Source organism: Rhodococcus sp. NPDC003318 (genome assembly GCF_042879035.1).
Taxonomy (GTDB): domain Bacteria; phylum Actinomycetota; class Actinomycetes; order Mycobacteriales; family Mycobacteriaceae; genus Rhodococcus_G.
In genome coordinates, this window is sequence record NZ_JBIAOU010000001.1 from 458,606 (window position 1) to 573,948 (window position 115,343).

A 115,343-nucleotide genomic window follows, 5' to 3' on the forward strand; every position below is an offset into this window, starting at 1 on the left:
CGGCATGCGGCAGGCGTCGCTCTACCACCATTTCGCCACCAAGGACGACATTCTCGCCGCACTCCTCGAACGCACCGTCTCGGAGGCGCTCGCGCTCGCGGACACCCTCGCCGACGGGACCGAACCCTCGGCCGTCCGGCTGTATGCCCTGCTGCGGTTCGACGCGGACCAGCTGCTGTCGAGCCGGTGGAATCTCGGTGCCCTCTATCTGCTTCCGGAGCTGCGCACCGATCGGTTCGCCCCGTTCCGCGAGGAACGTCAGAAGCTGCGCAGTCGCTACCGGCAGATGGCCGAGCTGGTTCTCGACGAGCTCGGGGCCGACGAGGACATCCGCGCCGGTTTGCCCTTCCGCATCGTCGAGACCGTGATCAACGAGCGCAGCGACACCGAGAGCGGCGACGGACCGGGGAGCGCCCTCGCCTCCACCGCGATCGCCGACGCGGGGCTGCGGGTCCTCGGTTGGACCACGGTCGCCGAGCTCGCCGCGCCCGCGGAGGTCCTGCTCGCCGCATACCGGAGGTCGGTCGACGATGCCCGGTGACTGCGCCTTCTGCGAGGTGGTCGCCGGTCGCGCCCCCGCTCACCTCGTGTACGAGGACGACGACACCGTGGCGTTCCTCGATCAGCGGCCGGTGTTCCCGGGGCACGTCCTGCTCGTCCCCCGCGTCCACGTCCGCGTCCTGGAAGATCTACCCGCCGACCTCGTGTCCCCCGTTTTCGGTGTCGTGCAGCGAATCTCGACCGCCGTCACGGCAGCGCTCGGCGCACAGGGTTCGTTCGTCGCGATGAACAACGTCGTCTCCCAGTCCGTCCCGCACCTGCACGTCCACATCGTGCCCCGCACCAAGGGCGACGGACTGCGCGGATTCTTCTGGCCCCGGACGAAATACGCCGACGAAGCCGAGGCAGCGGAGGTCGCAGCCCGGATCGCTGCCGTCCTCGACACCCCGGACGCACCGTGACAGCGCTGCACCCGCCCACCGAACCGTACGATTCCGGCCCCTCGACACCACCGACGGGCACACCCCTCCACCGGGAGTCGGTCGGCGACCCGAGGGCACGCCCGACGCCCTCGTCACCGCCATCGACGAATTCGCGCGCCTCCTGCGCTAACGGAACCCCCGTGAACGCGATCAACCAGCCATGATCGGATTCCTGCCCGACCTCCCACTGATTCTCGACGGCGACACGTGGGGGTTCCTCAGTTGGAACCCCTTCGCCCGATGGTTCAACAAGTTCTGAGGCCGGTGCCCGAAGTCTCGCGCGGTCCGAAGCTCGCGTGGTCCGAAGTCTCGCGTGGTCCGGTGTCCACCGAGCCGGCGACGAAGCTCGATCTCTGGACAGCGGGGGCCAATTCACGGCACAATAGAACACATGTTCGAGTCGGGGGGTTCGGAATGCACGCCGGAGGCGGAGACTCCGGGCGTGCTCCGCGGTGTCCCCGAGTCGGAGTGGACGTCCGTTCTCCGGGAACAGCATGCGGCGATCGCGCTAGCCCAGTTCGTCGAGGTGGACGCGATCGCGACTGTCCACATCACCCGCTGCGCCGAGGACGCACACCTGGGCCGCAACCAGGCGTTCCACGGCGAATTCGCCAACGCCGAGGTCGGGGTGAGGCGGACCGCGACGTCCGCTTCCACGCCAACGAGGACGGCACCTGCACGATCGACGGCACCCTCCCCGGCCCCGGTGGCCGCGTTGTCGCAATGCGACTGCGCGCCATGTGCTTCGACGTGTGCGGCCGCGACCCCCGCACCTTCGCCCAACGCCGCGCGGACGCACTCGTCGCACTCGCTGCCGGCGCCACACGCCTCGACTGCCTGTGCGGGCGTTCCGACTGCGACAGGAAAGAACCTGCGCCCGAATCTCCCTCGTCGGCGGACACACAGGACACAACCCCGGTCACCGCCGACTCGGACACCGAGAGCAGCGCTGACACCGGGAACGACAACACCGGCACGGGCACCGGTAGCAGAGCCGGCACCGGGAACGACGACACCGGCACCGGGAACGACATCGACAGCACTGCGACCAGAATCGGCCCACCGGTCGGCACGGCATCCGAAGTCGGCGTCAGTCATCCGCTTCGCAACGCGAGCGTGGTGGCGGGTTTGCCGCCGCTACCGGCGGCCCAGATCCACGTCGGGTGAATCCGACGACTCTCCTCGGGCTCGACGACCTGCCCGCCTACTTCGCCGGCCGCGGCTACATCGATGCCGATCTGGCCCGGGACATCGCAGCGGACGGAATCTGACGACGAACCGCCGTTCCGACACTCACCACGCCGCGGGGTGGCTACCCGCGCACGCCGGCCTCGACGCGTTCGTGGGCGTCGTCGGCGGCGGATGCTCGAGGGGTTTCCGGGTTCTCGCTGCGTCCGCGGTAGGTTCGGTCGAGGAGGACCGTGAACACACCGGCCACGACGAGCACTCCACCGAAGAGGTAGTACAGCTTCTCGGGTGTCCACCCGCCGTCGAGCAGGTACCCGGTGAGGATGGGAGCGACGATCGACACGAGGCGTCCGACACCGATCATCAGGCCGACACCGGTGCCGCGGACGGCGGCGGGGTAGACGGACGGGCTGATCGCGTAGTAGCCGGCGACGCCGCCGTTGGCGGCCATGCCGACCAGGATGCACAGTGCCATGCCGAGCGCGATGATCTCGAATCCGGTTGCGTACGCGGCGAACACGATTGCGCCACCGAACATCAGCAGGGCGTTGACCATGCGGGGCCGCAGCACCATCGTCAGTCCCGCGAACACGAGGGCGCCGATGACGCCGCCGATGTTGATGAGGACGCCGGCGAGAGTGCCGGTGCTCGCGTTGTCGGTGACGTCGGTGAGGAGCTTGGGGGTCCAGGTGTTCGCAAAGTAGAACGCCGCCATCAGGCAGGAGTACCCGAGCCACAGGAAGGCGGTCCGGCGGCCCATGATTCCGGTGAACAGTCCGCCCCTGACGCTGCGCACCTGCGCGGTCGCCACCGGCTCGGGGAGCTGCTCCGCGGTGTCGTATCCGAGCTTCGTCGCGATCGCGTTGTACTTCGCGAGTGCGTTCTTCGGCCGCTTCTCGATCAGGAACTCGGTGGATTCGGGCAGCGAGCGGATCACCACGAGCAGCAGGATCGCGGTGACGACGGTGCCGAACACGAACGCCGACCGCCAACCCCACTGGGCGATGAGCACACCGGAGATCGCGCCACCGAGCGCCACGCCCGCCGGCAGGCCGGCGCCGTAGATGCCGAGTGCGAGTCCGCGCCGCTTGTCGCTGCTGTTCTCCGACACCAGGATGTTCAGGCCGGCGACGAGGCCACCGATGCCGAGTCCGGCGAACGCGCGGAACGCGATGAGCTGCTCGGGGCCGGACGCGACGGCGGACAGACCCATGCCGATGGTGACGAGCGTGAGGCACGCGATCGTCATGGTCCGTCGCCCGACGCGGTCACCGAGGGGGGACAGCAGGAACGCGCCGATCGCCATGCCGATGAGTCCGGCGCTGAGCAGGTAACCGACCTGGACGGAGTCGAGGCCCCAGTCCTTGCTCAGGTGCGGCGCGACGAATGCCATGATCAGGATCTCGAATCCGTCCACCATGCAGAGCAGGAAGCAGATCACGATCGTCTGGATCTGGAACCGGCGCATCGGCTGCGTCCGGATCGCTTCGCGAATGTCCATGTCGGGCCTTTCGGGCGGGAGGGGGTCCTCCCGCGGCACGTCGCCGGTCGGTGATCGCACGGCGATTCGAGGAGGGGTGATGTGCATCGACTGCACGGTCGCGGCCCGGGATCGACGGCGCGATCGGGCCAGGAGCACGAGGCGAGGAGGGGTGCGATCGAGTGACGGCGGGGCTGGCCGGAACACTCCGAGCACGAACAGGGTGACAGCGCTCACCGTGCGTTGTCAATCGGCGGTCCGCACTTACAGTGAGGTGTGGCCACTTCCGAGACGAACTCGAATCCCACGCCCGCCGCGGGCACCCAGACCCTCGCGCGTGGCTTGCACGCCCTCGAGCTGGTCGCGTATTCGGCTGGGGGACTTACCATTCAGGATGTGGCGGACCAACTCGGCGTGCATCGCAGCATCGCGACCCGCCTGCTCGCCACCATCGCCGACCGGCGGTTGATCAATCGAGGTCAGGACGGTCGGTACCGCGCCGCCGGTGGGCTCGCCGCGCTGGCGCGGGAGGTCTACGCGGGGCTGCGTGAACAGGCGACTCCCCTGATGAAGGACCTCGCCGACCGGCTCGGTGCCAGCGTCGCGCTCTTCGTCGCCGAGGCGGACGACGCGGTCGCGGTGACGGTCGCCGAGCCGGCGAACTCGGCCGTCCGGGTCTCGTTCCGGCAGGGTGGCCGGCATCCACTCGGCCGGGGCGCGGCGGGGTACGCCCTGCTGGCAGCGCTGCCGGCACGCGACGGCGAGGATCCGCGCGTGACGGACGCCCGGCGGACGGGTTACGTGCTCAGTTACGGCGAGGTGGAGCCCGGCTACTGGGGGCTCGGGGTGCCGCTGACTCGGCCGGAGAACGAACCGGCGGCGTGCCTCACCCTGATCAGTGCTTCGAAGGAGCTGATCGAGGCGTCGATCGAGGCGACCGTGCAGGCGGCCGCCCAGTTGGGCCGTTACGCCGCCTGACCTGCTCCTTTCCCCGAGACCCGCGCCGGAACCCGGCGCGGGTCTCGTCGTTCCCGGGGACGGGTTCTCCCCCGCTTCTTGACACGAAGGGTGAGTCTGCGTTCACATAGTGGTGACGGATGTGCACTTAACGATCATCAATGTGCAATTAACGAACACAGCAGCAAGAAGCCCAAGACGGTGGGCGGAGGTCAGGGGCGACCGACACCACCTACAAACCCGGAGGTAGGACGCGATGAACACCACGGAAGGCAGCGACCTCGGCGACAGCAGTGACGTCGTGGACGGCAGTGCCGTCGTCGACTGCGATGTCGTCATCGTCGGTGCAGGCCCGGTCGGGCTCATGCTCGCCAACATCCTCGGCATGTACGGCAGGTCGGTCACCGTGCTCGAGGCTCTCGACGACCTGATCGACTACCCCCGTGGCGTCGGCCTCGACGACGAGTCGTTCCGCACCATCCAGACCGTCGGCCTGGTCGACAGCGTCCGCCCCCACACCAGCCCGCAGCACATCATGCGGCTGGTCAACGGCGCCGGAAAGGTCATCCTCGTCAACAACCCGCAGACCGACGAGTTCGGCTGGGAGCGCAAGCACGCGTTCATCCAGCCCGAGGTCGACCGGGCGCTCTACAACGGGCTCTCCCGCTTCGACGGCGTCCAGGTGCTGTTCGACCACCGCGTGGAGCAGGTCGACGAGGACGCGAACTCCGTCACCGCGGTCGCCCGGACCGCCGCCGCCGACGGCACGGTGACCGAACGCCGGTTCCGCGCTCAGTTCCTCGTCGGATGCGAGGGCGGCAAGTCCCCGACCCGCAAGCGTCTCGGCGTCACCTTCGAGGGCGAATCCCCCTCCACCCGTTGGCTTGTCGTCGACGTGAACAACGACCCGCTCGGCACCCCCAACGTCTTCCTCGGCGCCGACCCGAAGCGCCCGTACGTCTCCATCGGCCTTCCGCATGCGGTGCGACGCTGGGAGTTCATGCTGCACGACGGCGAGACCGAGGAACAGGTTACCGACCCGGCCTTCGTCAACAACCTTCTCGCGGACCATGTTCCGGACCCGTCGTCGCTCGATTTCATCCGCCGCCGCGTCTTCACCCACCACGGGCGCGTCGCCTCCCACTTCCGCAGGGGCAGGCAGATCGTCGCCGGCGACGCCGCGCACCTGATGCCGGTGTGGATGGGCCAGGGCTGGAACTCGGGCATGCGAGACGCGACGAACCTGGGTTGGAAGCTCGCGTCGGTGCTGTCCGGCCAGGCGGACGCGGCCCTGCTCGACACGTTCACCGACGAGCGCAAGGACCACGCGAGGGCGATGGTCGACCTCTCGCTCACGTTCGGCAAGTTCATCAAGATCACCAACCCGATCGCCGCCGCCGCCCGTGACGCCGCGTCCACGGCGCTCAACCTGTTCCCACAGGTCAAGAGCTACTTCGCCGACATGCGCTTCAAGCCGATGCCGCGCTACACCCGCGGTGTCCTCGCCGACCCCACCACGCAGGCCTCGGGTCGCGCCGGGGCCACCCTCACCAGCCGCCTGATCCCGGTCCGCACCGCCAACAGCAAGGTCTCCCCCGTCGGCGTCCAGTTCCCCCAGCCGCGGGTGAACGCCCTCACCGGTGACAACCTCCTGCTCGACGACGCCATCGGCAACTGGTGGTCGGTGATCGTGTGGGGCAACGACCCGACCGACATGCTCCCCCAGGCCTCCCTCGACAAGCTCGCCGCGCTCGGCGCGCGCCTCGTCGCGGTGGTCCCCGAAACCCAGCGCGAGTGGGCGACCGACGGCATGGACCCGCGGGTTCTCGTGCTCGGCGACCACACCGGACGGCTCAAGAAGTGGTTCGACGACAGGCCGACGCCGATCGTGTTCCTGCGGCCGGACCGGTTCGTCGCCGGAGCCTGCCTCGCGCAGCACGCCCCCGCCACCCTCGACGCCATTCTCGCCGCGATGCACTTCACCGGACGTACCGTGGAAGCCGTTGCAGCGCAGGACGACCACGAACCCGCCGCCGTCTGACTCGCAGGAGACCTCCATGAACACCACCGTCGCGATTCCCGACTACACCACCGACGCGTTCTTCGGCCTCGAGGACAAGTGGTTGCAGACCGCCGACGGCGAGCTGACCCACTACCACGACCTCGGCGAGGGCACCCCGATCCTGTTCCTCCACGGTTCCGGCACCGGCGTCACCGCCGCCGCCAACTGGTGGTTGAACCTGCCCGCCCTCTCCCGGCAGGGCCGCTGCATCGCCATCGACTCCATCGGCTACGGCCAGAGCGTCGTCGCCGACGGCACCGCCTACGGCATCAAGGAATGGGTTCGCCATGCCGTCCGCGTCCTCGATGCCCTCGGCATCGAGAAGACCTGGATCGTCGGCAACTCCCTCGGCGGCTGGCTGGCCTTCCAGTTCGCGATCGACTTCCCCGAACGACTCCTCGGCATCGTGTCGATGGGCACCGGCGGTGCGAAGCTGACCGGCGCACTCGCCGGCCACTCGAACCCGACCCTGACCGAGGCCGGCATCCGCACGACCCTCGAGATGTTCGTCGTCGACAAGTCCCTCGTCACCGACGAGCTCGTGTCGCTGCGCTACCGGTCCGCGCTCAACGACACCGCCTCGGACCGACTCGCCGACGTCGTGGCGGCCCGTGACCGGGACCGCTACGAACTGCCCCTGGACTTCGAGGTGCTCGCCCGCCTCGACATCCCGGTCCTGCTGATCCACGGCACCCAGGACGTCGTGATCCCCGTCTCCCGCACCTGGGACCTGCTGAACGTGATCCCGCACGGCGACGCCCACATCTTCAGCCAGTGCGGACACTGGTCGCAGGTCGAGCGGGCCGAGGAGTTCAACGCGGTCATCGCCGACTACCTCGGTCGCCACGGCGTCACCTCCGGAAAGTAGGCACCGCGATGCCTCAGGCCCTGCTGTGCATGTCCCACAGTCCGCTGCTCGACCACGCCGACCCTGCACCCGAGGTCCGCGCCGCCGTCGACGAGTCGTTCGCACGCGCACGGGCGTTCGTTCACGGGTTCGACCCGGACCTGGTCGTCAACTTCGGCCCGGACCACTTCAACGGGTTCTTCTACGACCTGATGCCGCCGTTCTGCCTCGGCTACCGGGCGCACGGCACCGGAGACTACGACTCCTTCGCCGGTGACCTCGACGTCCCCGCCGCCGTCGCCGAGGACCTCGCACAGTTCGTGATCGACCGGGGCATCGACCTCGCCATCTCCCGCCGGATGGAGGTCGACCACGGCGCCGTCCAGCCGATGGAGATCCTCTACGACGGCAACGTCGCCGCCAGGCCGGTGCTGCCGGTGTTCGTCAATTCGGTTGCGCGCCCGTTCGTTCCGGTCTCGCGCGTGCGGGCTTTCGGGCAGGCTGTGGGCGAGTACTTCGCCGGTCTCGACACGCGGGTGCTGTTCATCGGCTCCGGCGGCCTTTCGCACGACCCGCCGGTGCCGCAGTTCGCCACGGCCACCGACGCGCAACGCGAATTCCTCACCGCCGGGCGCAATCCCACGCCGGAGGCCCGGGCGGCGCGCCAGGCCAACACGATCGACACGGCCCGCAGGTTCGCCGCCGGCGAAGCCGACATCATGGACCTGAACCCCGAGTGGGACCGCGACTTCCTCGACGTCTGCCGCTCCGGCCGCGTCGAGGACTTCGACGCCTACACCGCCGACGACATGGACGCCGCCGCCGGACACTCCTCCCACGAGGTCCGCACCTGGGTCGCCGCGTACTCCGCGCTGCGCGCCTGCGGCGAGTACGACGTCACCTACGAGTTCTACGAGCCCATCCGGGAATACATCGCCGGCTTCGCCGTCACCACCGCGGTGCTGCGCTAGTTTCTGCGAGCGCGCTGGCTCTTGCGGGCCGCCCACGCGGTGCGGGTGCCACGGACCGTGAGGTCGTCGCGTCGGACCAGGGAATCGGGGCCCTCCTCCGCCAACAGGCGGTCGAGGGCCTCGAGGTCGTCGGCAGCGAGCTTGTCCGCGAGGAAGTCACGGGTGCGGCCCAGCCAGTGCCGGGCGTATCGCCGGGTGGCGTCCGGCGCTGGATGGCCACCGGTCGGGAAGACACGCACCTCCGCCACGTCGAAACCCGCGCGGTCGAGGTGTTCCCTCCAGTCCGGGTGGGCGTTCCAGTTCTCCCGCTCCAGGATCGCGTGGCAGCGCGATTCCAGTCCGGGCCTGCCGAATCCGATGTCGTCGGGCAGGAAGCGCGGGAAGGAGTCCATCTCGACGACCGCGAGGACGCCACCCGGATTCAGCGCGGCGTGGACGTCGCGCAGCAGCCGGTCCGGGTCCGCGGCCTCGTGCAGGAACAGTGCCGCCCACACGACATCGAGAGCGCCGACCTCCGGCCAGGCCTCGTCGAGGTCGGCGTGCACCGTGCGCAGTCGGCCGCCCGCGCCGGCACCCGAGGCCGCGGCCCGGACGCGGGCGAGCATCGGCGCCGAGCGGTCGATCGCGACGATGTCCGCGGCACCGAACCGCCGGGCCAGGGCGAGGGTGCCCGTACCGGTGCCCGCGCCGACGTCGGCGACCGTCCGCGGCTCGGCGGGCACATGCGTGGCCACCCACGCCGTCACCTCGTCGAGGAACGGGCCGAGCGCCTCCGCGTCGAGGTCGAGCAGGGCGGCGTGGTCGCCCTCGCCTGCGGCGTGGTGGTGGTGGGAGTGGTGCTGATGCATGACGTCACCGTAACGCCGCCTTGCCTCGATGGCACTAGGTCTTGCTTGATTGGCAAGAACCGATCAGCCGCTGGTGAGCCGGACCACCTCGTCGTCGGTGAGTGTGGTGCGCGGCACCCGGTTGGCCTCGCGAGCGAGCGTGACGGCCCGGTACAGCGGCCGCTCGTCGAGACCCGCGCCGCGCGCCTCCGCACGCAACTGCCCGATCAGCGCCTCCGACATCGCAACCGCCGGCGCCAACTCCCCCGAGACCAGGCCGTCGGCGAGGGAACGCAGCGGCAACACGTCGAGCTCGCGTCCCCCGTCGGTCGTGTACAGCGCCAGGGGGACGGTGACCGAGCGGTCGCCGTCCGCGAGCTTGAGCGCCACCTGGGACACCCGGCCGCTGCGCACCAGCAGCTCCGCGCTCACGGCGCGCGCGGCATCCACCGTGACCGCCCGCACTCCGGAATGCGCGTGGATGACGGTGCCGTCCATCCAGATCCGCCTCCGCGCCGCGAGCAACGCCGACAGTGCCGTCGGCGCGGCGATCACCGCACCGACCACCAGTGCCACCGTCGCGGACGCGAACAGCGCGACGATCACACCGACCACCACGCCGAGCGCGATCGCACCGAACGCCAGTCGGCGCAGGCGGGGCGCGATCAGGTGCGCCGGAACCAGATCCAGGTCGACGGAGCCGGCGTCACCGCCCGGCAAGGACCGCACCCACCTCCGCGACAACGGATTCCAGCGGCACCTGACGCTGATCGCCGGTCGACAGGTCCTTGAGTCCGATCACGCCGTCCGTGATGTCCCGTTCGCCGAGCACCAGCGCGACCTGCGCACCGGACCGGTCCGCGGCCTTCATCGCGCCCTTGACACCGCGACCCCCGTACGCCAGGTCGACCCGCACCCCCGCGGCACGCAGCTGCGCGGCGATCACGACGAGCCTGCCCTTCGCCTCGTCACCGAGGGGCACCCCGAACACCTCGCACCGCGCCGGTGTCGACGCCGCCTTGCCCTCGGCTTCGAGGGCGAGGATGGTGCGGTCCACACCGAGGCCGAACCCGATGCCCGACAACGGTTGTCCGCCGAGCTGCGCCATCAGGCCGTCGTACCGGCCGCCACCGCCGATCCCGGACTGCGCACCGAGGCCGTCGTGGACGAACTCGAAGGTCGTCTTCGTGTAGTAGTCCAGGCCGCGCACCATCCGCGGATTGACCGTGTACGGGATGCCGAGGGCGTCCAGGTGCGCGAGCACCTCGTCGAAGTGCGCCTTCGCCTCCTGCGACAGGTGGTCGAGCATCAGCGGTGCACCCGCGGTCATCTCCTTGACGTGCGGACGCTTGTCGTCGAGCACGCGCAGCGGGTTGATCTCCGCGCGGCGCCTGGTGTCCTCGTCGAGGTCGAGACCGAACAGGAACTCCTGCAACAACTCCCGGTACTGCGGCCGGCAGGTGTCGTCGCCGAGCGAGGTGATCTCGAGGCGGAAACCCTCGAGCCCGAGCCCGCGGAAGCCGGCGTCGGCGATCGCGATCACCTCGGCGTCGAGCGCCGGGTCGTCGACGCCGATCGCCTCGACACCGACCTGCTGGAGCTGACGGTAGCGACCGGCCTGCGGACGCTCGTAGCGGAAGAACGGGCCCGAGTAGCTCAGCTTCACCGGCAACTGGCCGCGGTCGAGTCCGTGCTCGATCACCGCGCGCATCACACCGGCGGTGCCCTCCGGACGCAGCGTCACCGAACGGTCACCGCGGTCGGCGAAGGTGTACATCTCCTTGCTGACCACGTCGGTGGACTCGCCGACACCGCGCGCGAACAGGCCGGTGTCCTCGAAGATCGGCAACTCGATGTGGCCGTACCCGGCGAGGCGGGCGGCGCGGGTCAGACCGTCCCGCACGGCGACGAACTCCGCCGACGCCGGCGGCACATAGTCGGGGACGCCCTTCGGGGCGGTGAAAGAGGTGTTGCTGGGCTTGCTCACGTCTCTACTTTTCCTTACCGCGGTCCGGACAGTCCAACCAGAAACGGATTGGACACCCGCTCCTGCCCGATCGACGTCGCGCCGCCGTGCCCCGGGAGCACCGCCGTCGCGTCGTCGAGAACCAGCAACTTGGCCGCGATCGACGCGAGCAGCTGGTCGTGGTCGCCGCCCGGCAGGTCGCTGCGCCCGATCGACCCCGCGAACAGGGTGTCCCCGGTCAGAGCGATCGGCACCGCACCCTGATCGGTGTCCGCGGTGGTCCGCAGCACCACCGACCCCTGCGTGTGGCCGGGGGTGTGGTCGACGGTGACCGTGATCCCCGCGAGCGTGAGGACGTCGCCGTCGGCCAGCTCGATCACCTGCGCCGGCTCCCGGAACTCGGCGTCGCCGATCATCGCCGACAACGCCGGACCGGTCCCCCGCAAGGGATCCGACAGCATGTAGCGATCGTCGGGGTGGATGTAGGCAGGGATGCCGAACTTCTCGCAGACCGGTTCCACCGACCAGGTGTGGTCGAGGTGGCCGTGGGTCAGCAGCACCGCGGCGGGGGTCAGTGACTGCTTGTCGAGGAACTCGACGAGCGGCTCCACTGCGTTCTGACCGGGGTCGACGACGAGGCACTCGCTCGCGCCGTCCTGGGCGAGGATGTAGCAGTTCGTCTGGAAGGCGCCGGCCGGGAATCCGGTGACGAGCACGGCAATCGCTCCTGTGTCGGTGATGGTGGGTGGGTCCAGTGGACAGCCTATGCGCACCACCGTGAAGTAATTTCACAGGTACGGGTGGCAGACTCGACCACCGACATTCGCATGTGGGACCGGAGGTATGCAGCAGTGCCAAGCAATGAGCAGCGTCGCCAGGCCGCGAAACGCAAGCTGGAGCGACAGCTCGAACGCCGCGCCGAACGGGCACGCAAGCGCAAGCAGATGACGATCGGCGCCTCCGTGTTCGGCGTCGTCCTCGTCGTCGCGGCGGGTGCGGTCGTCTACTCCCTCACCGCCTCCGACGAGGGCTCCGACGCGTCCGCCCAGGCATCGGAGACCGAGGACACCGCGGCGGCGACCATGCCGACGGCCCGCGCGCAGACACTGCCCGCCACCGTCGACTGCAGCTACGTACCCGACGGCTCCACCCCGGCCAAGGCCGCCACCCTGCCGAACGCCACCGCCGTGTCCGCCGAGGGCACCGTCACCATTGACCTCGCCACCAGCGCGGGCCCCATCGGCCTCGCGCTGGACCGCGCCGAGTCGCCGTGCACGGTGAACAGCTTCGTCAGCCTGACGACCCAGGGCTACTTCAACGACACCCCGTGCCACCGGCTGAGCACCACCGGACTGATGATCCTGCAGTGCGGCGACCCGACCGGGCAGGGCACCGGCGGCCCCGGCTACGGCTTCGACAACGAGTTCCCCACCGACCAGTACGACGCGGCCGACCCGGCCGCGAGCGAAGCCGTCACCTACCCGCGCGGCACCGTCGCGATGGCCAACACCGGCCAGCCCGGCAGCAACGGCAGCCAGTTCTTCCTCGTCTACGACGACTCGCCGCTGCCCCCGCAGTACACCGTCTTCGGCACCATCTCCGAGGACGGCCTGGCCACGATCGAACAGATCGCGGCGGCCGGCGACGACGGCTCCATGGCCGCCGGCGGAGGCAAGCCCAACACCCCCGTCCAGATCCGGACCGCTACCGTGGCCGCATGATGCGCACCCCCGTGATCCGCACCCTCCTCGCGGCTGCAGGCGTCGGTCTGGCCCTGGTCGCCACCGCGTGTTCCTCGGACACCGACGACTCGTCGTCGAGCACCTGGACGACGCCGGGCGGCGCAGCGGAGACCGTCGATTCGTCGGCGTTCCCGGCACTGCCCGCACCGCTCCCCGCCACGGCGCCGACGACCACCTGCTCGTACCCGGCGAGCGGGACGGCCAGTCGCCCCGTGACGCCGCCGCCGGCCACCGACGTCGCCGCCACCGGCACCGCTGCCGTGACCATGACGACCTCGCAGGGGCCGATCGGCCTGACGCTCGATCGGGCGCAGTCACCCTGCACCGTGAACAGCTTCGTCAGCCTGGCGACGCAGGGCTACTACAACGACACACCGTGTCATCGCCTCAGTACCAGTGGCCTGTACATCCTGCAGTGCGGTGACCCCTCCGGCACCGGCACCGGCGGCCCCGGATACGGCTACGACACCGAGTACCCCCTGACGGCGTACGCATCCGGTGACCCCGCGTCCACGCAGCCCGTCGTGTACCCGCGTGGCACCATCGCGATGGCCAACACCGGCCGTCCGGGCAGCAACGGCAGCCAGTTCTTCCTCGTCTACGACGACTCGCCACTGCCGCCGCAGTACACCGTCTTCGGCACCGTCTCCGACGAGGGCCTGGCCACGATCGAGAAGGTCGCCGCCGCCGGCGACGACGGCTCGATGGCCGCCGGCGGCGGCAAGCCCAACACGCCGATTCGGATCGAAACCGTCACCGTGGGCTAGCGCCCTGTGGTGCACTTTCGGAGGGCGGAACCTCCGAAAGTGCACCACAGCGGCTACGCCGCAGAGGTCAGCCGGTAGACGTCGTAGACGCCCTCGACGTTGCGGACCACGTTCAGTACGTGACCCAGATGCTTGGGGTCGCCCATCTCGAAGGTGAAGCGGCTGATCGCGACCCGGTCGCCGGACGTGGTGACCGACGCGGACAGGATGTTCACCTTCTCGTCCGCGAGTGCTTTCGTCACGTCCGAGAGCAGCCGGTGCCGGTCGAGGGCCTCGATCTGGATGGCCACCAGGAACACCGAGGACGCGGACGGCGCCCACTCGACGTCGATGATCCGCTCGGACTGCCCCCGCAGGGACGTCGCGTTGGTGCAGTCCGTCCGGTGCACGCTGACGGCGCCGCCGCGGGTGACGAAGCCCATGATCTCGTCGCCGGGCACCGGGGTGCAGCACTTCGCGAGCTTCGCGACGGTGCCCTCGGCGCCGGGCACGAGCACACCGGAGTCGGTGCCGCGCCGCGGTCGCATCGGCATCGTCGACGGCGTGGACCGCTCGGCCAGCTCGTTCTCCACGTCACCGACACCACCGAGGTGCGCGACGAGCCGTTGCACGACGTGGTGGGCCGAGACGTTGTGTTCGCCGACCGCGGTGTAGAGAGCGGAGACGTCGGCGTAGCGCAGCTCGTGCGCGATCGCCGTCATCGACTCTGCGTTCATCAGGCGCTGCAGCGGCAGTCCGCCGCGGCGCACCTCCTTGGCGATCGCGTCCTTGCCCGCTTCGAGGGCCTCCTCGCGACGCTCCTTGGCGAACCACTGCCGGATCTTCGCCTTCGCGCGGGGTGAGACGACGAACGACTGCCAGTCGCGGCTCGGTCCGGCGTTCGCGGCCTTGGACGTGAACACCTCCACGACCTCGCCGTTCTCCAGCGTCCGTTCGAGCGCGACGAGGCGGCCGTTGACCCGTGCACCGATGCAGCGATGCCCGACCTCGGTGTGCACGGCGTACGCGAAGTCGACGGGCGTCGACCCGGCGGGCAGCGTGATCACGTCGCCCTTCGGGGTGAAGACGAAGATCTCCTTGACCGCGAGGTCGTAGCGCAGCGACTCGAGGAACTCACCGGGGTCGGCGGCCTCCCGCTGCCAGTCGAGCAGCTGCCGCATCCACGCCATGTCGTCGACCTCGGCGGTGTCCGACCCGTGCTTGCCCTTGGTCTCCTTGTACCGCCAGTGCGCGGCGATGCCGAACTCCGCGGTCCTGTGCATGTCCCGGGTCCGGATCTGCACCTCGAGGGGTTTGCCCTCGGGACCGATCACCGTGGTGTGCAGCGACTGGTACACCCCGTACCGCGGCTGGGCGATGTAGTCCTTGAACCGGCCGGCCATCGGCTGCCAGAGCGAGTGCACCACACCGACCGCTGCGTAACAGTCACGGATCTCGTCACAGAGGATCCGCACGCCGACCAGGTCGTGGATGTCGTCGAAGTCGCGGCCCTTGACGATCATCTTCTGGTAGATCGACCAGTAGTGCTTGGGCCTGCCCTCGACGGTCGCGCTGATCCGCGACGAGTACAGCGTCGCGGAGATCTCGGCCCGCACCTTCGCCAGGTAGGTGTCGCGCGACGGTGCCCGGTCCGCGACGAGTCGCACGATCTCCTCGTACTTCTTCGGGTGCAGGATCGCGAACGACAGGTCCTCGAGTTCCCACTTGACGGTCGCCATGCCCAGCCGATGGGCAAGTGGCGCAATAACTTCCAGGGTTTCGCGGGCCTTGCGCGCCTGCTTCTCCGGGGGCAGGAACCGCATGGTGCGCATGTTGTGCAACCGGTCCGCGACCTTGATCACCAGCACCCGGGGATCGCGGGCCATCGCGATGATCATCTTGCGGATGGTCTCCGCCTCGGCGGCGTGGCCGAGGACGACCTTGTCCAGCTTGGTGACGCCGTCGACGAGGTGCGCGACCTCCTCTCCGAAGTCGTCGGTCAGCTGCTCGAGCGAATACCCGGTGTCCTCGACGGTGTCGTGCAGCAGCGCCGCCACCAGCGTCGTGGTGTCCATCCCGAGTTCCGCGAGGATCGTCGCGACGGCGAGCGGATGCGTGATGTACGGGTCACCGGACTTGCGCTTCTGGTGCGCGTGCCGCTCCTCGGCGACGTCGTACGCGCGCTGCAGCGTCGCCAGGTTCGCCTTCGGGTACAGCTCGCGGTGGATCGCGACGAGCGGTTCGAGGACCGGCTTGATCTGTGCGTTCCGCGTCGCGGTGATGCGACGTGCGAGCCGGGCGCGGACCCGCCGCGACGCCGACGTGGGGACCGCGGGAGTGGACGCGTCGTTCGGCGCTGCTCCTCCGGAACCGGACCTGTCGAGGTTCTGCGTCATATCCGTCACCTCCCACCGAAGCGAACACTCACCCGTGACAACTTTAGTCCTCAGACCTTCAGCAGCGAGGTCAGCGGGTGGGCGGGCAGCCGCTCGCGACCGCGGAGGGCCTCGATCTCGAGTACCACCGCGATCCGGAGCACATGCGCACCCGCCGCCTCGAGGAGTTCGGCGGCCGCACCGAGTGTGCCGCCGGTGGCGAGCACGTCGTCGATGACCAGCACCCGACGGCCCTGCAGATCGATCCCGTCCGCGGGGATCTCGAGGGTCGCGGTGCCGTACTCGAGCGAGTACGAGCGTCCGAGCACCGGCGGGGGCAGCTTGCCCGCCTTGCGGACCGCCAGCACACCCGCGTTCATCGCGCGTGCGACCCCGGCACCGAGCAGGAAGCCGCGTGCGTCGATGCCCGCGATCAGGTCCGCGTCGCCACCGACCGACACCAGCGCGTCGACGACGTCGCGGAACGCGTCGGCGTTCGCGAAGACCGGGGTGAGGTCGGCGAAGCGCACCCCCGACGTCGGGAAGTCGTCGGCCCAGCGGATCAGGCGGGCGACGTCGGCGGACGCCAGGTCGAGCGGCGGTGTTCTGTCGGTGCTCACCGGAGAAGTATCCACCGGTCCATGTTCCATCCCGCACCCGCGGCCGTCGCGTTCGCCACCGCGGCGTGCATGCCGTCGCCGATCGAGGTCGTGCGGGGCGCGCTGAACAGCGGGATGGACGGCATCTCGGACCACAGGATGGTCTCCGCCTCCGTGGTCAGGTTCAGCCTGCTCCCGTCGGAGGTGTCGACAGCCAACTGCTCCGCGATCTCGGTGACCCGACCGTTGCGGTAGTCACCGATGTTCGTCCCGTCCCCGATGGCGAGCGAGTACGCGGGCGGCACAACGGAATCCGACCCGGCTGCGCCCTGCGCGGAGCCGCTGCCGCCGAGCACCGCGTCCACCTGACCGGCGCCGAGGGCACCGACCGTGAACGAGGGCGTACCCGCGTCCTGGACGGTGATGCCCGCCGGCGCACAGGCGTTCGCGATCGCCGCGACGATCTCGGCGCGACGCGGGTCCGGGGCGAGGTAAGCGACCCGCACCGTGATCGCGCCCTGGCCGGACGCGGCGAGAGCGCTGCGCGCCGTATCGACGTTCGGCTGCAGGTACCGGTTCCCGACCACCCCCGCGGCGGTCGGGTAGATCAGCATGTCCGGCTGCGCGATCCGCGAATTGAGCACGCCGGAACCGAGGCCCGACTCGGTGTCGAAGTCCGGGTGGCCGTAGTCGTCGAACAACTCCTGTCGCGGGATGCAGGACGCAAAGGCGCGGCGTGCGTCCGCGGTCGCGAACATCCCACCGGTGGCGAGCACCAGTTGTTCGCTGCTGCGGGACGGCTGGGTGACCGTGGAGAACCCGTCACCGGGTGCCAGCCCCTCCACGGCACCGGAACCCACGTCGATCACGTCCAGGTCCCCCGCGGCGAGGCGTGCGGGCAGGTCGGAGTTCTTCGGCCACACCACGATCCGGTCGGTGCCCGGCTTGTTGCCCCACCAGCGGTCGTTCGCGACGAGGACCAGCCCACCCTCGTCGGTGACCGAATCGAGCCGGTACGGCCCCGCCGACGGGAACAGCGCCGGATCCGCCTGTCCCGGACCGAGATTCCAGCCGGTGTTCCAGAACTCGGCGAGCCGGCCGACCGCCTCGGTGTCACCCGACCGGACGATGCCGACGACGTCGGGGACACCTGCGACCCGGCCGGCGACGTGCGACGGCATCAGCTCGGTGGCGCCGAACAGCCCGCGCCACTCCGCGAACGCGCGCCCAGGCGCGAACACCACCGTCGCGTCCTTGCCTCCCGGCTGGCAGTCGACCCGTTCGATGTCCGAGTAGCCGGCCCGGCTCGTGGCCCGGAACTCGGGGAACCGGCCACTGCCCGCCGCCCACGCCAGCACCACGTCGTCACACGTGACGGGGACCCCGTCGGACCAGACGGCGTCCGGGTTGAGGCGGTAGGCGACCGTCAGGGAGTCGCCGGGAACCGTGGTCGCCGTTCCGACATCCCCGTCGGACAACGCGGTGCCCTCGGGACCGATGTAGCTGAGTCCCGGCAGCACCCGGACGAAGGCCTGCCTCGCCCCGCTCGCGGCCCCGTCGACCGTGTTGGCGTTGTACGACGCGACGACGTTGTCGATCGCGTACCCGATCGACGGGACCTGGTCCTCCTCGTGGGTGGAACAGGCGGCAGCGGTGGCGATCAGTGCGAGTGCGGCAGCTGCGGCCCCGATCCGTCTGCTGATTGCCTCGCCTGTCCGCATCACTACTGCCTCTTCTTGTTTCGCTTTCCGGTCGGCCGGGCACCCGGCTTCGGCGCCTCGCCCGGGCGGCGCGGCGTGGTCGTCGCGGTCGCCGCCACCGAGCCTGCCAGTGCGCCGCTGGAAACCGAACCCGACCCGCCGGACCGCTCCGCCCGTCGCGCGAGCACCTTCGAGGTGTGCGCGGCGACCGGTCCCCACCGCTCCTTGATCGACACCAACAGCGGCGTGGCGAAGAAGATGGACGAGAACGCGCCGACCACGATGCCGACCAGCTGCACGACCGCGAGGTCCTTGAGCGTGCCGACACCGAGCAGTCCGACCGCGACGACGAGCAGGCCGACCACCGGCAGCACACTGATCACGGTGGTGTTGATCGACCTCATCAACGTCTGGTTGACGGCGAGGTTCGCCTGCTCCCCGTAGGTGCGGCGGGTGGTGTGCAGGACGCCGCGGGTGTTCTCCTCGACCTTGTCGAACACGACGACCGTGTCGTACAGCGAGAACCCCAGGATCGTCAGCAGGCCGATCACCGTCGCCGGGGTGACCTCGAGCCCGATCAGCGAGTACACACCCGCGGTGACGATCATGTCGAAGAACAGCGCGACGATCGCCGCGAACGCCATGTCCCGTTCGAACCGGATCGCGATGTAGACGCTCACGATCACCAGGAAGACGACGAGGGCGATCAGTGCCTTCTGGGTGATCTGACTGCCCCACGTCTCACTGACGTCGGCGACGCTGATCGCGTTCTTGCTCGGCACACCGTCCTGGTCCTCGGGCTGGAAGGCGTCGAACAGCGCGTCCTGGACGACGACGACCTCGCGTGCGTCGAGCGCCTCGGACCGGATCTGGATGGTCGCGCTGGCGCCGGAGCCCACGGTCTGCACCGAGACCGGCGCCTCGCCGAGCGCGTCGCTGTAGACCTGCTCGACCTGCTCGGTCGTCGCGCCGGTCGACGCGGGGAACTGGATGCGGGTGCCACCCTCGAAGTCGATGCCGAGGGAGAAGCCCCGGAACACCATGCTCGCGATCGAGATCAGCACGACGACGGCGACGACGGTGTAGTACGTGCGCCGCTTGCCGACGACGTCGAAGGCGCCGGTGCCGGTGTACAGCCGCGAGAGCAGGCTGTGCTTGGGGAGCGCACCCTGGTCGACAGCGTTGTCCGCCGGATCTGCGGTGCCGGTGTCGCGATCGGGTGCGTCGGATTCCGTTGGTTTCGTCATGCTCAGGACTCCTTCGCCTTCGCCGCGGCTGCCGCCGTCTTGCGTTCCCTGGCCACCTGGGCGACGGCGCCGAGGCCGTTCACGCTCGGCTTCGACCAGAACGCCGATTTCGATGCGAGGTGCACCAGCGGATGGGTCACCAGGAACACGACGACCACGTCGAGGATGGTCGTCAGGCCGAGGGTGAACGCGAAGCCGCGCACCTGGCCGACCGCGAGCACGTACAGCACGGCCGCGGCGATGAAACTCACCGCGTTACCGGACAGGATGGTCCGGCGGGCCCTGGCCCAACCGCGCGGGACGGCGGAGCGGAAGCTACGGCCCTCGCGCATCTCGTCCTTGATGCGTTCGAAGTAGACGACGAACGAGTCGGCGGTCATGCCGATACCGATGATCAGACCGGCAATACCCGCCAGGTCGAGGGTGAACCCGATGTACCGGCCGAGCAGCACCATGATCGCGTAGACCAGGACACCGGACAGCACCAACGACAACGCCGTCAGGATGCCGAGCATCCGGTAGTAGATCAGGCAGTACAGCAGCACCAGCGCCAGACCGATCGCACCCGCGATCAGACCCGCCTGCAGGGACGCCAAACCGAGCGTCGCGGAGACCGTTTCCGCCTCCGACGCCTCGAACGAGAGCGGCAGCGAACCGTACTTGAGGGTGTTCGCGAGCTCCTTGGCCGTCACCGCCGTGAAGTTGCCCGTGATCGACGTGGCGCTGCCCGCCGGGGTCGCGCCCTGGATCACCGGGGCGCTCACGACCTTCGAGTCCAGGGTGAACGCCGCCTGCTGACCGATGTTGGCGGAGGTGAACTGCGCCCAGGTGTTGCTGGCGTCCGACTTGAACGTCAGGCTCACCTCGTGGCGGGCCTGCTGCGAGTTGAACATCGACGTCGCGTCCGCGATCTCCTGCCCGTCGATGATGCTCGGGCCGAGCAGGTACACGGTGGTGCCGTCGGTCGAGCAGGCGACCAACGGCAGGGTGGGATCGTCGTTGCCCTGCAGCGGATCGGAGGCATTGCAGTCCAGAGTGGCCATCGCCTGCTGCTGCACCGCCGGGTCGGTGCTCTGCCGGGTAGCCCTCGCGGCCGCGATCTCGGCGGCCGCCTCGTCGCCGGTGGTGGCGTCGGCGGCCGGCTGACCGTCGTCGGGAGCTTCGGTCGCCGGTGCATCGGTGGTCGGCGCGTCGGTGGTCGGTGCCTGGGCCGGGAACGGACGGTTCTGCGCTGCCGGGGCTTCCGTGGTCGGCGCCGGGGTGGGTGTGGTGGCCGCCGGCGTCTGCCCCGTCTGGGCCTGCGCGTTCGCGGCCTGCGACCCGGTGACGGGCCGGATGTACAGCCGGGCCGTCTGGCCGAGTGTACGGGCCTGCGCGCTGTCGTCACCGGGGACGGTGATCACCAGGTTGTCGCCGTCGATGACGACCTCGGAGCCGGACACTCCGAGGCCGTTGACGCGGGTCTCGATGATCTCCTGCGCACGACGGAGGCTGTCCTGGCTCGGCCGGCTGCCGTCCGGGGTCCGCGCGGTCAGCGTGACCCGGGTCCCACCCTGCAGGTCGATACCGAGCTTCGGAGTCGGGGACTTGTCCCCCGTGAAGAAGACGAGCGCATACAGTGCGGCGACGATCAGCCCGAAGATCACGAGCGAACGCGCAGGCCTGACGGCTCCGCTGGGTGATGCCACGATCCGTAGTTCTCCTAGTACCTGTGTCGTGCAGCCGCGGTACGAGCACCACACTGCAGCCCCGCACACCACCGCTGCCGAGCGACGACGCTCGGCAGCAGGCGCGGGATCAGTTCAATCCTTGTCCCGGCTCATTCCTTGTCGAGGCGGCGCTGCGTCTGTTCGGGGGTCTCCTCGGCCGGTCCGGCCGCGGTGTCGGTGCCGTCGAGATCGGTGTCGGTCTCGACGAGGTCGGTGTCGTCCTCGTCGAGATCGGTGTCGTCGGCGACCCGTTCGCGGATCACCAGACGCGACCACGTGGTCACGACGCCGGGTGCGATCTCGAGATCCACGGTCGACTCGCCGAGGCCGGCCACGGTGGCATGCAGACCCGCCGTGGTCATGACCCGGTCACCGACCTGGAGCGAATCCTGCACCTCGGTGGTCTTCGCCATTTCCTTCTTCTGGCGGCGGATGCCGAGGAACATCGGCACCAGCAGGGCGAGAATCAGGAGCGGGAACAGCAATTCCATCGTTGAAGTCAGTCCTCGGGGTTCGTCCGTGTCACCGGTCCCGTGCGGACCGCTGCAGTACACCAGTGTGCCATCACTCCCACAGCGCCTGCTGCGGTTCGTTGACGCGTACATCTATTCCGCCCGTCGCCGCGTCCGGCGGCGGCGTCAGACCGAGCTGTTCCCAGGCGGCCGCGGTCGCGACCCGGCCGCGGGGCGTGCGGGCGATCATCCCCGCCCGCACGAGGAACGGCTCACACACCTCCTCCACGGTGCCCGGCTCCTCCCCCACCGCGACGGCGAGGGTCGACACCCCGACCGGTCCGCCGCCGAAGCTGCGGACCAGCGCGCTGAGGACCGCCCGGTCGAGCCGGTCGAGTCCGAGCTGGTCGACGTCGTACACCGCCAGTGCGGCCCGCGCGACGTCCCGGGTGATGACGCCGTCCGCACGCACGTCCGCGAAGTCCCGGACCCGACGAAGCAGCCGGTTCGCGATACGGGGGGTCCCTCGGGACCGCCCGGCGATCTCCGCGCTCGCCTCGTCGCCCAGCGTGACGCCGAGAATCCCCGCCGACCGCAACAGGATTCGCTGCAGTTCCGGCGGATCGTAGAAGTCCATGTGCGCAGTGAACCCGAAGCGGTCACGCAGCGGACCGGTCAGCGACCCGGACCGGGTGGTGGCACCGACAAGGGTGAACGGCGCGACCTCGAGCGGGATGGACGTGGCGCCGGGACCCTTGCCGACGACGACGTCGACGCGGAAGTCCTCCATCGCCAGGTACAGCATCTCCTCGGCCGGGCGGGCGATCCGGTGGATCTCGTCGATGAACAGCACGTCGCCCTCGACGAGGTTGCTCAGCATCGCCGCCAGGTCACCGGCCCGCTCCAGGGCAGGTCCCGACGTCAGCCGCAGCGACGTGCCGAGCTCGGTGGCGATGATCATCGCCATCGACGTCTTGCCCAGCCCGGGAGGGCCGGAGAGCAGGATGTGGTCGGGAGTGCCGCCGCGCTTCTTCGCGCCGGCCAGGACCAGCTGCAGTTGTTCCCGGACCCGCGGCTGGCCGATGAAGTCGTCCAGCGAGGTCGGCCGCAGGCTGGCCTCGACGTCACCGTCGCCGGTGAGCATCTGCGCCGAGACCTGCGACTCCGCGGGATCGACGGCGTCGCCGTGCTCGGTCACCGGCTCTTACCCAGGAGGGCGAGCGCCGACCGCAGTGCGCGGGAGGTGTCCGCGTCCGGATCCGCGGCGAGGACCGAGTCGGTCGCCGGCTCTGCCTGCTTGAGGGGGAACCCGAGACCGACCAGCGCCTCGACGATCTGGTCGCGGATCGGTCCCGCGGCGGCCGCGGCGGCCGGGGATCCCGGTGCGGCGGGGACCGCCTCGACCTTGTCGCGCAACTCCACGACCATCCGCTCGGCACCTCGTTTGCCGATACCTGGGACCCGGGTCAGGGCGGACACGTTCCCCTCGGCGAGCGCCTTGCGCAGCGCCTCCGGCTCCAGGACCGCGAGGATCGCCATCGCGAGACGCGGCCCGACACCGGAGACGGTCTGCAGCAGGCCGAACAGGTCACGCGATTCGCTGTCGTGGAAGCCGTAGAGCGTCATCGATTCCTCGCGGACGATCATCGCGGTGACGAGTCGCACGTCGGCTCCACGCTGCAGTGTCGCGAGGGTGGCCGGCGTCGCGTTCAGCTTGTAGCCGACGCCCGCGGCCTCGAGCACCACGTGGTCGAGCGCGATCTCGAGCACCTCGCCACGGACCGACGCGATCATTGCGAACCTGCCTTCTTCAACCTGGATCTGTTCAGTTCCGCGAGACGCGCCTCGTACCGCCGCTTCTGGTCCGCGGCTGCGGCCTCGGCACGTGCCATCCGCTCGATCATCGGCGCCCGCCAACAGTGGCAGATGGCCAGTGCGAGCGCATCGGCGGCGTCCGCAGGCCGCGGCGCCTGCTGCAGGCCGAGGATGCGGGTCACCATCGCGGTGACCTGTGCCTTGTCGGCGCGACCGTTTCCGGTGACGGCGGCCTTGACCTCCGACGGGGTGTGGAATCGGACGGGCACGCCCCGCTGCCCCGCGGCCAGCGCGACGACACCACCCGCCTGGGCGGTCCCCATCGCGGTCGAGACCTGATGCTGGGCGAAGACGCGCTCGATCGCCACCACTTCCGGGCTGTGCACGTCGATCCAGTGGCAGGCCGCGTCGTAGACGGAGTTCAGGCGCATCGCCAACTCCATGTCCGCAGGCGTGCGCACCACGTCGACGTCGAGCGCGGTCACCTGCCGCCCGCGCCCGGACTCGACCAGCGCGATACCGCACCGCGTCAGTCCGGGGTCGACACCCATCACACGCACGCGCCCACCTCTCCGAGCAGCCGATGCCGCTTGTACGAACAGCTGTTCGAGAGTATAGGCGCGTGCGGTGACATCGTCGGAGACCAACACGCGGTCGCCCGAGCGTGAACGATCAGGCGTCGAGTTCCGCCAGGACGTCGTCGGAGACGTCGACGTTGGTGTACACGTTCTGCACGTCGTCCGAATCCTCGAGCGCGTCGACCAGCTTGAACACCTTGCGGGCTCCGTCGACGTCGACGGGGACCTCGACGGAGGCGCGGAAGTCCGGGTCGGCGGAGTCGTAGTCGATGCCCGCGTCGACGAGCGCGGTACGGACCGCGATCAGGTCACCCGCCTCGGAGACGATCTCGAACTGCTCGCCCAGGTCGTTGATCTCCTCGGCGCCGGCCTCGAGCACGACCTCGAGGATCTCGTCCTCGCTGCGGCCGGCCTTGTCCAGCACGACGACACCCTTGCGGCTGAACAGGTACGACACCGAACCTGGATCGGCCATGTTGCCGCCGTTGCGGGTCATCGCGGTGCGCACCTCGCCCGCGGCGCGGTTGCGGTTGTCGGTGAGGCACTCGATCAGCACGGCGACGCCGTTGGGGCCGTACCCCTCGTACATGATCGTCTGCCAGTCTGCGCCGCCCGCCTCCTCACCGGCACCGCGCTTGCGCGCCCGCTCGATGTTGTCGTTGGGAACGGAGGTCTTCTTCGCCTTCTGGATGGCGTCGTACAGCGTCGGGTTTCCGGCCGGGTCACCACCGCCGGTTCGCGCGGCCACCTCGATGTTCTTGATCAGCTTCGCGAAGGCCTTGCCGCGCTTGGCGTCGATCGCGGCCTTCTTGTGCTTGGTGGTGGCCCATTTGGAATGGCCGCTCATGCGTGGTTCCCTCTTCCGTGTCTGCCTGTCCCGGATGTGGATGCACCCGCGACAGCGCCGGACGCTGCAGCAGGGATCACAGTGGAGCCAGTTTACCCGCGCGCCGCGATCGCCTCGCGCACCATGTCGACGAACAACTCGTGCACCCGCCGGTCCCCGGTCACCTCGGGATGGAACGAGGTAGCCACGACGTTCCCCTGCCGGACCGCGACGACGCGCCCCGCCGCCGGGCCCTCCGGGACGGTGGCGAGCACTTCGACCCCCTCGCCGACCCGCTCGACCCACGGCGCGCGAATGAACACCGCACGCATCGGACCGCCCGGCACGTCCGCGAAGTCGAGGTCCTCCTCGAACGAGTCGACCTGACGACCGAAAGCGTTGCGCCGCACCGTGATGTCGATACCCGACAGGCAGTGGGCGTCGGGCCGGGTGTCGAGGATCTCGGACGCGAGCAGGATCATGCCCGCACACGACCCGTAGGCGGGCATGCCAGCGCGCAGCCGTTCCCGCAGCGGCTCGAGCAGGTCGAACACGACGAGCAACCGGCTCATCGTCGTCGACTCGCCGCCCGGGATCACCAGTCCGTCGACCGCTTCGAGCTCGGCGGAGCGGCGCACCGTGATCGCGCGGGCGCCCGCCGCCTCGATCGCCGCGACGTGTTCGCGGACGTCGCCCTGCAGGGCGAGGACCCCGACCACGGGTCGAGTGGCGGGCTGATCGGCGGGCGGGGTCACGGGTACGCACACGGTGTTGATGACAGGTCCAATCATGTTGCAGAAAAGTACTTCTCGAACGGTCAGTCGCGCAGCAGCCGAGTCAGGCCCTCCTGCACCACAGCGGCGACGAGCACTCCGGACCGGTCGAAGATGCGACCCTGGGTGAGGGCGCGCCCGAAGCCGGCGGACGGTGACGACTGATCGTAGAGCAGCCACTCGTCGGCCCGAAACGGACGCAGGAACCACAGCGCGTGGTCGAGCGACGCCTGCTGCAGTGCCGTACCCGCGTGCGGCACCTGGGCCGACCCGAGCAGCGTCATGTCGGACATGTAGGCCAGCGTGCAGATGTGGAAGACGGGGTCCTCGGGCAGGGTGCGGCGGTACCGGAACCAGACCTGCTGCTGCGCGGGAACACCGGGACGGCGGGCGATCCGTTCCTGCGGTACGAAGCGCAGGTCCCAGTCGGACCACTCGCGGAACTCCCACGGGATGTCCTCGCCGACGACCTGCGCGATGTCGGGCAGGTCCTCGGGGTCGGGCACCGGCGGCATCCGGTCTCCGTGTTCGATGCCCTCGTCGCCGACGTGGAACGACGCCGACATGGTGAAGATCGCCTGACCGTCCTGCACTCCGGTGACGCGACGCGTGCAGAACGAGCGCCCGTCCCGAATCCGGTCGACGAGGAACACCGTGGGAATGGTGGGGTTGCCCGGACGCAGGAAGTACCCGTGCAGCGAGTGCACCCGGTACCGGTCGTCGACCGTGCGCACCGCCGACACCAGCGCCTGCCCGGCGACCTGGCCGCCGAACGTGCGGGTCATCGTCGTGTCGGCCACGATGCCCCGGAAGATGTCCTTCTCGAGCTGTTCGAGTTCGAGAATCTCCTCGATCGACGACATGTGGCACCCCTTTCGGCAGGGGTAACGCTAGCAACGACGCGGCCCCGCTCTCGTCAAGCGGGGCCGCGTCGCCGCGTGCAGCGTGCCGGGAGTTGCGCCTAGGCCGGTACCCCGGCGTTCGTGTCCGCCAGCAGCTGACCGCCGTCGAGCTTGAGCTGCTGTCCCGTCACCCACTTGGATTCGTCGGAGGCCAGGTAGAGGACTGCCTCGGAGACGTCGCGGGGCGAGAGCCACGGCACGCCCATCGGCGACTTCGCGGTCAGCGCCGGAATCATGTCCTCACGGTTGGGATTCTCGACGTCCGGGCGGAAGGCGTTGTACATGAACTCGTTGTCCATCATCGTCGTGTCGACGTTGGTCGGGTGGATCACGTTCACGCGGATCTGCCGGTCGGCGTAGACACGCGCCAGGTCGTGGCCGAACCGTGCCACGTGCCGCTTGGCGTGCGCGTATCCGAGACCACCGGCGCCGGTGATGTCGACCGAGCCCCTGATCAGGGCGGCCGTCGATCCGGTCAGGATGATCGACGCACCACGGTCGAGGTACGGCACCGCGGCGGTGACCGCATTGACGACACCGAAGAGGTTCACCTGCACGACGTCGATGAAGGCCTCCGGCGTGTTCGACCCCATCGTCAGGATTCCGGCCTGGGCGACGACGACATCGAGCTTGCCGAGTTCGGTCACACCCTCGTCGAGCGCCTTCTTCAGCTGGGACAGTTCCCGCACGTCGGCCTGCCTGGCGACGATGCGGCGACCCAACGCCTTGACCTGCCGAACCGTCTCGTCGAGGTCCTCACTCGTCGCCATCGAGTACGGCGCTGTCTCGATGTCCTCGAGCAGGTCGACTGCGATGATGTCCGCGCCCTCCTCCGCCAGGCGAACGGCGTGGCTACGGCCCTGGCCCCGGGCAGCACCGGTGATGAAGGCGACTTTGCCTTCCGTACGTCCCGACATGAATTACTCCTTGGTCCTCAAATGTGTGAAACAGCCGCGGTAGCGGCGTGAAGGGTGCGGGGTTCCGCCACCGGGCAACGCAACGGGTCGATCAGGCCTGCGCGGCAGACGGAACACCGTCCAGGATCACGGTCTTCGACTCGAGGTACGGCAGCAGTCCGTCCCGGCCGCCTTCGCGCCCGACACCGGACTGCTTGAACCCACCGAAGCCCAGCCGTGGATCCTGCCGGAATCCGTTGTGCCCCACGGTGCCCGAACGAATTCGACGGGCGACGTCGTAGGCACGGTCGGCGTCGTCGGTGAAGACGCTCGCGTTCAGACCGAAGACGGTGTCGTTGGCCAGCTCGATCGCGTGTTCCTCGTTGTCCGCGGGGATCACGCTGAGGACGGGACCGAAGATCTCCTGCTGCGCGATGGTCGACCCGTTGTCCACGCCCGCGAAGACGGTCGGCTCGATGTAGAACCCACGGTCGAGCTCGCTCGGCCGGCCACCGCCGGTGACGAGCCTCGCGCCCTCGGCCAGACCCTTCTGGACGAACTGCTCGACTCGATCGCGCTGACGCTCCATCGCCAGGGGGCCGAGCTGGGACGCGGGATCGAACGGATCCCCGACCCGGACGGCGCCGAAGAACGAGCCGAGTGCCTCCGCGAACTCGTCGTGGCGATGCCGGCTGACGATGATGCGCGTCAGTGACGAGCACACCTGGCCGTTGAGGGTGCACTCCGCCGCGGCGAGTGCCTGGGCCGCAGTCTCGAGGTCGTAGTCGTCGAGCACGATCGCCGGCGACTTGCCGCCCAACTCCAGTGTGTAGCGCGCCATCCGGTCGCCACAGAGACTGGCGATCCGCCGGCCGACGGCACTGGATCCGGTGAAGGCGACCTTGTCGACTCGCGGATCCCGCACGAGCTGCTCGGAAATCTCGCGGTCGGCCACGACGACGTTCAACACGCCTGCGGGCAAACCGATCTCCTCGGCGATCTCGGCGAGGACGTAGGCCTCCCCTGGCGCTTCCTGGGGCGCCTTGAGGACCACCGTGCATCCGGCCAGCAACGCGGGCGCGACCTTGTAGGACGCCAGCGACATCGGCGTGTTCCAGGCGACGATCGCGCCGACGACGCCGATCGGTTCGCGGACAACGGCGTTGAAGGCGCCCTGCACCGGATCGTGTTGCACCTCGAACGGGAAGTCCGCGGCGAGGTCGGCGTAGTAGTCGTAGGTGGCACCGACGCGTTCGATGGAGACAGTCGCCATCGAATGCAGGACACCGACCTGCCGGGTCCACAGCAGACTCGCGTCCGCGGACCGCCGGCGCAGTCCGTCGGCGAGCTTACGCAGCCACTCGGCGCGCTCGGCGGGCGTCAACCGAGGCCATGCGGAGTGGTCGAAGGCCCGTCGCGCCGCACCGATTGCCCGCGACATGTCCTCCGCGCTCGCCTCGACGACCCGGAAGACAGCCTCTTCCGTTGCGGGGTCGACGATCTCGAACGTGGACGACGATGTCGGGACCTGCCATTGCCCATCGATGAAGAGCCGGTCCGGATGGCGGAGCGGCACGTCGGCATCTCGCTGGGCAAAAGTTGTGACCTGCGCCGATCGGTCGAGGTCAGTTTGGCTGGACACCGAAGCCTCCGTTTCCGGCCCACCGGTGAGCCGCGGGAAAAGCCGTCCCGCGTCGGGAACGACCGTTTCTGTGAGTGACGAGATAAGCATCACTGCTTATTTTCGGATTGTCAATGCGCTCAATGCAGTACGTCCGCACAAGGGCGGCCGAGGATTCCGAACGGTCGGATTCCGGTTGTGGCCGGAACCGAAGGAGCACAACCGGACCCGACGTCGCCCTAGTCTTCGAGCGACAAGGTCCGCCCGGGGCACACGGCGACCGCCTCTTTCGCCTGCGCGGTCTCGGCATCGCCCTCCGGGTGCGGGCGAAGCACGATGACGGTGCCGTCGTCGTCGTTCTGCTCGAACAGGTCCGGGCTCACCAGGACGCACTGGCCGGCGCCCACGCACCGGCTCTCGTCGACGATGATTCGCATGGTCACCAGGCCACCATCAACTCGTGGATGCCGTAGGTCGGGCCGTCCTCCTTGAAGGAGAGCTCGTCGAACGGACTCGTCAGACGCAGCGCCGGCACCCGGCGCAGGAGCGTGGCCAGGACCACCTCGAGCTCGAGGCGAGCAAGGTTCTGACCGAGGCACACGTGTGGCCCGAATCCGAAGGACAGGTGATTGCGCGCCATGCGGGTGAAGTCGATCTCGTCGGGATCGGGGAAGACCGAGGGGTCACGGTTGGCCGTGTTCGTCAGCGCCAGGACACCTTCGCCGGCCTTGATCTGCACGCCGCCGATCTCGAGGTCCTCGGTGGCAAGTCGTGCCGCGCCGATCTCGGCAATCGTGAAGTACCGGAGCAGCTCCTCGACAGCCCCCGCCATGAGTTCGGGATTGTCGAGCAACGTCGCGAGATGCCCACGCTTGTCCAACAGCGTCGCCACGGACAGCGAGATCATGTTCGCGGTCGTCTCGTGGCCGGCGATGAGCAGCAGGAAGCCCATCTCCTCCACACCTTCAGGATCGACTCCGGCGGCGAGCTGGCGGCTCAGCAGGTCGTCGCCGGGCGACTTGATCTTCTCCTGGACCAGGTCGGAGATGTAGGACTTGAGTCGACCGATCGCAGCACCCCTCTGCTCGGGCGTTGCAGTCGGGCGGCTGAAGTCCGCGCTGCACTCCTGGAAGAACTCGTGGTCGGCGTACGGAACGCCGAGCATCTCCGAGATCACCTTGGACGGCACCGGAAGCGACAGCGCCTCGACGAGGTCGACCTCGGACGGCCCGGCCAGCATGGCGTCGACGGCTTCGTCGACGATCTCCTGGATGCGGGGGCGCCACGAGTTCACGCGCTGCACCGTGAACTCGCCGAGGATCGCGCGCCGCACCCGGGTGTGATCCGGTGCGTCCATCTCGATCAGCTGTTGGCGACGGTCGGGCGCCATGTAAGGCATGTGGTTCGGGTGGCGGGGATCTCGCCGGTCGGAGCTCAGGCGGCTGTCGCCGAGCATCGCCCTGACGTCCGCGAGTCGAGTCAGGACCCAGAGACGACGTCCGTCGACCATCTCCACCCAACTGATGGGGTTCTCCGACTGCAGACGCAGGTGGTCGGCCGGTGGACGATGCGGACTGGTACGGGTCAGTGAGATCTTGGAGCTTGTCATGATGTACTCCCCAATGGGCGTGTCGCCATAAGTGGACGACTGTCGTCCGGTTACCGAAAGTGAGGCTAGTCACATCGACCCCAGAAAGTCCAGACCCGAAAGGAATTCGATGCGGGAAAAAGTCATCCCGCCGAACACGGCGGGGGGTCCAGCACTACGCGCGGATGCGCGCCGGAACCGCAACCAGATCATCGTGGCGGCGAAAAGCCTCTTCCGAACTTCCGGGCTCGACGTGTCGATGGAGGCCATCGCGCGCACGGCCGGCGTCGGAGTCGGTACCCTGTACCGCCGCTTCCCCGATCGCGCGGGGTTGGTCGCGGCCGTGGCTGCACAAAGCTTCCGTGACGTGCTGGCCGATGTCACAGAGGCGAAGGAAGTGGAGCCGAGTGCGTGGGACGCTTTCGTCCGTCTCGCCACGCAGTCCGAAAACCTACGGCTCACAGTGCATTTGGCATTCCTGTCACTGCAGTCGTGGCGTGACGTGCACGCCGCACCCGAGTCCGAGGGGGTGCACCGGGAGATGATGTCTGCGCTCGAAGCCCTTGTGCAGGACGCACAAGAGGAGGGTTCCATTCGCCGCGATATCGGCGCCGGCGACGCGCTCTACCTGATATCCGTGGTCCTCGGGAACCGATCGCCCGGGACCGACACGATGCGCGGGATGTCGACGGAGCGGTCCCTGAGGCTGGTGCTGGACGGCTTGCGTGCCGAACCCAGCGGTGCCCTGCCGGGCGAACCGGTCACGGTGCAGGAACTGAACACACGCATGAAGCAGGGCGCCGACACCCTGGAGGGCTGAGGCGCGGTGCACGCACACGGGTGCCCGTGATGTCACCTACACGCCGAACGGGCGCCACCGCTGAAGCGGGGCGCCCGTTCGGCATCGGATGAGTTCGGTTCACCAACCGCGTTCGGCGAGGCGGTGCGGCTGCGGGATCTCGTCGACGTTGATGCCGACCATCGCCTCCCCGAGACCGCGGGAGACCTTGGCGAGGACGTCCGGGTCGTCGTGGAAGGTGGTGGCCTTGACGATTGCCGCGGCCCGCTCGGCCGGGTTGCCGGACTTGAAGATGCCCGAACCGACGAACACGCCTTCGGCGCCGAGCTGCATCATCATCGCCGCGTCCGCCGGGGTCGCGATGCCACCCGCGGTGAACAGGGTGACCGGAAGCTTGCCGGCCTTCGCGACCTCGACCACCAAATCGTACGGGGCCTGGAGTTCCTTCGCCGCGACGTACAGCTCGTCCTCTGGCAGCGACGTCAGGCGCCGGATCTCCTGCCGGATCTTCCGCATGTGCGTGGTGGCGTTCGAGACGTCACCGGTGCCGGCCTCGCCCTTCGAGCGGATCATCGCCGCGCCCTCGTTGATGCGGCGCAGCGCCTCACCGAGGTTGGTGGCACCACACACGAACGGGACGGTGAAGGCGAACTTGTCGATGTGGTTCTCGTAGTCCGCCGGAGTCAGGACCTCGGACTCGTCGATGTAGTCGACGCCGAGGGACTGCAGGATCTGCGCCTCGACGAAGTGACCGATCCGGGCCTTGGCCATCACCGGGATCGAGACGGCGGAGATGATGCCGTCGATCATGTCCGGATCGGACATGCGAGACACGCCACCCTGCGCGCGGATGTCGGCCGGGACGCGCTCGAGCGCCATGACGGCGACCGCGCCCGCGTCCTCGGCGATCTTCGCCTGCTCCGGGGTGACGACGTCCATGATGACCCCGCCCTTGAGCATCTCGGCCATCCCCCGCTTGACGCGGGCAGTTCCTGTCGTAGGGGCGGTATCGGGGGTACTCACGGCAAGCTCCATCAGTCGTGTTCTGTACTCGGAACCGCCCCGGCCACGGTCGTCCCTCTCCGTGCCGTGCCGGTGCGTGACATCGATCCTAGTTCGTCAGCGAATGGAGCGAACCCCGGGTTCGTCGTCGCGGGCCAGCAGGGCCCGGACCTCGCCGACCAGGTCCGGAAGATCCTCCGGATAGACCGTCTCCCCGTCCGCCGCGACGGCGCGCATGTCTGCCGGCGAACACCACCGGTGCCCCGAGATCGCGCGGCGCTCGAGCTCGGTGAATCCGAACCGCTCCGGTGTGAACGCCGGGTGTGCGAGCGCGAAGAACAGCTCCTCCGAACGGATCAGCTCCCCGTCGTACGGGAAGACCGCGACGCGGCGCCAGATCGGTCCCCTCAGCACCGCACCGTCGACGACCAGACCGGTCTCCTCGCGGATCTCGCGCACCGCGGCCTCGCGGAGGGTTTCCCCGGACTCGACGCCGCCGCCGATCGTGAACCAGAACGACACGTCCGGCACCTGCGGGTCGTGACCACGCAGCAACAGCACCCGGCCCTGCTCGTCGACCAGGACGACCCGTGCCGAGGTGCGCATCTCGTCGACGCCCTGTCCGGCACCGGCCGACGGCGTCGTCCGTTCGGCGATCTCGAAGTACGTGGGCAGTGGTGCCGTGCCGCCGAGGTGCAGCAGCCGGACCAGGCGCCGCGTACGCAGCGCCAGGGTGTCGCGGACCGCGTCGTTGTGGAAGCGCCGGGCGATCAGCACGCGGGCCTCCGCGTCGGCGAGCTCGGCGACCAACTGGGGCGCGAGCGCTTCGGCCGGGACCGCGTTCAACGCGGCCGACAACAGGTTCTCGGCGGACTCGCGGTCCGCCCGGTCGGCCCGTTCGGCGCGATCGGCCAACGCCGCCAGGCGTGTTCCGTCCGCCGCGGGGTGCGCCGCGGAGCCGAAAACGGCCCCGGAGGGCACCATCGCGGCCGAGACGGCGCGGGCGACGACGGCACGGCGGGCCAGCGCGGCGTCGAGCGACTGCCACGACTGGTCCGACCGCACGTGCAGACGGTCGAGACGGTTTGCGGTGCCGTACGCCCACACACCGATCGCGACGACCACCGCGACGACGAGCGCCACCACCAGGACCGTGGTGGCCGAGAACGTCATCACGCCTCCACCCGCACGCCGTGCGCGCCGACGGTGACCGTCTCGTACACCCGCAGGATCTGTTCCGCGACCACCGGCCAGTCGTACTCGGCGACCACCTCGGTCGCGACGTCGATCAGGGCGCGTCGACGATCCGGGTCGGAGAGCACCGCCTCCAGTGCGCCGGCCAGCGCGTCACTGTCCCCGATCGGGGTCAGCATGCCGGCGGTGCCGTCGCGCAGCACCCGACGGAACGCGTCGAGTTCGCTCGCCACCACCGGGGTGCCTGCCGCCATCGCCTCGACGAGCACGATCCCGAACGACTCGCCACCGAGGTTGGGTGCGCAGTAGACGTCGGCGGAGCGCAGCGCCGAGGCCTTCTCCTCGTCGCTGACCTGACCGAGCAGGCGCAGGTGCGTCGCGTACCGGCCGGCCTCCTTGCGCAGCCGGGCTTCGTCGCCGCGTCCGACGACCAGCACCTGCAGGTCGGGATGTCGATCGACCAGCTCGGGCAGCGCACCGAGCAGGACGGCCATCCCCTTGCGCGGCTCGTCGTACCGACCGAGGAACAGCACCGTGCCCCCTGCCCGCGGATAGCCTTCCAGCGGAACGGCATCCGCGAAGGCCGGGACGTCCACCCCGTTCGGAATCTCGACCGCGTCCGAGCCGAGCGACTCGACCTGCCAGCGCCTCGCCAATTCCGAGACCGCGATGCGGCCGGTGATCTTCTCCAGGTACGGCTGCAGCACACTCTGGAAAGTGCTGAGCACCAACGACTTCGTGGTCGAGGTGTGGAATGTCGCGACGATCGGCCCCTCGGCGATCTTCATCGCCAGCATCGACAGGCTCGGCGCGTTCGGCTCGTGGATGTGCAGCACGTCGAAGTCGTTGTCCGCAATCCACCGCCGCACCCGCGCGTACGACACCGGACCGAACGTCAGCCGGGCCACGGACCCGTTGTAGGGGATGGCAACCGCGCGACCGGCCGAGACCACGAAGTCGGGCAACTCGGTGCCGTCCGACGCCGGCGCCAGCACGCTCACCTTGTGGCCCCGCTCGATCAACACCTGTGCCAGCTCGACGACGTGCGCCTGAACTCCGCCAGGGACGTCGAACGAGTAGGGGCACACCATCCCGATCCGCACGTCAGCCCTCCATTCGGGCCAGGCGCGCCTCGGACAGGTCGGCCAGCCACAGCGGCTGCAGCATGTGCCAGTCCGCCGGGTGTGCGGCGATGTTCGCCGCGAAGCGGTCGGCCAGGGTCTGCGTCGCCGCCTCGACCCCGACGGTGGTGTCGATCGGGGCGTCGACCGAGAATCCCCAGTCGTCGCCGTCGAACCAGCAGTGCACCGGCAGCAGGGCCGCGCCCGTGTCGACGGCGAGCTTCGCGGGCCCGGCGGGCATTCGCGTCGGCTCCCCGAAGAAGGTGACGGGCACTCCGTGCTTCGCGAGGTCGCGCTCGCCGAGCAGGCAGACGATCCCGTTGTCGCGGAGCCGGTCCGCGAGTTCCCCGAAGGGTGGTTTCTGCCCACCGGTGAGCGGGAAGATCTCGAATCCGAGACTCTCCCGGTAGTCGACGAAGCGCTGGTACAGCGACTCCGGCTTCAGGCGTTCCGCCACGGTCGCGAAGCGGCCGCGACTCTGTACCAGCCAGACCCCGGCCATGTCCCAGTTGCCGCTGTGCGGCAACGCCAGGACGGCGCCCCGCCCGTCCGCCAGTGCGGTGTCGATGTGTTCCTTGCCGCGCACCTTCGCGTCGAGTCGGCGTCCCAGCTCGGCGTGCTCCATCGACGGCAGCCGGAAGGCCTCCCGCCAGTACCGGGCATAGGACCGCACCGACGCCCGGATCAACTCGTCGGGCACCTCACCGGGCCCGACCCCGAGAACCCGGGCGAGGTTGCGGCGCAACTGGTCCGGGCCCCCGTTTCGGCGCGCGGCGAGATCGGCACCCGCGTCGAACACGCGGGTGGCGACCTTCTCGGGAAGGGCGCGCACCAGCCGCCATCCGGCGGCGTAGCCGAGGTCGCTCACCCGCTCTGCGCGGCTCACTGCTCGGATTCCCGACCGTCGGCCGGGGTGCCGATGGGCAGCAGGTCCCGGGCACCCGGCGCGTTGCGGACCGCCAGCACCCGCTGGAAGACCGTGACCACGCTCGCGGCGGCGAGGATCCACATCGCGACGTACACCGCCCACGAGAGCCACCCGATCTCGAACTGCCCTGCGATACCGGTCAATCCGGCACCCACCAGGACGATGATCAGGCGGTCCGGACGCTCGATCAGGCCGCCGTCGGCGGACAGGCCGCTGGCCTCCGCCCGCGCCTTCGCGTACGAGATGACCTGGGACGTCACCAGACAGACCAGCGTCGCGACGAGCAGTGAGCGGCTGTCCTCGTGGTAGACGGCCCACCACGCCAGGCCCGCGAAGATCGCGCCGTCCGCGATCCGGTCGCAGGTCGCGTCGAGCACCGCTCCGTAGCGGGTTCCGCCGCCCCGCGCCCGGGCCATCGCGCCGTCGAGCATGTCGAACATGACGAAGAACCAGATCAGCATGGTTCCCCAGAACAGGTGCCCGGACGGGAACAGGGTCAACGCACCCGCGACACTCGCGACGGTCCCGAACACGGTGACCGCGTCCGGGGACAGGCCGGTGCTCACCAGCGCCCGGCCCAGCGGGGCCGTCGCCTTCGAGACCGATGCCCGTCCCAGAATGCTCAGCATCTAGTTGCCTCCGCTCGCGGGGGCGATCTCCTGCCACGCGGCCGACAGCAGCGCCCGGGTCTCCCGCAGCAACTGCGGCATCACCTTCGTGCTCCCGAGGACGGTGATGAAGTTCGCGTCCCCACCCCACCGCGGAACGATGTGCTGGTGCAGGTGCTCCGCGAGCGAACCGCCGGCTGCCGCACCGAGATTGAGACCGACGTTGAACGCGTCCGGGCGCGAGACCCGCTTGATGACGCGGATCGCCTGCTGCGTGAACGCCATCAGCTCGGCTGACTCACCCGGGGTCAGGTCCTCGAGGGCCGCCACCCGCCGGTACGGCACCACCATCATGTGTCCCGGGTTGTAGGGATACAGGTTCAGCACCGCGTAGACGTGCTCGCCGCGAGCGACGATCAGGCCCTCTTCGTCACTCATCTTCGGGATGGCGGTGAAGGGCCCCTCGTCCGACTGGGCCGCCTTCGGCGCCTCGGCGATGTAGGACATCCGGTGCGGCGACCACAGCCGCTGCAACCGGTCCGGGTCACCCGGACCGGTGTCCACCAGCGGCGACTCCGGCTGGCCGGGCGTCTCGCTCATGCGAGGTCACCGACCAGGTCGGCGGTCGGCGACGCGTTCTCACGTCGTGCGATCCACTCGGTGATGGCCGTGACGGCCTGCGTCACCGGAATTCCGTTGACCTGCGTGCCGTCCCGGAACCGGAAACTCACCGCTCCCGCCTCGACGTCCCGCTCGCCCGCGAGGAGCATGAACGGCACCTTCTGCGTGGTGTGGTTGCGGATCTTCTTCTGCATCCGGTCGTCGCTGACGTCGACCTCCGCGCGCACACCGGCCTTCTTCAGCTGCGCGACCACGTCGAAAAGGTGGTCCTCGAACGCCTCGGCGACGGGGATGCCCACCACCTGGACCGGCGCCAGCCATGCCGGGAACGCGCCGGCGTAGTGCTCGGTGAGCACGCCGAAGAACCGCTCGATCGACCCGAACAGGGCGCGATGGATCATCACCGGACGGTGCTTCGCGCCGTCCGTGCCGGTGTACTCGAGCTCGAAGCGTTCCGGCAGGTTGAAGTCCAGCTGGATCGTCGACATCTGCCAGCTGCGTCCGAGCGCGTCCTGCACCTGCACCGAGATCTTCGGCCCGTAGAACGCGGCGCCGCCCGGATCGGGAACCAGGTTCAGCCCGGAGGCCTGGCCGACCTCGCGCAGCGTCTCGGTCGCCTCCTCCCACAGGGCGTCGTCGCCGACGAACTTGTCGGGGTTCTTCGTCGACAACTCGAGGTGGAAGTCGTCGAGGCCGTAGTCCTTCAGCAGCCCGAGCACGAACTGCAGCGTGGTGGTCAGCTCGTCGCGCATCTGCTCCTTGGTGCAGTAGATGTGCGCGTCGTCCTGCGTCATGCCGCGGACCCGGGTCAGGCCGTGCACGACACCGGACTTCTCGTAGCGGTACACCGAGCCGAACTCGAACAGCCGCAACGGAAGCTCACGGTACGACCGTCCGCGGGAGCGGAAGATCAGGTTGTGCATCGGGCAGTTCATCGGCTTGAGGTAGTAGTTCTGGCCCGGCTTGCGCACGGTGCCGTCCTCGTTCAGTTCCTCGTCGATGTGCATCGCGGGGAACATGCCGTCGCGGTACCAGTCCAGGTGACCGGAGACCTCGTACAGATGCTGCTTGGTGATGTGCGGCGAGTAGACGAACTCGTAGCCCTCCTCGACGTGCCGCTTGCGGGAGTAGTTCTCCATCTCCTGCCGGATGATGCCGCCCTTGGGGTGGAACACCGGCAGACCGGACCCGAGCTCGTCGGGGAAGGAGAACAGGTCGAGGTCGGCGCCGACCTTGCGGTGATCGCGACGCTCGGCCTCGGCGAGCAGCTCGAGGTGCTGGTCCAGCGCCTCGGTCGACTCCCATGCGGTGCCGTAGATGCGCTGCAGACCCTCACGGGACTGGTCGCCGCGCCAGTAGGCGGCCGAGCTGCGGGTGATCTTGAACGCCGGGATGAACTTGGTGGTCGGGATGTGCGGGCCGCGGCACAGGTCCTTCCAGATCACCTCGCCGGTCCGCGGATTGAGGTTGTCGTAGATCGTCAGCTCGTTGCCGCCGACCTCCATCACCTCCGGATCGTCGATGCCCGACTTGTCACTGACGAGCTCGAGTTTGAACGGCTCCTTCGCCAGTTCGACGCGGGCGTCCTCGATGTCGTCGACGACGCGGCGGGAGAACCGCTGGGCGTCCTTGACGATCTTCTTCATCCGCTTCTCGAGACGCGCGAGATCCTCGGGGGTGAACGGCTCCGCAACCTGGAAGTCGTAGTAGAAGCCGTCCTTGATCGGCGGCCCGATGCCCAGCTTCGCCTCCGGGAACTCCTGCTGCACGGCCTGCGCGAGGACGTGGGCACACGAGTGCCGGATCACGCTGCGGCCGTCCTCGGTGTCGGCGGCGACCGCCTCGACCTCGGTGTCGACGTCGGGAATCCAGGACAGGTCCTTGAGGGCGCCGTCGGCGTCGCGCACCACGACGACCGCGTCGGAGCCCTTCGCCGGCAGTCCCGCCTCGCGAACCGCCGTGCCGGCGGTAGTCCCGGCAGGCACCCGGACGCGGGCGGCTGGGGCTACGGATGCAGGCGTGGTCACGGCGATGTGCTCCTCGGTAGGTGGGCCGACCTCGATGTCGGCGTCGGTGATGAGCCCTCATGCTATCGGGACCGCGGTGCGGTCGGCCCGCTCACCCGGCACGCGTCCGCGCGCTACAGGGCGGTAAGCCGCGCGTGGCGCACCTCGGGCAACTGGTGCGGACAGCTCACGCACTTGGCCCGTTCGGCGGCGTCGTCGTCCCCGGGCGGCACCAGTGCCGGGGCGCGATAGATCAGACAGCACGAATTCCGGCGCAGGTAGCGGCGGGTCCCGGTGGCCGGCGACGCGGCCGGGTCGGCGGCATCGATGCCGCCCGCTCCGACGTCGACGAATCGCGGTCGCGGCAGTGGCGGTCCGACGAGTTCGGCCAGCCTCGCCGCGAGCGAGCTGCCCGCGGCCGGGGACCCCGCGGCCGCGCCCGCCTCGAGCGCACGGTTGCCGAGGGAATCCGATGCCACCGCCCACAGGGCCGCGGGTGCCGCCCCGCTCACCTCCGCCAGGGCGTCGACGACGGCGCCGAGTGCCTCGCGCAGGCCGGCGGCGAGTAGGGACGGATCGGTGACGCGTCCGCCACCACGGATCGAGGTCAGGGCGCCGTCCGGCGTGACGGCCACCGTCAGCCCGGTCAGGCTCGGATCCGGGGCGGTGCCGGTACGCACCAGGTCGGCGGACACCGGTGCGAGGAGGGTCGAACTCGCCGAATACCACCAGAGTGTGGCGGCGACCCGCCGATCGGTCACCGCCCAGCGGGCCCCGGTGTCGTCGATGCGGTCGGCCAGCCACGTCGGATCGGCCAGCAGGGCACCGGGGAACTCGGCGGGGCTCATCCCAGGGGGGACTCGAGTAGTGGCTGTTCGATGCCGAACCACCCGGCGACGAGGTCGATCGCCCCGAGCACCCAGAGCGTGGCGACCACGACCACCGTCGTCGCCAGCACCGACAGCGCCTTGACCACGACCGACTGCCCCGCGAACCACTCCATGAACTGGTCGTAGCGAGCCTTGGCGAAGCGGAGCAACCGATAAGCCCAGGCGAACTCGGAACCGAGGATGCCCAGACCGGCGAAGACGATCAACCAACCGGGGCCGGGATACGGAATCGCGATGATGCCCACGGCCAGGACCACGGTTCCGACGACGCCCACCGCGACGCGGTACGCGAGGTTGAGAACGGGTTTCGCCGCGATCCGACGACGCAGCCGCAGCCACCGATTCTCGGTGTTCTCGTGCTCCGTGCTCACCTGGTCCGTCACCGGATCCACGCTACCGCCGGCAGTCGCGTTCGAGGCCGCCAGGAAGGAAGGGCCGCCGGGAAAGGAGGCCCGGACAGCACGAAGGGCGGCTGCGAATTATCGCAGCCGCCCTTCGTGTTCGGTGGTCCCGGCTGGGATCGAACCAGCGACCTTCCGCGTGTGAAGCGGACGCTCTCCCACTGAGCCACGGGACCGTGCACTTGACGGACCGGCCGCGCGTCGATCTCTCGCGGCCGAACGAGGAGAAAACTAGCACGCCCGCACGCGGAGTGGGAAACCGCCTGGTCACGGACGAAAATCTGCGCAACCGATCCGCCCCCGCCTCCGGCTCCCTCCCGAATTCCACGGGTGTTGTTCACCTGAACAGCACATGACCAGCGGATTTGGTGCTCCCCACACCGTGGGCTACTGTTTCTCTCGCAGCACGGAGACGGCAACGCCCCCGAGCAGCATGCGGATGTAGCGCAGCTGGTAGCGCATCACCTTGCCAAGGTGAGGGTCGCGGGTTCGAATCCCGTCATCCGCTCGAGAGGTTGGACTCGACCTTGCGGTGGAGTGGCCGAGTGGTGAGGCAACGGCCTGCAAAGCCGTGCACACGGGTTCGATTCCCGTCTCCACCTCTGTTGCACGAAACCTACACATGTAGGCCTGCGCGATTAGCTCAGCGGGAGAGCGCTTCCCTGACACGGAAGAGGTCACTGGTTCAATCCCAGTATCGCGCACCACGGATCGACGAAAAGGGACCCCCTGACGGGGGTCCCTTTTTTCGTTGTTTCTCCGACGGGCCGGGCCTCGCCGCACGCGGCGAGGCACCGCAGCGCGACCCCCAGCCCCCGCGCGGGCGCCCTCCCCCACCGCGACAGCCGACATCACTGCAGGTCAGGACGCGAATTGGTGTTCGCGGCGTCCGTGGGCTAATGTTCCTTCTCGCAGCACGGAGGCAGAAACGCCCCCGAGCAGCGTGCGGATGTAGCGCAGCTGGTAGCGCATCACCTTGCCAAGGTGAGGGTCGCGGGTTCGAATCCCGTCATCCGCTCGAGAGGTTGGACTCGACCTTGCGGTGGAGTGGCCGAGTGGTGAGGCAACGGCCTGCAAAGCCGTGCACACGGGTTCGATTCCCGTCTCCACCTCCACGTGTCGAGTACAGATCAATATCCTGCGCGATTAGCTCAGCGGGAGAGCGCTTCCCTGACACGGAAGAGGTCACTGGTTCAATCCCAGTATCGCGCACCACGACACGAGCCCCCCGGACATTGTCCGGGGGGCTCGTTGCGGTATGTACTGATGAGCACAGTGTTCACAGTGAGAAGGAGCCCGGCATGGCGACGGCCCGACCCGATGCCCTCCACCTCGCCGCGGGCGCCCTCGCCCGGACCGCCGACCTCGCGATGTGGTCCGCCCGGACGGCCGTCGACACGGCTCACCGGGTCCCCGTCATCGGCAGCCGACTCGACGACCTCGCCGCGACTCTCGCCGCGCGAGGCGAGGAGGCGCTGGTCTCCGCGGCCGTCCTCGCCCGGGACGTGCTGCGCGCCCTCGTCCGGGAAGTGGTGGCCGCCGCCCTCCTCGAAATGGATCTGACCCGCATCGTCCGTGACCACGTGGACCTCGACGTCGTCGCCGAGGGCATCGACGTGGACCGGATCGCCGCGCGACTCGACCTCGACGCCGTCATCGACCGGCTCGACCTCGACACGATCGTCGACACCGTCGATCTGGACCGTCAGGTCACGCGGGTGGACCTGAACGCGGCCGCGGCCGTGATCGACGTCGACGCGATCGCGTCGCGGGTCGACCTCGACGCGATCATCGCGCGAATCGACCTGCTCGGCCTGGCGAACCAGATCATCGAGGATGTGGATCTGCCACAGATCATCCGTGACTCGACGGGGTCACTGTCCGAGGAGGCGGTGCGCGGAGTGCGCAGTCAGGGCATGCAGGCCGACGACGCGGTCGCAGGCTTCGTCGGCCGCCTGTTCGGCCGCGATCGGCACGAACACGAGCGCCTCGACGAGGACGGAACCGCTCGGTGACCCACCACGGAATCCCGAAACGGCGCCCCGCCGGCATCGTGACCCGTGGCATCGCCGCGGTGATCGACCTCGGCGTGGTGCTCGCGCTCCTCGGCGGCGCCTACCTGTCCCTGCTCCTGGCGAAGCTGTTGCTGTCGCCGCAGAGCTTCACGTTCCCGGACCCGGGACCGCTGTGGTCGATCACCGCGTGGCTCGGACTGTCGGTCGTCTACCTGACCGGCTGTTGGGCCACCACCGGCCGGACCGTCGGCTCGCTCGCGATGGGGGTGCGGGTCATGACCCGCAAGCACCGCCGGGTCCGCTGGGCGATCTCACTGCTGCGTGCCGTGGCCTGCGTGTTCTTCCCCGTCGGCTTGCTGTGGGCGGTGATCAATCCGCACCGGCATTCCGTGCAGGACATCCTCCTGCAGACCGAGGTGGTGTACGACTGGCGTCACGACCTCGACGCCGTGACGGTCTGACCCGTGCGGTGCGCGGCGATCAGGTCGCGATACCAGTGGTAGGAGTCCTTCGGAGTGCGCTCGAGTGTGCGGTAGTCAACGTGCACCAGGCCGAATCGCTCCCGGTAGCCGGCCGCCCACTCGAAGTTGTCGAGGATCGACCACACGAAGTAGCCACGGACGTCGACACCGTCGTCGACGGCCTGCTTCAACGCATGCAGGTGGGCCCGGTGGTAGTCGATGCGCCGCCGGTCGGGGACGCGGCCGTCGACCGGGTCCGGGTCGTGGAACGACGCTCCCGACTCGGTGATGTACAGCGGCGGCAGCATCTCGCCGTAGCGGTCGGCGAAGGTCCGGACGATGTCGCGCAGGCCCGCCGGCACGATCGGCCAGCCGAAGTCGGTGCGGTCCGGGGTGTCGAGTGCGACAGGACGGAACGGCAGTCCCGGCGGGAGTTCGACCTCGAGGACGCCGGAGGCGCCCTCGTCCCGCGCCGCCGGGGCCGCGATCACCGTGGGCTCGTAGTAGTTGATGCCGAACCAGTCCAATGGCTGCGCAACGGTTTTCAGGTCCTCGTCGACCGGGCCCGCGAGAGCCGCGGCCAGTTCGGGCGTGGGGTAGGTGCCGCGCAGAACCGGATCGGCGAACGTCCAGTTGACGAGGTGGTCGTAGATGTCGGCGGCCAGGGCGTCCTCCCGGGCATCACTCGCCGCGTGCACGGGAGCGTGGTTGGACGCGATGCCGATGTTCTCGCACCCCGCGGCGCGCAGCGCCTGCACCGCGAGCCCGTGTCCGAGCAGCTGGTGATGCGCGGCCTGCAGTGCGCCGAATCCCAGCTGATATCCGGGTGCATGGACACCGAGCGCGTGGCCGTAGAGGGTGTGCACCACGGGTTCGTTGAGCGGCATCCACATCCGGACACGGTCACCGAGGCGCCGTCCTACGATGTCCGCGTAGTCGGCGAGACGGGCCGCGGTGTCGCGTTCGAGCCAGCCGCCGTTGTCCTGCAACGCCTGTGGGAGGTCCCAGTGGAACAGTGTCACCGCGGGTGCAATGCCCGCCGCGCACAGTTCGTCGATCAGCCGGTCGTAGAAGTCGAGGCCGGGTTCGTTGATCACGCCCCGGCCGGTGGGCTGCACCCGCGGCCACGACACCGACAGGCGGTAGGCGCCGACACCGAGGTCGCGCATCAGGGCGACGTCCTCGCGATACCGGTGGTAGTGGTCCGTCGCGACGTCGCCGGTCTCGCCACGGGCGACGACACCGGGGCGGCCGCAGAACTCGTCCCAGATCGAACGACCGCGGCCGTCCTCCTCGACGGCACCTTCGATCTGGTACGCGGCGGCTGCCACGCCCCACAGGAAGTCCGGCTCGAACACCGGATCCGTTGCAGTCATGGGGCGAGTGTGACCGTTTCCTGGACGGACGTCCAGCGCAATGCTTCAATTCCTGGACACGCCCCTGCGGCCCCGGCGAAAGTACCGACCAGGACATGACCGACCCCACCACCGTTCCGCGCGCCGCCCGTGTCGGCACCGCCGCGGCGTTTGCACTGCAGGGATTTCTCCTCGCGGTCCTGTTGACCCAACTCCCCCAGTTCAAGGACAAGTTCGGGTTCACCGACACCACGATCGTCGTCGCGGTCGTCACGGTCTCGCTGGTCGCCGGGGTGGGCAGTGTGCTCGCCGAGTTCGCCGCGACCCGGACGTCGAGCCGCACGACACTGCGCGCGGGGCTGTGCGTGATCGCGATCGCCGGCGCCGGAATCGCGTTCTCCCAGGGCACTGTTGCGTTCTTCGCCGGATTCGCCGTGTACGGGATCGGACTCGGGATCGTCGACGCTGCCGCCAACATGCAGGCCGTCGCGATCCAGCACCGGTACGGCCGGTCGATCCTGTCGTCGTTCCACGCGGTGTGGAGCGTCGGGGCGATCTCCGGCGCGCTGTTCGTCTCGGCCTGTGCGGGACTCGACGTGGGTCTGGGCGCGTGTCTGCTCGTCGCCGCTGCCGTCGTCGCGGTCGGCACCACGGTGCTCGGACCCCGACTGCTCGTCACGGGCCACGAGACGGCCGTCGCACCGACCGCGCCGTTGGCGGTGCCGCTGCGGCCGTTCCTCGCCCTCGGTGCCGCGATGGCTCTGTTCTTCGCGATCGACTTCAGCATCGGCAACTGGTCCGCGCTGTACCTGACGGACATGCTCCTCGCCAGCGCGAGCACCGCCGCGCTCGGGGTCGCCGCCTACCAGGGCGCAGGACTGCTCTCACGGCTCACCGGCGACCACTGGGTCCGCCGGTACGGCGAGATCGCCGTCGTCCGCGTCGGCGCCGCGATCGGTGCCGCCGGAATGGTGGTGGTCGTGTTCGCGACCGGCCCGACGATGGCGATCGTCGGATTCCTCGTGGTCGGCCTCGGCGCTCCCGTCGTCGCGCCGCTCTGCTTCAGCGCCGCAGGCCGTCTCGCGCCGCCCGGGCAGACCGACGCCGTCGTCGCACGCCTGAACCTGTTCAACTACGCCGGGACCGTCGTCGGCGGCGGCATCGTCGGTGCGGTCGCGGCAGCATCGAACCTGCGTGTGGGGTTCGTCGTGCCGCTCGCCTTCGCCATGGGGCTGGTCCTGCTCGCACCCGCGTTCCACCCGCGCACCGCCTCGGCGGTACCGGAGTCCGCCGACCGGACCCGGTAATGGTTGACTGACCCCCATGCCGAACTGGGGCTGGCTCATCGTGGTGCTGATTCTCGTCGACCTCGCCGTCGTCACCGTGTGGTTGCTCACCCGGCGCAGGAGCGCACGACCGCACACCGGGGACACCGGCTTCGCGAAGAGGCTCGACCTCGAGACCCGGGACCGGATCGAACGACTCGTCGCCGACCATCACCAGATCCAGGCCATCAAACTGCTCCGGGAGCGGACGGGACTGGGCCTGGCCGACGCGAAGGCAGCGGTCGACGCCGTGGCCCGCGGCGAGTGGGTACCCACCGCCGGACCCGACAGTGCACCACCGTCCGGCGGTTGGTCGGATCTGGTCCCGGTGCTGCGGTCCCTCAAGGCCGACGGCGACACCGACAAGGCCGCCCGGCTGCTGCGTGAATACACCGGAATGAGCCTGACCCAGGCCAAGAACACGGTCGAGCGCCTGTGACCGTCACCGTCCGCCCCGCCACCTCGGCCGACGCCACCGAACTCGCCGCCGTCGCCGCCGTCACCTTCCCCCTCGCCTGCCCACCCTCCGTCACGGACGACGATGTCGCCGACTTCCTCGGGTCCGTGCTGTCCGAGGACCGGTTCGCCGAGTACGTCGGTGCACCGGACCGCACGGTGATCGCGGCCGTCGACCGGGGCGGCATCGTCGGATACGTGATGGTCGTCGACGGAGTGGTCGACGACGCCGACGTGCGGGCCGCGGTGACCGCCCTTCCGGCCGTCGAGATCAGCAAGCTGTACGTGCTGCCCGGTCACCACGGCGAGGGCGTCTCGCACCGGCTGATGGACGCGGCCGTCAACCGCGCCCGCGCGGGCGGGGCCGCCGGCGTCTGGCTCGGCGTCAATCAGGAAAACGTTCGTGCACAGCGCTTCTACACCAAGCAGGGCTTCGAGAAGGTCGGCACCAAACGGTTCCGGGTGGGCGGGCAGCTGCACCACGACTTCGTCATGGAGCGGCGGCTCTGACGCGCCCTGGGATCACACCTAGGCCGCGACCTCGAAACGGGAGAGGGCGAGGAGGCGGGAGGTCGCGCGCAGGTACTTCTTCTTGTACCCGCCGGCGAGCATCTCCGGGGTGAAGATCTCGTCGAGCTTCGCACCCGACACGGTGACCGGGATGCTCGCGTCGTAGAGACGGTCCGCGAGGACGACGAGGCGCAGCGCCACCGACTGGTCCTGCGCGGGGTGCACACCGTCGAGGTAGACCGCGGTGACGTCCTGGATCAGCTTGTTGTACCGCGACGGGTGCAGTGTGCTCAAGTGCACGCAGAGCTCGTCGAAGTTGTCGAGGGTGGCACCCGGGGTGGCCTCGGCGCGCTCGCGCAGCTCCTCCGAGGAGATCGGCTCGGGGGCCGGCGGCAGGTCCCGGTGGCGGTAGTCGGGGCCGTCGACGCGGATGGTCTCGAAGATCGAGCCGAGCTTCTTGATCTCGCGGAGGAAGTCCTGGGCGGCGAACCGGCCCTCGCCGAGCTGGCCGGGCAGGGTGTTCGAGGTCGCGACGATCGACACACCGCGCGACGACAGTTCGGTCAGCAGCCGCGACACCAGCATCGTGTCGCCGGGATCGTCGAGCTCGAACTCGTCGATGCACAGCACGCTGTGGCTCGACAACTGCTCGACCGCATTGTTGAATCCGAGCGCACCGACGACGTGGGTGAGTTCGACGAACGTGCCGAACGCCTTGGGGCTCGGAGCGCTGTGGAAGATCGACGCGAGCAGGTGGGTCTTGCCGACACCGAAGCCGCCGTCGAGGTACAGACCGGCACCGGTCGACGGGGCCTTCTTGCCGAACAGGCCCCGGCGCCCACCGGAACGGATCTTCGCGACCTTGCCCGCGAACTCCTCGGCCTTGCGGACCGCCGCGGCCTGGCTGGGCTCGTTCGGATCGGGGATGTAGGAGGCGAAACTCACCTCGTCGAACATGGCCGGCGGAACCATTTGCGCGATCAACTGGTCGGCGAGAACAACCGGATTGCGATCGACGAGGCGCTGCTGCATGTAAACAGCGTATCTACGTGCTGTTATCGAGAGTATGCGCCGCATCGATATTGAGGGATACCTCACATCCGCTCACCCGCCACTGCACGACGCCGAGATCCGCGACCTGTACGCCTATCCCGCGGATCCGACGGTGCCGTGGGTCCGGGTCAACTTCGTCTCCAGCATCGACGGCGCCGTGACCACCGACGGTACCTCGGGCGGGCTCGGCACGGCTGCCGATCGACAGGTTTTCACCGCGCTGCGGGAACTGGCCGACGTGATCGTCGTCGGCGCTGCCACGGTTCGCGCGGAGAACTACGGCGGCGCGAAACCCGATGCGGCAACCCGTGATCGGCGGATCGCGCGGGGTCAGGCGCCGGTACCCCCGATCGCCGTGGTGACCGCGAGCGCCCACCTCGACCCCGACCACCGCCTGCTGACCGACACCGCCGTGCCGCCGCTCGTGGTCACCGGCCGGAACGCACCCGCCGACCGGACGTCCGCGTTGACCGCCGCCGGCGCGACGGTGATCCCCGTCGGTGACGTGACGGTCCCGACGGCGGCGCTGCTGGGCGCGCTCGCCGAACGCGGGCTGCACCGGGTGCTGTGCGAGGGCGGACCGACGCTGTTCGGGCAGCTGCTCGCCGACGACGCCGTCGACGAACTGTGCCTGACCACCTCACCCGTCCTCGTCGCGGGCGGTTCCGGCCGGATCGCGCACTCCCCGGCCGCGGCACCGCGCCCGATGCGCCGCGCGCACGTCCTCGCCGACGACGACGGCACCGTCCTGACCCGCTGGGTTCGCGATCGACCTGGCAGGCTGTGACGCATGCGCACACTGGGGTTGGCGGCACTGGTCATGGCGGTGTGCTGCGCGTGCGGTGCCGGGCCCAGCGTGCGGCCCGACGTCGCGGTCGTCGAGCGCGGTGACGGCACCCCGACCGAGACGAGCACGCAGGCTCCGGGGACCGCACCGGAGCTTCCGGTGCCGGTGCACGAACCGAACTGGCAGGACTGCACCCGCTCGACACTCGACACGCTCGGGTTGGGCGCCGGACCGGCCGGGTTGGTCCTCGAATGCGTGGAGCTCGCCGCACCGATCGACGCCGAGGGCACGATCAACGGGGCGTTCACCCTGGGCGCGTTGCGGGCACGGCTCCCCCAGACCCCCACGGACGTCGCCCCGCTGGTCGTCACCACCGGCTCCGACCGGTCCGCCACGAGCACGCTGGCGGCACTCGCGGCGGGTCCGGTCGCAGCGCTGCTGGCGACGCGCCCGCTGGTCGCCGTCGACCGCCGTGGGATCGGGACCTCCAGCCCGATCGAGTGCCTCGACCCCACCACGGTTCCCGACCTGCGCAGGCAGATGCTCGACCTCGGACAGTTCACGCGGCCGCCGACACCGGGCGGTGACAGCGCCGACACGGTCCTCGCGCTCGGTCGTGACGCGACGACCGCGTGCACCGACTTCCTGCAGCCCCAGGAACTGGCCTTCGACGCCGCGCACGCCGCCGCCGATCTCGACCAGCTGCGGCGCGTCTGGGGCGTGGACCGGATCGGACTCGTCGCCACCGGCAGCGGTGTCGACGTCGCCCTCGCGTACGGGTCCGCACACCCGGAAGCCCTCGGGCGTCTGGTACTCGATTCCCCGGCCGTGGTCGGGGCCGATGCCACGACCACCGCGGAGGCGGCAGTCCGTGGTCGGGAGGCCGCGCTCGCCGCGTTCGCCCGGCAGTGCGTCGCCCTCGAGTGCGCGCTCGGGCCCGACCCCGTCAGGGCGGTCACCGATCTGACGAACCGGGCACGCCGCGGCGAACTGGGTACGGTCTCGTCGAACGCACTGCTCACCGCGCTGGTCGACCAGCTCGGGTCGCCGCGGGCTGACGTGCAGGCACAGATACGCGACTTCGCGAACGTCCTGGCTGCCGCGGCCAACGGCGACACCGCGGGTCTGCGGTCCCGGATCGACGCGGCCGCCGCGGCCACCCGCACCGACGGTCAGTTCGTGGCCCGCTGCTCGGACGGGCGACAGTGGCCGACGCCCGGGCGAGTCCGGGAACTGACGACCGACTGGGGGCAGCGGTATCCCGTCTTCGGACCGGAGGGGGCGCTGGAACTGTTGCTGTGCGCGTCCTGGCCGGCGACGACCCCGCCCGCGGGCCCCGGCTCCGCGCTGACACCCACGTTCGCCGTCGCCGGTGCGGCCGATCCCGTCGCGGGAACCGGCGCCGCCTCCGCGACCGGCGTGCTCGGCGCGTCGGGTACCCCCACCGCCACCATCGCGTGGCTGGGTGCCGGTCACCCGTCGCTGTCGCACTCGGACTGCGTCCAGTTCGCCGCGGCGGGGTACGCGGACACGGGCACGCTGCCACCCGACGGAGGTGCCTGTCCCGGCTGAGCGCGGGTGGCGACACGCTGCCGGGGTCCGAGTCGGGTACCGTGCCACGGTGTTCCTTGGACAGCTCGAACCGCGCACCGCCCGCACGACGGCCGAGGTGGTGAAGTTCGCACTCTGGCCGATCGCGATCATGACCGTGCTGCACCGGGTGCTGGTCAAGGCGGTCAACGGGGCACGCACCGACGACTTCACCCCCGTCTACAAGGCGGCGCTCGCGTTCCTGAACCGGCAGCCGGTGTACACCGCGAACTTCAACTGGGTGGATCCGCACTACCTGTACCCGCCGAGCGGGACGCTGCTGATGGCGCCGATCGCGGTCATCGACCCCGAGCGTTCCCGGTGGCTGTTCATCCTCGGCAACGCCGTCGCCGTGATCGTCGCCGGCTACCTGCTGCTGAAGATGTTCGGGCTGGCCCTCGACTCCGTCGCGGCGCCGATCCTGCTGTTCGGCATGTTCGCCAGCGAGACCGTCACCAACACGCTGGTGTTCACCAACATCAACGGTCTCGTGTTGCTCGGCGAGATCGCATTCCTGCAGCTGCTGCTCCGCCGCCGCGACGCGTGGGCGGGCGCCGCGATCGGACTGACGTTCGCCGTCAAACCCATTCTCGCCCCGCTGCTGTTGCTGCCGCTGGTGACGAAGCAGTGGCGGGTGTTCGTCACGGCGCTCGGCGTCCCGTTGGTCCTCACCGCGGTCGCGTGGCCGCTGGCGGTGGACCCGATGGAGTTCGTGCACCACACGCTGCCGTACCTGATGGAGTCGCGCGACTACTTCAACTCCGCGATCGTCGGCAACGGCGCGTACTACGGCCTGCCGACGTGGCTGACCCTGGGCCTGCGCGCCGTGTTCGCCGTGGTGGTGCTGGTGTCGCTGTGGCTGCTCTACCGGTACTACCGCGAGGACCGGCTGTTCTTCGTCACCACCGCGTCCGGGGTGCTGCTCACCGCCTCGTTCCTGCTCGGCTCGCTGGGCCAGATGTACTACTCGATGATGCTGCTCCCGCTCCTCATGAGCGTGGTGCTGCGCAACTCGGTGATGCGCAACTGGCCTGCCTGGCTCGCCGTCTACGGGTTCATGACCTTCGACAGCTGGCTGTCGAGTCGGTTCCCGGCGACCGGACGCGCCGCCGAGTACATGAAGTCGACGCTCGGCTGGAGCCTGCTGCTGCTGGTGATCTGCGGGGTGCTCGTGGCCCGCTACGTCACCGCCAAACGCGAGGGCAGGCTCGCCGACGGCATCGACCCGATCTTCGACGATCCGGAACCGGAGAAGGTGCCCGTCGCGTCGACCTGAGTAGCGTGGTGGCATGACTTCCGATGCAGATCGCAGGCCCGGCTTCGAACTGACCGACGCACAGTGGCGGGAGAAGCTGACCCCCGAGGAGTACGCAGTGCTCCGGCAGGCGGGCACCGAGCGTCCGTTCGTCGGTGAGTACACCGACACCGGGACCACCGGCGAATACCACTGCCGGGCCTGTGACGCCCTGCTGTTCACCTCGACGGAGAAGTTCGAATCCCACTGCGGCTGGCCGTCGTTCTTCGATCCGGCCGACACCGACGCGGTGATCCTGCGGGCCGACGACTCGCTCGGTATGCGGCGGGTGGAGGTGCTGTGTGCGAACTGCCACAGCCACCTCGGTCACGTGTTCGAGGGCGAGGGCTACCCCACCCCGACCGACCAGCGGTACTGCATCAACTCGATCTCGTTGCGTCTGGTCCCGACCGCGTAGGCGTTTCGGGCTGCGCCGACGCGCGGCGGCGGGGACGATCGGATCATGACGGCATCGAGCACGTCCCACAAGTCCACCGTGTCCATCATCGGTGCGGGCAGCGTCGGAACCGCGATCGCGTACGCCTGCCTGATCCGCGGGTCCGCCGACGCGCTGGCCCTGTACGACACCAACGCCGCGAAGGTGCGCGCCGAGGTGCTCGACCTCAACCACGGCACCCAGTTCGCGCCGGCGTGCCGGATCGACGGCTCCGACGAACTGGCGGTGACGGCGGGCTCGGACCTGGTCGTCGTCACCGCGGGCGCGAAGCAGAAGCCCGGACAGTCCCGGCTCGATCTCGCCGCGGCCAACGTCGAGATCGCGCAGGCCCTCACGCCGGCACTGCTCGACCTGTCCCCGGACGCGGTGGTGCTGTTCGTCAGCAACCCGGTCGACGTCGTCACGTACGCGGCGATCCGTGCGGTCGGCGACGACTCGGCGCCGCGGATCTTCGGATCCGGGACCGTACTCGACTCGGGTCGGCTGCGGTTCCTGGTCGCGCAGCGGGTCGGGATCGCGGTGGAGAACGTGCACGCCCTCGTCGTCGGTGAGCACGGCGACTCGGAGATCACGCTCTGGTCGAGCGCCACCGTCGGCGGGGTGCCCGCCCTCGCCTACGACGGCGGCGACGGCCCCGTCTTCGACGCCGACACCCGCGCCGACATCGCCTCCGACGTGGTGCGCAGCGCCTACGAGATCATCGCGGGCAAGGGCGCGACCAACCTGGCCATCGGCCTGTCGACCGCCCGGATCGTGGAGGCTGTCCTGCGCGATCAGCACCGGGTGCTGCCGGTGTCCACACTGCAGCGCGGCGCCCACGGCATCGAGGGGGTCTGTCTGTCGCTGCCGACCCTCGTCGACGGACGCGGCGCCACCCGGGTCCTGGAAGTGCCGATGTCCGACGCCGAGATGGCGGGGTTGCAGGCGTCCGCGCGCGCCCTGCGCGAGGCGCAGGACGCGCTCGGTCTCTGACCGATCAGCCGCCGTACATCTTCTCGATCAGGCCCTTGGCGATCGCCGTCGCGGGGCCCTGCCCGTCGACAGCGGGCGCGAGGTTCGCCCACACGACGACGGTGACCTTGTTCTCCGGGTCCGATCCCATGAACGAGTTGTACCCGGGCAGCTCGCCGGTGTGACCGTACATCGGACCGAGTTTGGCGATGCCCCAGCCGTATTCGGTCGACTGCGGGTTCGTCGGGTCCGTCGGCTGCAGGCTGGCCATCCGCTTCGCCTCCATGTCGGCGTCGAGCATCTCGCCGTCCGCGAGCGCCTCGACCCAGGTCGCGAGGTCGTTCGCGGTCGCGATGCCTGCCCCCGCCGCCCACGCCCACGACGGATTGCCGTTCGTGACGTCGGTGGGCGCGAGCGTGCCGTCCTTCGCCGCGGCCTGCATGTCGGCGGGCAGCGCCGGGTCGGTGAGGGTGAGCATGTTGGTGCCGAAGAAGTATCCGTGCGAGTACGGCGCGGGGACGGCGGAGTCGGCGGGTCCGGGGAACGACGAGTTCGACATCCCGGCGGGACCGAAGATGCGGGCCTCGTAGATCTCGGGCAGCGGTTTTCCGTCGAGTTGCTCGGCGATCAGGCCCAGCAGGACGTAGTTGGTGTTCGAGTAGTGGTAGCCCTGTCCCGGCGGGAAGTACGGCGGATGCGCGTATGCGAGGGCGAGCAGCTCGTCGGGGGTCCAGACCTTCTGCGGCTCGTTGTCGAGGGCCTCGTTGAGCTCGGGTGTCTCGCTGTAGTTGTAGAGACCCGAGCGCATGTCCAGGATCTGCCCGATCGTGATGTTGTCCCCGTTCGGGACGTCGGGCCGGTACTTCGACACCGGGTCGTCCACCGAGATCCTGCCCTCCTGCGCCAGTTGCAGGATCACGGTCGCGGTCCAGGTCTTCGTGTTCGACCCGACCCGGACGTGGTCGTCGAGGGACACCGGTCGACCCCCACCGCGTTCGGTGGTGCCGTAGGTGGCGGTGACGGTGCCCGACGGGGTGCGGACCAGCGCGACAGCGCCGGGGAAGAGGAATTCCTGCGCACCCTGCTCCAGGGCCGCCTCGAGGGTCGCCTGGTCCGGCGGGGTCACGGCGGTGGTGGCAGTCGGTGTCTCCGAGCCGGCGGTGGAGTCACCGCCGGAGTCGTCGGAGCACGCCCCGACGAGCAACACCATGGCGAACGCGGCGGATGCCACCTGAACACGTCGAACCCTGACCAGCCCGGCACTGTGCATACCGGCAGACGCTACGCCACCGACGGCAACCGCGCGGGCCGATCACTCCTCCCGCGACCGGACCACCGGCGGGTCGTACGCCCGGATCGGCGGTAACGCACCGTCGAACCGTTCGATCTGCACCAGCACGTGCTGACCGGTGCAGCCCCGGGCCAGCCGTGAGGTGCCCACGTCCGGCGTGAGCACGTTCGGATTGCCGTGCACGCACAGCGAATTCGGGTCGGCCGGATCGAGCGGGTCGTACCAGGCCCCCGTCGCCAGCTGCACGACCCCGGGGAGCAGGCCCTCGTCGAGGACCGCCCCGGCCAGGCAGGCGCCGCGATCGTTGAACACCCGCACCACGTCCCCGGCCCCGATGCCGCGGGCCGCGGCGTCCGCGGGGTGCAGCCGGATCGGTTCGCGCCCTTGCACTTTCGAACCCTGGCTGGTGGCGCCGTGGTCGAGCTGGCTGTGCAGCCGCGTCTTCGGCTGGTTGGCGATCAGGTGCAGTGGGAACTGCTGCGCGCGTTCGCCTCCGAGCCACTCCTGCGGCTCGTACCAGGTGGGGTGGCCCGCGCAGTCGTCGTAGCCGAAACCGTCGATGTCGGCGGAGAAGATCTCGATCTTCCCGCTCGGGGTGCGCAGCGCGTTGCGTTCCGGATCGGCCCGGAAGTCCTCGAGCAACGTCAGGTCGTCCTCGGTGCGCATCCGGACGTGCCCGCGGGCCCGGAACTCGTCGAAGTCGGGTGCGTCACCCCCGTCGGCGAGCACGAATCCACGCCACTGCTCGTAGAGGTGCTCGAGCCACTCCCCCGAGGTGCGACCCTCGGTGAACTGCGGCCCGAAGCCGAGGCGGTGTGCGAGCGCGGTGAAGGTGTCGTAGTCGTCGCGGGCGTCGGCGAACCGCGGCACCGCGGCCTGCATCGCGACCAGCAGCGGGTCGTTGCGGGTGCACGACAGGTCGTCGCGTTCGAGCGCGGTCGTCGACGGCACCACGATGTCCGCGTGCTTGGCCATCGGCGTCCAGTACGGGTCGTGCACGACGATGGTGTCCGGCCTGGCCAGCGCCCGCCGCAGCCGGCCGAGGTCCTGGTGGTGGTGGAAGGGATTCCCACCGGCCCAGTAGACGAGCCGGATGTCGGGGAACGTGCGGGTTTCGCCGTTGTAGTCGTACCGCTGACCCGGATTCAGCAGCAGGTCCGAGATCGCCGCGACCGGGATCGACTCCGACACCGGGTTCTGCCCCTGGAACAGGGTCGGCAGCGGGTACGGCACCGGCGCCAGTCCGGGTTCGTTCATCGAACCGTAGCCGTGCCCGAAACCCCCTCCGGGAAGCCCGATCTGGCCGAGCATCGCGGCCAGGGTGATGCCCGCCCACGGCGCCTGCTCGCCGTGCCGGACGCGTTGCAGCGACCAGGTGACCGTGACCAGCGTGCGCCCGGCGGCCATCCGCCGGGCCAGGTCGGCGATCGTGTCCGCGGGCAGCCCGGACAGCGCGGCCGCCCAGTCGGGGTCCTTCGGAACGCCGTCCGTGCGGCCGAGCAGGTAGTCCTCGAACTTGTCGTAGCCGGTGGTGTAGCGGTCGAGGAAGGCGCGGTCCGCGAGATCCTCGGTGGCCAGGACGTGTCCCAGCGCGAGCATGATCGCCACGTCGGTGCCCGGCCGCGGCGCCAGCCACCGTGCCTCTCCGTGCAGGTCGTCGCGCAGCGGGCTGATCGAGACGATCTGCCCGCCGCGGTCACGCAGGGCATCGAGGGCGCCGCGCGTCGGGTGGTTGCTGGTGCCGCCGTCGTTGACGGCGGTGTTCTTCAGCGGCACCCCGCCGAAGCACACCATCAGATCGGTCTCCCGGGCGATGACGTCCCAGTTCGTGGAGCGGGCGAACAGTTTCCAGTGCGTCCCGATCACCCGCGGCATGATCACACCGGTCGCGCCGAGCGAGTAGCTGTGCTCGGACCGGGTGTAGCCGCCGAGCATCTTCAGGAACCGGTGCACCTGGCTCTGCGCGTGATGGAACCGTCCCGGCGCGGACCACCCGTAGGAGCCACCGAAGATCGCCCGGTTGCCGTGGGTGTCGACGACCCGTCGCAGTTCCCCGGCGAGAAGGTCCGTCAGCTCGGCCCACGAGACGGCGACGTACTCGTCGGCGCCGCGACGGTCGGACGGTCCGGGTCCGTTCTCCAGCCAGCCGCGGCGTATCGCGGGGCCCGCCACCCGCGACCGGTGCCGTACCGACCCCACGGCGTTGGCCAGGATCGGCGAGGGATCGGCGTCCCCGGCGAACGGGTGCACGGCGGTGACCTCACCGTCGGCGGTCTCGGCTTCGAACATTCCCCAGTGCGCCATCTGCTGGTGCCGGCCGGATCCCACGTTCATGCGCTCAGTGTGTCATCGGCCGGTCACCGGCGACGTCACCGAGTCAGGGAACCGGCGATCATGGGCCAGAAGTTGTGCAGGTCGTCCTGCCAGTAGCCCCACGAGTGGGTGCCCGTGGGCCGGAAGTCGTAGGTGGCCGGGATTCCCAACTCGCCGAGCCTGTCCGCCAGCCGATGGGTGCACTGGTTGGTCCCCGCCTCGATGACTCCGCCGACGATCACCTGGTTCGCCAGGACACCCACGTCTCCGTCGACATCCGGTCCGGCGAGGGTCTCGTGGGGACCGGGCAGCCCGGTCCCGTTGGTGATGTACAGGTCCACACCGCGCAACTTCTCCGCGTTGACGACGGGGTCGTTGGCCACCCAGTCCGGACTGTCGGGTGGTCCCCACATGTTCGCGACGTCTCCGCCACGGAAGCCGACGACGAAGTTGACGTAGTCGCGGCCGGGCGGGGTGCTGGTCTCGGCGCACCCGCTGAAGGCACCGACCGCGCGGTACAGCGTCGGAGCGGCCTGGGCCAGACTCAGGACGGACGTCCCCGACATCGACAGTCCCGCGATGGCGTTGACCCCGGTCGTCCCGAGCGTGGCGTCGACGATCGGCGGCAGTTCCTCGGTGAGGAAGGTGGTCCACTTGTTGAGGCCGAGGACGGGATCGGACCGCTGCCAGTCCGTGTAGTAGCTGTAGGCACCACCGACCGGGATGACGACATTGACGTTCTCGTGCGCGAAGAAGTCGACCACGTCGGTCTTCGCCTGCCAGGTTGCCGTGTCCTCGCCGCCACCGGCGCCGTTGAGCAGGTACAGCGTCGGCCTGGGCACGCTGGGATCCGCGGGACGGATCACCTCGAGCAGGACCACCTTCTCCATCGCCGCGGAGTACACGTACATGTTCAGCTGACGGTCGCCGACCTCGTCGACGTGGTCGAGGACGGATCCGTCCGCCGATGCCGGGGCCGCTCGCCACGCGTCCGCCGACGCCACCCCGCCGAAGACGCTCGACGCCGCGACGACGGCAACGACGACCAGTGTCCGACAGTGTCCGATCGCGCTCATGGCCGCTCCCCGCACTCGACTGCGATACCCGACGACGGTTCGGTTGTGCTCGGAACAATCCCTTCGAGGGTAACCGGAAAACACCACCCCCGAGGACACTTCACGCACCTGCCGACAGGGCCCGGGCCAGCGCGGGTCCGACGATCGCCAGGGCCCGCGGTTCGATCATCTCGTTGTGCCCGCAGTCCACGGGTTGCTCGTCGATCCGCCCGGTCACGAGCGGGCGCCACTCGTTCGCCGACCGCACTCGCGTCGTGCCGTCCCCGCCGCCCGTGGCGGGGAAGACGAGCAGGTCCCCGTCGTACACCCGGGGGACGACATCGTGCGCGAGCCGCGTCGAGTTCTCGTATCCCGCGGCGATCCGTTCGAGGTCTCGCCCGCGCACTCCGGTCTCGAGCCCGAAGGACTCGTCGATCAGGTGCGCGGCCCGGTCGTAGGTCAGTTCGCCGTCCACGTCGGTGTCGAGACCCAGCCCGCGCAGGAGGTCCCGTACGTCGAGCCGGTGCGACGGCGAGGCCTCGCCGTCGTCCGGGTAGCTGTCCATGACGGCCAGGGTGGCGACCTCGTCACCGGCGCTCTGCAGTTCGACCGCCACGGCGTGCGCGATGACCCCACCGAGTGACCAACCGAGCAGGTGGTACGGGCCGGTGGGCGCGATGGTCCGGATCTCCTCGACGTAGCGGTGCGCGAGTTGTTCGATCGATCGGTACTCGCCGTCACCGCTGATCGTCGGCAACTGCAGACCGTACGCGGGCCGGTCCTGGGGTAGGTACCGCACCAGCCCGGCGTAACCCCAGGACAGTCCGATCCCCGGATGCACGCAGAACAGCGGCGGGCCGCTCCCCTCCGTGCGCAGCGGAATCACCACGGCCAGAAGCGCTTCCACACCGACACCCGGAACGGGGGTGTCGAGGCGACGGGCGAGGCCGGCCGGAGTCGGGTCGAGGAACAGCCAGTGCAGCGGGACCCGCCGGTCCAGCCTGGCCTGCAGCGCCGCGACGATCCGGGTGGCGACCAGGGAGGTCCCACCGAGGTCGAAGAAGCTGTCGGCGGTGCCCACCCGGTCCACCCCGAGCACCTCGACGAAGACGTCGACGACGACGCGCTCGGCCTCGGTGGCCGGGGCCCGGAACTCGGCAGCGGCGGATCCGAACTCCGGCGCAGGCAAGGCCTTCCGGTCCAGCTTGCCCACCGGCGTCATCGGAATCCGGTCGAGGACCGTCACCGCGGAGGGCACCATGTGCGCGGGCAGTCGCTCGGCCGCGTAGGTGCGCAGTTCCGAGGGCTCGACCTCCCGCCCGCTCGGCGTCCGCACGTACGAGGCGAGCACGGTGTGGCCGGACGGGCCGGTGTATCCCACGGTGGCGGCGAAATCGACCGCCGGATGGCGCGTGAGCACCGCGTCGATCTCCCCGAGTTCGATGCGGAAGCCACGAACCTTCACCTGGAAGTCGCTGCGCCCGATGTACGCGAGGGTGTGGTCGGCGGACCAGCGCACCACGTCGCCGGTGCGGTACATCCGGCCGCCCCGCTCACCGAAGGGGCAGGCGACGAAGCGCTCCGCGGTGAGCGCCGCCCGGTGGTGGTACCCGCGAGCCATGCCCGGCCCGGTGATGTACAACTCGCCGGGCACCCCGACCGGGACGGGCTGCAGTCGCTCGTCGAGGACGAGGAACCCGAATCCCAGTGCGGGCGCACCGATGTTGACCTCCTCGCCGGGACGTATGGGGTCGCTGACACTCGCCTGGACGGTGGTTTCCGTGGGGCCGTACCCGCTGTGCAGACTCCTGCCGGGCGCCCACTGCGCGGCCACATCCGGCGGGCACGCCTCACCCACCAGGTCGAGGACGCGAAGGGCGTCGAGGCCGTCGTCGCCCAGGGCCGCGAGCGCGGTCGGCGTGATGGTCGCGTGGGTGACCTGTTCGCGACGGAACAGATCCGCCAGGTCGCTGCCGCCGTAGACCGTGGGCGGGACGACGACGACCCGGGCCGACGCACTGAACGCCATCATCAGCTCGAAGACCGAGGCGTCGAAGCTCGGTGAGGCCAGTTGCGACACCCGGGACTCGTGGGTGACCTGGAAGCGCTCACGCGTTTCGGCGATGAAGTTGGCCAGGCCCCGGTGTGTGACGGTGACCCCCTTGGGCCGTCCGGTCGAGCCCGATGTGTAGATCAGGTAGGCCGGGTGCGCGAGGTGCAGCGGAGTCGTCCGATCGTCGTCGGTGACCGGCGCCGACGACACCCCTGCCACCCGGTCGGTGAAGTCCTCGTCGTCGAGCACCAGCCACGGCACCGTGTCGGGTAGGGCGCCGCGGTTGCCGCGGACGGTGAGCCCGAGTGCGGCTCGGCAATCGGTGAGCATGTAGTCGATGCGATCGCGCGGGTAGGCCGGGTCGACGGGCACGAATGCCGCGCCGGCCTTGGTCACCGACCAGATCGCCACCACGTCCTCGATCGATCGGGTCATTCCCAGAGCCACGAACGTCTCCGGTCCCGCCCCGCGGTCGCGCAGGACCCGGGCCAACCGGTTGGACCACTCGTCGAGCTCGCGGTAGCTGATCTGCCGGTCCTCGTAGGACACGGCCACCGCGTCCGGGTCCAGCGCGGCGGCGGCCCTCAACAGGTCGGGCCAGCGCTGCGGGCGCACCTCCGGCTTCCCGTGGGCGGGCACCATCGCGCGGCGCTCCGCCTCGTCGAGGAGGGGCAGGTCCCCGACCGGCCGGTCGGGGCTCGCGGTCACCGCGTCGAGGATCCGCACGAACCGGTCGGCGAACCGGCGGACGGTGTCGGCGTCGAAGAGGTCGGTGGCGTAGTCGACCGCGCCGGTCATCCCGGCCGGCGCACCGCCCGCGCCGAACTCCTCCGCCAGGATGAATTCGAGATCCATCTTGACCACGTCGACTTCGGGGTCGACCGCGCGGATCTCGAGTCCCGGCAACGACAGGACCGGGCGCTCGGTGTTCTGGAATTCCAGTGACACCTGGACGATCGGCGAGTACGCCGTCGAACGCGCCGGCCCGATCGCCTCCACCACCCGTTCGAAGGGCACCTCCGCGTGCGCGAAGGCACCCAGATCGACCTCACGGCAGTGCGCAGCCAGGGCGGTGAACGACGCGGCCGGATCCACCTGCGTGCGCAACGCCAGCGTGCCGACGAACATGCCGACCAGATCGTCGAGGACGGGCTCGTCCCGGCCGGCGATCGGGGTGCCGACGGCCACGTCGTGGGTACCACCGAGCCGAGCGATCAGCAGCGCCAGTGCAGCGTGGACGGTCATGAACTCGGTGCAGCCGAGCCTCCTCGACAGCTCCCTGACGCGTCCGTGGAGGTCCGCGTCGACCGAGAAGTGGATGCGCGCACCGCGGAACGTCTGCTGAGCGGGACGGTCCCGGTCGGTGGGGAGTTCCAGCAGATCCGGTGTTCCGTCCAGCGCGGTGGTCCAGTAGTCGAGTTGCGTGGAGAGCACCGACTCGGGATCGTCGGCCGAACCCAGCAGTTCCCGCTGCCACAGTGAGTAGTCGGCGTACTGCACCGGCAGCGGCGTCCACTCCGGAACGCCGCCGCGGACGCGGGCACGGTAGGCCGTCGTCACGTCACGCACCAGTGGCGCCATCGAGAACCCGTCCGCCGCGATGTGATGGACCACGACGGCGAGGACGAATTCGGTGTCGTACGTGAACAATCCGACCCGCAGCGGAATCCCCTCCGTGACATCGAAACCCGTCGAGACCAGCCGGGCCAGCTCCGACCACAGCCGGTGTTCGTCGCCGACCGGGACGGGGGTCAGGGTGGGCGCCACGTCCTGGGTGGGCAGGACCTGCTGAACCGGCCAGTCCCCGCGGACCGGGAAGACCGTGCGCAGCGACTCGTGCCGGGCGAGGACGTCGGCGAGCGCCGAGTTCAACGCTCGCACATCGAGTTCACCGGCGAGTCGCACCACGATCGGGATGTTGTATGCGGCCGAGGAGGTGTCGAACTGGTTGACGAACCACATCCGCTGCTGCGCGAACGACAGCGGAACGTCCTCGGGCCGGGCACGGGCCGCGAGCACCGGACGTCCGGACGAACGCGCACCGCCGGACCCGATCCGGGCGGCCGGCGACGCAGCTGCCTCGATGCGCGCGGCCAACGCCGCCACCGTGGGTGCCTCGAACAGGTCTCGCACCCCGCAGCCGGTGCCCAGTGCCGCCCGCAGTCGAGCCGTCACCCTGGTGGCGCTGAGCGAATTTCCGCCGATGTCGAAGAACCCGGCGTCTGCACCGACCCGGGCGAGGCCCAGCACGTCCGCGAAGACGTCCGCCACCGTTTCCTCGATCGGGCCGTCCGGTGCCCGGTACCGCCCGGTCCGGGAGAGGAGGTCGGGTGTCGGCAGTGCCGCGCGGTCGAGCTTGCCGACCGCCGTCAGGGGAATGTGGTCGAGCACCGTGATCGAGGCGGGCACCATGTGCGACGGCAGCCGGAGCTCCAGTCGCCGGGCGAGGGCGGCGGCGTCGAGGGACCGACCCGAGGTCGGTACCACGTAGGACGCGAGCATGGTGTCGCCACCCGCGCCGGGAACCGCGAGGGTGGCGGCGAATCCGACGTTCGGCTCCGACATCAGCGTGGCGTCGATCTCGCCGAGCTCGACGCGGAACCCGCGGATCTTGACCTGGAAGTCGCTGCGGCCCACGTACTCGATGCTGTGGTCCGCGGTCCACCGCACGATGTCCCCGGTCCGGTACATCCGCTCGCCGGAATGGAACGGGTCGGCGACGAACCGGGACGCCGTGAGCGCCGGTCTGCGGTGGTAGCCGCGGGCCAGGCCGGCGCCGGCGATGTACAGCTCGCCCGGCACCCCGACGGGAACCGGTTGCAGGCGGGTGTCCAGCACCAGTTCCGTCACGCCCCGGACCGGCCCGCCGATGGTGATCGGCGCCCCGACCACCATCGGATCGCTGATGTTGGACATGATCGTCGTCTCGGTCGGCCCGTAGGCGTTGCACAACCGGCGGCCGGGCGCCACCCAGCGGGCGACGAGTTCCGGTGGGCACGCCTCGCCGCCGAAGACCAGGTCGTTCAGGTGCTCCAGGCCGGTGGGGTCGATCGACGCCAACGCGGCGGTGGTCACGAACGCGTGGGTGACCTGCCGGTCCGCCAGGAACTGCGCGAGTTCCTCGCCGCCGAACACGGTGGGCGGCGCGATCACCATCGTCGCGCCTGCGCCGAAGGCCTGCAGGTACTCGAACACCGACCCGTCGAAACTCGGTGTGGAGAAGTGCAGCGTGCGGGACCGCGACGTCGCTCGGAAACGTCGGAGCTGGTCGAGCGCGAAGTTGTCCAGCCCCCGGTGGGTGACCACCACGCCCTTCGGCCGGCCCGTGGACCCCGATGTGTAGACGACGTACGCGGCGGTGTCGAGTGTGACCGGGCCGGTTCGATCGGCGTCGGTCACGGGTCGGGCGCTGCAGCGCGCGCACTCGGTCGCGAAGTCGGGATCGTCGAGGGCCAGCCAGCGCACCGAGTCCGGGAGGCGGCCGCGATGCTCGGTCGTGGTCACACCGATGGCGACTCCGGAGTCGAGGAGCATGCCCGTGATGCGCTCGTCGGGGTAGTTGGGGTCGACCGGCACGAACGCCGCTCCGGTCTTGGCCACCGCCCACACCGACAGCACCGATTCGAGGGACCGCGGAATCCCGACCGCCACGAAGGTCTCGGGTCCGACGCCCCGCGCGATCAGGGCGCGGGCGACGCGGGTGGCGTGCTCGTCCAGGTCGCCGTACCTCACCTCGCCGCCGTCGTAGGACACCGCGATCGCGTCCGCGTCGCGCGCGGCACCCTCGTCGAAGACCTGCGACAGGGTGCGGGTCGACCCACCCCGACCGCCGCGGACCGGGACGAGCTCGGCGCGCTCCCGGTCGGTCAGCACCGACACCGCAGCCAGCGGGCGGTCCGGACGCGTGCAGGCGTCGAGAACCCGCACCACTCGCTCGGCGACGGCGTCGACGGTGTCCCCGTCGAACACCTCGGGCAGGTACTCGAGTTTCAGGCGCAGGCGGTCGTCGACGGATGCGACCAGTGCGAGCGGGTAGTGCGCGGAGTCCCGTGCGTCCATGCCGGTCACCCGCATTCCGGCGATGTCGGTCTCGGTCGTGAGGCCGGCGCGGTCGACCGGATACGACTCGAACACGGTCAGCGTGTCGAATCCGACTGCCTGCCCCGCCTCGGTCTGGATCGCCTCGTGCAGAATCTCGGTGAGGCCCAGGTGGTGGTGATCCATCAACGTCGCCTGCTCGGCCTGAACCCGTTCGAGCAGTGCACCCAGGGTCTCGTCGGGACGCAGCCCGATTCGGACCGGCAGGGTGTTGATGAACAGTCCGATCATCGCCTCGATGCCGGCCAGTGCGGGTGGCCGTCCCGAGACGGTGGCCCCGAACACCACGTCGTCGCGGCCCGTCAGCGTGCCGAGCACGATTCCCCAGGACACCTGAACGAGGGTGTTGACGGTCACGCCGCGGGCACGCGCGACCTCGCACAGGAGGGCGGTGCGCTCCGCGTCGAGGTCGAACACCCACTCCCGCGCCGTGGTGGACAGCCGGCGGCCCCGCTCCGCAGCTGAATCCCCCGTCGCTCCGCTCCCTCCCGCCGCGAGCAACGTCGGTCCCTCGATCCCGGCGAGCGCCTTCGCCCACACCTGCCGGGAGCCGGGATCTCGCTGCCGAAGCCACGCCAGGTAGTCGCGGTACCCGCGCACGTGCGGCAGCGACGACGGGTCGGCGTCGGTGGCGTAGAGCGTCAGCAACTCCTTGACCAGCAGCGGCATGGACCATCCGTCGAGAAGGATGTGGTGGTTCGTCGACACCAGCCGGTATCGGTCGGGGGCGGTTGCGATCAGCATGAACCGGATGAGCGGGGCGCGGGTCATGTCGAACGGCAGGAGCCGGTCCTCGGCGAGTAGTCGCTCGACCTCGGACGCCGCGGCACGGTCCGGGGCGGCCGTCAGGTCGACCTCGCGCCAGGGCGCCGTCACCCGTTGCCTGACCACCTGGACCGCGTCGCCCTCGGTGTCGCGCAGGAAGGCGGTGCGCAGGTTGGCGTGTCGGTGCAGCAGGGCGTCGGCGGCGCGGCGCAGTCGCTGCGGATCCACCGCACCGACGAGGTCGAAGGTCACCTGGACCAGGTAGGCGTCGACGGACCGGTCGGCCAGCTCGGCGTGGAAGAGCATGCCGGACTGCAGGGGTGAGAGCGGCCACACCTCCGCCAGGTCCGGGCAGCGGGCTTCGAGTTCCGCGAGGGCGCCGGGTCGAAGGTCGACGAGATCGAAATCCGACGGCGTGTATCCACCGCCGCCCGACGCCACGTGCGCACCGAGGGCAGTCAGTGCCTGCACCCACAGCTGTGCGAGCTCGTCGACGTCCTCGCGGGCGAGGACACCCGGGGGGTGGGTCCACGTGGAGTGCAGCCGGGGGCCGGCGTCCGAGTCGACGACCATCGTGTTGATGTCGACGACGGCCGCGACCGGCATCGTCGCCTTCGCTGCTGCGCGCAGTCCGGGTTCGTCGACCGGCACCCACCCGTCCTCGGACTCCGCGGTGGTCCGGCCCACCCTGCCGAGGTAGTTGAAGCTGATCTGGGGCGTCGGCAGCGGCGACAGGGCCTGGGCCGTCTCGCCGTTCAGGTGTCGGAGCAGGCCGAAACCGATGCCGTGGTCGGGAACCGCGAGGAGCTGTTCCTTCACGGACTTGATCGCGTCGCCCGCGGACGGGCCGCCGGCGAACGCGTCGTCGAGGTCCACGCCGCTCAGGTCGAGTCGCACGGGGTGGATCGTGGTGAACCATCCGATCGTGCGGGCGAGATCGGCCCCGGGGATCACCTGCTCTTCACGGCCGTGCCCCTCGAGATTCACGAGGGCGTCGTGGCGGTCGATCGCCCGGCGCCGCCGCCATCGGATCAGCGCCATGGTCAAGGCGGTCAGCAATCCGTCCGTCACGCCGGTGTGGAAGGCCTGCGGCACGCTCGTCGACAGGGCCCGGGTCAACTCGACGGGAAGCCGCACCTCGATGTCCGTGGCCGTGACCTCAGTGTCCGAGTCGGTGACCGGTCGCGACCCCAGAGCCGGGTCGGGTCCGTCCAGGATCCGTTGCCACAGTGCGACTTCGGCGGTGCGCCAGGGGTCGCGTGCGGCGTCGGCGAGCGCGTGGGCCCACCGGCGCATCGAGGTCCCGGGCGACTGCGGCGACGGCGAGCCACCGGACTGCAGCTGCGCGCACGCCGTGGCGAGGTCGGGGATCAGGATCCGCCAGGACACCCCGTCCATCGCCAGGTGATGGACGACGACGAGCAACCGACTGCCGGGCGCGTCCGGATCCGTGCGCAGGCCCGGATCGAGCCACACCACCTGCATCGTCACGCCCGACTCCGGGTCGAGCCGGTCGAGCGCCGCGTCGAGTTCGTTCGCTGCGACCTCGGGGAACCCTGCACCGCGGGCGTCCACCGGGACCCGGCGCACCACCGCGTCGGCCCGCACCGACCCTGTCGGCCTCACCTCCATCGACCAGCCCACCTGGGTGCGGGGGTCGCGGTACAGGCGCGCCCGCAGAACGTCGTGCCGGTCGAGCAGGGCCTGCACGGCCCGCGTGAGGGTGTCCCGGTCCACCGTGGCGGGCATCGTGAACAGTGCGGACTGCGAGTAGCGGCGGAAATCGCCGCCACGGCCGAGCATCCACCGCACGATCGGCGTCAGCGGAATCTCACCCGCGCCCCCTCCGGGCAATTCGTCGAGGACCACCGCCTCGTCGGACGTTCCGGCCGCTTCGGCCAGTCCTGCAACGGTTTTGCGCTCGAACACGTCTCGCGGCGAGATGACAACCCCGGCCGCGGCGGCTCGGGTGACCAGCTGGATGGACATGATCGAATCCCCACCGAGGGTGAAGAACGAGTCGTCGACGCCCACCGAGTCGACGCCCAGGACCTCGGCGAACAGGTCCGCGAGGACGCGTTCCGTCTCGGTGGCCGGGCTCCGGCTCGCGGTCACCCGTCGACCGAAGTCGGGTTCGGGCAGCGCTGTCCGGTCGAGTTTGCCGTTCACCGTCAACGGCATCGCGTCGAGAACCACCACGGCCGCGGGCACCATGTGGGGCGCCAGCCTCGCGGCGGCGGCGCCCCGGACCTCGTCCGGGTCGAGCGAGACGCCGTGCTGCGGCACCACGTAGCCGACCAGGCGCTCCCCGGCCGCCTGCTTCTCCAGCACCGCCTTCTCCAGCACCGTCGCCGCCGACTGCGCCACCCCCGCACACGCGAGCAGTGCCGACTCCACCTCGCCGAGTTCGATCCGATAGCCCTTCAGCTGCACCTGGGAGTCGTTGCGGCCGAGGTACTCCAGCTGTCCGTTCCCGTTCCACCGGGCCAGATCACCGGACCGGTACATCCGCGACCCGGGGTCGAAGGGGTCGGCCACGAACCGCGCGGACGTCAGCGCGGACCGGCCGAGGTAGCCGCGTGAGACCTGGGCACCGGAGACGTACATCTCCCCGACCACGCCGGGCGGCACCGGATGCAGTCGTCCGTCGAGGACGCGGACCCGCAGCCCGGGCAGCCCCCGGCCGATCACCGACGCGGACTGCTCCTGCACCAGGCTCGGGTCGATCGGCAGGTGACTGACGTGCACGGTCGTTTCCGTGATGCCGTACATGTTGACCAGGACCGGGGCGTCGCCGGTTCGACGCGTGTACCAGCGCCGCAACTGACCGAACTCGAGGGCCTCCCCGCCGAAGATCACGTACCGCAGCGACAATTCGGGAGCACCGGCCAGGCGATCCGCCTCCGTCAACTGGTAGAAGGCCGTGGGGGTCTGATTGACGACGGTGACACGTTCGTCGCGCAGCAGTTCGAGGAACTGCTCGGGTGTGCGCGCCGTGTAGTGGTCCACCAGCACCAGTCGGCCGCCGCACGCGAGCGCACCCCACATCTCCCACACCGAGAAGTCGAACGCGGCGGAATGGAACATCGTCCACACGTCAGCAGCGCCGAATCCGAACAGCGCCCGGGCGTTGGCCAGCAGCGTGACGACGTTGCGATGCGTGACCGCCACTCCCTTCGGCCGTCCGGTGGAGCCGGAGGTGTAGATCACGTACGCCACCGAGTCCGGTCGCAGCGGACGGGGTCGGTCCGAGTCGGTGACGGGCGAGGGCGAGAACCGCTGCACCGCACCGCGGGTCTCGGGGTCGTCCACGACAACCACCGGGACACCGGCCGACCGGACCGTCCGGGCGGACGCGGTCGTGGTGAGCACACACCGCGGTCGAGCGTCGGCGAGCAGGAAGCTCACCCGCTCGGTCGGGGAGGCGACGTCCACCGGGAGGTAACCGGCGCCCGCCTTCACCACCGCCAGCAACGCCACGACGAGATCGATCGACGGCGTCATGCACACGGCGACCAGCGTTTCCGTCCCGGCGCCGCGTGTCGTCAGCAGTCTCGCCAGCCGGTTCGACCGGGTGTCGAGTTCCCGGTACGTGACCGACGAGCCGGCGCAGCGCACCGCGACCGCATCACCGTCGGATGCCACCGCCCGGTCGAACAGGTCCGCCAACGTCACCGGTGCGACCTCGACGCCCGGCCGGTTCGCGGAGTCGGTACCCGAGCCGTCGGCACCGCCGAGCAGGAAGTCGCGTTCCGTCGGGTGCAGAATGTCGATGTCTCCCACCGGCGTGGTCGGATCCGCGGTCACGGCCTCGAGCACGCGCACGAAGCGCCGGGCCAGATCCTCCACCCGCTCACGGTCGAAAACATCGGCGGCATAACGGAATTCGGCGCGGATCCCGCCGGGCGCACCGTCCTCGTCCGTCCGTTCCACCAGGCTCAGCTGCAGATCGAACTTCGCCACGTCCAGGTCGGCGTCGAGGGTCCGGACGGTCAGCCCGGGCAGTTCCAGGTTCTCGCGCGCGGCGCCGCGGAATTCGAGCACAACCTGGAACAGCGGCGTGTGCGAGGTGGACCGTTCGGGTGCGAGTTCGTCCACCAGCCGTTCGAAGGGCAGGTCCGCGTGCTCGAATGCGGCGAGATCCGCCGACCGCACCTCGGTGAGAATCTCGGCGAACGACGATCCCGCCGCCACCGGTGTGCGGAGCACCAGTGTGTTGACGAACATCCCCACCATGTCGTCGAGTGCGGAGTGGCCCCGGGCCGCGATCGGCGACCCCACCACCACGTCGTCCGTTCCGGTCACCCTTTTCAGCAGTACGGCCAGTGCCGCGTGCACCACCATGAACGGCGTCGAATCCCGCTGACGCGCCAGATCGGTCAGGGCGTGATGCGCGGCAGGTGCGATGTCGAAGCTGACGACGCCGCCGTGGAACGACCGCTGCACCGGCCGCGCCCGGTTCAGAGGCAGTGGCAGTGTCTCGGGGACGCCCGCCAGCGTCCTCGTCCAGTAGCCGAGCTGATTCGAGATCACCGACTCGGGCTGGTCGTCGGTGCCGAGGACCTCCCGCTGCCACAGGCTGTAGTCGGCGTACTGCACAGGCAGCGGCGCCCAGTGCGGCGCCCGCTGGTGCGCACGGGCGGTGTAGGCGAGCATCAGGTCCCGCGCGAGGGGTGTCATCGAGACACCGTCGGCCGCGATGTGGTGCACGACGACGGCGAGGACGTGCCGCTCGGGACCCAGTCTCAGCAGCCGCGCCCGGATCGGAAGTTCCTCGGCGACGTCGAAACCCGTGCCGAAGAAGGCGGTGAGCGAGTCGCGGAGCTCCCGGTCGGCGACCGGGAGCGCGGTGAGGTCTGCGGCGGGCGCCGAATCGACGATCACCTGCCGGGGGCCGTCGGCGGAGCCCGGGAAAACGGTGCGCAGCGACTCGTGCCGCTCGACGACGTCGGCGAGCGCCGCTCGCAGTGCCGCCGGGTCCAGCACTCCGTCCAACTGCAGAGCGACCGGGATGTTGTAGGCCGGCGACGAGGTGTCGAACTGGTTGACGAACCACATGCGCTGTTGCGCGAGCGAGAGGGGAATCCGATCGGGCCGCGGCCTCGCCGCGAGAACCGGGACGGCTGGGCTCGACGTCCCGGCCGCCTCGATCCGGGCGGCGAGCGCGGACACCACGGGTGCGTCGAACAGCGCCGCGACACCGACCTGTGTGTCCAGCGCGCCGGTGATACGTGCCACCGCTCGGGCGGCGGCGAGCGAGTCTCCGCCGAGGTCGACGAAGCTGTCGTCGGCACCGACGCGGTCGACACCGAGGACCTCTGCGAAAGCCGTGGCGATCGCCTGCTCCACCGGGGTGGTCGGGGCTCGATACGTGGCGGGCGCGAAGTGCGGTTCCGGAAGCTTCCTTCGGTCGAGTTTGCCATTCGCATTCAATGGCAGTTCCGGAAGCACCGTCACGGTGGCAGGCACCATGAACGCCGGAAGCGACGCCGCCGCGGTTGCGAGCACCGCCCGCTCATCGACGACCGCACCACTCACCGGCACCACATACCCGGCCAGGTACTCACCCGACGCCCCACCACCACGCAGCACCACCACCGCCTGCGCCACATCCCCCCGACGCACCAACACCGACTCGATCTCCCCCAACTCGACCCGCTGCCCCCGCACCTTCACCTGGAAATCGGTGCGCCCCAGATACTCCAACTCCCCACCCGGCAACCACCGAACCCGATCCCCCGTCCGATACAACCTCCCGACCCCGAACGGATCCGCCACGAACCGAGCCGCCGTCAAGTCGGCACGCCCCTGATACCCCCGCGCCAACTGCGCGCCCGCCAGATACAACTCCCCCGCCACCCCCACCGGCACCGGACGCAACCGCCCGTCCAGCACATACACCCGCGTGTTCCACACCGGCGCCCCGATCGGCACCGAAGTCACGTCCGCACAGGTGACCTCGTGGAACGTCACATCCACCGCCGCCTCCGTCGGCCCGTACAGATTGTGCAACCGCACCCGAGGAAGAACCTCCCGCACCCGCGACGCAGTGGCGGCAGGCAGAACCTCCCCCGACGCGAACACCGTCCGCAACGACCCAGCGTCCGCCACCGACGGCTCCGCCGCGAACACCGCCAACATCGACGGCACGAAATGCGCTGTCGTGACGCCCTCCTCGGCGATCACCTCCGCCAGGTACCGCGGATCGCGATGCCCCCCCGGCTCCGCCACCACCAACCGCGCACCGACAAGCAACGGCCAGAACAACTCCCACACCGACACATCGAACGTCACCGGCGTCTTCAACAACACCACATCATCCGCACCGAGCCCGTACTCGGCCTGCATCCACACCAGACGATTCACGATCGCCCCGTGCGAGACCGCCACCCCCTTCGGCACACCCGTCGACCCCGACGTGAACATCACGTACGCCGTGTTCGCGGGCGACAGCACACCACGCTCGGCCTCCGTCACCCGCCCAGCCGAATACCCCGACACGTCAACCCCATCCAGCACGACCACGGGCGTGTCCCCCGCGAAATCCAGGTCCCGACCATCGGCGACCAACACACACACCGGCCGCGCCGTGTCGAGGATGTGCCCGACCCGCTCCGCCGGCTGATCCGGGTCGATCGGCACATACGCCCCACCCGCGGCCTGCACCGCACAGACCGCCACCACCAGATCCACCGACCGCCGCATCGCCACCGCCACCAGCGACTCCGGACCCACCCCCACCGACATCAGACAGCGAGCAAGCCGATTCACCCGACCCGCGAACTCCCCGTACGTGACGGACACACCCCCGAACGACAGCGCCACCGAATCCGGAGTCCGCGCCACCTGCGCATCCATCAACGACACCAGAGTGCCCTCCGGCACAACATGACCCGTCGCATTCCACCCCTCGACCACCAGCTCACGCTCGACCCCGCCGAGCAGGTCGATGTCGCCGACCGGGGTGTCCACGTCGCCGGCGATGGTCTCGAGAATCCGGACCAGTCGACGGGCGAGAGCGGTGACCGTGTCCCGGTCGAACGCCCCCGGCTGATAGCGCAGGCTCAGCCGTAGACGGGGTTCGAGGATCGACAACACGGCGATCGGATAGTGGGTGGCGTCCCGGGAATCGAGACCGGTCACCCGCATCCCCCCGAGGTCGGTGTCCGCGTCCAGCCCGGACGTGTCGACGGGATACGACTCGAACACCGACAGGGTGTCGAACAACGTGCCCAGGCCCGTCCGGGACTGGATCTCGCCGAGTCCGATGTGATGGTGGTCGAGCAGGGCCGCCTGCTGCGCCTGCAGTCGGGCGAGCAGGGCCGCGATCGTCTCGTCCGGATCGACCCGCAGGCGCACGGGCAGGGTGTTCACGAAAAGTCCCGGCATCTCCTCGACACCGGGCAGCTGCGGGGGTCGACCCGACACGGTGGCACCGAAGACGACGTCGTCGCGGGAGAGCACGCGGGACAACAGCACCCCCCATGCCGCCTGCACCACCGTGTTCATGGTGACCCCGACCCGTCCGACCACCGTGGCGAGCCCGTCGAGCACCGCGCCGGGCAGCGCGATGTCGACCTCGCCGGGCACACCGTGGCGCGCCCGCGCCGCATGCGGCGCCAGCAGCGACGGCTCGTCGAGGCCCTCCAGTGCCTGCTGCCAGGCCCGGGCGGACGCGTCGGCGTCGCGGCGCGCCACCCATTCCAGATAGGTGCGGTACGACGGCGGCTCCCCGGTGTCGGCGGCACACCCTGCCAGCAGCTCCCGCACCAGCAGCGGCATCGACCAGCCGTCCAGAACGATGTGGTGATTCGTCACGGCCAGCACGAAGCGCGTCGGGCCGGTTCGAATCAGCGTCAACCGCAGCAGCGGCGGCGCGTCGAGGTCGAAGGGGGCGACGCGGTCCTCGTCGAGCAGGCGCGTGAGTTCCGTGTCGACCGCCGCCCCGGACCCGGTCAGATCCACCTCCCTCCAGGGCAGCTCCACCGCGTCGAGCACCAGCTGCGCCGGCACGCCGTCGTCGTCGTGAACGAACGCGGTCCGCAGGTTCGCGTGCCGGGCCAGCAGTCGGGCCGCGGCGGCGCGCAACCGTCCGGCATCGACAGCGCCCTCGAGATCGATCCGCAGCTGCGCCGTGTACACGTCCACCGCTTCCGCGGCCATGCACGCATGGAACAGCAGGCCCGACTGCAGCGGAGACAGCGACCACACGTCGACCAGCCCCGGGAACCGACTCTCCCAGCGCTCGATCTGCCGTTGGCTCACCTGGACGAGAGGAAGGTCGGACGGTGTCAGCCCGCCGGCGTCCGGTCGCAGTGCGTGCGCGGCGAGTCCGGACAGTGCGCGGAGCCACAGATCCGCGAACTCCGCGACCTCGGCGGTGTGGAGCACCCCCGTCGCGAAGGCGAACGACGCCCGCAGGCGGGGACCCTCGGGGCTGTCGTCGACGACGGCGTTGATGTCGATCGCGGACGCCACCGGCAGGTCGGGATCCCGGGTTCCGCCGAGCTCGTCGTTCGTCACGGGCAGCCAGTCCTGCGGCCCGGCTGTGGTGGCCACCCTGCCCAGATAGTTGAAGCTGATCTGCGGAACACCGAATCCGCTCAGCGCGGCCGACGTCTCGCTGTCGAGGTAGCGGAGCATTCCGAAGCCGATCCCGTGATCCGGGATCGCGAGCAGCTGTTCCTTGACGGCCTTGACCGCCTGCCCCGCCGCGCGACCGCCTGCCATGGCGTCGTCGACGTCGACGCCGGTGAGATCCACGCGCGCCGGGTACAGGGTGGTGAACCAGCCCACGGTGCGGGACAGATCCGCGCCGGCAACGGTGTGCTCCTCGCGGCCGTGCCCCTCGATGGTCATCAGGGTGTCCGGCGCCGAGACCCCCCGCTGCCGTCGCCAGGCGACCGTGGCCAGTGCCACCGCGGCGAGCAGCCCGTCGCCCACGGTTCCGCGAAATGCTGCGGGAAGTGTGCTGAGCAGGGTGTCGGTCACACGCGACGGCACGTCGACGGTGACGGTCCGGGTGGTGGAGTCCACGTCGATCGTGGGATCCAGTGGGCGCGAACCGATCAGCGGATCGGGGCCGTCGAGGATGCGCTGCCACAGTTCGAGTTCACCGGGCCGGTGACGCGCGGCATCACCCAGACCGTGCGACCAGCGTCGCATCGACGTTCCGACCTCGGGCAGCGCGGGACTCCGGCCGGCCTGGAGCCGGGTGCACGCCGACGCGAGATCCGCGACGAGAATGCGCCACGAGACGGCGTCGACCACGAGGTGGTGGACCACGACGAGCAGTCGCCCGGCTCCGTTCGCGACGTCGAACCAGATCACCCGCACCATGTCGGCAGCGGCGGGGTCCAGCCGGCCGGCCGCGTCGTCGAGTTCCGTGGCGGCCAGCGCGGTGAAGTCGTCACCGTCCACCGTGTCGGTCGGCACCCGACGGACCTGCCGCTCCGCCTGGACCGAGCCGGGTGGCACCACGTCCATCCGCCACTGCCCGCCGCGTTCGGCGAACAGACGGGCCCGGAGCATGTCGTGCCGGTCCAGTACCGCCCCGACGGCGTCGACGAGGATCTCGTGGGTCAGACCGGCGGGTGCGGCAAGCAGCAACGCCTGGGTGAACCTGTCGAACCGGCCGCCGTTGCGGCCCAGCATCCATCGCACGACCGGTGTCAGCGGCAGCGGGCCGACGCCACCGCCCGGCAACTCGTCGAGCACCGTGGTGTCGACGTCGTCGGAGCGCGCCACCTCGGCGAGAGCGGCGACGGTTCTGCGCTCGAACACGTCTCGGGGAGTGAAGATCACACCGGCGGCCCGGGCGCGGGCCACCAGCTGTATCGACATGATGCTGTCGCCGCCCAGGGCGAAGAACGAGTCGTCGACACCGACGGTGTCGATCCCGAGCACCTCCTCGAACAGTCCTGTGAGAAGTTTCTCGGTCTCGGTTCGCGGTGGCCTGCTCGTCGCCCCCGCGGCCGCGAAGTCGGGCGCCGGTAGCGCCGTGCGGTCGAGCTTCCCGTGGACGGTCAGGGGCAGCGATTCGAGTGTCAACAGCGCTGCCGGGACCATGTAGGGCGCCAACCGGTGACCGACGAATTCGAGGACGTCTCGCGGATCGATCGTCTTCCCCCGTTCGGGCACGAGGTAACCGATCAACCGGTCCCTGCCGTCGGCGCTCCGCACGTCCACCACTGCCCGAGCCACGTCGTCGTGAGCGAGCAGTGCCGACTCGACCTCGCCGAGCTCGATGCGGAAGCCGCGCACCTTCACCTGGGAATCGGTGCGCCCGAGGTACTCCAGCCTGCCGTCGTCCGTCCAGCGCGCGCGATCGCCGGTGCGGTACATCCGGCTCCCCGCCGGACCGAAGGGATCGGCGACGAACCGTTCGGCTGTCAGCGGGAACCGGCGGTGGTAGCCGCGGGCGAGGGCGGGACCTGCGAGATACAACTCGCCCGCGACACCGGCCGGCACCGGGTGCAGTCGCGAGTCCAGGACGACCTCCGCGAAACCGCGTGCGGGCGTGCCGATGGTGACCGGAGCCCCAGGCGCCAGGGCGGTGCTGACACTCGACACGACCGTCGCCTCGGTCGGCCCGTACGCGTTGAACAGTCGCCGGCCGGATCCGGGGGGACCCGGGACAGTCGGCGCGCCCCACCGTGCGACGAGTTCGGGGGGACAGGCCTCCCCTCCCGTCACCACACACCGGAGTCCGGTCAGGCCTGCGGGATCGACCGACGCCAGTGCCGCCGGAGTGACGAAGCAGTGGGTGATCCGTTCGGCCGCCAGCAGCTGCGCCAAGTCGGCGCCGCCGTACACGGTGGGCGGTGCGATCACCATGGTGGCCGCCGCGCCGATCGCCATCAGCAGCTCGAGAACGGAAGCGTCGAAGCTCGGTGACGCGAGGTGCAGCGTCCGGGATTCGGTTGTCGTGCCGAAGGTCTCGAGTTCCTGCGCCGCGAAGTTCGACAGCCCGCGATGCGTGACGACGACACCCTTGGGTGCGCCGGTCGATCCCGACGTGTAGATCAGGTAGGCCGGGTTGTCGACGCGCAGGGGCGAGCACCGTTCGTCGTCGCTGACCGGCGAGGCCGGGTAGCCCGACAGTTCGTCGTCGAGTTCCGACAGAACCAGCCACGGCACCACGTCGGGAAGTGCACCGCGGTGCTCCGTGGTCGTCACTCCCCGGACGGCACCGGAGTCGGTGAGCATGTGTTCGATCCGGGCAGGCGGGTGACCGGGGTCCACGGGGAGGAAGGCGGCCCCCGACTTGGCCACCGCCCAGACCGCCAGAACGGATTCGACGGACCGTCGCACACACAGTGCGACCACGGTTTCCGGGCCCACGCCGCGCTCGATCAGCATGCGGGCCAACCGGTTCGAGCGTCTGTCGAGGTCTCCGTAGCTCACCTCGTGCCCGTCCGCGACCAACGCGACGGCGTCCGGATCGTTCGCCGCTGCCGCCATCAGGTCCGGCAGTGTCCGCGCCGCCGTCGCGGCCTCGCCCCGCGCCGGGGCCAGTTCGACACGCTCGCGGGCGTCGAGGATGTCGAGGTCGCCCACCCGGGCGGTGGGGTCGGCGACGACCGTCCCGAGAATGCGCTGCAATCGCTTCGCGAACCCGGTCACGGTGCCGGTGTCGAAGATGTCGGTGGCGTAGCCGAGTTCCGCGGTGATGCCGGCCGGGTTGCCTTCCGGGTCCACATTCTCGGACAGGGTCAGCTGGAGGTCGAAGTTGGTGGTGTCGATCGGAACGTCCATGCGTGTGACCCGCAGGTCGGGCAGTTCCAGCGCGGGGCGGTCGATGTCCCGGAACTCCACCATCACCTGGAACAGGGGTGAATGCGCGGTGGACCGGGAAGTGCCGTGGACCTCCACCACCCGTTCGAACGGGACGTCCGCGTGGGTGAAGGCACCCAGATCGGTTTCCCGCACACCGTCGAGCATCTCGGCGAACGTGGCGCCGCCGTCGACGTGGGTGCGCAGCACCAGCGTGTTGACGAACATACCCACCAGGTTGTCGAGCTCCCGCGGGCCGCGGCCGGCGATCGGTGTCCCGACCGCGATGTCGTCCGTGTCACCGAGCCGTGCCAGCAGGATCGCGAGGACGGTGTGCAGGGTCATGAAGACCGTTGCATCGTGTTCCTGCGAGAGCGCAACCACCGCGGCATGAGTCTCCGGACCGATCGCGAACTCGACACGGCCGCCACGAGGCGACCGGACCGCGGGGCGGGGGCGGTCGGTCGGCAACTCCAGCACCTCGGGCAGGCCGGACAGCGTCGCGGTCCAGTAGCCGAGCTGTCTCGACACCGGCGACCTCTCGTCGGCTTCCGAGCCCAGCCACTCGCGCTGCCACAGCGCGTAGTCGGCGTACTGCACCGCGAGCGGGGCCCAGCCCGGCGCCGACCCCCGCGCCCGCGCCGCGTAGGCGTCCACGACGTCCCGGGCCAGCGGAGCCAAGGAGAATCCGTCGGCCGCGATGTGGTGCATCACCACCGCGAGCACGTGCACGTCCTCGTCGAGGCGGAGGAGGCGTCCGCGCACCGGGACCTGTGTCGTGACGTCGAATCCCGCGGACAGCACACGGAGTGCGTACGCGCGGAGCTCGGCTTCCCCCGGCATGCCGATCGGGTCCAGATCGGGCACCGCCTCCGTCGCGGGCAGGACCACCTGGCGTGGGCCGTCGTCGCTGAGTGGGAACACGGTGCGCAGGATCTCGTGCCGTTCGATCACGTCGGCCACCGCAGCCCGGAGGGCGTCCACGTCGAGTCGCCCCTCGAGTCTCAACGCGAACGCGACGTTGTAGGCCGGCGACGAGGTGTCGAACTGGTTGACGAACCACAGGCGTTGCTGGGCCGGTGACACCGGGACCGCGGAGGTTCCCGTCCTCGGCTGCAGCGGCGGACGGGCATCCCGCACTTCCCGCGCGTCCACCAACGCGGCCAACCCCGCCACGGTCGGAGCGTCGAACACGTCACGGACACCGATCCGGTCCCCGACAGCGGCCTTCCCGGGGTCACCGCGAGCGGTGGCAGCGTTCACGCGCGCCACCAGGCGAGCCGCGATCAGGGAATTTCCGCCGAGTGCGAAGAAATTGTCGTGCACGCCCACCCGCGCGGCACCGAGCAGGTCGGCGGCGAGCGCGGCCACGATCTCCTCGACGGGACCGCGGGGAGCGACGAATCCGGACGATGCGGCCGCGAGGTCCGGTTCCGGCAACGCCGTCCGATCCAGCTTCCCGTTCACCGTCACCGGCAACTCACCCAGCACCACCACCACCGACGGCACCAGGAATCCCGGCAACCGCTCCGCAACCCACTCCCGCACCCGACGCCCGTCCACCACCACACCCGCCACCGGCACCACATACCCGGCCAGGTACTCACCCGACGCCCCACCACCACGCAGCACCACCACCGCCTGCGCCACATCCCCCCGACGCACCAACACCGACTCGATCTCCCCCAACTCGACCCGCTGCCCCCGCACCTTCACCTGGAAATCGGTGCGCCCCAGATACTCCAACTCCCCACCCGGCAACCACCGAACCCGATCCCCCGTCCGATACAACCTCCCGACCCCGAACGGATCCGCCACGAACCGAGCCGCCGTCAAGTCGGCACGCCCCTGATACCCCCGCGCCAACTGCGCGCCCGCCAGATACAACTCCCCCGCCACCCCCACCGGCACCGGACGCAACCGCCCGTCCAGCACATACACCCGCGTGTTCCACACCGGCGCCCCGATCGGCACCGAAGTCACGTCCGCACAGGTGACCTCGTGGAACGTCACATCCACCGCCGCCTCCGTCGGCCCGTACAGATTGTGCAACCGCACCCGAGGAAGAACCTCCCGCACCCGCGACGCAGTGGCGGCAGGCAGAACCTCCCCCGACGCGAACACCGTCCGCAACGACCCAGCGTCCGCCACCGACGGCTCCGCCGCGAACACCGCCAACATCGACGGCACGAAATGCGCTGTCGTGACGCCCTCCTCGGCGATCACCTCCGCCAGGTACCGCGGATCGCGATGCCCCCCCGGCTCCGCCACCACCAACCGCGCACCGACAAGCAACGGCCAGAACAACTCCCACACCGACACATCGAACGTCACCGGCGTCTTCAACAACACCACATCATCCGCACCGAGCCCGTACTCGGCCTGCATCCACACCAGACGATTCACGATCGCCCCGTGCGAGACCGCCACCCCCTTCGGCACACCCGTCGACCCCGACGTGAACATCACGTACGCCGTGTTCGCGGGCGACAGCACACCACGCTCGGCCTCCGTCACCCGCCCAGCCGAATACCCCGACACGTCAACCCCATCCAGCACGACCACGGGCGTGTCCCCCGCGAAATCCAGGTCCCGACCATCGGCGACCAACACACACACCGGCCGCGCCGTGTCGAGGATGTGCCCGACCCGCTCCGCCGGCTGATCCGGGTCGATCGGCACATACGCCCCACCCGCGGCCTGCACCGCACAGACCGCCACCACCAGATCCACCGACCGCCGCATCGCCACCGCCACCAGCGACTCCGGACCCACCCCCACCGACATCAGACAGCGAGCAAGCCGATTCACCCGACCCGCGAACTCCCCGTACGTGACGGACACACCCCCGAACGACAGCGCCACCGAATCCGGAGTCCGCGCCACCTGCGCATCCATCAACGACACCAGAGTGCCCTCCGGCACAACATGACCCGTCGCATTCCACCCCTCGACCACCAGCTCACGCTCGACCCCGCCGAGCAGGTCGATGTCGCCGACCGGCACCTCCGGGTCCGCCACGACAGCGTCGAGAATCCGGACGAACCGCTCCGCGAACGCCGCGACGGTCGCCCGATCGAACACGTCCGATGCGAAGGTGAAGACCGCCGAGATGCCCTGCTCTCCCCCCGTCCGCCCGTGGTCCTCGGCGAGCGTCAGTTGCAGATCGAACTTGGACACACCCGTTTCGACATCGACGGTCTCCACCGTCAGTCCCGGCATCTCCAGTTCGGCGCCCGCCGTGTGCCCGAACTCCACCATGACTTGGAAGAGCGGCGAATACGCGGCCGAGCGATCCGGGACGAGAGCGTCCACCACATTCTCGAAGGGCACCTCGGCACGACCGAACGCCGCCAGATCCGCGTCCCGAGTGAGGGCGAGCACCTCGGCGAACGTCGCGGTGGGTTCCACGGCCGTGCGCAGAACGAGCGTGTTGACGAACATCCCGACGAGATCGTCGAGTGACTCCTCACCTCGCCCCGCGATCGGTGTTCCGACCGCGATGTCCGCGGATCCGCTCAGCCGCGCCGACAACACCGCCAGCGCCGCGTGCATCACCATGAACATCGTGGCGCCGCCCCGACGCGCGAGCAGGACGAGTTCGCGATGCACGTGCGCCGACACCGAGAATCGCACGGTGTCCCCGCGCAACGACCTGTCCGCCGGCCTCGGCCGATCCAGTGGCAGGTCGATCGCCTGCGGCAGGCCGGCCAGCACCTGCTTCCAGTGGTCCAACTGCGTGGACACGAGGCTGTCGGGATCCCGGTCGCTGCCGAGGACCTCCCGCTGCCACAGGCTGTAGTCGGCGTACTGCACCGGCAGCGGGAGCAGGTTCGGTGCCTGCCCGTGGACCCGTGCGTCGTAGGCGGCCGTCAGGTCACGGGCGAGCGGAGCCAGTGACGCTCCGTCCGCCGAGATGTGGTGCACCACCAGCACCAGAACGTGCACGTCGGGGGCGGTCCGGAACAGGGCACCACGGAGGGGCACCTCGGCGCTCACGTCGAACCCCCGAGTGGCCAGGTCGGCGATCGCTGCGCGCAGTGCCTCCTCGTCGCCGACGAATCTCGGTGTCAGATCCGGAACCACCGACCCCGGCGCCACGATCACCTGATGCGGTCCGTCCGCCGACGCCGGGTACACGGTGCGGAGCGATTCGTGTCGTTCGACGAGATCCGCCACCGCTGCGCGGAGCGCCTCCACGCGGAGGGTTCCGGACAGGCGTACCGCCATCGGAATGTTGTATGCCGGCGACGAGGTGTCCAGTTGATCGACGATCCACATGCGTTGCTGCGCAGGCGACAGCGGAATTCGGTCCGGACGCTCCTGCGCCACCAGCCTCGGGCGGTCGCGGTGCCTCGGGTCCGCGCGGTCGATCCGCCGCGCCAGGGCTTCCACCGTCGGCGCCTCGAACAGGGTCCGTACATCGAGATCCGCGTCCACCGCGGCGTTAACCCGCGCGACCACCCTGGTCGCGACCAGCGAATTTCCTCCGAGATCGACGAAGTTGTCGTCGAGCCCGACGCGCTGCGCGCTCAGGACATCCGCGAACACCCGCGCAACCGCCTGCTCCACCGGATCCGTCGGAGCACGGTACGCGGGCGCCGTGGACAGGAAGTCCGGTGCGGGCAGCGCCGCACGGTCGAGTTTGCCCGCCGGTGTCAGCGGCATCGCGTCCAGCACCACGACGGCGGAGGGAACCATGTACGCGGGCAACAGCTTTCCGGCATGGTCCGACAACTCGGCGGGCGCGATCGGTGGCCCGGTTGTCGGGAGTACGTACGACACGAGCACCGTCTCACCGGACGGCGCCGTGCGCGGCGTCGTCACGGCCGTCCGCACGCGGGGATGGGTCTGCAGGACCGTGTCGATCTCACCCGGCTCGACACGGAAGCCGCGCAGCTTCACCTGGAAGTCGCTGCGGCCCAGGTACTCGAGCGTGCGATCGGTCCGCCACCGCACCACGTCACCTGTTCGGTACATCCGGTCGCCGGGTTCACCGTACGGATCGGCCACGAACCGTTCGGCCGTCAACGCGGGTTTGCCGTGATAGCCGCGCGCGAGGGCGTCGCCCGCAAGGTACAGCTCCCCGGCGACGCCGATCGGTACCGGATTCAATCGCGCGTCGAGGACGACCTCCCGGACACCGCGCAGGGGCCCGCCGACGGTGACGGCTCCCCCCGGTGACATCGGTGCACTGATGTTCGACGCGACGGTGGCCTCGGTCGGCCCGTACGCATTGAGCAACCTCCGGCCCCCTTCTCGGGAACTCGGGACCGTCGGTGGTGCGGCCCACCGCTGTACCAGTGCAGGCGGGCACGCCTCACCGCCGCACATCACGCTCCGAAGGTCGCCGAGCCCGTCCGGCTCGATCGTCCCGAGCGCCGCGGTCGTGACGAATCCGTGGGTGACCCGCTGCGACTCGAGCAGCCGGGACAGCTCCTGCCCGCCGTAGATCGTGGGCGCGGCGATCACCATGGTGGCTCCGGCACCGAATGCCTGCAGGTACTCGAGGACGGACGCGTCGAAACTCGGCGTCGACAGGTGCAGCGTCCGTGACTCGCTCGTCACGCCGAGTCGGGAACGTTGCTCGGCGGCAAGGCTGTCCAGGCCACGATGGGTGACCGAGACTCCCTTGGGCAGGCCGGTGGACCCGGAGGTGTAGATCAGGTAGGCCGGATTCTCGATGCGAAGCGGCCGGGCCCGCTCGGCGTCGGTGACGTCGGACACCGGCTGCGCCCTGCACCCGGCCCGGAACTCGTCGTCGTCGAGCACCAGCCACGGTGTCGAGTCCGGCAGCCGGGAACGCTCGGCCGACACCGTCACACCCACCGCTGCCCCGGAGTCGCTGAGCATGTGCGCTGTTCGCTCGGGCGGATAGTTGGGGTCGACAGGCACGAATGCCGCGCCCGACTTGGTCACCGCGAGCATCGCCAGGACCGACTCGACCGACCGGGTCAGGGCCAGCGCCACGCGGTCCTCCGGCCCGATGCCGCGTCCGGCCAGGACGCGCGCCAGCTGGTTCGAGCGTTCGTCCAGTTCTCGATACGTCACCTCGACATCGCGATAGACGAGCGCGATGCCTGCGGGATGTGCGCGCGCCGCCGCGGCGAACAGTTCGGGCAGCAGGCGTTGCGGGCGGCCCGGTGCGCCACGGACCGGGACCAGGTCGGCGCGTTCGGACTCGGAGAGAATGTCGATCCCGCCGACGTCGATTCCCGGGTCGATGCCGACGGTCTCGAGGATTCGACGCAGCCGCACACCGAGCCGCATCACCGTTGCGGGGTCGAACAGATCGGTGGCGAACCCGAAGGTTGCCGTGATCCCGGCCGGGGCGCCGTCGGCGTCGACGGTCTCCGCCGCGGTCAGCCGGAGGTCGAATCGGCCGATCCCGGGGAGCGCCTGCGGCGTGGTCCCCGGGGCCTGCGTCCCGTCGCGGCACTCGAACAGCACCTGGACGATCGGCGCGAACGCGGTGGACTCGCGGACTCCGAGCGCCGGCGGCACCTGCTCGAACGGAACGTCGGAGTGCTCGAACGCCTCCTCGTCGACGTCGCGAACGTGGCCGAGGAGATCGGTGAAGGACATGCCCGGTTCGATGCGGCTGCGCAGCACCACGACGTTCGGGACCGCGTTCGCCGTGACCGGCGTTCCGACCGCCACATCCGAGCCACCGCCCAGACGCATCAGCAGAACGGCGAAGGCCGCGTGCAGCACTGCGAAGGTCGTCGTGTCGTGTTCGCGTGCCAGCGCGACCACGCTGCGATGGACGCCCGCACCGATCGGGAGTTCGACGCGCTCGGCCCGCAGCGACTGCACTGCCGGTCGCCCCCGATCGGACGGCAGGGTCAGCAGTTCGGGCAGCCCCGCGAGGCGGTCCTTCCAGTGGTCGAGCTGCCGCGCCCGGAACCGGAGCCGCGCGCCTTCGCGGGCGCTCACCTCGTGAACCGTCGCGAGCGTGGCATCCGGGTCCGCGGCGATGAACTCGTCGAGCAGTTCGACGAACCGCTCGTGGTGCCTCCGCAACGCCCCGTCGCGGTACCGATTCGGGTTCGCCCGGAAATCGACGACCAGTCCCGCTCCGGGGCCGGTCGGGTACACGTTGACCAGGAGATCGTCCACCGGACCGGACGTGAGGATGCGGAGTTCGCCTGTCAGGGAGCCCAGTTGGATCTCCTGGCGGAAGCGCATGACGTTGACCATCGGTCCGGACAGCGCGGCGGCACCGTCCGCGCCCATCGTGCGGCGGATGTCGTCGAGTCCGCACCGCTGGTGCCGCAACGCTCCCACCAGCTCGCGCTGGACCCGCTCGACGAGTTCCTCGACCGTGTCCCTCTCGTCGACCGAGATCGACAGCGGCGCGACGGTGACCATCATGCCGCCGGACGCACGCAGCACCGACGTCGTCCGGCCGGACATCGGAACCTGCACGAGCACCGGTGTTTTCGCGGTCTCCCGGGACAGGTAGCACGCGAACGCGGCGATGATCGTGGCGGCGGCGGCCGCGGTGGTCCGCGTGTCGGAAGCCTCGAGTCGGGCGACCACCGACTCCGACAACGAGGCACTTTCGAGCATGCTCACGGCCTCCGGGGGCACCTGCTCGGGCTCGTCGGCCAGTGTCGATCCCTCGACCGTCCCGACCCGCGCCGCCCAGTACTCCCGATCCGTCCCGAATCGATCGGAGGATCGGTAGCGTGCGTCGAGGTCGCACAGGTCACGCAGGGGTGCAGCCCGACTCGGCTCCGGTTCGCGGCCGGCCACCGCGGCCGAGTAGCGATGCGCGATCCGGTTGACGATCGTCATGGCGCCGTATCCGTCGAGCGCGACGTGGTGGATGCGGGTGTACCACAGGTGTCGCGACTCTCCCACGCGCAGGATCGAGGCCTCGACGAGGCGATCCGCGCCGAGATCGAGGGGGGTCCGGTAATCCCGGTGCATCCACTCGTGCGCCGCGGCGACCGGGTCGTCCGTGTCCCGGAAGTCGACGACGGTGAGGGGAACGTCGGTCGAGTGATCCACGTACTGCATGGGCCGGCCGTCGACCTCGACGACCCTGACCAGTGGCGACTCGAACTCCCGCGCGACGGCCACGGTTTCGCGTCGCAGCAGGTCGGCGTCGAGATCGCCGTGCAACTCCACGTACTGCGCTATCGAAATCGGCACGCCGGGCCGGAGTTGCTGCGCGAACCAGGTCGCGCGCTGCGCTGCGGACAGCGGGAAGAGCGCCGCGTCCGCATCCCCGACCGCAGGCCGCCGGGTGTCGCCGTCGACGCGTTTCACGGAGGTTCCTTCGCGTACGGCCCCCCCTGGTGACTGTGTGGCCGAATCCGAACTCGCCGATGCGAGAGGCGGAACGGTGTCTCCGCCCCCCTGATCATCCGTAGGGCATCACCAGGGCACACAAGAGTTTCATGGTCGCACACGCGGGGTGGCCTCGAGGGAGAACTCGTCCGGCTCCGCCTCGAATGGTCGAACCCGTGGCGGCCGGTTCGGCATCGGGTGCCGAGCCGACGGCATCGGACGGTCGCAGCGTGGGACCGTGAATCGACAGCCACAGGAGGATCTGATGACGGTGAGTGATCGGAGGCGGGCGGGGCGGGCGGTGGTCGTCGGAGCCGGCCACGTCGGCATGATCGCGGCGATGCGGCTCGCCGAGGCGAACGTCTTCGCCGAGGTGGTGCTCGTCGACGTCGCCGGGTCGCGCGCCGAAGGCATCGCGCTCGACCTCACCCACACCGGTGCGCTGACCGGGAGCGGCACCGCCGTCCGCGGCGTCACCACCCTGGCCGACGCCGGGCCGGCCGACTACGTCGTCGTCACCGCGGGCAAGGCCCGGACACCTGGTATGAGCCGCACCGACCTGGTCTCGACCAACGCGGCGATCGTCGGCTCGGCCTCCGACATCGCCGCGCACAGCCCCGACGCGATGGTGGTCGTGGTGTCGAACCCGCTCGACGAGATGACCTACCAGCTGTGGCGTGTGTCCGGGTTCCCGGCGCACCGCGTGGTGGGAATGGCCGGTCTCCTCGACTCCGCCCGATTCCGCGCACTGGCATCCGTCGGCGGTGCCGGGGACGTCACCGGGCTCGATGCGTTGGCACTGGGCAGTCACGGCGCGGAGATGGTGATTCCGCTGTCCCATGCGCCGCAGGTGATGTCCGCGCTGCCGTCCGAGGACGTCGCGGCGATCGAGGACCGGGCCCGCAACTCGGGTGGCGAGGTCGTCGGGCTGCTCGGCGACGGCAGCGCGTTCTTCGGACCCGGCACGGCCGCCGCGCGGATGGTCCTCGCCATGGTGGCGGACTCCGACGAGGTGATCTCGGCGACCGTCCGCCCCGACGGCGAGTACGGCCTGCGCGACGTGTACGTCGGCCTGCCCGCAGTCCTCGGCGCGACGGGGTCCGCAAGATCGTCGAGATCGACCTCACACCCGACGAACTCGGGCAACTGCGTGACGCCGCCGCCCGCATCGGCGAGCGGGTCGCGCAGCTGCCCTGAGACACGATCAGGTCAGGGCGTCAGGGCAGGGAGGCCACCAGTTGCTCGACCGAGACGCGGGGGCCGGTGAAGAACGGGGTCTCCTCGCGGACGTGCATGCGGGCCTCGGTGGCGCGCAGGTCCCGCATCAGGTCGACGATCCGGTCCAGTTCGGGAGCCTCGAACGCGAGGATCCACTCGTAGTCGCCGAGCGCGAACGCGGGGACGGTGTTGGCGCGGACGTCCGGGTACCCGCGGCCCGCCTTGCCGTGGTCGGCGAGCATGGTGCGGCGCTCGGCGTCGGGCAGCAGGTACCACTCGTACGACCGCACGAACGGGTACACGCAGATGTAGTTGCCCGGTGCCTCACCGGCGATGAACGCCGGGACGTGGCTCTTGTTGAACTCGGCCGGCCGGTGCAGCGCGACGTTCGACCAGACCGGCGCGCTGGCGCGGCCGAGGATCGTGGTGCGCCGGAAGTCGGCGTACAGCTTCTGCAGGTCCTCGAGCTTCTCGGCGTGCGTCCAGATCATGAAGTCGGCGTCGGCGCGCACTCCGGCGACGTCGTAGATGCCGCGCAGGACGGTGTCGGAGTTGTCCTGGCGCTGCGTGGCCTCCTCGGCGGTCTCCTCGAACGGAGCGAAGAAGGCCGTCGCGTCCTCGATCGCCTTGGTGCGGTCCTCGTCGAGGACGCCGGGCTGCACCTGGAACACCGAGAACATCGCGTAGCGCAGGGTGGAATTGAGTTTGTCGTAATCGAGGCGTGCCATGGCCCTATCCTGCCACCCGCTCCGTGAGCCGTGTCGCAGCCGTCGTGGCCGCGGCGACACAGGCGGGCACCCCCACCCCGTGCAGCATCGCGCCCGCGATCTCGAGGCCGTCGACCTGCGCGATCTCCGCTTCGAGAGCGGCCACGACCTCCCCGTGCCCGGCCCGGTACTGGGGCAACCCCCCGTGCCAGCGCTGGACGTACGCGTCGACCGGTTGGTCGGTGACCCCCGTGACGGTGGCGAGGTCGGCGCGCGCCAGGGTGATCAGCTGCTCGTCGTCGGCGTCGAGGAGGGCGGCGTCGCCGAAGCGGCCGAACGAGGCACGGGCGAGTGTCACGTCGCGGTCGGCGAGGTGCGGCCACTTGCGAGAGGACAGGGTGAACGCCTTGGCCGCGAGATCCTCGCCCGTCGCGACGAGGATCCCCGAATTCTGCGGCAGTGCAGCAGTTTTCGGCATCGCGAGGGCAACGACAACCGACGAGGCGAGAGGGATCCGGGCGGCCTGCGCGGCGGCGGCAGGCGCCCCCTCGGCGAGCAACGCCGCGGCGCGGTCCGCGGGCAGCGCGACGATCACCCCGTCGACCGGTCCGACCGGGTCGACGGACCAGCGACCACGCTCACGCCGCAGCCCGGCACCGGTGGTGTGGTCGTGGAACTCGGCGCCCGAGGCGTCGCGCAGCGCGTCGAGCAGCGTCCCGTAGCCGCCGCGCAGGGTCCCGAAGACGGGCGTGTCCGACGGCGGCGGCAACGCCCGGCGGACGGCGTCGGTCAGGCTGGTGGCGCCGCCGTCGAGCGCGACCGCCAGAGCGGGCACCGTCGCGCGCACCCCGGCCGTGTCCGACAGACCCGAGTAGACGCCGCCGAGCAGCGGGTCCACCGAGCGCCGGACCACCTGCTCACCGAACCGTGACCCGACCAGCGCGGCGACCGAGACGTCGGCGGACCGGTCCCAGTGCAGCGGGGTGGCGGGTTCGGCATCGATCCGGGCGAGCGTCGCGGCGTCGACCAACCCGACCAGCGCCTCCGAGTTCGCCGGGATGCCCATCAACGTGCCGGCCGGCAGTGGGTGCAGGGACCCGTCCGCCCAGATCAGCGGGCGCGCACGGGACGGATGCTCGACCTGGTCGGCCAGACCGAGCTCGGCGAGCAGGGCCGTCACCTCGGGGCGGCGTACGATGAAGGCCTCCGCGCCGACGTCGACGGGCTTTCCCGCGATCGGGACCGTGCGCAGTTTGCCGCCGAGCCGGCCGGACTCCTCGAGGACCACGATCCGGGCGTCGGGTCCGAGCAGCGCACGCAGACGGTAGGCGGCGGTCAGCCCGGAGATGCCGCCGCCGACGACCGCAACGGTGGTCACAGGGAATGCACCAGCTCCACGACGTCGGTGAGTACCGCGGGATCGGTCTCGGGCAGCACGCCGTGCCCGAGGTTGAAGATGTGCCCGGTGGCGCCCGCCGCGATCGCGCGGTCGGCTTCCCCGACGATTCGGCGCACCTCCCGCTCGATCGCCGCACGGCCCGCGAACAGCACGGCCGGATCGAGGTTGCCCTGCAGCGCCTTGCCCGGCCCGACCCGCACCGCGGCCTCGTCGAGCGGCACCCGCCAGTCGACACCGACGACGTCGGCGCCCGCCTCCCCCATCACGCCGAGCAGCTCTCCGGTGCCGACCCCGAAGTGGATCCGCGGAACCCCGGCCTCGGCGATCTCGGCGAAGACACGCTCCGAGTGCGGCAGCACGAACGTCCGGTAGTCGGCCTGCGAGAGTGCACCGGCCCACGAGTCGAACAGCTGGATCGCGTCGACCCCGGCGTGCAGCTGCGCCTTGAGGAACGCGATGGTGGTGTCGGCGAGAGCGCCGAGCAGCGCGTGCCACGTCTTCGGGTCGGAGTGCATCAACGCCTTGGTGCGCTCGTGGTTGCGGCTCGGCCCGCCCTCGACCAGGTACGACGCGAGGGTGAACGGAGCGCCCGCGAAGCCGATCAGCGGGGTGTCGCCCAACTCGGTGGTGAGCAGCGAGATCGCCTCGGTGACGGCGCCGACCTCCTCGGGCCGCAACCGCGGCAGGGCCGCGACGTCGGACGCGGTGCGCACCGGATCGGCCACCACCGGCCCCGTCCCGGCCACGATGTCCAGGTCGATCCCGGCGGCCTTGAGCGGAACGACGATGTCGGAGAACAGGATCGCCGCGTCGACCTTGTGCCGGCGGACCGGCTGCATGGTGATCTCGCACACCAGTTCCGGGTTGAAACACGATTCGAGCATCCCGATCCCGGCGCGGATCTCGCGGTACTCCGGCAGCGACCGGCCGGCCTGCCGCATGAACCACACGGGGCGGTGGGCGGGCCGGCGGCCGGTGGCGGCCGCGAGGAGCGGTGCCTCGGGCAGCGGTCTGCGGTACGGGTACCGCGTCCCGGTGGTCATCGCCGAATTCGTGTCTTCCAGATCGCTCATGTGTCCCAACGCTCGTCGCCCGTACGGCCCTGTCGACGGTGGTGCCGTCCGCTGTCATGCTGCCAGATTCGGCAACCCGGCGGCGCCGCGGTCCGTTCCGGAACCGGCGCGCCTCCCGCGCCGACCATCTGCGCCGGTCTACCGTCCGCACTGTGACCATGTCGGGACCCCATGCCGAGCCAGCGCCGTTTCGCAGCGCCGTCGACTCCATGCACACCGCGGCGGTCCATCCACAGATCGAGATCGGTCCGATCCGGCCGCCGCAACGCCTGGCGCCGTACAGCTACGCCATCGGCGCGGAGGTCCGGCACCCCGACACCGATGTCGTCGGCGAGGAGTCCGAGGGCGACGCGTTCGGCCGGTTGATCCTGCTCTACGACCCGGCCGGTGACGAGGCATGGAACGGAACGATGCGGCTCGTCGCGTACATCCAGGCCGACCTGGAGGCGGACCTGGCCGCGGACCCGCTGCTTCCGGAGGTCGCGTGGAGCTGGCTGGTCGACGCGCTGGACGCCCACCACGAGCAGGTGACCGCCCTCGGCGGCACGGTCACCGCGACGAGTTCGGTGCGGTACGGCGACATCGCGGGGCCGCCGCAGGCCCACCAGCTGGAACTGCGCGCATCGTGGACCGCGGCGACCACCGCGCTGGCGCCGCACGTCGAGGCGTTCTGCGAGGTGCTCGCCGCCGCGGCCGGACTGCCGCCCGCCGGCGTCACGTCACTCGGTCGCTGACACCGCTTCCGGCGCACGTCCGGCTCCCGCCCCGCATCCGGCTCGCACCCAGTCGAGGAACGTCGCGACGCGGGCCGTCACCATGTCGCTGCGCACCGAGTGGAAGATGTCGAAGCCGTGCTGGGCGCCGCGCAGCTCCGCGTAGCCGACCGGGTTGCCCGAGATCCCCCGCAGTCGGCGGACGAAGTCGCGGGCCTCGGCGACGGGAATCAGGGAGTCGTTGGTGCCGTGGACGACCAGGAACGGCGGTGCGTCGGCGTGCAGCTTCGCCAGCGGTGACGCCGCGAGGTACGACTCGGGGAAGACGGCGTCCGGGCCCAGCACCATCGAGCTCAGGCGGGACCGGACGCGCCAGCGCACCGCCGGAATGCCCGATTCGCCGGTGAAGTCGTACGCGCCGTAGAAGGGAACACACGCCTGCACCGAGGTGTCGGCGTCCTCGAATCCGGGTTGCAGCGCGGGATCGTTCGCGGTCAGCGCCAGCATCGCCGAGAGGTGCCCACCCGCGGAACCTCCGGTGACCGCGAGGAACGCCGGGTCGCCGCCGTATCCCGGCCCCTCCGCCCGCAGCCAGCGGACCGCGCGTTTGAGAGCGATCAGATGGTCGGGCCACACCGCCTTCGGGGACAGCGGGTAGTTCACCGCCGCGCACACCCAGCCGCGCGACGCCATCTCGACCATCAGCGGCAGACCCTGCTGATCCTTGTTGCCGATCACCCAGGCGCCGCCGTGAACCTGGAGGAGCATCGGCGCGTCCGGCGGGGTGTCGCGGCGGTGGTAGACGTCGACGAGGAAGCGTTTGCCTCCGGGCGCGTAGGCGAGGTTCCGGATGCGGCGCACGCCCTCCCTGCGATACCCGAAAGGCCTTGCCGCCGAACGCCAGTCGACGCCGCCGCCCGGACCGGTGACACCGATCTCGGCGAGGGCCGCGTCCATCTCGACGCCGGCCCGCCCGCCGGCGAGGATGTTCGCGGCCAGGCCCGCTCCCGCCGTGGCGGCCAGGGCCAGGCCCAGGCGGTCGGTCCGGGACCGGAGGCCGTGGCGGGCGACGTGGACGCCGGCGTCGAGTGCCGTGGCGGCGAGCAGCTGCGGCGCGAGTTCCGACGTGAGCCAGCCCGCGAAGAATGCCGGAACCGAGGTCCGGACCCCGGTCATGGGCCGGATCGCGTTGACGCTCGCTGCCGTGTTCAGCGCCTGACGCAACGCGAAGAAGGTACTCATCACGACCGCCTTTCCCGGGAGGAACTTCTGCGATGGTCTCCACGAACGAGGTCTTGGAACACGTTCTACCATGGTCGCCATGGAGAGACTGAGCGGTCTGGATTCGGCCTTCCTCTACCTCGAGACCCCGACACAGCTGCTGCACGTCTGTGCGCTCGTCGTCCTCGACGTCTCCACGATTCCCGGCGGCTACCACCACGAGACCTTCGTGGCCGAGCTGTCCGAACGCGTCCGCGCCGTCCCCAACTTCCGGCGCCGTCTGTTCGACTCGACCTTCAACCTCGACCATCCGGCATGGGTCGAGGACCCCGAGTTCGATGTCGACAGGCACCTCCACCGGATCGCGGTTCCCGCACCGGGCGGACGTGACGAACTGGCCGAGCTGTGCGGCCACCTCGCGAGCCGGAAGATGGACCGCACCGTACCGCTGTGGGAGATGTGGGTGATCGAAGGTCTCGCCGACGGGTCGGTCGCGCTGCTGGCGAAGCTGCACCACGCCAACGTCGACGGCGTGACCGGTGCGGGCCTGCTGGCGCACCTGTGCAGCCTCACCCCGGACGCACCCCTCCCCGACCCGGATCCCGACGCACGCGGAGCCGGCGACGGCAGCCTCGTCGACCTGACCGTCGGCGGCCTGCTGGGGTTCGCCTCGCGCCCCCTGCGGATGGCCCGGGCCCTGCCGGGCGGAGTGACGCTGCTGCCGAGGTGGATTCGCCGCGCCCGCCGCGGTGAGGCGATGCCCGCCCCGTTCACCGCCCCGCGCACCTCGTTCAACGGGGCGATCACCGGGCACCGCACCGTCGCCTACGCTCAGCTCGACCTGGCCGCGGTCAAGGCCGTCAAGAACGCCTTCGGCGTGACGGTCAACGACGTCGTGCTGGCCACCGTCGCGGGGGCACTGCGCCGCTACCTGGCCGACCGCGACGAGCTCCCCGGCGACCCTCTCGTCGCGATGGTCCCGGTGTCCGTGCACGACGTCTCGGACCGCCCCGGCACCAACCAGTTCTCCGGCATGTTCACCCAGCTCGGCACCCACGTCGACGATCCCGCTGCCCGACTGTCGCAGGCCCGCGACCACAACATGATCGTCAAGTCCCACAACGCGTCCCTCGGCGCGACACTGCTACAGGACTGGTCGCAGTTCGCGGCGCCCGCGGTGTTCGGCGGCGCGATGCGCGCGTACGGGTCACTCCGGCTCGCCGAGCGGCACCCGGTGGTCACCAACCTCATCGTCTCCAACGTTCCCGGACCCCCGATCCCGCTGTACCTCCTCGGGGCCCGCGTCAGCGCCCTCCACCCGATGGGACCGATCTTCCACGGCATCGGACTCAACGTGACGGTGATGTCCCTGGACGGCAAGCTCAACGTCGGCCTGGTCTCCTGCCGGGAACTGGCACCACGGCTCTGGGATCTCGCGGACGCGCTGGACCCGGCACTCGAAACCCTCGTCGAGGCGGCGTCGTAGAGTCAGTGTCCATGCCGGAATCGTCGATGCCCGAGTCCCCCGTGTCCGATTCATCGACGGGCACGTCGACCGGTCCGACGCCCACCGCGGTTCCACTGCTCAGCCCGGTGGACGGTCTTCCCGAAGTCCTGGACACACCGCGGCTCGTCGCCGAGGCCGCCGCCCGGCTCGCCGCGGGCTCCGGTCCGCTCGCCGTCGACGCGGAGCGCGCGTCGGGTTTCCGGTACTCCAATCGCGCGTACCTGCTGCAGTTCCGTCGCGCGGGCGCGGGCACCGTCCTGGTCGACCCGATTCCGGTCACGGACGCCCTCGGTCCCCTCGCGGAGGCGATCAACCCACTCGAATGGGTCCTGCACTCGGCCGACCAGGACCTGCCGGGTCTGGCGGAACTCGGCCTGTTTCCCGCCTCGCTGTACGACACCGAGCTGGCCGGACGGCTCGCCGGGTTCGAGCGCGTCGGCCTGGCCGCGGTCGTCGAGCGGATGCTCGGGCTGGAACTGAAGAAGGGGCACGGCGCCGCCGACTGGTCGAACAGGCCACTGCCCGAGTCCTGGCTGAACTACGCGGCACTCGACGTCGAGGTGCTCGTGGAACTGCGGGACGCAATGGCCGCCGAACTCGCATCGCAGGGCAAGACCGACTGGGCGACACAGGAATTCGAGCACATCCGGCTGGCCGGTCCGCCGAAGCCGAAGCCCGACCGCTGGCGCCGCACGTCACAGATCCACTCCCTCAAGTCGCCGCGGCAGCTCGCGGCCGTGCGCGAGCTGTGGCACGTCCGCGACGAGATCGCGTCCCGTCGCGACATCGCACCGGGGCGGATCCTGCCGGATTCGGCGATCGTGGCCGCGGCGAGCGCGAACCCGAGGTCGATCGAGGCGCTGCGGGCGCTCCCGGTCTTCGGTGGGCCACGGCAGCGGCGCAACTCCCGGGTGTGGCTACAGGCACTCGAGCGGGCCCGGGCCCTTCCCGACTCCGAACTGCCGCCGGTGACGCAGCCGTTCACCGGCCCGCCGCCCGCCAGCCGCTGGGCCCGCAAGCATCCCGAGGCGGCCGAGCGCCTCACGGCGGCGCGTGCGGCGATGACGGATCTGAGCGACCGGGTCCGCGTGCCCGTCGAGAACCTGCTCACACCCGAACTCGTCCGGCGCCTGTGCTGGGACTTCGTCCCCGCCGACCACGCGGGATCCTCCGCGGAGGAGGAGACGCGGTTCGTGGACGCGGCGTTGGCGGCGGGCGGTGCCCGGCCCTGGCAGCGCGAGCTGACCTCGTCCGCGCTGGCCCGGGCACTGGCCCCGGGCGCGAACCGATAGTCGGCGACCTGCCCTAACGGACGGTGGCGGCGGCGATCATCAGGTCGGTGCAGCGTTCGACGAGCACGTCCGCATCGATGTCGAGCAGGCCGCCGAGCCACGCGGTGAGGATCTGCGCCAGTCCGCCGACGACGAACTGCGCGACGACCTCCACCTGCGGCCCGGTGGCCAATCCGTAGAAGTCCACCGCCTGCGCCGTCGTCAGCCCGACGAACATCCGCGCCGACTCCAGCCGTCGTTGCGCCAGCACCGAATTGGCCGGTCCCGAGAACACCAGCCGCCCCAGTCGCGGGTCCTCGGAGATCTCCCGGACGATGGCGGCGACACCGGCCCGCACCAACGTGCGCTCGTCCTGGGGCGCCTCGGAGACCGCCCGCAGGGCGCACTCCGCGATGCGGCCCACGGCGTGGTTGTACACCGCGCCGGTGAGGGCGTCGCGATCGTCGAACGACTCGTAGAAGTAACGCGTGGCCAGACCTGCACGTTTGCACACGCCGCGGACCGACAGCGTCGCGTCGCCGTCCGCACTTCCCAGCAGGTCCAGGCCCGCCTCGATCAGCTGGGCGCGTCGCTCGGACCGTCGCTGATCGCCCTCCACACCCCCGTACACCCGAGCCGACGACGTCATGACCTCCATCCTTCCATCCCGCCCTTGTCTGCCGTACACATATCTGAGTACAGTCGTGATCAGATTGCGGTCCGCGTGGCCGATCGAGACTTCTGGAGGGGCACATGTCGGTGGCACCGGAGATGGACGACGAAACGACGACCACATCGACGGAGTCGGTGACGTCGGTGGAGGACACTCGGCGGGAGGCACAGCTGAGGGCACTGGACGGCGGGCCCGTCCTCGAACACGTCGACGGCGTCTCGCTCATGGCCGGCGCCGCCAACGTCATCATGCAGCTCTCGTGGCCCGGCGTCGGCTACGGCGTGATGGAGAGCAAGGTCGAATCCGGTCGCCTGTTCGACCACCCGATCAAGCGATCCCGCACCACCCTGACGTACCTCGCCGTCGCGTCGCTGGGCACCGACGAGGAGAAGCGGCTCTTCCGCCGCGGCGTCAACCGCGCGCACGCCCAGGTCCGCTCGACCGACGAGAGCCCGGTCGAGTACAACGCGTTCGACCCGGAACTGCAGCTGTGGGTCGCGGCCTGCATCTACCGCGGATTCGAGGACACCCACCGCATCCTGCGCGGCGAGTACACCGGAGCCGAGCGCGAGTACTACTACCAGCGCGGCGCCGTGTTCGGCACCACCCTGCAGGTCAAACCCGAGATGTGGCCCGCGACCCGCGAGGCGTTCGAGGAGTACTGGACCCGGTCGCTCGAGAAGGTGCACATCGACGACGCCGTCCGGGCACACCTCGACATCATCGCCCGCGCCGGCTTCGGTCACCGGAGCACAGCCAAGCTCCTCGGCCCGCTCAACCTGTTCATCACGAAAGGGTTTCTGCCGCAGGAGTTCCGGGACCAGATGCACTACTCGTGGACCAGCCGCGACCAGCGCCGGTTCGATCGGATGACGAAGATGATCGCCGCCGTCAACCGGCGCATGCCGACGATCCTGCGCGAGTTCCCCTACAACTACCTGATGGCCGATCTCCGGTGGCGGCTGCGCACCGGCCGCTCCCCGGTCTGATCGACCATCCGAGACCGCCGAGGGGGCGAGCAGGTGGCGGGCCGTGTTCCACGGCCCGCCACCCGTGCATTCCGGGACCCACGTCGGCGCCGCCGGGCGTGGCAGGATTCACAGATGGTTCTGGTCCGTGCCGAATGGGTGATCCTGGCGATCCTCGCGGTCGCCCTCGGCGTCGTCGTGGCCGGCGAACCGATGCTCGAGATCACGGACTGCGAACTGGGCCGGTTCGCGGTCGGGAATCCCGGCGGCGTCGGCTCCCCCGCACAGTGCGCGGGCTCGACGCTGGCCTTCTTCCGCTTCGACCTGTTGATCGCCCTCGCGATACCCGTCGCGCTCTGCCTGCTGGCCGCCGCTCGCCCGCGCCGGGTCGTGTCGTGGGCGGTCGCCGCGGCGCTCGCCGGATGCGTCCTGCTCGCCGTCCTGTCCCTGATGCAGTCCATCGGTCCGTCGACGACCCCCGTGACGACCGTGTACCTCTACCTTGCACCCGTCGCGGCGGGCGCTGTCGAGCTGGCCGCGCTGCACGACCGCATCGCCGCCGCGCGGTAGGTGCGCGGGCGCGACCGCGCCGACGGTCGCAGCACCACCGGCCGACGTCACCGCACCGGATCGGCGGACCGGACCGCGGTCAGGACCGGCCTCGTGCCGACCGGCGGCCGCGCGGATCTCCGCGTTCAGCGCCGAGATGCGGCCCATGATCGCGGAGCCGCCCGGCATACCGCGGCCGAGGGTCGGGAAGGCCATCGTCAGCACCTGCGCGCCCGCCCCGGTCAGCTGCGCGTACGCAACCTCGAGCTCCGCCGCGACCGCGGCGGGATCTCACGACCGGGACCCCAGCCGGGCGCACGCCTGCCGGTACCCCGGGTATTGACGTAGAGTAAGTTACCGACCGGTAGCGAAGGCCAGGCGTTCGCTACGAGGGCAACCCGAGTCTCATCCCCGGACACCGGCGGTGAGCGTCTCCACCAGGAGGGAACTTCCGTGTCTCCAACCACTTCGCAGGGCCGGGGCGTCGTCTTCGTCGACGGCATCCGCACCCCGTTCGGCAAGGCCGGGGCCAAGGGCATCTACGCCGAGACCCGCGCCGACGACCTGGTCGTCAAGGCGATCCGTGAACTGCTGCGCCGCAACCCGCAGCTGCCGCCCGAGCGCATCGACGAGGTGGCCATCGCCGCCACCACGCAGACCGGTGACCAGGGCCTGACCATCGGCCGCACCTCCGCCATCCTCGCGGGCCTGCCCGAGACCGTGCCCGGCTTCGCCATCGACCGGATGTGTGCCGGCGCGATGACCGCCGTCACCACCACCGCGTCCGGCATCGGCTTCGGCCAGTACGACGTGGTGATCGCGGGCGGTGTCGAGCACATGGGCCGCCATCCGATGGGCGAGGGCGCCGACCCGAACCCCCGCTTCCTGGCCGACAAGCTGGTCGACCCGTCCGCACTGGTGATGGGCAACACCGCCGAGAACCTGCACGACCGGTTCCCGAGCATCACCAAGGAGCGCACCGACGCCTACGCCGTCGCGTCGCAGAACAAGTACGACGCCGCCAAGAAGGCCGGGTTCATCGCCGACACCCTCGTGCCCGTCGCGACCCGGTCCGCCGCGGGCTGGGGCCTGGCCACCGAGGACGAGCCGCCGCGTCCCGGCACCACCGTCGAGGATCTCGCCGCCCTCAAGACGCCGTTCCGCCCCGCCGGCCGGATCACCGCAGGCAACGCGGCCGGCCTCAACGACGGCGCGACCGCCGCGATCCTCGCCGGCGAGGACACCGCGGCCGAGCTGGGCCTGGAGGTCGGCATGCGGATGGTCGGATTCGCCTTCCAGGGCGTCGACCCCGCCGTGATGGGCATCGGACCGGTCCCGGCGACCGAGAAGCTGCTCGCCCGTACCGGATTGACGATCGAGGACATCGGACTGTTCGAGATCAACGAGGCGTTCGCGGTGCAGGTGCTCGCGTTCCTCGAGCACTTCGGCATCGCCGACGACGACCCGCGCGTCAACCAGTGGGGCGGCGCCATCGCATGCGGCCACCCGCTCGCCTCCTCCGGTGTGCGACTGATGACGCAGCTGGCGCGTCAGTTCACGCAGAACCCCGACGTCCGGTACGGCCTGACCACCATGTGCATCGGCCTCGGCATGGGCGGCACCGCCATCTGGGAGAACCCCCACCACGTCGACTACCAGGCTGGAGTGAAGTAAATGTCCGACATCACAAGCGCTTTCGCCGACGAGGTCGTGACGAACGCCTACACGAAGCTGGTCTCGGTACCCGGCATCGAGGGCCCCGTCGCGCTGATCACCCTCGACAACGGCTTCGACCACACCAAGCCGAACTCCTTCGGTCCCCGCGGACTGCTCGCGTTCGACGCCGCGCTCGACGAGGCGTTCGCCGCCAACCCGGCCGCGATCGCCGTCACCGGCAAGCCGTTCATCTTCGCCGCCGGTGCCGACCTCAAGGGCGTCCCCTCGATCACCTCCCGCGAACAGGGTCTCGAGCTCGGACGCCTGGGCCACAAGGTGTTCCGCAGACTACGTGACTCGTCCGTGCCGACGTTCGCGTTCGTGAACGGGCTCGCGCTCGGCGGCGGGCTCGAGGTCGGCCTGCACTGTCACTACCGCACCTACGCCGACAACGTGCCCGCCCTCGGCCTGCCGGAGGCCATGCTGGGCCTGGTGCCCGGCTGGGGCGGAACCCAGCTGTTGCCGAACATCGTCGGGCCCGCGAACGCGGTCACCATCGCCGTCGAGAACCCGCTGAACAACGGCAGGACGATCGGTGCCGCGCAGGCCGCGAAGCTCGGCCTCGCCGACGTGGTGCTCGGCTCCGCCGACTTCCTCGAGCAGTCCCTCGCCTGGGCGGCGAAGGTCCTCGCCGGGGACATCACCCCGGCCCGACCCGACATCGACCGCGGCGCGGGCTGGGACGAGGCGGTCGCCCGCGCGACGGCGATCGTCGCGGGCAAGACCAAGAACAACGCCCTCGGCGCCGTGCGCACCGTCGCGCTGCTCGAGGCCGCCCGCGCCGTCGACCTCGCCGACCCCGCCACCCTCGACCGGGGTTTCGCGGCGGAGGACGAGGCCCTGGCGGACCTGCTCGTGACCGACGAACTGCGCGCCGGCCTGTACGCGTTCGATCTCGTCAACCGGCGCGCCAAGCGGCCCGCGGGTGCGCCCGACAAGTCCCTGGCCCGCAAGGTCTCCGGCGTCGGCATCGTCGGTGCAGGCCTGATGGCCAGCCAGCTCGCGATGCTGTTCGTCAAGCAGCTGAAGGTACCGGTGATCCTCACCGACATCGACCAGGAGCGGATCGACAAGGGCGTCGGCTACGTGCACGGCGAGATCGACAAGCTCCAGGGCAAGGGCAGACTGTCCCCGGACGGCGCCAACCGGCTCAAGGCGCTCGTCACCGGCTCGCTGGACAAGGCCGCCTTCGCGAAGACCGACTTCGTCATCGAGGCCGTCTTCGAGAACATGGACGTCAAGAAGACGGTGTTCGCCGAGCTCGAGGAGCACATCGCTCCCGAGACGATCCTGGCGACGAACACCTCCTCGCTGTCGATCACCGAGATGGCCGCGGATCTGAAGCACCCCGAGCGGGTCGTGGGCTTCCACTTCTTCAACCCCGTCGCCGTGCTGCCGCTGCTGGAGATCATCAAGGGTGAGCAGACCGACGACGCGACCCTCGCGACCGCTTTCGCGACGGCGAAGTCGCTGCGCAAGTCCGCGGTGCTGTGCGGCGACAAGGCCGGGTTCGTGTTCAACCGGCTCGTCACCCGCACCCTCGGCGAGGTGATGGCCGCCGTGGACGAGGGCACCCCGTTCGACGTCGCCGACAACGCGATCGCCGAGCTCGGCATGCCGATGAGCCCGTTCACCCTGCTCGCGCTCGTCGGCCCGGCCGTCGCGCTGCACACCGGCGAGACCCTGCAGGCCGCGTACCCGGACCGCTTCACGTCCTCCCCCGGACTCGAAGCCCTCGTGGAGGCCCGCAAGCCCGGCGTGTGGACCTACGGTCCCGAAGGTCAGGTCGTCGACCCCGAGGTGGCCGCCCTGTGGCCGCAGGGCGACCGGCCGTCGACCCCCGAAGAGGTGCTCGAACGCACTCGCCGGGCGTTCGCCGAGGAGATCCGGATCATGCTCGAGGAGGGCGTGGTCGCAGCTCCCCAGGACATCGACCTGTGCCTGATTCTCGGCGGCGGCTTCGGATTCTGGAACGGCGGCATCACGCCCTACCTGGACCGCACCGGCACGTCGGAGGTCGTGAACGGCGCGCGATTCCTGGAACCCGGAGTTGCCAGCGTGTAGCCGTCGACGGCACCGTCAGGGCGTGGCACGGACATTCCGTGCCACGCCCGTGACCGATTCAGCGGGCGTCCGCCCCGATCACCGCGATATGGTGCTTGGGCCCGTGTGACAGCGGCTGTGCATCGCCGCTCCGACGAAAGGCCGAAGCAGCATGCGATTACTGCCCCGATGGAGAACCGGGAACGTCAGGGCGTGGCGCAGACGCACCGCGCTGGTGTCGATGGCGATCGTGCTACCGCTCGGGGCGTCGGTAGCAGGTCCGGTCGGCATCGCGAACGCGGCGTACAACCCGAACTTCGGCTTCGACTTCTGGGTCGACTCCGAGATGGGCCCGATCAAGTCGCGCATCTTCCGGGCGGCCGACGGCAACACCGACCGGGTGGTCTACGCACTCGACGGCATGCGGGCCCGCGACGACCTCAGCGGCTGGGAGCTCGAGACCGACGTCGCGCGAGCGTTGACCGCCGCGAACATCAACGTCGTGATGCCGGTCGGCGGGCAGTCGAGCTTCTACCTCGACTGGAACGCACCGAGCACGTTCTTCGGCGTGGACGGCGGGTCGAGCTCCGGTTCGGCGGGGTCGTCCGCGGCGGGATCGTCGATCGCGGGGTCGAACGTCGCAGGCAAGCGGAACACCTACAAGTGGGAAACCTTCCTCACGCAGCACCTGCCGCGCGAGCTGAACAACCGGCTCGGGTTCCGGTCCACCCGCAACGGCGTCTTCGGACTGTCGATGGGCGGCAGCGCCGCACTCGCCCTCGCCGGGTACCACCCGCAGCAGTTCAGCTTCGCGGGCTCGTACTCCGGCTTCCTCAACACCTCGGCTCCCGGGATGCGGGAGGCCCTGCGCGTCGCGATGATCTCGGCGGGCGGATTCAACATCGACTCGATGGCGCCGCCGTGGGGGCCGCAATGGCTGCGCATGGATCCGTTCGTGTTCGCGCCGCAACTCCGGGACAACAACACCCGATTGTGGATCGCGTCCGGTAGCGCGGTTCCCGGGCCCGGGGACGTCAACAACGCGCTCGGCGTCGTCCAGGCCGTCCCCCTCGAGGCACTCGCACTGGCGAACACCCGCGCGTTCCAGGTCCGGATGGACAGCATCGGTGCGCGCAACGTCCACTACGACTACCCCGCCACCGGCGTGCACAACTGGAAGAACTGGGAGGACCAGGTCAACCGGATGATTCCCGATCTGTCGGCCAACATCGGCTGACGCGCCGCCGGAGACCCTTTCGACGAGCAGCCATGTAGGTTAGCCTCACCTGGGTGAAGAACTCCCTGTTCCGCGTCGGTATCGCCGCGCTCGCCCTGTCCACCCTGGTCGGCTGCTCGTCGAACTCCGACGACTCCGGGACCGATTCCGTGGCCGACGACGGAGGGTTCCCCGTCACCATCGACAACACCTTCGGGGCCACCACCATCGAGTCGCGGCCGGAGCGCCTCGTCACGATGGGCTGGAACGCCCAGGACGTGCTCTACGCACTCGACCTGAAGCCCGTCGGCCAGCCCAAGTACGTCTACGGCGCCGACCCCAACGGGGTGATGCCGTGGGCACAGCCCTATTTCGACGCGGCCACCACCACCCTCTACGAGGACCCGGCCACCGGGAACCCGTCCGTCGAGACGATCGCCGCACTCGCCCCCGACGTCATCCTCGCCCCGTACGAAGGCTTCGACGAGGCCTACTACGAGCAACTGAGCGAGGTCGCGCCCACGGTCGCGTACCCGGGCGACGCCTGGCAGACCACCTGGCAGGATCAGACGACGATCATCGGCCGGGCCGTCGGTATGCCGGACGAGGCCCAGGCACTGATCGACGGGCTCGGGAAGACCCTGTCCGACACCGCCGCCGCGCACCCGGAGTTCGCAGGCACGACGCTGACCGTGGTCAACCTCGACACCGCGACCGGCCAGGCGAACGTCTACCTGCCGACCGACCCGCGCGTGCAGGTGCTCACCGAACTCGGATTCGTCAATGCGCCCGGTGTCGAAGCCCTCGCCGCGGACAACACCGCGGGCACCTTCTACAAGTCCATCTCGTTGGAGAACCTGCGTGACATCGATGCCGACGTCGTCGTCGCCTTCGGTGTCGCCGGAGCCGACGACCTGGCGTCGAATCCCGCGCTCGCCCAACTGTCCGCCGTCGGCCGCGGATCCGCGGTCGTGATGACGGACCAGCAGGTCATCGGCGCGCTGAGCAACGTCAACGTGCTCAGCATCCCCTGGGTGCTGCCCACCATCGTTCCGCAGCTGTCCGAGGCGGCCACGAAGGCCGGCTGACGCGACACCGGCACACGCATGTCGCGCACGCGGGGTTGATTCGCAGTAGCGTCAGAGTGCTCCGGGTCTGTCGATGCAATGGAGCGTCGACCCGGAGGCTCGACGGCTGAAAGGCTGGGGCTGACATGGCGACGAGCGACACCGCGTTCGGCGGAAGCGGTTCCGGATCCACCAGGTCCGCGGTGGGGCACGCGGTGATGATCGCCGCCGCCGCGGCCCTGGGTGGATTCCTGTTCGGATACGACACCGCGGTCATCAACGGTGCGGTCGGTGCAATCCGCGACAAGTACGACATCGGTGCCGGCGGAACGGGTCTGACCGTCTCGCTGACCCTCCTCGGCGCGGCGCTCGGCGCCTGGATCGCCGGAGACCTCGCGGACCGGCTGGGCCGCATCCGGGTGATGCAGCTCGCGGCGGTCCTGTTCTTCATCGGGGCGCTCGGCTCGGCCTTCCCGTTCAGCGTCTACGACCTGACGGCGTGGCGCATCGTCGGCGGTGTCGCGGTCGGCTTCGCCGCCGTCATCGCGCCCGCCTACATCGCGGAGATCTCCCCCGCACAGATCCGCGGCCGGCTCGGCTCGATGTACCAGCTGGCGATCGTGCTCGGCATCGCGATCTCCCAGCTCGTCAACTACGCGCTCACCCAGGCCGCGGGCGGGGCGCGCGAGACCCTCGCCGGCATCGAGGCGTGGCAGTGGATGCTCGCCCTCGAGGCGATCCCGGCCGTGCTCTACCTGCTGATGACCTTCCCGATCCCGGAGTCGCCACGGTTCCTGGTCCTGCGCGGTCGCGACGACCAGGCCCGGAAGGTGCTCGCCGACGTCGAGGGCGGCAGCGACGAGCAGGTCACCGCACGGATCGAGGAGGTGCGCGCCTCGCTGCACGACCACCGCGCCAAGACCACCGTGCGACAACTGTTCTCGAAGCGGCTCGGTGTCGCGCCGCTGGTGTGGATCGGCATCGCGCTCGCCGCACTGCAACAGTTCGTCGGGATCAACGTGATCTTCTACTACTCGGCGACCCTGTGGGAGGCCGTCGGCTTCGGCGAGGACCGCTCGCTTCTGATCAGCGTCGTCAGCGCGCTCGTCAACATCGTCGGCACCTTCGTCGCGATCGCCGTCATCGACCGGATCGGCCGCAGACCCCTGCTGCTGATCGGCTCGGTCGGCATGGCCGTCTCGCTGGCGACCACAGCCATCTGCTTCAGTTCCGCCGTGATCACCACCGACGCGGACGGTGATTCGGTCGCCACGCTGTCCGGCGCCAACGGCACCATCGCGCTCGTCGCGGCCAACACGTTCGTGTTCTTCTTCGCCTTCTCGTGGGGCCCGGTGGTGTGGGTGCTGATCAGCGAGATGTTCCCGAACCGGGTCCGCGGCGCCGCCGTCGGTGTCGCCACGGCCGCGAACTGGGTCGCGAACTTCCTCGTCTCCGCGACGTTCCCCGCGCTGGCGGACTGGAACCTGTCGGCCACGTACGGCGGCTACGCGGTGATGGCCGCGCTGTCGTTCTTCGTGGTGTGGAAGTTCGTCACCGAGACCCGCGGCCGAACCCTCGAGGCCGCGGGCTGAGCCCTAAACGCCCGGCGTCCCGGTCCCGAGACCGGTTTCGGCCTGCTCGTCGGAGCCGATCGCCGCGACCCAGCCGGTGATCTGCCGGGCCAGGTCCTGCGCCGTCAGCCCCAGCTCGGCCAACACCTGGTCGCGGGACGCGTGGTCGAGGAACCGCTGCGGCACACCGACGTCACGAGCCGGGGTGTCGACACCCGCCGTGCGCAGCGCCGCGGAGACCGTCGACCCGACGCCCCCGTGCACGCCGCTGTCCTCGATCGTGACGACCATCCGGAAGTCCCGGGCGAAGTCGACTACCGGACCGGGCACCGGAAGCACCCACCGCGGGTCGATCACCGCAGCCGAGATGCCCTGCTGCTCGAGCCGGGACGCCGTCTCGAGCGCCACCGACGCGAACGATCCGACCGCGACGATCAGCACGTCGCCGCGCCGCTGCTCCGGCATCGCGAGGACGTCCACCCCGTCGACCCGTTCGAGCGCCGGAATGTCCTGTCCGACAGCGCCCTTCGGGAAGCGCACCGCCGTCGGTCCGTCGGTGACGGCGAGTGCCTCGCGCAGCTCCTCCCGCAGCGTCGCGGCGTCCCGCGGGGCCGCGGCCCGCAGCCCCGGCACGATCCCGAGCAGGGAGAAGTCCCACATGCCGTTGTGGCTGGCACCGTCGGAGCCGGTGATGCCTGCCCGATCGAGCACCAGCGTGACCGGCTGCTTCAGCAGCGCGGCGTCCATCAGCAGCTGGTCGAACGCGCGGTTGAGGAACGTGGAGTACACGGCGACGACGGGGTGCAGGCCGCCCAGCGCGAGGCCGGCCGCCGACGTCACGGCGTGCTGCTCGGCGATACCGACGTCGAACATCCGGTCCGGGAACCGCTCGCCGAACGCCGCCAACCCGGTCGGGCCGGGCATCGCGGCGGTGATCGCCACGACGTCCTTCCGCTCGGCGGCGACCGAGATCAGTTCCTCGGAGAACACCGACGTCCAGTCCTGGACGGGCGTGCTCGTCGAACGCCCGGTCCGGGGGTCGATGACGCCGGTCGCGTGCATCTGGTCGGCCAGGTGATTCTCCGCGGGCGCGTACCCCATGCCCTTGCGGGTGACGGCGTGCACGATCACCGGCCCACCGAACGACTTGGCCCGGCGCAGCGCGGACTCCATCGCCACCTGGTCGTGACCGTCGACGGGGCCGAGGTACTTGATCCCGAGGTCGGTGAACATCACCTGCGGGCTGACGATGTCCTTGATGCCGGCTTTCATGCCGTGCAGGAACTGGTAGGCGGCGCGCCCGATCCACGGCACCTTCTTGACCATGCGGCGGCTGTTGTCGAGCACCTTCTCGTAGCCGGGCTGCAGACGCAGGGCCGCCAGGTGGTCGGCGAGGCCGCCGATCGTCGGCGCGTAGGAGCGGCCGTTGTCGTTGACGACGATCACCACCGACCGGTCCCGGCCGGCGGCGATGTTGTTCAGAGCCTCCCAGCACATGCCACCGGTCAGCGCCCCGTCGCCGACGACCGCGACGACGTGCCGGTCCTGACCGGTCAGCTCGAACGCCTTCGCCAGCCCGTCGGCGTACGACAGGGCAGCCGACGCGTGCGACGACTCGACCCAGTCGTGTTCGGACTCGGCGCGACACGGGTAGCCGGACAGGCCGTCGCGCATGCGGAGCGTGTCGAAGCGGTCCTTGCGGCCGGTGACGATCTTGTGGACGTAGGCCTGGTGGCCGGTGTCGAACAGCACCGCGTCGCGCGGCGAGTCGAAGACCCGGTGCACGGCGAGCGTCAGCTCCACGACGCCGAGGTTCGGCCCCAGGTGCCCGCCGGTGGCAGCCACCTTCTCGACCAGGAACTCACGTACCTCGACGGCGAGTTCACGCATCTCGGCGAGGGTCAGACCGCGAAGATCGCCGGGCGTCTGAACTCGAGAAAGAACACCCAACGAGATCGCTCCCTCCGCAACACGACTGTGCACGCAACACGTCGACCGCCATCCGACCGACCGGACCAGTCTACGGAGCCCCGGACGCGGCAATCGCCAGGCGTGCCGACCGCCATGGCGGTGCGGGCACTTCGCCTGCTTCATTATGCCGAACCCGGTGAGTCACATCACAGGTCGCGCGCCGACGGCAGGGATGCCAACCTTGTCGGCATGCGCACAGTCGTGGACACGATCATCGGCGAGGTGTACGAGCTCTGCCTCGGGAACCGGGACGGCGCCCTCGCCGACTACATCCCCGAACTCGCGCAGGTGCCGCCCGACACGTTCTCCCTCTGCCTGGCCACCACCGACGGCCACGTCTACGAGATGGGCGCCTCGGGCACCGAGTTCACCATCCAGTCGATCTCCAAGCCGTTCACCTACGGCCTCGCCCTCGCCGACCACGGACCCGACGCCGTCGCGCGGAAGATCGACGTCGAACCGTCCGGGGAACCGTTCAACGAGATCAGCCTCGACCCGGTCACCGAGCGGCCCCGCAACCCCATGATCAACGCCGGCGCGATCACCGCGGCATCCCTGATCACGGGCACGGACCCCGCCGAACGGTTCGAACGGCTCCGCCTGTGCTACTCGGCGTACGCCGGACGGGAACTGACCGTCGACGAACGGGTGTACGAGTCCGAGTCCCGCACCGGGCACCGCAACCGGGCCATCGGGCACATGCTGCGGTCCTTCGACATCATCGGCAACGATCCGGACGCCGCCGTCGACCTGTACTTCCGACAGTGCTCGATCAACGTGACGTCCCGCGACCTGGCCCTGATGGCGGCCACGCTGGCGAACAACGGCACCAATCCGCTCACCGGCGAGTGCGCGCTGGCCCCCGAGCACGTGGAACGGGTGCTGGCGGTGATGACGTCCTGCGGCATGTACGACGCGGCGGGCGACTGGATCGCACACGTCGGTCTCCCCGCGAAGAGCGGTGTCGGCGGCGGCGTGCTGGCCGTACTGCCCGGGCAGATCGGGATCGCCGTGCACTCCCCCCGCCTCGACTCGCACGGCAACAGCGTCCGCGGCGTCCAGGCGTGCCGTGCCCTGTCGAAGTCCCTCGAACTGCACTTCCTCCACGTCACCCGGGCGGCCCGGTCGGCGATCCGGTCCACCTACACGGTCGCCGAAGCGCCGTCCCGACAGCGGCGCACCGACTCCGAACGCGCCACCCTCGACCTGGTCGGCGACCGGGCGCGAATCTACGAACTGCACGGCGACCTGCTGTTCGCGGGCGCCGAATCCGCGGTCCGGGCGGTCGGCGAACGCGCCGCGGACCTCGAAGCGGTCGTCGTCGACCTGAGGCGCGTCGACGAGGTCGGTGACGTGGCGCGGCGGATGCTGACGCAGATGCGGGCCGATCTCGACGCCGACGGAGTTCCCTGCGCGTTCGTCGACCCCGACGGCCATCTCGGGAACACCACGTCGAGTGTCGACCCGTCGGGGCGGGGACGGATCCTCGTCGACCTCGACAGCGCGTTGGAGTGGGCCGAGACCGTGCTGCTGGACCGGCACTGCGGCGCAGGTCGCATCCCCGTGTCGCTGGAGTTGGCGGATCACCCGCTGCTGTCGAACCTCACCGACGTCCAGGTCGAACGGTTCGCCGCCGAACTCGACGTCGTCGACGTTCCCGGAGGGACGACCGTGGTCCGGCGCGGGGACGACGCGATCGGCATCGTGCTGATCCTGTCCGGCCGGATCAGCACCTCGTTGGCCGGGCCGAACGGCAACCTGCACCGGATCGCGACGCTGGCTCCGGGCATGACGTTCGGGGAGATGCCGACGCTGACCGGTGGGACCTTCCTCAACGACGTCCGCACCGACACGCCCGCCCGGTTCGCGGTCCTGCGCCCGGACCGGTACACGAAGCTGACCGAAGCCGCACCCGAACTCAAACTCGCCCTCCTCGACCGCCTCGCGAAGGGTGCGTACGCCCAGTTGGAGTCGGCGATTCGTGGTCTGGGCGTGAAGGCGTCGACGGGTCCCGGCGCGCCCGGCGGTCGATAATCCGTTGCCGGAAACGCCGAAATCGGACAGGCTGACCCCATGTCCGACCTCGCGATCGACACCACGGGACTCGTCAAACGCTTCGGCGGCAACGTCGCGGTCGACGGCGTCGACCTCGCCGTCCCCCGCGGCGGCGTCTACGGCGTCCTCGGCCCCAACGGTGCGGGAAAGACGACGACCATCCGCATGCTCGCCACCCTCCTCGACATCGACGACGGCTCCGCGAGGGTCCTCGGCCACGACGTGGTCCGGGAGGCCGACGCGGTGCGCAGCAAGGTCGCGCTGACCGGTCAGTTCGCGTCGCTCGACGAGGATCTCACCGGCACCGAGAACCTGGTCCTGCTCTCCCGCCTGTACGGGTTCTCCCGTCCCGCGGCCAGGGCGCGGTCCGAACAACTCCTCGCCGCCTTCGAGCTGACCGACGCGGCGGGCCGACAGGTGAAGAACCTCTCCGGCGGCATGCGCAGGCGCCTCGACATCGCGGCGTCGATCATCGTCACCCCGGAACTGATCTTCCTCGACGAGCCGACCACCGGCCTCGACCCCCGCAGTCGCAACCAGGTGTGGGAGATCGTCCGCGCACTCGTCGCGGGCGGCACGACCGTGCTGCTGACCACCCAGTACCTCGACGAGGCCGACCAGCTCGCGGATCGCGTCGCCGTCATCGACCACGGCCGGGTCATCGCCGAGGGCACCACCGGCGAGCTGAAGGCGTCGGTCGGATCGGGGGCGCTGCACGTCCGGGTCGCCGACCCGGCGCGCCGCGGCGAGGCCGCCACCGTGCTCGGCACCGCCCTCGGCGTCGACATCGCCCTGGAGACAGACCCGGCCGCACTGACCGCCCGCATCGACGACGCCGACCGGGTGGCCCGCGCACTGCCCGCGCTGAACGAGGCGGGGATCGCCGTCACCACGTTCGCCCTCGGCCAGCCGAGCCTCGACGAGGTGTTCCTCGCGCTGACCGGCCGGCCCGCCGAATCCGACGCCGCACTGGAAGGAACGCCGTCATGACGTCCACCACCGTCACCACCTCGCCCGCCGCCGCGGTCGGGGCGGCCCTGACCCTGGACGGACCGCGCCCGAAACGACCCAGCGCGACGGCGACGTCGCTGTCGTTCGGCTGGCGGGCCCTGCTCAAGATCAAGCACGTGCCCGAACAGCTCTTCGACGTGACCATGTTCCCGGTCATGTTCACCCTGATGTTCACGTACCTGTTCGGCGGGGCGCTGGCCGGATCCACCGAGGCCTACGTGCAGTTCCTGATTCCGGGCATCCTCGTGCAGACCGTCGTGATGATCACCATGTACACCGGGTTGACGCTGAACAAGGACATCGAGAAGGGCGTGTTCGACCGGTTCCGGTCCCTGCCGATCTGGCGGCCCGCTCCCCTGGTCGGCGCGCTGCTCGGCGACCTCGTCCGCTACACGATCGCGTCGGTGATCGTGATGGTGCTCGGACTGGTCCTCGGCTTCCGGCCGTCCGGCGGGGTGGTCGGGATCGTCGCGTCGATCGCGTTGCTGCTGCTGTTCTCGTTCGCGATGTCGTGGATCTGGACGATGTTCGCGATGCTGATGCGCACCGAACAGGCGGTGATGGGCGTGTCGATGTTCATCCTGTTCCCACTCACCTTCGCGTCCAACATCTTCGTCGAGCCGTCAACCATGCCGGGCTGGCTGCAGGCGTTCGTGAACGTGAATCCGGTCAGTCACCTCGTGACCGCGATCCGCGACCTGATGGAGGGCACCGTCGACGCGGCGTCGCTCGGGATCGTGTTCGCGTGGTGCGCCGGGTTCGTCGTGGTCTTCGGACCGATCACGATGCGGCTGTACAACCGCAAGTCGTGACGATGCGCGAAAGGCCCGGTCCCTGGGTGGGACCGGGCCTTTCGGGCGTCCGTCGGGATCTAGACCTTCGCGTACTCCTCGTCGGCGTCGGAGGGCTTCAGGTCGATCGTGGTGCGCAGCGGCTTGTTCGGTATCAGGCTCACCGCGATCAGGGTCACGATCGAGACGGCGGCGGCGATCAGGAAGATGCGGCCGGTCGCGTCACCGTAGGAGGCGCGGATGACCTCGCGCACCGGCTCCGGCAGCGCCGTGATGTTCAGGCTGGCGCCGCCACTGGTGCTGTTCGCGGTGATGCCGAGCTTCGCGAAGCCGACGGCCGTCAGGTCGGCGACCCGGGTGGCCAGCACCGATCCGAGAACCGACACGCCGATCGCGCCGCCGAAGGTGCGGAAGAACGCCACGACGCTGGACGCCGCACCGACGTTGTGCACGCTGACGGTGTTCTGCACTGCAAGCACCACGTTCTGCATCAGCATGCCGGTGCCGAGGCCGAGGAGCGCGATCATCGCACCGATCGCCCAGATGGCCGTCTCGTGGTCGACGGTGCTCAGCAGCACGAACCCGACGAGCTGCAGGCCTGCGCCGCCGACGACGAAGCCCTTCCACTTGCCGAAGCGGGTGATCAGCTGGCCCGCGCCGACAGACCCGAACAACATACCGACGACCATCGGAATGGTCAGTACTCCGGCCACGGTCGGCGAGTAGCCGCGCGCCGTCTGGAAGTACTGGCTCAGGAACGTGGTCGCGCCGAACACTCCGATACCGACGGCGATCGACGCGATGATCGCGAGGGCGGTGGTCCGCTCGGTCACGATCTTCAGCGGGATGATCGGCGACTGCGCCTTGCTCTCGACGACGAGAGTCGCGATCAGCAGCAGCACTCCGGCGCCCACCATCAGCGCGGACTGGGTCGAGATCCACTCGTAGTAGTCGGCCTTGCCGGCGAACGACACCCAGATGAGAAGCACGGACACGCCGGCGGTCAGCAGGGTGGCACCGAGCCAGTCGATCTTCACGCCGTCGACCCGGGCGGTCTCGATGTGCAGCGTCTTCTGCAACAGGAACAGTGCAATCACCGCGAGCGGCACGCAGACGTAGAAGCACCAGCGCCAGCCGAGGTTGTCGGCGATCACGCCGCCGAGAACCGGTCCACCGGCCATCGACACCGCCATGACGGCACCCATGTAGCCCGAGTACCGACCGCGGTCGCGCGGCGGGATGATCGTGCCGATGATCGCGACGACGAGGGCGGTCAGACCACCCATGCCGACGCCCTGGACCACGCGGGCGCCGAGCAGGATCGGCACGCTCGGCGACATGCCGGCGATCACCGATCCGACGACGAAGATGACGATGGCCGTCTGAACGAGGACCTTCTTGTTGTAGAGGTCCGAGAGTTTGCCCCAGATCGGCGTCGATGCCGCGGTCGCCAGCAGCGAGGTGGTGATGACCCACGCGTACTGGGTCTGACTGCCGTTCAGCTCGCTGATGATGGTCGGCAACGCCGTGGAGACGATGGTGGAACTGATCAAGGCGGTGAACAGTGCGGCGAGCAGGCCGGCGAGGACCTCGAGGATCTGCCGGTGCGACATCAGCTGCTCCGGCTCGGCGTGTCGGGAGTGGTTGTCCGTGGTTGTCATGCGCGATACCCCCTTTGTGGTGTCGAGTGGCCGGTCGCGGGGGTCCGCACCGGAATGGTCGAGAATGTCTGCTTGAGGTGCCGTAAGGCGGTCAGGGCGTCCTCGGCTTCGTCCTGGCTCCACTCGGCGAGCATCGTCAGTAGGCGGGCCGCGCGGAACTCCTTGTTGTTGGCCAGGAGTTCGTGACCGGCCTCGCTCAGCTGGACGATCGAGGCCCGTCCGTCTGCCGGGTCGGCGTGACGTTCGACCAGCCCGGCGTCGACGAGTTCGGCGATCTGCCTGCTCAACGACGACTGACTGACACACAGGCGCACGGCCAGCTCGTTCTGCCTGCACGGCGCGTTGGCCGCCAGGACGTGGAGTACGCCGATCAGCGCCGGCGCCACCCCACTCTCGTCACTTCCCCCGAGCACGCCCCGGAGAGTACGGCCGAACAGGAACACCTCTTCGACAAGGTCCTCGGCGGTCGCCGTCTGTACGGTCATCGACTGCACCCCCAGGGAAAGTAAAGACGAACTTTAAGATGCTTGCGTTCTACAAGTATATATTGCTTGTATTGCGCAAGCAAGTTGCCTTCGAGTGATCCGGGCGTCAGAGCGCCCGCGGGGCTGGATCAGCGGTGCAGCAGTGCGATGCACTCCACGTGATGGGTGAGCGGGAACGCATCGAATGCACGGACATCGGCGAGCTGATAGCCCTGCGCGAGGTACAGCCCGACGTCCCGGCCGAACGCGGCCGGGTCACAACCGATGTGCACGACGGTCCGCGGACCGGCTGCCCCGACAGCGTCGACGACCGCCCGACCCGCTCCCGACCGCGGCGGGTCCAGGACCACCGTCGACACCGGCCCGGCGAGACGGGTGACCACGTTCTCCACCCGAGCGGCCTCGAACCGGACCTGCGGCAGGTCGGCCAGCGCGCGGCGACCCGCCTCGACCGCTCCCGTCGCCGACTCGACCGAGAGCACCGACCCGCCCTCGCCCACCTGCGCGGCCAGGACGGCCGCGAAGACCCCGACACCGCCGTACAGGTCCCATGCGGTCTCGCCGGCAGCCAGACCGGACCACTCCCCGACCACCTGCGAGTACCGCTGCGCGGCGCCGCGGTGCGCCTGCCAGAACCCGGTGGCCGACAGCTCCCACTCCCGATCGCCGACGCGCGCGACCGCTCGACCACCGCCGATGACAGGGTGTTCACGCCTCGATCGGGACGTCGCCGCCCGCCGGGCCGTCGCGCCTCGCCTGCCGGGACTGCGCCGGCCGGTCCGGCTGACGTGGGCTGGTTCGATCTCGACGACGTGCCGCTCGCCGGCCGCGTCGACGGTGACCTGCAGCTCCGCGCCGGGACGCCACACGCGCTCGGCGATGCCCTCGTAGGATCCCGAAACCGGTTGCGGACACGCCAGATTCGTGATCACCCTGGTGCTGCGGTACCCGTGGAATCCGGCGTGACCGTCGGCGTCGACAGCCAGCCTCAGCCGGGTGCGCCACCCGGTGCCGTCTCCGGTGCCGGGCAGGTCCTCGACCTCGACGTCGCGGTCGACTCCGGCGAGGCGCCGCAGTTGCTCCGCGACCACGGCCGCCTTGATCCGCCGTTGGGCGGGCAGTGCGGCGTACGAGAGGTCGCAGCACCCGGCGCCGCCGGGGCCCGAGATCGGACACAGCGGGTCCACCCGATCCGCGGACGCTTCCAGCACCTCGACCGCATCGGCCCGGCAGAAGGAGCCTCCACGATCCTCGGTGACCCGGGCCCGCACCAGTTCACCGGGCAGCCCGTGCCGGACGAACACCACGCGGCCCTCGTGCCGCGCGACGCAGAATCCGCCGTGCCCCGGATTGCCGAGCCGCAGTTCGAGGTCCCGGCCGTACCAGTTCTCGCTCACTGACTGCCTTCCCGGCTCTCCGGCGCGTCGAATCCGCGCCTGGTGCCACCGGGCCCGGTCGGAACGGTGTACCTCTTGACCTTCTCCGACGAGGTCAGCTGCCACGGCACCGACGTCACCATCACGCCGGGCTGGAACAGCAGCCTGCTCTTGAGCCGCAACGCGCTCTGGTTGTGCAGGATCTGCTCCCACCAGTGCCCCACCACGTACTCGGGGATGAACACGGTGACCACGTCCCGCGGCGAGTCCCGGCGCACCCGGCGCACGTAGTCGAGCACGGGTTTGGTGATCTCCCGGTACGGCGACTCGATCACCTTGAGCGGCACCGTCACATCGCTGCGCTCCCATTCGCGCACCAATGCGCGGGTGTCCGGGTCGTCGACGTTGACGGTGATCGCCTCGAGTGTGTCGGGTCGGCTGGCGCGGGCGTAGGCGAGTGCCCGCAGGGTCGGCATGTGCAGCTTGGACACCAGCACGATCGAGTGCGTACGGCTGGGCAGCACGCCGTCCCACTCCTGGTCCTCGAGTTCGGCGGCCACGCTGTCGTAGTGCCTGCGGATCGACTTCATCAGAACGAAGATCGCCACCATCGCCACGATCGCGATCCACGCACCGGCCGCGAACTTCGTGATCAGCACGATCACCAGCACGGCGCCGGTCATGGCGAGACCGATCGAATTGATGATCCGTGAGCGCTGCATGTGGCGGCGCTGGGCCGGGTCGGCCTCGGTGCGCAGGTGCCGCGTCCAGTGCCGGATCATGCCGGTCTGACTGAGCACGAACGAGACGAACACGCCGACGATGTAGAGCTGGATCAGCTTGGTGACCTCGGCGCCGAACACCACCACGAACGCGATGGCCGCGCCGGACAGGAAGAGGATGCCGTTGCTGAACGCGAGGCGGTCGCCGCGGGTGTGCAGCTGACGCGGCAGGTAGCGGTCCTGGGCGAGGATCGACCCGAGGACAGGGAAACCGTTGAACGCGGTGTTGGCCGCGAGCACCAGGATCAGGGCGGTGACGATCGCGATGAAGTAGAAGCCGATCGGGAAGCCCGAGAACACCGCCTCGGCGAGCTGGGCGATCAGGGTCTTCTGGTGGTAGTCCGCGGGGGCACCCACCAGCTGGGTGGCCGGATCGTGCGCGTACACCACACCGATCTTCTGCGCCAGGATGATGATGCCCATCAGCAGGACGATCGCGATGGTGCCGAGCAGCAGCAACGTGGTCGCTGCGTTGCGCGACTTCGGCTTCCGGAACGCGGGCACGCCGTTCGAGATGGCCTCGACACCGGTCAGCGCGGCACACCCGGACGAGAACGCCCGCGCGATCAGGAACGCGAACGCGATCCCGTACAGGTGCGAGTCCTCGGCGAGCAGGTCGAACCCGGCCGACTCGGCCTGCACGTCGTCCCCGAGCACGAAGATCCGGAACAACCCCCAGCCGAGCATGAGGAACATCCCGACGATGAAGGCGTAGGTCGGGATCGCGAACGCGGTCCCCGACTCCCGGATGCCGCGCAGGTTGATCGCGGTGAGCAGCACGATCGCCGCCACCGCGAACAGCACCTTGTGCGTCGCGACGAACGGGATCGCGGACCCGATGTTGGACGCGGCCGACGAGATGGACACCGCCACCGTCAGCACGTAGTCGACCATCAGTGCACTGCCGACGGTCAACCCCGCGTTCGGCCCGAGGTTGACGGTCGCGACCTCGTAGTCGCCACCACCGGACGGGTAGGCGTGCACGTTCTGCCGGTAGCTCGCGACGACGACCGCCATGACCGCGCACACCGCGAGCCCGATCCAGGGTGTGTAGGTGTACGCCGTGATCCCGGCCACCGACAGGACGAGAAAGATCTCCTCGGGCGCGTATGCCACGGAGGACATCGCGTCGGAGGCGAACACAGGCAGGGCGATCCGTTTGGGCAGCAGGGTGTGCCCCAACTTGTCACTTCGAAACGGTCGCCCCACCAACAGCCGCTTCGCAGCGGTCGAAAGCTTTGACACCGCCAAAGCGTAAGCCGTCCGTGCCGATTCGGCCGTATCCGCTGCCCACCCGGCACCGATTCGGCACGCGCGGCGGCAATCGCAAACCGGGGGCGGTACCGTTCGGGATCGACGGAGCCGACGAGTGGAGGCAAGAAGGTGTACGTAGTCGTGATGGGGTGCGGCCGGGTCGGATCGGCCCTCGCGGCCGGGCTCGCCCGGATCGGCCACGAGGTCGCGATCATCGACCGGGACCCGGAGTCGTTCCGCCGGCTCGACCCCGAGTTCACAGGACACCGAGTCGTCGGCATGGGCTTCGACCGGGACGTCCTGATCAAGGCCGGAATCGAGCGGGCCGAGGCGTTCGCCGCCGTGTCCTCCGGCGACAACTCGAACATCATCTCCGCGCGCGTCGCCCGGGAGACCTTCGGCGTGAACCGGGTGGTGGCCCGGATCTACGACGCCAAGCGGGCAGCCGTCTACGAGCGGCTCGGCATCCCGACTGTCGCGACCGTCCCCTGGACCACGGACCGGTTCCTGCACCACCTGACCCGCGAGTCGCACACCACCAAGTGGCGTGACCCGTCCGGCACGGTCGCGGTCGCCGAACTGGACCTGCACGAGGGCTGGGTCGGACACAAGATCACCGAACTCGAGGAGTTCACCGGATCGCGGGTCGCGTTCCTGATCCGCTTCGGCACCGGCCTGCTGCCCACACCCAAGACGGTGATCCAGGCCGACGACCAGGTCTAC

The 115,343-nt window shown here is 69.9% G+C and carries 81 protein-coding genes and 7 tRNA genes (2 of these 88 running past the window's edge); 41 read left to right on the forward strand and 47 right to left on the reverse strand.

The genetic code is table 11. The annotated features are described in order from the left end of the window. The 3 genes from ACFYVR_RS02030 to ACFYVR_RS02040 form a co-directional block, all read left to right on the forward strand. A protein-coding gene (locus tag ACFYVR_RS02030; RefSeq protein ID WP_387469070.1) for a TetR/AcrR family transcriptional regulator crosses the window boundary here: on the forward strand, positions 1-541 show its 3' portion. Its footprint begins 149 nt before the window's first position; the window shows 541 of its 690 coding nt (coding positions 150-690); the start codon falls outside the window, past its left edge; it ends in the stop codon at positions 539-541. Continuing rightward, positions 531-962: an HIT family protein gene (locus ACFYVR_RS02035; RefSeq protein WP_387469072.1), complete on the forward strand. Its 432-nt coding sequence runs from the start codon at positions 531-533 to the stop codon at positions 960-962. The genes ACFYVR_RS02030 and ACFYVR_RS02035 overlap by 11 nt, the downstream gene beginning before the upstream one ends. A gap of 435 nt (positions 963-1,397) precedes the next feature. Next, a complete protein-coding gene (locus tag ACFYVR_RS02040) occupies positions 1,398-2,150 on the forward strand; it encodes a DUF222 domain-containing protein (RefSeq protein ID WP_387469075.1) in 753 nt (250 codons plus the stop codon). Positions 2,151-2,295: 145 nt separating this feature from the next. Here the strand turns inward: ACFYVR_RS02040 and ACFYVR_RS02045 are convergent, their stop codons facing one another. After that, on the reverse strand, positions 2,296-3,672 hold the full coding sequence (locus ACFYVR_RS02045; RefSeq protein ID WP_387469077.1) for an MFS transporter: 1,377 nt from the start codon (positions 3,670-3,672) through the stop codon (positions 2,296-2,298). 255 nt (positions 3,673-3,927) lie between these two features. Between ACFYVR_RS02045 and ACFYVR_RS02050 the strand changes: the two genes are divergently transcribed. The 4 genes from ACFYVR_RS02050 to ACFYVR_RS02065 all read left to right on the forward strand — a co-directional run bounded on the left by ACFYVR_RS02050 (position 3,928) and on the right by ACFYVR_RS02065 (position 8,488). Next, positions 3,928-4,629, forward strand: a complete 702-nt coding sequence (locus ACFYVR_RS02050) for a helix-turn-helix domain-containing protein (protein ID WP_387469079.1) — start codon at positions 3,928-3,930, stop codon at positions 4,627-4,629. A 235-nt stretch (positions 4,630-4,864) separates the two neighbouring features. After that, complete coding sequence (locus ACFYVR_RS02055; RefSeq protein WP_387469081.1) at positions 4,865-6,649, forward strand: bifunctional 3-(3-hydroxy-phenyl)propionate/3-hydroxycinnamic acid hydroxylase; 1,785 nt, start codon at positions 4,865-4,867, stop codon at positions 6,647-6,649. A 16-nt stretch (positions 6,650-6,665) separates the two neighbouring features. Continuing rightward, entirely contained in the window at positions 6,666-7,538 is an 873-nt protein-coding gene (locus ACFYVR_RS02060) for an alpha/beta fold hydrolase (RefSeq protein WP_387469083.1), read from the forward strand. Between the two features lie 8 nt (positions 7,539-7,546). Then, on the forward strand, positions 7,547-8,488 hold the full coding sequence (locus tag ACFYVR_RS02065; RefSeq protein ID WP_387469085.1) for a 3-carboxyethylcatechol 2,3-dioxygenase: 942 nt from the start codon (positions 7,547-7,549) through the stop codon (positions 8,486-8,488). On the opposite strand, the gene ACFYVR_RS02070 is transcribed toward ACFYVR_RS02065, so the two are convergent. From ACFYVR_RS02070 to ACFYVR_RS02085, 4 genes are all read right to left on the reverse strand, one after another. After that, positions 8,485-9,336 (reverse strand): class I SAM-dependent methyltransferase, encoded by an 852-nt coding sequence (locus tag ACFYVR_RS02070; RefSeq protein WP_387469087.1) that lies wholly within the window; start codon positions 9,334-9,336, stop codon positions 8,485-8,487. The two genes, ACFYVR_RS02065 and ACFYVR_RS02070, sit on opposite strands and share 4 nt — an antisense overlap. Positions 9,337-9,399: 63 nt before the next feature. Further along, positions 9,400-10,044: a hypothetical protein gene (locus ACFYVR_RS02075; RefSeq protein WP_387469088.1), complete on the reverse strand. Its 645-nt coding sequence runs from the start codon at positions 10,042-10,044 to the stop codon at positions 9,400-9,402. Beyond that, positions 10,022-11,302, reverse strand: a complete 1,281-nt coding sequence (hisS, locus tag ACFYVR_RS02080; protein ID WP_387469091.1) for a histidine--tRNA ligase — start codon at positions 11,300-11,302, stop codon at positions 10,022-10,024. The genes ACFYVR_RS02075 and hisS overlap by 23 nt, the downstream gene beginning before the upstream one ends. A 14-nt stretch (positions 11,303-11,316) precedes the next feature. Further along, entirely contained in the window at positions 11,317-11,997 is a 681-nt protein-coding gene (locus tag ACFYVR_RS02085; protein ID WP_387469093.1) for an MBL fold metallo-hydrolase, read from the reverse strand. Positions 11,998-12,132: 135 nt separating this feature from the next. Between ACFYVR_RS02085 and ACFYVR_RS02090 the strand changes: the two genes are divergently transcribed. Next, complete coding sequence (locus tag ACFYVR_RS02090; RefSeq protein ID WP_387469095.1) at positions 12,133-13,002, forward strand: peptidylprolyl isomerase; 870 nt, start codon at positions 12,133-12,135, stop codon at positions 13,000-13,002. 11 nt (positions 13,003-13,013) lie between these two features. Further along, positions 13,014-13,790: a peptidylprolyl isomerase gene (locus ACFYVR_RS02095; RefSeq protein ID WP_387470284.1), complete on the forward strand. Its 777-nt coding sequence runs from the start codon at positions 13,014-13,016 to the stop codon at positions 13,788-13,790. A gap of 53 nt (positions 13,791-13,843) precedes the next feature. Here ACFYVR_RS02095 and ACFYVR_RS02100 read toward each other — a convergent pair whose 3' ends face one another. From ACFYVR_RS02100 to ACFYVR_RS02175, 16 genes are all read right to left on the reverse strand, one after another. Continuing rightward, entirely contained in the window at positions 13,844-16,165 is a 2,322-nt protein-coding gene (locus ACFYVR_RS02100; protein WP_387469098.1) for a RelA/SpoT family protein, read from the reverse strand. Between the two features lie 50 nt (positions 16,166-16,215). Further along, on the reverse strand, positions 16,216-16,794 hold the full coding sequence (locus ACFYVR_RS02105) for an adenine phosphoribosyltransferase (protein WP_387469100.1): 579 nt from the start codon (positions 16,792-16,794) through the stop codon (positions 16,216-16,218). Further along, entirely contained in the window at positions 16,761-18,464 is a 1,704-nt protein-coding gene (locus ACFYVR_RS02110; RefSeq protein ID WP_387469102.1) for an ABC transporter substrate-binding protein, read from the reverse strand. The genes ACFYVR_RS02105 and ACFYVR_RS02110 overlap by 34 nt, the downstream gene beginning before the upstream one ends. Before the next feature lie 2 nt (positions 18,465-18,466). After that, the gene (gene secF, locus ACFYVR_RS02115; protein WP_387469104.1) at positions 18,467-19,690 is read right to left on the reverse strand and encodes a protein translocase subunit SecF; all 1,224 of its coding nucleotides are present in this window, start codon (positions 19,688-19,690) and stop codon (positions 18,467-18,469) included. A gap of 2 nt (positions 19,691-19,692) precedes the next feature. Next, positions 19,693-21,378: a protein translocase subunit SecD gene (gene secD / locus ACFYVR_RS02120; RefSeq protein WP_387469107.1), complete on the reverse strand. Its 1,686-nt coding sequence runs from the start codon at positions 21,376-21,378 to the stop codon at positions 19,693-19,695. A 131-nt stretch (positions 21,379-21,509) separates the two neighbouring features. Then, positions 21,510-21,890, reverse strand: coding sequence for a preprotein translocase subunit YajC (gene yajC / locus ACFYVR_RS02125; protein ID WP_387469110.1), 381 nt, complete (start codon positions 21,888-21,890; stop codon positions 21,510-21,512). Positions 21,891-21,963: 73 nt separating this feature from the next. After that, positions 21,964-22,995 (reverse strand): Holliday junction branch migration DNA helicase RuvB, encoded by a 1,032-nt coding sequence (ruvB, locus tag ACFYVR_RS02130; RefSeq protein WP_387470286.1) that lies wholly within the window; start codon positions 22,993-22,995, stop codon positions 21,964-21,966. A 50-nt stretch (positions 22,996-23,045) separates the two neighbouring features. Then, entirely contained in the window at positions 23,046-23,645 is a 600-nt protein-coding gene (gene ruvA / locus ACFYVR_RS02135; RefSeq protein ID WP_387469112.1) for a Holliday junction branch migration protein RuvA, read from the reverse strand. After that, a complete protein-coding gene (gene ruvC / locus ACFYVR_RS02140; RefSeq protein ID WP_387469114.1) occupies positions 23,642-24,226 on the reverse strand; it encodes a crossover junction endodeoxyribonuclease RuvC in 585 nt (194 codons plus the stop codon). The genes ruvA and ruvC overlap by 4 nt, the downstream gene beginning before the upstream one ends. 112 nt (positions 24,227-24,338) lie before the next feature. Beyond that, positions 24,339-25,091, reverse strand: coding sequence for a YebC/PmpR family DNA-binding transcriptional regulator (locus ACFYVR_RS02145; RefSeq protein WP_387469116.1), 753 nt, complete (start codon positions 25,089-25,091; stop codon positions 24,339-24,341). A 92-nt stretch (positions 25,092-25,183) separates the two neighbouring features. After that, a complete protein-coding gene (pdxT, locus tag ACFYVR_RS02150; protein WP_387469118.1) occupies positions 25,184-25,861 on the reverse strand; it encodes a pyridoxal 5'-phosphate synthase glutaminase subunit PdxT in 678 nt (225 codons plus the stop codon). A 26-nt stretch (positions 25,862-25,887) separates the two neighbouring features. Then, positions 25,888-26,706: an acyl-CoA thioesterase gene (locus ACFYVR_RS02155; RefSeq protein ID WP_387469120.1), complete on the reverse strand. Its 819-nt coding sequence runs from the start codon at positions 26,704-26,706 to the stop codon at positions 25,888-25,890. 98 nt (positions 26,707-26,804) lie between these two features. After that, the gene (locus ACFYVR_RS02160; protein WP_387469122.1) at positions 26,805-27,662 is read right to left on the reverse strand and encodes a mycofactocin-coupled SDR family oxidoreductase; all 858 of its coding nucleotides are present in this window, start codon (positions 27,660-27,662) and stop codon (positions 26,805-26,807) included. Positions 27,663-27,753: 91 nt separating this feature from the next. Next, positions 27,754-29,217 (reverse strand): aldehyde dehydrogenase, encoded by a 1,464-nt coding sequence (locus tag ACFYVR_RS02165; protein WP_387469124.1) that lies wholly within the window; start codon positions 29,215-29,217, stop codon positions 27,754-27,756. A gap of 284 nt (positions 29,218-29,501) precedes the next feature. Then, positions 29,502-29,699, reverse strand: coding sequence for a ferredoxin (locus ACFYVR_RS02170; RefSeq protein ID WP_387470288.1), 198 nt, complete (start codon positions 29,697-29,699; stop codon positions 29,502-29,504). A 2-nt stretch (positions 29,700-29,701) separates the two neighbouring features. Then, the gene (locus tag ACFYVR_RS02175) at positions 29,702-30,871 is read right to left on the reverse strand and encodes a cytochrome P450 (RefSeq protein WP_387469126.1); all 1,170 of its coding nucleotides are present in this window, start codon (positions 30,869-30,871) and stop codon (positions 29,702-29,704) included. A gap of 109 nt (positions 30,872-30,980) precedes the next feature. On the opposite strand from ACFYVR_RS02175, the gene ACFYVR_RS02180 reads away from it, so the two are divergent. Further along, positions 30,981-31,670 carry a TetR/AcrR family transcriptional regulator gene (locus ACFYVR_RS02180; protein WP_387469128.1) on the forward strand — a complete coding sequence of 230 codons (690 nt, stop codon included), beginning with the start codon at positions 30,981-30,983 and terminating at the stop codon, positions 31,668-31,670. 99 nt (positions 31,671-31,769) lie between these two features. Here the strand turns inward: ACFYVR_RS02180 and pdxS are convergent, their stop codons facing one another. The 10 genes from pdxS to ACFYVR_RS02230 form a co-directional block, all read right to left on the reverse strand. Continuing rightward, positions 31,770-32,684, reverse strand: coding sequence for a pyridoxal 5'-phosphate synthase lyase subunit PdxS (gene pdxS, locus ACFYVR_RS02185; RefSeq protein ID WP_387469131.1), 915 nt, complete (start codon positions 32,682-32,684; stop codon positions 31,770-31,772). An 84-nt stretch (positions 32,685-32,768) separates the two neighbouring features. After that, positions 32,769-33,824, reverse strand: a complete 1,056-nt coding sequence (locus ACFYVR_RS02190; protein ID WP_387469134.1) for an NUDIX domain-containing protein — start codon at positions 33,822-33,824, stop codon at positions 32,769-32,771. Next, the gene (locus ACFYVR_RS02195) at positions 33,824-34,948 is read right to left on the reverse strand and encodes a glycosyltransferase family 4 protein (RefSeq protein ID WP_387469136.1); all 1,125 of its coding nucleotides are present in this window, start codon (positions 34,946-34,948) and stop codon (positions 33,824-33,826) included. Before ACFYVR_RS02195 ends, ACFYVR_RS02190 begins: the two co-directional genes overlap by 1 nt. 1 nt (position 34,949) lies before the next feature. Beyond that, complete coding sequence (locus ACFYVR_RS02200) at positions 34,950-35,852, reverse strand: phosphatidylinositol mannoside acyltransferase (RefSeq protein WP_387469138.1); 903 nt, start codon at positions 35,850-35,852, stop codon at positions 34,950-34,952. Beyond that, positions 35,849-36,523 carry a phosphatidylinositol phosphate synthase gene (gene pgsA, locus ACFYVR_RS02205; RefSeq protein WP_387469140.1) on the reverse strand — a complete coding sequence of 225 codons (675 nt, stop codon included), beginning with the start codon at positions 36,521-36,523 and terminating at the stop codon, positions 35,849-35,851. Before pgsA ends, ACFYVR_RS02200 begins: the two co-directional genes overlap by 4 nt. Further along, complete coding sequence (locus ACFYVR_RS02210) at positions 36,524-37,102, reverse strand: HIT family protein (protein WP_387469142.1); 579 nt, start codon at positions 37,100-37,102, stop codon at positions 36,524-36,526. Beyond that, positions 37,099-39,150, reverse strand: coding sequence for a threonine--tRNA ligase (thrS, locus tag ACFYVR_RS02215; RefSeq protein ID WP_387469144.1), 2,052 nt, complete (start codon positions 39,148-39,150; stop codon positions 37,099-37,101). The genes ACFYVR_RS02210 and thrS overlap by 4 nt, the downstream gene beginning before the upstream one ends. Before the next feature lie 113 nt (positions 39,151-39,263). Then, positions 39,264-39,977, reverse strand: coding sequence for a (2Fe-2S)-binding protein (locus tag ACFYVR_RS02220; RefSeq protein WP_387469146.1), 714 nt, complete (start codon positions 39,975-39,977; stop codon positions 39,264-39,266). Then, complete coding sequence (locus tag ACFYVR_RS02225) at positions 39,974-40,402, reverse strand: TIGR02611 family protein (protein ID WP_387469148.1); 429 nt, start codon at positions 40,400-40,402, stop codon at positions 39,974-39,976. Before ACFYVR_RS02225 ends, ACFYVR_RS02220 begins: the two co-directional genes overlap by 4 nt. 122 nt (positions 40,403-40,524) lie before the next feature. Then, a tRNA-Val gene (locus ACFYVR_RS02230) sits at positions 40,525-40,596 on the reverse strand. Positions 40,597-40,855: 259 nt separating this feature from the next. Here ACFYVR_RS02230 and ACFYVR_RS02235 point away from each other — a divergent pair. The 8 genes from ACFYVR_RS02235 (at position 40,856) to ACFYVR_RS02270 (ending at position 42,896) form a co-directional block, all read left to right on the forward strand. Next, positions 40,856-40,928: transfer RNA gene (locus tag ACFYVR_RS02235), tRNA-Gly, on the forward strand. Between the two features lie 23 nt (positions 40,929-40,951). Further along, positions 40,952-41,022 (forward strand) — tRNA-Cys (locus ACFYVR_RS02240). 30 nt (positions 41,023-41,052) lie between these two features. Next, positions 41,053-41,127 (forward strand) — tRNA-Val (locus ACFYVR_RS02245). A gap of 238 nt (positions 41,128-41,365) precedes the next feature. After that, a tRNA-Gly gene (locus ACFYVR_RS02250) sits at positions 41,366-41,438 on the forward strand. A gap of 23 nt (positions 41,439-41,461) precedes the next feature. Continuing rightward, a tRNA-Cys gene (locus ACFYVR_RS02255) sits at positions 41,462-41,535 on the forward strand. Between the two features lie 25 nt (positions 41,536-41,560). Next, positions 41,561-41,635 (forward strand) — tRNA-Val (locus tag ACFYVR_RS02260). A gap of 86 nt (positions 41,636-41,721) precedes the next feature. Further along, positions 41,722-42,435: a hypothetical protein gene (locus ACFYVR_RS02265; protein ID WP_387469150.1), complete on the forward strand. Its 714-nt coding sequence runs from the start codon at positions 41,722-41,724 to the stop codon at positions 42,433-42,435. Then, positions 42,432-42,896, forward strand: a complete 465-nt coding sequence (locus ACFYVR_RS02270) for an RDD family protein (protein ID WP_387469152.1) — start codon at positions 42,432-42,434, stop codon at positions 42,894-42,896. The genes ACFYVR_RS02265 and ACFYVR_RS02270 overlap by 4 nt, the downstream gene beginning before the upstream one ends. Here the strand turns inward: ACFYVR_RS02270 and ACFYVR_RS02275 are convergent. Then, entirely contained in the window at positions 42,869-44,272 is a 1,404-nt protein-coding gene (locus ACFYVR_RS02275; protein ID WP_387469154.1) for a GH1 family beta-glucosidase, read from the reverse strand. The two genes, ACFYVR_RS02270 and ACFYVR_RS02275, sit on opposite strands and share 28 nt — an antisense overlap. A 95-nt stretch (positions 44,273-44,367) precedes the next feature. On the opposite strand from ACFYVR_RS02275, the gene ACFYVR_RS02280 reads away from it, so the two are divergent. The 3 genes from ACFYVR_RS02280 to ACFYVR_RS02290 are packed head-to-tail and all read left to right on the forward strand — an operon-like array spanning position 44,368 to position 46,542. Beyond that, a complete protein-coding gene (locus tag ACFYVR_RS02280; RefSeq protein ID WP_387469157.1) occupies positions 44,368-45,558 on the forward strand; it encodes an MFS transporter in 1,191 nt (396 codons plus the stop codon). A gap of 16 nt (positions 45,559-45,574) precedes the next feature. Next, positions 45,575-46,015 (forward strand): hypothetical protein, encoded by a 441-nt coding sequence (locus ACFYVR_RS02285; protein WP_387469159.1) that lies wholly within the window; start codon positions 45,575-45,577, stop codon positions 46,013-46,015. Beyond that, complete coding sequence (locus ACFYVR_RS02290; RefSeq protein ID WP_387469161.1) at positions 46,012-46,542, forward strand: GNAT family N-acetyltransferase; 531 nt, start codon at positions 46,012-46,014, stop codon at positions 46,540-46,542. Before ACFYVR_RS02285 ends, ACFYVR_RS02290 begins: the two co-directional genes overlap by 4 nt. Before the next feature lie 18 nt (positions 46,543-46,560). Here the strand turns inward: ACFYVR_RS02290 and zapE are convergent, their stop codons facing one another. Further along, positions 46,561-47,574, reverse strand: a complete 1,014-nt coding sequence (zapE, locus tag ACFYVR_RS02295; protein WP_387469163.1) for a cell division protein ZapE — start codon at positions 47,572-47,574, stop codon at positions 46,561-46,563. A gap of 34 nt (positions 47,575-47,608) precedes the next feature. Between zapE and ACFYVR_RS02300 the strand changes: the two genes are divergently transcribed. Genes ACFYVR_RS02300 through ACFYVR_RS02320 form a run of 5 tightly spaced genes read left to right on the forward strand, consistent with a single transcriptional unit; the run spans position 47,609 to position 52,695 of the window. Further along, entirely contained in the window at positions 47,609-48,382 is a 774-nt protein-coding gene (locus ACFYVR_RS02300) for a pyrimidine reductase family protein (RefSeq protein ID WP_387469165.1), read from the forward strand. 3 nt (positions 48,383-48,385) lie between these two features. Then, positions 48,386-49,954, forward strand: coding sequence for an alpha/beta hydrolase (locus ACFYVR_RS02305; protein ID WP_387469167.1), 1,569 nt, complete (start codon positions 48,386-48,388; stop codon positions 49,952-49,954). Positions 49,955-50,003: 49 nt separating this feature from the next. Beyond that, the gene (locus ACFYVR_RS02310; protein WP_387469169.1) at positions 50,004-51,248 is read left to right on the forward strand and encodes a glycosyltransferase family 87 protein; all 1,245 of its coding nucleotides are present in this window, start codon (positions 50,004-50,006) and stop codon (positions 51,246-51,248) included. Positions 51,249-51,261: 13 nt separating this feature from the next. Beyond that, positions 51,262-51,684, forward strand: a complete 423-nt coding sequence (gene msrB / locus ACFYVR_RS02315; RefSeq protein ID WP_387469171.1) for a peptide-methionine (R)-S-oxide reductase MsrB — start codon at positions 51,262-51,264, stop codon at positions 51,682-51,684. A gap of 45 nt (positions 51,685-51,729) precedes the next feature. Then, positions 51,730-52,695: an L-lactate dehydrogenase gene (locus ACFYVR_RS02320; RefSeq protein ID WP_387469173.1), complete on the forward strand. Its 966-nt coding sequence runs from the start codon at positions 51,730-51,732 to the stop codon at positions 52,693-52,695. A gap of 4 nt (positions 52,696-52,699) precedes the next feature. Here the strand turns inward: ACFYVR_RS02320 and ACFYVR_RS02325 are convergent, their stop codons facing one another. From ACFYVR_RS02325 to ACFYVR_RS02340, 4 genes are all read right to left on the reverse strand, one after another. Further along, on the reverse strand, positions 52,700-53,905 hold the full coding sequence (locus ACFYVR_RS02325) for a serine hydrolase domain-containing protein (protein WP_387469175.1): 1,206 nt from the start codon (positions 53,903-53,905) through the stop codon (positions 52,700-52,702). An 81-nt stretch (positions 53,906-53,986) separates the two neighbouring features. Further along, positions 53,987-56,269, reverse strand: a complete 2,283-nt coding sequence (locus ACFYVR_RS02330; protein ID WP_387470290.1) for a molybdopterin-dependent oxidoreductase — start codon at positions 56,267-56,269, stop codon at positions 53,987-53,989. 65 nt (positions 56,270-56,334) lie between these two features. Continuing rightward, the gene (locus ACFYVR_RS02335; protein ID WP_387469178.1) at positions 56,335-57,354 is read right to left on the reverse strand and encodes an alpha/beta hydrolase; all 1,020 of its coding nucleotides are present in this window, start codon (positions 57,352-57,354) and stop codon (positions 56,335-56,337) included. Positions 57,355-57,454: 100 nt separating this feature from the next. Next, entirely contained in the window at positions 57,455-84,301 is a 26,847-nt protein-coding gene (locus ACFYVR_RS02340) for a non-ribosomal peptide synthase/polyketide synthase (protein ID WP_387469180.1), read from the reverse strand. Positions 84,302-84,587: 286 nt separating this feature from the next. On the opposite strand from ACFYVR_RS02340, the gene ACFYVR_RS02345 reads away from it, so the two are divergent. Continuing rightward, positions 84,588-85,589 carry a lactate dehydrogenase gene (locus tag ACFYVR_RS02345; RefSeq protein ID WP_387469182.1) on the forward strand — a complete coding sequence of 334 codons (1,002 nt, stop codon included), beginning with the start codon at positions 84,588-84,590 and terminating at the stop codon, positions 85,587-85,589. Here ACFYVR_RS02345 and hemQ read toward each other — a convergent pair. Genes hemQ through hemE form a run of 3 tightly spaced genes read right to left on the reverse strand, consistent with a single transcriptional unit; the run spans position 85,540 to position 88,719 of the window. Further along, positions 85,540-86,268 carry a hydrogen peroxide-dependent heme synthase gene (hemQ, locus tag ACFYVR_RS02350; RefSeq protein ID WP_387469184.1) on the reverse strand — a complete coding sequence of 243 codons (729 nt, stop codon included), beginning with the start codon at positions 86,266-86,268 and terminating at the stop codon, positions 85,540-85,542. The genes ACFYVR_RS02345 and hemQ overlap by 50 nt on opposite strands. Before the next feature lie 4 nt (positions 86,269-86,272). Then, positions 86,273-87,625 (reverse strand): protoporphyrinogen oxidase, encoded by a 1,353-nt coding sequence (locus ACFYVR_RS02355; protein WP_387469186.1) that lies wholly within the window; start codon positions 87,623-87,625, stop codon positions 86,273-86,275. After that, entirely contained in the window at positions 87,622-88,719 is a 1,098-nt protein-coding gene (gene hemE / locus ACFYVR_RS02360) for a uroporphyrinogen decarboxylase (protein WP_387469189.1), read from the reverse strand. Before hemE ends, ACFYVR_RS02355 begins: the two co-directional genes overlap by 4 nt. Positions 88,720-88,877: 158 nt before the next feature. On the opposite strand from hemE, the gene ACFYVR_RS02365 reads away from it, so the two are divergent. Continuing rightward, positions 88,878-89,453 (forward strand): DUF3000 domain-containing protein, encoded by a 576-nt coding sequence (locus ACFYVR_RS02365; RefSeq protein WP_387470292.1) that lies wholly within the window; start codon positions 88,878-88,880, stop codon positions 89,451-89,453. On the opposite strand, the gene ACFYVR_RS02370 is transcribed toward ACFYVR_RS02365, so the two are convergent. Continuing rightward, entirely contained in the window at positions 89,439-90,674 is a 1,236-nt protein-coding gene (locus ACFYVR_RS02370; protein WP_387469191.1) for an alpha/beta hydrolase fold domain-containing protein, read from the reverse strand. The two genes, ACFYVR_RS02365 and ACFYVR_RS02370, sit on opposite strands and share 15 nt — an antisense overlap. Before the next feature lie 79 nt (positions 90,675-90,753). On the opposite strand from ACFYVR_RS02370, the gene ACFYVR_RS02375 reads away from it, so the two are divergent. Together ACFYVR_RS02375 and ACFYVR_RS02380 are read left to right on the forward strand one after the other, a co-directional pair. Then, a complete protein-coding gene (locus ACFYVR_RS02375) occupies positions 90,754-92,139 on the forward strand; it encodes a wax ester/triacylglycerol synthase family O-acyltransferase (RefSeq protein WP_387469192.1) in 1,386 nt (461 codons plus the stop codon). A gap of 26 nt (positions 92,140-92,165) precedes the next feature. Next, on the forward strand, positions 92,166-93,452 hold the full coding sequence (locus ACFYVR_RS02380) for an HRDC domain-containing protein (RefSeq protein ID WP_387470294.1): 1,287 nt from the start codon (positions 92,166-92,168) through the stop codon (positions 93,450-93,452). Positions 93,453-93,465: 13 nt separating this feature from the next. Here the strand turns inward: ACFYVR_RS02380 and ACFYVR_RS02385 are convergent, their stop codons facing one another. Then, positions 93,466-94,089 (reverse strand): TetR/AcrR family transcriptional regulator, encoded by a 624-nt coding sequence (locus ACFYVR_RS02385; RefSeq protein ID WP_387469194.1) that lies wholly within the window; start codon positions 94,087-94,089, stop codon positions 93,466-93,468. A 95-nt stretch (positions 94,090-94,184) separates the two neighbouring features. On the opposite strand from ACFYVR_RS02385, the gene ACFYVR_RS02390 reads away from it, so the two are divergent. The 7 genes from ACFYVR_RS02390 to ACFYVR_RS02420 all read left to right on the forward strand — a co-directional run bounded on the left by ACFYVR_RS02390 (position 94,185) and on the right by ACFYVR_RS02420 (position 103,255). Continuing rightward, positions 94,185-95,093, forward strand: coding sequence for an oxygenase MpaB family protein (locus tag ACFYVR_RS02390; protein WP_387469196.1), 909 nt, complete (start codon positions 94,185-94,187; stop codon positions 95,091-95,093). 114 nt (positions 95,094-95,207) lie between these two features. After that, on the forward strand, positions 95,208-95,642 hold the full coding sequence (locus ACFYVR_RS02395; protein ID WP_387469199.1) for a hypothetical protein: 435 nt from the start codon (positions 95,208-95,210) through the stop codon (positions 95,640-95,642). A gap of 432 nt (positions 95,643-96,074) precedes the next feature. Then, positions 96,075-97,295, forward strand: a complete 1,221-nt coding sequence (locus ACFYVR_RS02400) for a thiolase family protein (protein WP_387469201.1) — start codon at positions 96,075-96,077, stop codon at positions 97,293-97,295. Then, the gene (locus tag ACFYVR_RS02405) at positions 97,296-99,401 is read left to right on the forward strand and encodes a 3-hydroxyacyl-CoA dehydrogenase NAD-binding domain-containing protein (RefSeq protein ID WP_387469203.1); all 2,106 of its coding nucleotides are present in this window, start codon (positions 97,296-97,298) and stop codon (positions 99,399-99,401) included. 151 nt (positions 99,402-99,552) lie between these two features. Next, positions 99,553-100,617 (forward strand): alpha/beta hydrolase, encoded by a 1,065-nt coding sequence (locus ACFYVR_RS02410; RefSeq protein WP_387469206.1) that lies wholly within the window; start codon positions 99,553-99,555, stop codon positions 100,615-100,617. 53 nt (positions 100,618-100,670) lie between these two features. Beyond that, entirely contained in the window at positions 100,671-101,684 is a 1,014-nt protein-coding gene (locus ACFYVR_RS02415; RefSeq protein WP_387469208.1) for an iron-siderophore ABC transporter substrate-binding protein, read from the forward strand. A gap of 125 nt (positions 101,685-101,809) precedes the next feature. Then, entirely contained in the window at positions 101,810-103,255 is a 1,446-nt protein-coding gene (locus tag ACFYVR_RS02420) for a sugar porter family MFS transporter (RefSeq protein ID WP_387469210.1), read from the forward strand. Between the two features lie 3 nt (positions 103,256-103,258). Here ACFYVR_RS02420 and dxs read toward each other — a convergent pair whose 3' ends face one another. Next, complete coding sequence (dxs, locus tag ACFYVR_RS02425) at positions 103,259-105,184, reverse strand: 1-deoxy-D-xylulose-5-phosphate synthase (protein ID WP_387469212.1); 1,926 nt, start codon at positions 105,182-105,184, stop codon at positions 103,259-103,261. 210 nt (positions 105,185-105,394) lie between these two features. Between dxs and glsA the strand changes: the two genes are divergently transcribed. From glsA to ACFYVR_RS02440, 3 genes are read left to right on the forward strand one after another with little or no spacing between them, the layout of a single operon-like run. Next, positions 105,395-107,239 (forward strand): glutaminase A, encoded by a 1,845-nt coding sequence (gene glsA / locus ACFYVR_RS02430; protein WP_387469214.1) that lies wholly within the window; start codon positions 105,395-105,397, stop codon positions 107,237-107,239. Positions 107,240-107,278: 39 nt separating this feature from the next. After that, positions 107,279-108,250, forward strand: coding sequence for an ATP-binding cassette domain-containing protein (locus ACFYVR_RS02435; protein WP_387469216.1), 972 nt, complete (start codon positions 107,279-107,281; stop codon positions 108,248-108,250). Next, on the forward strand, positions 108,247-109,083 hold the full coding sequence (locus tag ACFYVR_RS02440) for an ABC transporter permease (RefSeq protein WP_387469218.1): 837 nt from the start codon (positions 108,247-108,249) through the stop codon (positions 109,081-109,083). Before ACFYVR_RS02435 ends, ACFYVR_RS02440 begins: the two co-directional genes overlap by 4 nt. Positions 109,084-109,142: 59 nt before the next feature. On the opposite strand, the gene ACFYVR_RS02445 is transcribed toward ACFYVR_RS02440, so the two are convergent. The 4 genes from ACFYVR_RS02445 to ACFYVR_RS02460 form a co-directional block, all read right to left on the reverse strand. After that, positions 109,143-110,723: an MDR family MFS transporter gene (locus ACFYVR_RS02445; RefSeq protein WP_387469221.1), complete on the reverse strand. Its 1,581-nt coding sequence runs from the start codon at positions 110,721-110,723 to the stop codon at positions 109,143-109,145. Then, positions 110,720-111,208: a MarR family winged helix-turn-helix transcriptional regulator gene (locus ACFYVR_RS02450; protein ID WP_387469223.1), complete on the reverse strand. Its 489-nt coding sequence runs from the start codon at positions 111,206-111,208 to the stop codon at positions 110,720-110,722. Before ACFYVR_RS02450 ends, ACFYVR_RS02445 begins: the two co-directional genes overlap by 4 nt. Positions 111,209-111,336: 128 nt before the next feature. Further along, positions 111,337-112,605 carry a class I SAM-dependent RNA methyltransferase gene (locus ACFYVR_RS02455; RefSeq protein WP_387469225.1) on the reverse strand — a complete coding sequence of 423 codons (1,269 nt, stop codon included), beginning with the start codon at positions 112,603-112,605 and terminating at the stop codon, positions 111,337-111,339. Beyond that, positions 112,602-114,611 (reverse strand): APC family permease, encoded by a 2,010-nt coding sequence (locus ACFYVR_RS02460; protein ID WP_387469227.1) that lies wholly within the window; start codon positions 114,609-114,611, stop codon positions 112,602-112,604. The genes ACFYVR_RS02455 and ACFYVR_RS02460 overlap by 4 nt, the downstream gene beginning before the upstream one ends. A 138-nt stretch (positions 114,612-114,749) precedes the next feature. Here ACFYVR_RS02460 and ACFYVR_RS02465 point away from each other — a divergent pair, with 138 nt between their 5' ends. After that, positions 114,750-115,343 carry the 5' portion of a potassium channel family protein gene (locus ACFYVR_RS02465; protein WP_387469229.1) on the forward strand. The gene runs 69 nt beyond the window's last position, so the window shows 594 of its 663 coding nt (coding positions 1-594); its start codon is at positions 114,750-114,752; its stop codon lies off the right edge, out of view.

What these genes read in the sequence shown, in the direction of transcription:
- ACFYVR_RS02035 (WP_387469072.1), top strand. Translation starts at nt 531, where the DNA reads ATGCCCGGTGACTGCGCCTTCTGCGAGGTGGTCGCCGGTCGCGCCCCC.
- ACFYVR_RS02040 (WP_387469075.1), top strand. Translation starts at nt 1,398, where the DNA reads ATGCACGCCGGAGGCGGAGACTCCGGGCGTGCTCCGCGGTGTCCCCGA.
- ACFYVR_RS02045 (WP_387469077.1), bottom strand. Translation starts at nt 3,672, where the DNA reads ATGGACATTCGCGAAGCGATCCGGACGCAGCCGATGCGCCGGTTCCAG.
- ACFYVR_RS02055 (WP_387469081.1), top strand. Translation starts at nt 4,865, where the DNA reads ATGAACACCACGGAAGGCAGCGACCTCGGCGACAGCAGTGACGTCGTG.
- ACFYVR_RS02060 (WP_387469083.1), top strand. Translation starts at nt 6,666, where the DNA reads ATGAACACCACCGTCGCGATTCCCGACTACACCACCGACGCGTTCTTC.
- ACFYVR_RS02065 (WP_387469085.1), top strand. Translation starts at nt 7,547, where the DNA reads ATGCCTCAGGCCCTGCTGTGCATGTCCCACAGTCCGCTGCTCGACCAC.
- ACFYVR_RS02070 (WP_387469087.1), bottom strand. Translation starts at nt 9,336, where the DNA reads ATGCATCAGCACCACTCCCACCACCACCACGCCGCAGGCGAGGGCGAC.
- ACFYVR_RS02100 (WP_387469098.1), bottom strand. Translation starts at nt 16,165, where the DNA reads ATGACGCAGAACCTCGACAGGTCCGGTTCCGGAGGAGCAGCGCCGAAC.
- ACFYVR_RS02105 (WP_387469100.1), bottom strand. Translation starts at nt 16,794, where the DNA reads ATGGAACATGGACCGGTGGATACTTCTCCGGTGAGCACCGACAGAACA.
- ACFYVR_RS02110 (WP_387469102.1), bottom strand. Translation starts at nt 18,464, where the DNA reads ATGCGGACAGGCGAGGCAATCAGCAGACGGATCGGGGCCGCAGCTGCC.
- secF (WP_387469104.1), bottom strand. Translation starts at nt 19,690, where the DNA reads ATGACGAAACCAACGGAATCCGACGCACCCGATCGCGACACCGGCACC.
- yajC (WP_387469110.1), bottom strand. Translation starts at nt 21,890, where the DNA reads ATGGAATTGCTGTTCCCGCTCCTGATTCTCGCCCTGCTGGTGCCGATG.
- ruvB (WP_387470286.1), bottom strand. Translation starts at nt 22,995, where the DNA reads ATGCTCACCGGCGACGGTGACGTCGAGGCCAGCCTGCGGCCGACCTCG.
- ruvA (WP_387469112.1), bottom strand. Translation starts at nt 23,645, where the DNA reads ATGATCGCGTCGGTCCGTGGCGAGGTGCTCGAGATCGCGCTCGACCAC.
- ACFYVR_RS02145 (WP_387469116.1), bottom strand. Translation starts at nt 25,091, where the DNA reads ATGAGCGGCCATTCCAAATGGGCCACCACCAAGCACAAGAAGGCCGCG.
- pdxT (WP_387469118.1), bottom strand. Translation starts at nt 25,861, where the DNA reads ATGATTGGACCTGTCATCAACACCGTGTGCGTACCCGTGACCCCGCCC.
- ACFYVR_RS02155 (WP_387469120.1), bottom strand. Translation starts at nt 26,706, where the DNA reads ATGTCGTCGATCGAGGAGATTCTCGAACTCGAACAGCTCGAGAAGGAC.
- ACFYVR_RS02160 (WP_387469122.1), bottom strand. Translation starts at nt 27,662, where the DNA reads ATGTCGGGACGTACGGAAGGCAAAGTCGCCTTCATCACCGGTGCTGCC.
- ACFYVR_RS02170 (WP_387470288.1), bottom strand. Translation starts at nt 29,699, where the DNA reads ATGCGAATCATCGTCGACGAGAGCCGGTGCGTGGGCGCCGGCCAGTGC.
- ACFYVR_RS02175 (WP_387469126.1), bottom strand. Translation starts at nt 30,871, where the DNA reads ATGACAAGCTCCAAGATCTCACTGACCCGTACCAGTCCGCATCGTCCA.
- ACFYVR_RS02180 (WP_387469128.1), top strand. Translation starts at nt 30,981, where the DNA reads ATGCGGGAAAAAGTCATCCCGCCGAACACGGCGGGGGGTCCAGCACTA.
- pdxS (WP_387469131.1), bottom strand. Translation starts at nt 32,684, where the DNA reads ATGGAGCTTGCCGTGAGTACCCCCGATACCGCCCCTACGACAGGAACT.
- ACFYVR_RS02190 (WP_387469134.1), bottom strand. Translation starts at nt 33,824, where the DNA reads ATGACGTTCTCGGCCACCACGGTCCTGGTGGTGGCGCTCGTCGTCGCG.
- pgsA (WP_387469140.1), bottom strand. Translation starts at nt 36,523, where the DNA reads ATGCTGAGCATTCTGGGACGGGCATCGGTCTCGAAGGCGACGGCCCCG.
- ACFYVR_RS02210 (WP_387469142.1), bottom strand. Translation starts at nt 37,102, where the DNA reads ATGAGCGAGACGCCCGGCCAGCCGGAGTCGCCGCTGGTGGACACCGGT.
- ACFYVR_RS02220 (WP_387469146.1), bottom strand. Translation starts at nt 39,977, where the DNA reads ATGAGCCCCGCCGAGTTCCCCGGTGCCCTGCTGGCCGATCCGACGTGG.
- ACFYVR_RS02265 (WP_387469150.1), top strand. Translation starts at nt 41,722, where the DNA reads ATGGCGACGGCCCGACCCGATGCCCTCCACCTCGCCGCGGGCGCCCTC.
- ACFYVR_RS02275 (WP_387469154.1), bottom strand. Translation starts at nt 44,272, where the DNA reads ATGACTGCAACGGATCCGGTGTTCGAGCCGGACTTCCTGTGGGGCGTG.
- ACFYVR_RS02280 (WP_387469157.1), top strand. Translation starts at nt 44,368, where the DNA reads ATGACCGACCCCACCACCGTTCCGCGCGCCGCCCGTGTCGGCACCGCC.
- ACFYVR_RS02285 (WP_387469159.1), top strand. Translation starts at nt 45,575, where the DNA reads ATGCCGAACTGGGGCTGGCTCATCGTGGTGCTGATTCTCGTCGACCTC.
- zapE (WP_387469163.1), bottom strand. Translation starts at nt 47,574, where the DNA reads ATGCAGCAGCGCCTCGTCGATCGCAATCCGGTTGTTCTCGCCGACCAG.
- ACFYVR_RS02300 (WP_387469165.1), top strand. Translation starts at nt 47,609, where the DNA reads ATGCGCCGCATCGATATTGAGGGATACCTCACATCCGCTCACCCGCCA.
- ACFYVR_RS02305 (WP_387469167.1), top strand. Translation starts at nt 48,386, where the DNA reads ATGCGCACACTGGGGTTGGCGGCACTGGTCATGGCGGTGTGCTGCGCG.
- msrB (WP_387469171.1), top strand. Translation starts at nt 51,262, where the DNA reads ATGACTTCCGATGCAGATCGCAGGCCCGGCTTCGAACTGACCGACGCA.
- ACFYVR_RS02320 (WP_387469173.1), top strand. Translation starts at nt 51,730, where the DNA reads ATGACGGCATCGAGCACGTCCCACAAGTCCACCGTGTCCATCATCGGT.
- ACFYVR_RS02330 (WP_387470290.1), bottom strand. Translation starts at nt 56,269, where the DNA reads ATGGCGCACTGGGGAATGTTCGAAGCCGAGACCGCCGACGGTGAGGTC.
- ACFYVR_RS02335 (WP_387469178.1), bottom strand. Translation starts at nt 57,354, where the DNA reads ATGAGCGCGATCGGACACTGTCGGACACTGGTCGTCGTTGCCGTCGTC.
- ACFYVR_RS02345 (WP_387469182.1), top strand. Translation starts at nt 84,588, where the DNA reads ATGACGGTGAGTGATCGGAGGCGGGCGGGGCGGGCGGTGGTCGTCGGA.
- hemQ (WP_387469184.1), bottom strand. Translation starts at nt 86,268, where the DNA reads ATGGCACGCCTCGATTACGACAAACTCAATTCCACCCTGCGCTACGCG.
- hemE (WP_387469189.1), bottom strand. Translation starts at nt 88,719, where the DNA reads ATGAGCGATCTGGAAGACACGAATTCGGCGATGACCACCGGGACGCGG.
- ACFYVR_RS02365 (WP_387470292.1), top strand. Translation starts at nt 88,878, where the DNA reads ATGTCGGGACCCCATGCCGAGCCAGCGCCGTTTCGCAGCGCCGTCGAC.
- ACFYVR_RS02370 (WP_387469191.1), bottom strand. Translation starts at nt 90,674, where the DNA reads ATGAGTACCTTCTTCGCGTTGCGTCAGGCGCTGAACACGGCAGCGAGC.
- ACFYVR_RS02375 (WP_387469192.1), top strand. Translation starts at nt 90,754, where the DNA reads ATGGAGAGACTGAGCGGTCTGGATTCGGCCTTCCTCTACCTCGAGACC.
- ACFYVR_RS02380 (WP_387470294.1), top strand. Translation starts at nt 92,166, where the DNA reads ATGCCCGAGTCCCCCGTGTCCGATTCATCGACGGGCACGTCGACCGGT.
- ACFYVR_RS02385 (WP_387469194.1), bottom strand. Translation starts at nt 94,089, where the DNA reads ATGGAGGTCATGACGTCGTCGGCTCGGGTGTACGGGGGTGTGGAGGGC.
- ACFYVR_RS02390 (WP_387469196.1), top strand. Translation starts at nt 94,185, where the DNA reads ATGTCGGTGGCACCGGAGATGGACGACGAAACGACGACCACATCGACG.
- ACFYVR_RS02395 (WP_387469199.1), top strand. Translation starts at nt 95,208, where the DNA reads ATGGTTCTGGTCCGTGCCGAATGGGTGATCCTGGCGATCCTCGCGGTC.
- ACFYVR_RS02405 (WP_387469203.1), top strand. Translation starts at nt 97,296, where the DNA reads ATGTCCGACATCACAAGCGCTTTCGCCGACGAGGTCGTGACGAACGCC.
- ACFYVR_RS02410 (WP_387469206.1), top strand. Translation starts at nt 99,553, where the DNA reads ATGCGATTACTGCCCCGATGGAGAACCGGGAACGTCAGGGCGTGGCGC.
- ACFYVR_RS02420 (WP_387469210.1), top strand. Translation starts at nt 101,810, where the DNA reads ATGGCGACGAGCGACACCGCGTTCGGCGGAAGCGGTTCCGGATCCACC.
- glsA (WP_387469214.1), top strand. Translation starts at nt 105,395, where the DNA reads ATGCGCACAGTCGTGGACACGATCATCGGCGAGGTGTACGAGCTCTGC.
- ACFYVR_RS02435 (WP_387469216.1), top strand. Translation starts at nt 107,279, where the DNA reads ATGTCCGACCTCGCGATCGACACCACGGGACTCGTCAAACGCTTCGGC.
- ACFYVR_RS02440 (WP_387469218.1), top strand. Translation starts at nt 108,247, where the DNA reads ATGACGTCCACCACCGTCACCACCTCGCCCGCCGCCGCGGTCGGGGCG.
- ACFYVR_RS02445 (WP_387469221.1), bottom strand. Translation starts at nt 110,723, where the DNA reads ATGACAACCACGGACAACCACTCCCGACACGCCGAGCCGGAGCAGCTG.
- ACFYVR_RS02450 (WP_387469223.1), bottom strand. Translation starts at nt 111,208, where the DNA reads ATGACCGTACAGACGGCGACCGCCGAGGACCTTGTCGAAGAGGTGTTC.